The 112,710-nt window shown below is 59.6% G+C and carries 115 protein-coding genes, 2 tRNA genes, 4 pseudogenes and 1 riboswitch (2 of these 122 cut by a window edge); of the genes and pseudogenes, 53 read left to right on the top strand and 68 right to left on the bottom strand.

The features are described 5' to 3' along the window. Positions 1-203: the 3' portion of a TRAP transporter substrate-binding protein gene (locus E2F50_RS20550; RefSeq protein ID WP_133318045.1), read on the top strand. The gene continues 802 nt to the left of window position 1, outside the view; 203 of the gene's 1,005 nt are visible here — the last part of the coding sequence; its start codon lies off the left edge, out of view; it ends in the stop codon at positions 201-203. 78 nt (positions 204-281) lie between these two features. Here E2F50_RS20550 and E2F50_RS20545 read toward each other — a convergent pair whose 3' ends face one another. From E2F50_RS20545 to E2F50_RS20535, 3 genes are all read right to left on the bottom strand, one after another. After that, a complete protein-coding gene (locus tag E2F50_RS20545) occupies positions 282-1,196 on the bottom strand; it encodes a DMT family transporter (RefSeq protein ID WP_425375410.1) in 915 nt (304 codons plus the stop codon). 11 nt (positions 1,197-1,207) lie between these two features. Further along, complete coding sequence (locus E2F50_RS20540; protein ID WP_133318044.1) at positions 1,208-2,410, bottom strand: mandelate racemase/muconate lactonizing enzyme family protein; 1,203 nt, start codon at positions 2,408-2,410, stop codon at positions 1,208-1,210. Positions 2,411-2,577: 167 nt separating this feature from the next. Further along, positions 2,578-3,621 carry a class I SAM-dependent methyltransferase gene (locus E2F50_RS20535; protein ID WP_133318043.1) on the bottom strand — a complete coding sequence of 348 codons (1,044 nt, stop codon included), beginning with the start codon at positions 3,619-3,621 and terminating at the stop codon, positions 2,578-2,580. Positions 3,622-3,928: 307 nt separating this feature from the next. Here E2F50_RS20535 and E2F50_RS20530 point away from each other — a divergent pair, with 307 nt between their 5' ends. From E2F50_RS20530 to E2F50_RS20500, 7 genes are all read left to right on the top strand, one after another. After that, a complete protein-coding gene (locus tag E2F50_RS20530; protein ID WP_133318042.1) occupies positions 3,929-5,911 on the top strand; it encodes a putative bifunctional diguanylate cyclase/phosphodiesterase in 1,983 nt (660 codons plus the stop codon). Positions 5,912-6,055: 144 nt separating this feature from the next. Then, positions 6,056-6,724: an amino acid ABC transporter permease gene (locus tag E2F50_RS20525; RefSeq protein ID WP_133318041.1), complete on the top strand. Its 669-nt coding sequence runs from the start codon at positions 6,056-6,058 to the stop codon at positions 6,722-6,724. Positions 6,725-6,739: 15 nt separating this feature from the next. Continuing rightward, positions 6,740-7,396 carry an amino acid ABC transporter permease gene (locus E2F50_RS20520; protein ID WP_133318104.1) on the top strand — a complete coding sequence of 219 codons (657 nt, stop codon included), beginning with the start codon at positions 6,740-6,742 and terminating at the stop codon, positions 7,394-7,396. A gap of 53 nt (positions 7,397-7,449) precedes the next feature. Beyond that, positions 7,450-8,253 carry a transporter substrate-binding domain-containing protein gene (locus tag E2F50_RS20515; protein WP_133318040.1) on the top strand — a complete coding sequence of 268 codons (804 nt, stop codon included), beginning with the start codon at positions 7,450-7,452 and terminating at the stop codon, positions 8,251-8,253. Between the two features lie 31 nt (positions 8,254-8,284). Continuing rightward, a complete protein-coding gene (locus E2F50_RS20510; protein WP_281029223.1) occupies positions 8,285-9,058 on the top strand; it encodes an amino acid ABC transporter ATP-binding protein in 774 nt (257 codons plus the stop codon). A gap of 33 nt (positions 9,059-9,091) precedes the next feature. Then, positions 9,092-10,027 carry a 2-hydroxyacid dehydrogenase gene (locus E2F50_RS20505; RefSeq protein ID WP_133318039.1) on the top strand — a complete coding sequence of 312 codons (936 nt, stop codon included), beginning with the start codon at positions 9,092-9,094 and terminating at the stop codon, positions 10,025-10,027. A 14-nt stretch (positions 10,028-10,041) separates the two neighbouring features. After that, positions 10,042-10,365: a hypothetical protein gene (locus tag E2F50_RS20500; protein WP_133318038.1), complete on the top strand. Its 324-nt coding sequence runs from the start codon at positions 10,042-10,044 to the stop codon at positions 10,363-10,365. Positions 10,366-10,372: 7 nt separating this feature from the next. On the opposite strand, the gene recQ is transcribed toward E2F50_RS20500, so the two are convergent. Together recQ and putA are read right to left on the bottom strand one after the other, a co-directional pair. Next, complete coding sequence (gene recQ, locus E2F50_RS20495; protein ID WP_133318037.1) at positions 10,373-12,232, bottom strand: DNA helicase RecQ; 1,860 nt, start codon at positions 12,230-12,232, stop codon at positions 10,373-10,375. Positions 12,233-12,368: 136 nt separating this feature from the next. After that, positions 12,369-16,055: a trifunctional transcriptional regulator/proline dehydrogenase/L-glutamate gamma-semialdehyde dehydrogenase gene (gene putA, locus E2F50_RS20490; protein WP_133318036.1), complete on the bottom strand. Its 3,687-nt coding sequence runs from the start codon at positions 16,053-16,055 to the stop codon at positions 12,369-12,371. A gap of 116 nt (positions 16,056-16,171) precedes the next feature. On the opposite strand from putA, the gene E2F50_RS20485 reads away from it, so the two are divergent. Beyond that, positions 16,172-16,645 (top strand): Lrp/AsnC family transcriptional regulator, encoded by a 474-nt coding sequence (locus E2F50_RS20485; protein WP_133318035.1) that lies wholly within the window; start codon positions 16,172-16,174, stop codon positions 16,643-16,645. A gap of 8 nt (positions 16,646-16,653) precedes the next feature. Here the strand turns inward: E2F50_RS20485 and E2F50_RS20480 are convergent, their stop codons facing one another. The 4 genes from E2F50_RS20480 to E2F50_RS20465 are packed head-to-tail and all read right to left on the bottom strand — an operon-like array spanning position 16,654 to position 22,067. After that, positions 16,654-18,321, bottom strand: coding sequence for a thiourocanate hydratase (locus tag E2F50_RS20480; protein ID WP_133318034.1), 1,668 nt, complete (start codon positions 18,319-18,321; stop codon positions 16,654-16,656). An 8-nt stretch (positions 18,322-18,329) separates the two neighbouring features. Continuing rightward, a complete protein-coding gene (locus E2F50_RS20475; RefSeq protein WP_133318033.1) occupies positions 18,330-19,424 on the bottom strand; it encodes a thiohydantoin desulfurase in 1,095 nt (364 codons plus the stop codon). A gap of 10 nt (positions 19,425-19,434) precedes the next feature. Continuing rightward, positions 19,435-20,673 (bottom strand): Zn-dependent hydrolase, encoded by a 1,239-nt coding sequence (locus tag E2F50_RS20470; RefSeq protein WP_133318032.1) that lies wholly within the window; start codon positions 20,671-20,673, stop codon positions 19,435-19,437. Beyond that, complete coding sequence (locus E2F50_RS20465; RefSeq protein WP_133318031.1) at positions 20,670-22,067, bottom strand: dihydroorotase; 1,398 nt, start codon at positions 22,065-22,067, stop codon at positions 20,670-20,672. The genes E2F50_RS20470 and E2F50_RS20465 overlap by 4 nt, the downstream gene beginning before the upstream one ends. A 143-nt stretch (positions 22,068-22,210) precedes the next feature. Between E2F50_RS20465 and E2F50_RS20460 the strand changes: the two genes are divergently transcribed. Then, positions 22,211-23,470, top strand: coding sequence for a LysR family transcriptional regulator (locus E2F50_RS20460; protein ID WP_161974284.1), 1,260 nt, complete (start codon positions 22,211-22,213; stop codon positions 23,468-23,470). On the opposite strand, the gene E2F50_RS20455 is transcribed toward E2F50_RS20460, so the two are convergent. The 10 genes and pseudogenes from E2F50_RS20455 to E2F50_RS20410 form a co-directional block, all read right to left on the bottom strand. Beyond that, positions 23,425-24,468 (bottom strand): LacI family DNA-binding transcriptional regulator, encoded by a 1,044-nt coding sequence (locus E2F50_RS20455; RefSeq protein WP_133318029.1) that lies wholly within the window; start codon positions 24,466-24,468, stop codon positions 23,425-23,427. The two genes, E2F50_RS20460 and E2F50_RS20455, sit on opposite strands and share 46 nt — an antisense overlap. 88 nt (positions 24,469-24,556) lie before the next feature. After that, complete coding sequence (locus E2F50_RS20450) at positions 24,557-25,381, bottom strand: inositol monophosphatase family protein (protein WP_133318028.1); 825 nt, start codon at positions 25,379-25,381, stop codon at positions 24,557-24,559. Beyond that, a complete protein-coding gene (locus tag E2F50_RS20445; RefSeq protein ID WP_133318102.1) occupies positions 25,381-26,358 on the bottom strand; it encodes a LacI family DNA-binding transcriptional regulator in 978 nt (325 codons plus the stop codon). The genes E2F50_RS20450 and E2F50_RS20445 overlap by 1 nt, the downstream gene beginning before the upstream one ends. Before the next feature lie 30 nt (positions 26,359-26,388). Continuing rightward, positions 26,389-27,123, bottom strand: a pseudogene (locus E2F50_RS20440) (glycerophosphodiester phosphodiesterase); the annotation flags it as partial. Then, positions 27,120-28,175, bottom strand: coding sequence for an ABC transporter ATP-binding protein (locus E2F50_RS20435; RefSeq protein ID WP_133318027.1), 1,056 nt, complete (start codon positions 28,173-28,175; stop codon positions 27,120-27,122). The gene E2F50_RS20435 and the pseudogene E2F50_RS20440, both read right to left, overlap by 4 nt. After that, complete coding sequence (locus tag E2F50_RS20430) at positions 28,175-29,032, bottom strand: carbohydrate ABC transporter permease (protein ID WP_133318026.1); 858 nt, start codon at positions 29,030-29,032, stop codon at positions 28,175-28,177. The genes E2F50_RS20435 and E2F50_RS20430 overlap by 1 nt, the downstream gene beginning before the upstream one ends. Positions 29,033-29,034: 2 nt before the next feature. After that, a complete protein-coding gene (locus E2F50_RS20425; protein ID WP_133318025.1) occupies positions 29,035-30,336 on the bottom strand; it encodes a carbohydrate ABC transporter permease in 1,302 nt (433 codons plus the stop codon). 75 nt (positions 30,337-30,411) lie between these two features. Continuing rightward, positions 30,412-31,758 (bottom strand): ABC transporter substrate-binding protein, encoded by a 1,347-nt coding sequence (locus E2F50_RS20420; protein WP_133318024.1) that lies wholly within the window; start codon positions 31,756-31,758, stop codon positions 30,412-30,414. Positions 31,759-31,964: 206 nt separating this feature from the next. After that, positions 31,965-32,924, bottom strand: a complete 960-nt coding sequence (locus tag E2F50_RS20415) for an alpha/beta hydrolase (protein WP_133318023.1) — start codon at positions 32,922-32,924, stop codon at positions 31,965-31,967. 230 nt (positions 32,925-33,154) lie between these two features. Next, positions 33,155-34,054, bottom strand: coding sequence for a LysR substrate-binding domain-containing protein (locus E2F50_RS20410; RefSeq protein ID WP_133318022.1), 900 nt, complete (start codon positions 34,052-34,054; stop codon positions 33,155-33,157). A 161-nt stretch (positions 34,055-34,215) separates the two neighbouring features. On the opposite strand from E2F50_RS20410, the gene argH reads away from it, so the two are divergent. The 8 genes from argH to htpG all read left to right on the top strand — a co-directional run bounded on the left by argH (position 34,216) and on the right by htpG (position 44,160). Further along, positions 34,216-35,682 carry an argininosuccinate lyase gene (argH, locus tag E2F50_RS20405; protein ID WP_133318021.1) on the top strand — a complete coding sequence of 489 codons (1,467 nt, stop codon included), beginning with the start codon at positions 34,216-34,218 and terminating at the stop codon, positions 35,680-35,682. Then, entirely contained in the window at positions 35,679-36,548 is an 870-nt protein-coding gene (locus tag E2F50_RS20400) for an amino acid ABC transporter permease (RefSeq protein ID WP_133318020.1), read from the top strand. Before argH ends, E2F50_RS20400 begins: the two co-directional genes overlap by 4 nt. 10 nt (positions 36,549-36,558) lie before the next feature. Further along, positions 36,559-37,329: an amino acid ABC transporter ATP-binding protein gene (locus E2F50_RS20395; RefSeq protein ID WP_133318019.1), complete on the top strand. Its 771-nt coding sequence runs from the start codon at positions 36,559-36,561 to the stop codon at positions 37,327-37,329. A 62-nt stretch (positions 37,330-37,391) separates the two neighbouring features. After that, on the top strand, positions 37,392-38,222 hold the full coding sequence (locus E2F50_RS20390) for an ABC transporter substrate-binding protein (protein ID WP_133318018.1): 831 nt from the start codon (positions 37,392-37,394) through the stop codon (positions 38,220-38,222). 69 nt (positions 38,223-38,291) lie between these two features. Further along, positions 38,292-39,683, top strand: coding sequence for an MmgE/PrpD family protein (locus E2F50_RS20385; RefSeq protein WP_133318017.1), 1,392 nt, complete (start codon positions 38,292-38,294; stop codon positions 39,681-39,683). 9 nt (positions 39,684-39,692) lie between these two features. Beyond that, positions 39,693-40,565: a polysaccharide deacetylase family protein gene (locus E2F50_RS20380; RefSeq protein ID WP_133318016.1), complete on the top strand. Its 873-nt coding sequence runs from the start codon at positions 39,693-39,695 to the stop codon at positions 40,563-40,565. Positions 40,566-40,858: 293 nt separating this feature from the next. Then, entirely contained in the window at positions 40,859-41,965 is a 1,107-nt protein-coding gene (locus E2F50_RS20375; protein ID WP_161974282.1) for a site-specific integrase, read from the top strand. A gap of 305 nt (positions 41,966-42,270) precedes the next feature. Next, entirely contained in the window at positions 42,271-44,160 is a 1,890-nt protein-coding gene (htpG, locus tag E2F50_RS20370) for a molecular chaperone HtpG (protein ID WP_133318014.1), read from the top strand. A 106-nt stretch (positions 44,161-44,266) separates the two neighbouring features. Here the strand turns inward: htpG and speB are convergent, their stop codons facing one another. The 6 genes from speB to thiM all read right to left on the bottom strand — a co-directional run bounded on the left by speB (position 44,267) and on the right by thiM (position 49,402). Beyond that, positions 44,267-45,325, bottom strand: coding sequence for an agmatinase (speB, locus tag E2F50_RS20365; RefSeq protein WP_133318101.1), 1,059 nt, complete (start codon positions 45,323-45,325; stop codon positions 44,267-44,269). A 138-nt stretch (positions 45,326-45,463) separates the two neighbouring features. Then, positions 45,464-46,084: a 2-dehydro-3-deoxy-6-phosphogalactonate aldolase gene (locus E2F50_RS20360; RefSeq protein ID WP_133318013.1), complete on the bottom strand. Its 621-nt coding sequence runs from the start codon at positions 46,082-46,084 to the stop codon at positions 45,464-45,466. A gap of 12 nt (positions 46,085-46,096) precedes the next feature. Further along, positions 46,097-47,029 (bottom strand): 2-dehydro-3-deoxygalactonokinase, encoded by a 933-nt coding sequence (locus E2F50_RS20355; RefSeq protein WP_133318012.1) that lies wholly within the window; start codon positions 47,027-47,029, stop codon positions 46,097-46,099. Positions 47,030-47,154: 125 nt separating this feature from the next. Beyond that, a complete protein-coding gene (gene thiD, locus E2F50_RS20350) occupies positions 47,155-47,955 on the bottom strand; it encodes a bifunctional hydroxymethylpyrimidine kinase/phosphomethylpyrimidine kinase (protein ID WP_133318100.1) in 801 nt (266 codons plus the stop codon). A gap of 8 nt (positions 47,956-47,963) precedes the next feature. Further along, positions 47,964-48,599: a thiamine phosphate synthase gene (thiE, locus tag E2F50_RS20345; RefSeq protein ID WP_133318011.1), complete on the bottom strand. Its 636-nt coding sequence runs from the start codon at positions 48,597-48,599 to the stop codon at positions 47,964-47,966. Then, a complete protein-coding gene (thiM, locus tag E2F50_RS20340) occupies positions 48,596-49,402 on the bottom strand; it encodes a hydroxyethylthiazole kinase (protein ID WP_133318010.1) in 807 nt (268 codons plus the stop codon). The genes thiE and thiM overlap by 4 nt, the downstream gene beginning before the upstream one ends. A gap of 49 nt (positions 49,403-49,451) precedes the next feature. Next, positions 49,452-49,548, bottom strand: a riboswitch (TPP riboswitch). Positions 49,549-49,652: 104 nt separating this feature from the next. Between thiM and E2F50_RS20335 the strand changes: the two genes are divergently transcribed. Beyond that, complete coding sequence (locus E2F50_RS20335) at positions 49,653-50,456, top strand: ribonuclease H family protein (RefSeq protein ID WP_133318009.1); 804 nt, start codon at positions 49,653-49,655, stop codon at positions 50,454-50,456. 38 nt (positions 50,457-50,494) lie between these two features. Here the strand turns inward: E2F50_RS20335 and E2F50_RS20330 are convergent, their stop codons facing one another. From E2F50_RS20330 to E2F50_RS20305, 7 genes are all read right to left on the bottom strand, one after another. Continuing rightward, complete coding sequence (locus tag E2F50_RS20330; protein WP_133318008.1) at positions 50,495-52,327, bottom strand: TniQ family protein; 1,833 nt, start codon at positions 52,325-52,327, stop codon at positions 50,495-50,497. 2 nt (positions 52,328-52,329) lie between these two features. Next, complete coding sequence (locus tag E2F50_RS20325) at positions 52,330-53,304, bottom strand: ATP-binding protein (protein ID WP_161974280.1); 975 nt, start codon at positions 53,302-53,304, stop codon at positions 52,330-52,332. A gap of 11 nt (positions 53,305-53,315) precedes the next feature. Further along, a complete protein-coding gene (locus E2F50_RS20320; protein ID WP_133318006.1) occupies positions 53,316-55,547 on the bottom strand; it encodes a DDE-type integrase/transposase/recombinase in 2,232 nt (743 codons plus the stop codon). 209 nt (positions 55,548-55,756) lie between these two features. Further along, positions 55,757-56,299: a hypothetical protein gene (locus E2F50_RS20315; protein WP_245515515.1), complete on the bottom strand. Its 543-nt coding sequence runs from the start codon at positions 56,297-56,299 to the stop codon at positions 55,757-55,759. Between the two features lie 163 nt (positions 56,300-56,462). Next, positions 56,463-56,624 (bottom strand): hypothetical protein, encoded by a 162-nt coding sequence (locus E2F50_RS23035; protein WP_161974278.1) that lies wholly within the window; start codon positions 56,622-56,624, stop codon positions 56,463-56,465. A 383-nt stretch (positions 56,625-57,007) separates the two neighbouring features. After that, on the bottom strand, positions 57,008-57,454 hold the full coding sequence (locus E2F50_RS20310; RefSeq protein ID WP_133318004.1) for a hypothetical protein: 447 nt from the start codon (positions 57,452-57,454) through the stop codon (positions 57,008-57,010). Between the two features lie 174 nt (positions 57,455-57,628). Next, positions 57,629-58,087, bottom strand: coding sequence for a hypothetical protein (locus E2F50_RS20305; RefSeq protein WP_133318003.1), 459 nt, complete (start codon positions 58,085-58,087; stop codon positions 57,629-57,631). A 1,504-nt stretch (positions 58,088-59,591) separates the two neighbouring features. On the opposite strand from E2F50_RS20305, the gene E2F50_RS20300 reads away from it, so the two are divergent. Next, positions 59,592-60,056 carry an SDR family NAD(P)-dependent oxidoreductase gene (locus tag E2F50_RS20300; protein WP_133318002.1) on the top strand — a complete coding sequence of 155 codons (465 nt, stop codon included), beginning with the start codon at positions 59,592-59,594 and terminating at the stop codon, positions 60,054-60,056. A 41-nt stretch (positions 60,057-60,097) separates the two neighbouring features. Here the strand turns inward: E2F50_RS20300 and E2F50_RS20295 are convergent, their stop codons facing one another. Next, complete coding sequence (locus tag E2F50_RS20295; protein ID WP_133318001.1) at positions 60,098-60,340, bottom strand: hypothetical protein; 243 nt, start codon at positions 60,338-60,340, stop codon at positions 60,098-60,100. A 158-nt stretch (positions 60,341-60,498) separates the two neighbouring features. Between E2F50_RS20295 and E2F50_RS20290 the strand changes: the two genes are divergently transcribed. After that, the gene (locus E2F50_RS20290) at positions 60,499-60,918 is read left to right on the top strand and encodes a hypothetical protein (protein WP_133318000.1); all 420 of its coding nucleotides are present in this window, start codon (positions 60,499-60,501) and stop codon (positions 60,916-60,918) included. A 16-nt stretch (positions 60,919-60,934) separates the two neighbouring features. Here the strand turns inward: E2F50_RS20290 and E2F50_RS20285 are convergent, their stop codons facing one another. The 4 genes from E2F50_RS20285 to E2F50_RS20270 all read right to left on the bottom strand — a co-directional run bounded on the left by E2F50_RS20285 (position 60,935) and on the right by E2F50_RS20270 (position 64,515). Beyond that, entirely contained in the window at positions 60,935-61,477 is a 543-nt protein-coding gene (locus E2F50_RS20285) for a 3'-5' exonuclease (protein WP_133317999.1), read from the bottom strand. A 309-nt stretch (positions 61,478-61,786) separates the two neighbouring features. Continuing rightward, the gene (locus E2F50_RS20280) at positions 61,787-63,268 is read right to left on the bottom strand and encodes a DHA2 family efflux MFS transporter permease subunit (RefSeq protein WP_133317998.1); all 1,482 of its coding nucleotides are present in this window, start codon (positions 63,266-63,268) and stop codon (positions 61,787-61,789) included. Between the two features lie 74 nt (positions 63,269-63,342). Then, entirely contained in the window at positions 63,343-64,077 is a 735-nt protein-coding gene (locus E2F50_RS20275) for an NADPH-dependent F420 reductase (RefSeq protein WP_133317997.1), read from the bottom strand. 15 nt (positions 64,078-64,092) lie between these two features. After that, entirely contained in the window at positions 64,093-64,515 is a 423-nt protein-coding gene (locus tag E2F50_RS20270) for a MarR family winged helix-turn-helix transcriptional regulator (RefSeq protein ID WP_133317996.1), read from the bottom strand. 186 nt (positions 64,516-64,701) lie between these two features. Between E2F50_RS20270 and E2F50_RS20265 the strand changes: the two genes are divergently transcribed. The 3 genes from E2F50_RS20265 (at position 64,702) to E2F50_RS20255 (ending at position 66,520) form a co-directional block, all read left to right on the top strand. Then, positions 64,702-65,055, top strand: coding sequence for an AraC family ligand binding domain-containing protein (locus tag E2F50_RS20265; RefSeq protein ID WP_133317995.1), 354 nt, complete (start codon positions 64,702-64,704; stop codon positions 65,053-65,055). Between the two features lie 5 nt (positions 65,056-65,060). After that, the gene (locus tag E2F50_RS20260; protein ID WP_133317994.1) at positions 65,061-65,534 is read left to right on the top strand and encodes a hypothetical protein; all 474 of its coding nucleotides are present in this window, start codon (positions 65,061-65,063) and stop codon (positions 65,532-65,534) included. 233 nt (positions 65,535-65,767) lie between these two features. After that, the gene (locus E2F50_RS20255) at positions 65,768-66,520 is read left to right on the top strand and encodes a hypothetical protein (protein WP_133317993.1); all 753 of its coding nucleotides are present in this window, start codon (positions 65,768-65,770) and stop codon (positions 66,518-66,520) included. A 502-nt stretch (positions 66,521-67,022) separates the two neighbouring features. On the opposite strand, the gene E2F50_RS20250 is transcribed toward E2F50_RS20255, so the two are convergent. Continuing rightward, on the bottom strand, positions 67,023-67,475 hold the full coding sequence (locus tag E2F50_RS20250) for a hypothetical protein (RefSeq protein WP_133317992.1): 453 nt from the start codon (positions 67,473-67,475) through the stop codon (positions 67,023-67,025). 303 nt (positions 67,476-67,778) lie between these two features. On the opposite strand from E2F50_RS20250, the gene E2F50_RS20245 reads away from it, so the two are divergent. Genes E2F50_RS20245 through E2F50_RS20235 form a run of 3 tightly spaced genes read left to right on the top strand, consistent with a single transcriptional unit; the run spans position 67,779 to position 73,238 of the window. Further along, complete coding sequence (locus E2F50_RS20245) at positions 67,779-68,543, top strand: ImuA family protein (RefSeq protein ID WP_133317991.1); 765 nt, start codon at positions 67,779-67,781, stop codon at positions 68,541-68,543. Next, a complete protein-coding gene (locus tag E2F50_RS20240; protein ID WP_133317990.1) occupies positions 68,458-69,975 on the top strand; it encodes a Y-family DNA polymerase in 1,518 nt (505 codons plus the stop codon). The genes E2F50_RS20245 and E2F50_RS20240 overlap by 86 nt, the downstream gene beginning before the upstream one ends. Continuing rightward, on the top strand, positions 69,972-73,238 hold the full coding sequence (locus E2F50_RS20235; RefSeq protein WP_133317989.1) for an error-prone DNA polymerase: 3,267 nt from the start codon (positions 69,972-69,974) through the stop codon (positions 73,236-73,238). Before E2F50_RS20240 ends, E2F50_RS20235 begins: the two co-directional genes overlap by 4 nt. Before the next feature lie 258 nt (positions 73,239-73,496). On the opposite strand, the gene E2F50_RS20230 is transcribed toward E2F50_RS20235, so the two are convergent. Next, positions 73,497-73,736: a hypothetical protein gene (locus E2F50_RS20230; RefSeq protein WP_133317988.1), complete on the bottom strand. Its 240-nt coding sequence runs from the start codon at positions 73,734-73,736 to the stop codon at positions 73,497-73,499. An 80-nt stretch (positions 73,737-73,816) separates the two neighbouring features. Then, positions 73,817-74,206, bottom strand: a complete 390-nt coding sequence (locus tag E2F50_RS20225) for a hypothetical protein (protein ID WP_133317987.1) — start codon at positions 74,204-74,206, stop codon at positions 73,817-73,819. A 238-nt stretch (positions 74,207-74,444) separates the two neighbouring features. Here E2F50_RS20225 and E2F50_RS20220 point away from each other — a divergent pair, with 238 nt between their 5' ends. Both E2F50_RS20220 and E2F50_RS23730 read left to right on the top strand, forming a co-directional pair. After that, entirely contained in the window at positions 74,445-74,906 is a 462-nt protein-coding gene (locus tag E2F50_RS20220) for a GNAT family N-acetyltransferase (RefSeq protein WP_133317986.1), read from the top strand. 115 nt (positions 74,907-75,021) lie between these two features. After that, the gene (locus E2F50_RS23730) at positions 75,022-75,297 is read left to right on the top strand and encodes a DUF6881 domain-containing protein (RefSeq protein ID WP_425375409.1); all 276 of its coding nucleotides are present in this window, start codon (positions 75,022-75,024) and stop codon (positions 75,295-75,297) included. Here the strand turns inward: E2F50_RS23730 and E2F50_RS20215 are convergent. The 3 genes from E2F50_RS20215 to E2F50_RS20205 all read right to left on the bottom strand — a co-directional run bounded on the left by E2F50_RS20215 (position 75,238) and on the right by E2F50_RS20205 (position 76,688). Continuing rightward, positions 75,238-75,480 carry a hypothetical protein gene (locus tag E2F50_RS20215; RefSeq protein ID WP_133317985.1) on the bottom strand — a complete coding sequence of 81 codons (243 nt, stop codon included), beginning with the start codon at positions 75,478-75,480 and terminating at the stop codon, positions 75,238-75,240. The two genes, E2F50_RS23730 and E2F50_RS20215, sit on opposite strands and share 60 nt — an antisense overlap. An 86-nt stretch (positions 75,481-75,566) precedes the next feature. Further along, a complete protein-coding gene (locus E2F50_RS20210; RefSeq protein ID WP_133317984.1) occupies positions 75,567-76,103 on the bottom strand; it encodes a hypothetical protein in 537 nt (178 codons plus the stop codon). Between the two features lie 159 nt (positions 76,104-76,262). Then, complete coding sequence (locus E2F50_RS20205; RefSeq protein WP_133318099.1) at positions 76,263-76,688, bottom strand: GFA family protein; 426 nt, start codon at positions 76,686-76,688, stop codon at positions 76,263-76,265. Between the two features lie 161 nt (positions 76,689-76,849). Between E2F50_RS20205 and E2F50_RS23030 the strand changes: the two genes are divergently transcribed. From E2F50_RS23030 to E2F50_RS20195, 3 genes are all read left to right on the top strand, one after another. Beyond that, complete coding sequence (locus E2F50_RS23030) at positions 76,850-77,089, top strand: alpha/beta hydrolase (protein ID WP_161974276.1); 240 nt, start codon at positions 76,850-76,852, stop codon at positions 77,087-77,089. Then, entirely contained in the window at positions 77,044-77,430 is a 387-nt protein-coding gene (locus E2F50_RS23725; protein ID WP_133317983.1) for an alpha/beta hydrolase, read from the top strand. Before E2F50_RS23030 ends, E2F50_RS23725 begins: the two co-directional genes overlap by 46 nt. 62 nt (positions 77,431-77,492) lie before the next feature. After that, on the top strand, positions 77,493-78,371 hold the full coding sequence (locus tag E2F50_RS20195; protein WP_133317982.1) for an alpha/beta fold hydrolase: 879 nt from the start codon (positions 77,493-77,495) through the stop codon (positions 78,369-78,371). Positions 78,372-78,464: 93 nt separating this feature from the next. Here E2F50_RS20195 and E2F50_RS20190 read toward each other — a convergent pair whose 3' ends face one another. Together E2F50_RS20190 and E2F50_RS20185 are read right to left on the bottom strand one after the other, a co-directional pair. Then, a complete protein-coding gene (locus E2F50_RS20190; RefSeq protein ID WP_133318098.1) occupies positions 78,465-79,361 on the bottom strand; it encodes an alpha/beta fold hydrolase in 897 nt (298 codons plus the stop codon). Between the two features lie 54 nt (positions 79,362-79,415). Continuing rightward, positions 79,416-80,039, bottom strand: coding sequence for a LysE family translocator (locus E2F50_RS20185; RefSeq protein WP_133317981.1), 624 nt, complete (start codon positions 80,037-80,039; stop codon positions 79,416-79,418). Between the two features lie 337 nt (positions 80,040-80,376). Between E2F50_RS20185 and E2F50_RS23720 the strand changes: the two genes are divergently transcribed. Beyond that, a complete protein-coding gene (locus tag E2F50_RS23720; RefSeq protein WP_425375408.1) occupies positions 80,377-80,733 on the top strand; it encodes a GNAT family N-acetyltransferase in 357 nt (118 codons plus the stop codon). Between the two features lie 17 nt (positions 80,734-80,750). On the opposite strand, the gene E2F50_RS23715 is transcribed toward E2F50_RS23720, so the two are convergent. After that, positions 80,751-81,302, bottom strand: coding sequence for a GNAT family N-acetyltransferase (locus E2F50_RS23715; RefSeq protein WP_133317980.1), 552 nt, complete (start codon positions 81,300-81,302; stop codon positions 80,751-80,753). 22 nt (positions 81,303-81,324) lie between these two features. On the opposite strand from E2F50_RS23715, the gene E2F50_RS20170 reads away from it, so the two are divergent. From E2F50_RS20170 to E2F50_RS20155, 4 genes are all read left to right on the top strand, one after another. After that, positions 81,325-81,756 carry a hypothetical protein gene (locus tag E2F50_RS20170; RefSeq protein ID WP_133317979.1) on the top strand — a complete coding sequence of 144 codons (432 nt, stop codon included), beginning with the start codon at positions 81,325-81,327 and terminating at the stop codon, positions 81,754-81,756. After that, entirely contained in the window at positions 81,741-82,277 is a 537-nt protein-coding gene (locus E2F50_RS20165; protein WP_161974270.1) for a hypothetical protein, read from the top strand. The genes E2F50_RS20170 and E2F50_RS20165 overlap by 16 nt, the downstream gene beginning before the upstream one ends. Positions 82,278-82,414: 137 nt before the next feature. Beyond that, positions 82,415-83,050 carry a hypothetical protein gene (locus E2F50_RS20160; RefSeq protein WP_133317977.1) on the top strand — a complete coding sequence of 212 codons (636 nt, stop codon included), beginning with the start codon at positions 82,415-82,417 and terminating at the stop codon, positions 83,048-83,050. Positions 83,051-83,628: 578 nt separating this feature from the next. Beyond that, positions 83,629-84,081 carry a hypothetical protein gene (locus E2F50_RS20155; protein WP_133317976.1) on the top strand — a complete coding sequence of 151 codons (453 nt, stop codon included), beginning with the start codon at positions 83,629-83,631 and terminating at the stop codon, positions 84,079-84,081. Positions 84,082-84,753: 672 nt separating this feature from the next. Here the strand turns inward: E2F50_RS20155 and E2F50_RS20150 are convergent. The 5 genes from E2F50_RS20150 to E2F50_RS20130 form a co-directional block, all read right to left on the bottom strand. Further along, positions 84,754-85,242 (bottom strand): hypothetical protein, encoded by a 489-nt coding sequence (locus tag E2F50_RS20150; RefSeq protein ID WP_133317975.1) that lies wholly within the window; start codon positions 85,240-85,242, stop codon positions 84,754-84,756. A gap of 115 nt (positions 85,243-85,357) precedes the next feature. After that, positions 85,358-85,774, bottom strand: coding sequence for a hypothetical protein (locus E2F50_RS20145; protein WP_133317974.1), 417 nt, complete (start codon positions 85,772-85,774; stop codon positions 85,358-85,360). An 8-nt stretch (positions 85,775-85,782) separates the two neighbouring features. Further along, on the bottom strand, positions 85,783-86,133 hold the full coding sequence (locus E2F50_RS20140) for a hypothetical protein (RefSeq protein ID WP_133317973.1): 351 nt from the start codon (positions 86,131-86,133) through the stop codon (positions 85,783-85,785). A gap of 229 nt (positions 86,134-86,362) precedes the next feature. After that, positions 86,363-86,947, bottom strand: coding sequence for a flavodoxin family protein (locus tag E2F50_RS20135; protein WP_133317972.1), 585 nt, complete (start codon positions 86,945-86,947; stop codon positions 86,363-86,365). 101 nt (positions 86,948-87,048) lie between these two features. Then, the gene (locus tag E2F50_RS20130) at positions 87,049-87,399 is read right to left on the bottom strand and encodes a DoxX family protein (protein WP_133317971.1); all 351 of its coding nucleotides are present in this window, start codon (positions 87,397-87,399) and stop codon (positions 87,049-87,051) included. Positions 87,400-87,532: 133 nt separating this feature from the next. On the opposite strand from E2F50_RS20130, the gene E2F50_RS20125 reads away from it, so the two are divergent. Together E2F50_RS20125 and E2F50_RS20120 are read left to right on the top strand one after the other, a co-directional pair. Further along, positions 87,533-88,111 (top strand): TetR/AcrR family transcriptional regulator, encoded by a 579-nt coding sequence (locus E2F50_RS20125; RefSeq protein WP_133317970.1) that lies wholly within the window; start codon positions 87,533-87,535, stop codon positions 88,109-88,111. Positions 88,112-88,226: 115 nt separating this feature from the next. Continuing rightward, positions 88,227-89,255, top strand: a complete 1,029-nt coding sequence (locus E2F50_RS20120; protein ID WP_133317969.1) for an IS110 family RNA-guided transposase — start codon at positions 88,227-88,229, stop codon at positions 89,253-89,255. Between the two features lie 253 nt (positions 89,256-89,508). On the opposite strand, the gene E2F50_RS23465 is transcribed toward E2F50_RS20120, so the two are convergent. Next, a complete protein-coding gene (locus E2F50_RS23465; protein ID WP_133317968.1) occupies positions 89,509-90,078 on the bottom strand; it encodes a P-loop NTPase family protein in 570 nt (189 codons plus the stop codon). 61 nt (positions 90,079-90,139) lie between these two features. Here E2F50_RS23465 and E2F50_RS20110 point away from each other — a divergent pair, with 61 nt between their 5' ends. Together E2F50_RS20110 and E2F50_RS23020 are read left to right on the top strand one after the other, a co-directional pair. Continuing rightward, positions 90,140-90,970, top strand: a complete 831-nt coding sequence (locus E2F50_RS20110) for an APH(3'') family aminoglycoside O-phosphotransferase (protein ID WP_133317967.1) — start codon at positions 90,140-90,142, stop codon at positions 90,968-90,970. 119 nt (positions 90,971-91,089) lie between these two features. Beyond that, positions 91,090-91,181: transfer RNA gene (locus E2F50_RS23020), tRNA-OTHER, on the top strand. Between the two features lie 129 nt (positions 91,182-91,310). On the opposite strand, the gene E2F50_RS20105 is transcribed toward E2F50_RS23020, so the two are convergent. Continuing rightward, entirely contained in the window at positions 91,311-91,688 is a 378-nt protein-coding gene (locus E2F50_RS20105; protein WP_202615492.1) for a bleomycin resistance protein, read from the bottom strand. A gap of 170 nt (positions 91,689-91,858) precedes the next feature. Here E2F50_RS20105 and E2F50_RS20100 point away from each other — a divergent pair, with 170 nt between their 5' ends. Together E2F50_RS20100 and E2F50_RS23015 are read left to right on the top strand one after the other, a co-directional pair. Then, positions 91,859-92,230: a DUF7674 family protein gene (locus tag E2F50_RS20100; protein ID WP_133317965.1), complete on the top strand. Its 372-nt coding sequence runs from the start codon at positions 91,859-91,861 to the stop codon at positions 92,228-92,230. Between the two features lie 174 nt (positions 92,231-92,404). Beyond that, positions 92,405-92,498, top strand: a tRNA-OTHER gene (locus E2F50_RS23015). 98 nt (positions 92,499-92,596) lie between these two features. Here the strand turns inward: E2F50_RS23015 and E2F50_RS20095 are convergent. Next, the gene (locus tag E2F50_RS20095; RefSeq protein ID WP_133317964.1) at positions 92,597-94,138 is read right to left on the bottom strand and encodes an FAD-dependent monooxygenase; all 1,542 of its coding nucleotides are present in this window, start codon (positions 94,136-94,138) and stop codon (positions 92,597-92,599) included. 654 nt (positions 94,139-94,792) lie between these two features. Continuing rightward, positions 94,793-95,524, bottom strand: coding sequence for a carboxylesterase family protein (locus E2F50_RS20090; protein WP_133317963.1), 732 nt, complete (start codon positions 95,522-95,524; stop codon positions 94,793-94,795). 588 nt (positions 95,525-96,112) lie between these two features. Here E2F50_RS20090 and E2F50_RS20085 point away from each other — a divergent pair. Next, positions 96,113-96,538 carry a hypothetical protein gene (locus E2F50_RS20085; protein WP_133317962.1) on the top strand — a complete coding sequence of 142 codons (426 nt, stop codon included), beginning with the start codon at positions 96,113-96,115 and terminating at the stop codon, positions 96,536-96,538. Positions 96,539-96,566: 28 nt separating this feature from the next. On the opposite strand, the gene E2F50_RS20080 is transcribed toward E2F50_RS20085, so the two are convergent. Beyond that, complete coding sequence (locus tag E2F50_RS20080) at positions 96,567-96,854, bottom strand: SecDF P1 head subdomain-containing protein (protein WP_425375412.1); 288 nt, start codon at positions 96,852-96,854, stop codon at positions 96,567-96,569. A 76-nt stretch (positions 96,855-96,930) separates the two neighbouring features. On the opposite strand from E2F50_RS20080, the gene E2F50_RS23460 reads away from it, so the two are divergent. The 3 genes from E2F50_RS23460 to E2F50_RS20070 are packed head-to-tail and all read left to right on the top strand — an operon-like array spanning position 96,931 to position 98,210. Continuing rightward, a complete protein-coding gene (locus E2F50_RS23460) occupies positions 96,931-97,248 on the top strand; it encodes a hypothetical protein (protein ID WP_245515514.1) in 318 nt (105 codons plus the stop codon). After that, positions 97,158-97,541, top strand: a complete 384-nt coding sequence (locus E2F50_RS23600; protein ID WP_342635747.1) for an SOS response-associated peptidase family protein — start codon at positions 97,158-97,160, stop codon at positions 97,539-97,541. The genes E2F50_RS23460 and E2F50_RS23600 overlap by 91 nt, the downstream gene beginning before the upstream one ends. Before the next feature lie 24 nt (positions 97,542-97,565). Next, the gene (locus E2F50_RS20070) at positions 97,566-98,210 is read left to right on the top strand and encodes an SOS response-associated peptidase (RefSeq protein WP_133317960.1); all 645 of its coding nucleotides are present in this window, start codon (positions 97,566-97,568) and stop codon (positions 98,208-98,210) included. Between the two features lie 46 nt (positions 98,211-98,256). Here E2F50_RS20070 and E2F50_RS20065 read toward each other — a convergent pair whose 3' ends face one another. Further along, complete coding sequence (locus E2F50_RS20065) at positions 98,257-98,880, bottom strand: hypothetical protein (protein WP_133318097.1); 624 nt, start codon at positions 98,878-98,880, stop codon at positions 98,257-98,259. Positions 98,881-99,475: 595 nt separating this feature from the next. Between E2F50_RS20065 and E2F50_RS20055 the strand changes: the two genes are divergently transcribed. Further along, a complete protein-coding gene (locus E2F50_RS20055) occupies positions 99,476-99,697 on the top strand; it encodes a hypothetical protein (RefSeq protein WP_133317959.1) in 222 nt (73 codons plus the stop codon). On the opposite strand, the gene E2F50_RS20050 is transcribed toward E2F50_RS20055, so the two are convergent. Further along, entirely contained in the window at positions 99,684-99,932 is a 249-nt protein-coding gene (locus tag E2F50_RS20050) for a hypothetical protein (protein ID WP_133317958.1), read from the bottom strand. The two genes, E2F50_RS20055 and E2F50_RS20050, sit on opposite strands and share 14 nt — an antisense overlap. A gap of 161 nt (positions 99,933-100,093) precedes the next feature. On the opposite strand from E2F50_RS20050, the pseudogene E2F50_RS20045 reads away from it, so the two are divergent. Then, a pseudogene (locus tag E2F50_RS20045) lies at positions 100,094-100,296 on the top strand (hypothetical protein). 52 nt (positions 100,297-100,348) lie between these two features. Here E2F50_RS20045 and E2F50_RS20040 read toward each other — a convergent pair. Then, positions 100,349-100,845 (bottom strand): annotated as a pseudogene (locus tag E2F50_RS20040) (YciE/YciF ferroxidase family protein). 63 nt (positions 100,846-100,908) lie between these two features. Then, positions 100,909-101,817 (bottom strand): annotated as a pseudogene (locus E2F50_RS20035) (PhnA-like protein). A gap of 244 nt (positions 101,818-102,061) precedes the next feature. Between E2F50_RS20035 and E2F50_RS20030 the strand changes: the two are divergent. Then, a complete protein-coding gene (locus E2F50_RS20030; RefSeq protein WP_202615491.1) occupies positions 102,062-102,436 on the top strand; it encodes a response regulator in 375 nt (124 codons plus the stop codon). Position 102,437: 1 nt separating this feature from the next. Here the strand turns inward: E2F50_RS20030 and E2F50_RS20025 are convergent, their stop codons facing one another. Further along, positions 102,438-102,737, bottom strand: a complete 300-nt coding sequence (locus tag E2F50_RS20025; RefSeq protein ID WP_245515512.1) for a hypothetical protein — start codon at positions 102,735-102,737, stop codon at positions 102,438-102,440. Positions 102,738-102,827: 90 nt separating this feature from the next. Continuing rightward, positions 102,828-103,361 (bottom strand): DedA family protein, encoded by a 534-nt coding sequence (locus E2F50_RS20020; RefSeq protein ID WP_245515511.1) that lies wholly within the window; start codon positions 103,359-103,361, stop codon positions 102,828-102,830. A gap of 257 nt (positions 103,362-103,618) precedes the next feature. Here E2F50_RS20020 and E2F50_RS20015 point away from each other — a divergent pair, with 257 nt between their 5' ends. Continuing rightward, entirely contained in the window at positions 103,619-105,064 is a 1,446-nt protein-coding gene (locus E2F50_RS20015; RefSeq protein WP_133317955.1) for a phospholipase D-like domain-containing protein, read from the top strand. A 50-nt stretch (positions 105,065-105,114) separates the two neighbouring features. Here E2F50_RS20015 and E2F50_RS20010 read toward each other — a convergent pair whose 3' ends face one another. The 4 genes from E2F50_RS20010 to E2F50_RS19995 all read right to left on the bottom strand — a co-directional run bounded on the left by E2F50_RS20010 (position 105,115) and on the right by E2F50_RS19995 (position 107,798). Further along, positions 105,115-105,474: a hypothetical protein gene (locus E2F50_RS20010; RefSeq protein WP_245515510.1), complete on the bottom strand. Its 360-nt coding sequence runs from the start codon at positions 105,472-105,474 to the stop codon at positions 105,115-105,117. 119 nt (positions 105,475-105,593) lie between these two features. Next, positions 105,594-105,833: a hypothetical protein gene (locus tag E2F50_RS20005; RefSeq protein WP_133317954.1), complete on the bottom strand. Its 240-nt coding sequence runs from the start codon at positions 105,831-105,833 to the stop codon at positions 105,594-105,596. 116 nt (positions 105,834-105,949) lie between these two features. After that, positions 105,950-106,333: a response regulator gene (locus tag E2F50_RS20000; RefSeq protein WP_133317953.1), complete on the bottom strand. Its 384-nt coding sequence runs from the start codon at positions 106,331-106,333 to the stop codon at positions 105,950-105,952. A gap of 1 nt (position 106,334) precedes the next feature. Next, the gene (locus E2F50_RS19995) at positions 106,335-107,798 is read right to left on the bottom strand and encodes a PAS domain-containing sensor histidine kinase (RefSeq protein WP_133317952.1); all 1,464 of its coding nucleotides are present in this window, start codon (positions 107,796-107,798) and stop codon (positions 106,335-106,337) included. A gap of 591 nt (positions 107,799-108,389) precedes the next feature. Here E2F50_RS19995 and E2F50_RS23710 point away from each other — a divergent pair. Both E2F50_RS23710 and E2F50_RS19985 read left to right on the top strand, forming a co-directional pair. Beyond that, positions 108,390-108,731, top strand: coding sequence for a tlde1 domain-containing protein (locus E2F50_RS23710; RefSeq protein WP_133318095.1), 342 nt, complete (start codon positions 108,390-108,392; stop codon positions 108,729-108,731). Between the two features lie 210 nt (positions 108,732-108,941). Then, positions 108,942-111,191 (top strand): hypothetical protein, encoded by a 2,250-nt coding sequence (locus E2F50_RS19985; protein WP_133317951.1) that lies wholly within the window; start codon positions 108,942-108,944, stop codon positions 111,189-111,191. 901 nt (positions 111,192-112,092) lie between these two features. On the opposite strand, the gene rpsU is transcribed toward E2F50_RS19985, so the two are convergent. Then, entirely contained in the window at positions 112,093-112,353 is a 261-nt protein-coding gene (rpsU, locus tag E2F50_RS19980; RefSeq protein WP_133317950.1) for a 30S ribosomal protein S21, read from the bottom strand. Between the two features lie 179 nt (positions 112,354-112,532). After that, positions 112,533-112,710 carry the 3' portion of a hypothetical protein gene (locus tag E2F50_RS19975; protein WP_133317949.1) on the bottom strand. The gene runs 71 nt beyond the window's last position, so only the last 178 of its 249 coding nucleotides appear in the window; its start codon lies beyond the right edge, outside the window; its stop codon occupies positions 112,533-112,535.

Genomic DNA, 112,710 nt, shown 5'->3' with positions numbered 1-112,710 from the left:
TGGAGCGTCAGGTGATCGGCGATCTGAACAAGAAGTCGCTCGAGAAGATCAAAGCGGCCGGTCTCCAAGTCAATACGCTGTCTGAGGACGAGCAGAAGCGCATCCGCGAAAAGTCGGCGGTCGTCTATGAAAAGCACAAAGCCACGATTGGCGCTGACGTGGTCGACGCCATCGTTGCCGAGCTCAAGGAAGTCCGCAAATAAGGATGGGAGGCCGCTTCGTCCGAGCGGCAGCCTTCGACAACACGAAGCCCGCGACGCCTGAGGCGCCGCGGGCTTTTCTCATTCAGGAACCGCCGGCAGCACCGCCTGGCGCTTCTTCAGCGTCTGCTCGCGGATGAAGATGAACAGGCCGGAGGCGACGATCAGGGTGGCCCCGATCATCATCGTCAGCCGAGGCCCGTCGCCGAAGAAGATCCAGCCGAAGATCACCGCCCAAAGAAGCAACGTATACTGCAGCGGTGCAACTGTTGCCGCGTCGGATATCTTCAGCGCCCTGTTGACCAGCATGTGAGCCGCCATGGCAACAACGCCCAGCAGCCCAAGCAATGCGACATCCAGGCCGGACGCGATGGGCGACCAGTCCGTCGGCGCAAAAACGAGCCCGGCAAGCCCTGCCCCCGCCACCTGGAAGAAGACGAGCGTGCTATCTGGGGTTTCGCGCAGGAAGCGGCCGGAGATCAGCATGAAGGCGAAGGCCGCGCTGCCGACGATCGAAATCAGAGCCGGGGCCGTAAACATGGCGCTAGATGGTTCCAACGTGATGATAACGCCAACGAAGCCAACCGCGATCGCCGTCCAGCGCCGCCAGCCGACCTTCTCGCCCAGCAGGAAGGGCGATGCCGCAGCGACATAGATCGGCGCTGCCAGCCAGTAAGTCATCACATCGGCAAGCGGCAGGTAAACGACAGCATAATAAAAGAAGAAGACTTCTGCTGTCGAAAAGGCGACGCGGGCCAGCTGCATGCCCGGTCGTTGCACCCTGAGGAGCTTGCCGAACCCGGCCCGCCAGACCATCGGCACAAGGATCAGAAGGGCCGCGAGGCTGCGCAGCAGGATAACTTGCCCCAAGCCGTAGCTGGAAACCAGCCATTTACCCATGGCATCGTTGAGCGCGAACATCAGCATGCCGATCAGCATGAGGATGGGGCCAGTCATGGTGGTGCTCCGGCTCATGGTTGCTGCCGTCTGGGTCATTACTCCCTTCCTCACGATCCGGATGCGTCCGACACGCGCCGGCTGACGGTGAAGGCTCGGTCAAGGTCCGGGTTGAGTTCCATGCCAAGGCCCGGGCCGGGCGGCACGGTGATCATGCCGTTCTTGACCTCCGGCAATGCCGTCACCAGGTCGCGGTACCAGGTGTTGTAGAAGGCGCGCACGCTTTCCTGCACCAGCGCGTTCGGCGCATTGAGCGACAGATGGGTCGAGGCGCAGAGCACGACCGGGCCGGTGCAGTCGTGCGGAGCAACCGGCAAATGCCAGGCTTCCGCCATCGAGGCGATCTTGCGAGCCTCGGACAAGCCGCCGCACCAGGAGATGTCAAGCATGACGATGCCGGCGACGCCGGTCTCGAGATAGTCCCGGAAGCCCCAGCGCGTCGCCAGCGTTTCAGACGCTGAGATCGGCGCCGGCGAGACCTCGGCGTAGCGCTTGAGGCTCGACAGGCTGTCCATCTTGATCGGATCTTCATGCCAGAACGTTTGATACGGCGTCAGTGCCTTGGCGATCTGCATGGCCGGCAGCAGCTGCCACATCGAGTGGAACTCCACCATGATGTCCATCTTGTCGCCAACTGCCTTGCGGATCTTGTCGAACGGTTCGAGCGCCACCTTGAGGGCCGGCATGGAGATATACTGGCCGCGGGTCTTTTCGGCCGCCGCATCGAAGGGCCAGATCTTCATGGCCGTGATGCCCTCCTCCAGCAGAGACTCGGCCAGCTCGTCGGCGCGGTGCAGGAAGCCGTTGAGATCGTCATAGGCGGTGCCGCCGGTCAGGCCGTAATTGACGGTCGACTGGCCTGTCGCCTTCTTGATGTATTCGGTGCCGGCGCAGGTGTTGTAGGTGCGGATTTCTTTACGGCTGAAACCGCCGAGCAACTGAGCGATCGGCTGCCCGGTCGCCTTGCCGAAAATGTCCCAGAGGGCGATGTCGAATGCGGAATTGCCGCGCACTTCGGCGCCGGACGAGCGGAAGCCCACATAACCGACGAGATCCTGGGCAAGCAGGTCGATCGCCAACGGATCGCGGCCGATGACACGTGGCGCCACGTATTCATGGATATAGCTCTCGACCGTCTCGGCGCCGAAAAAAGTTTCGCCAAGGCCTATGAGACCCTGGTCCGTATGGACGAGGACCCATAACAGGTTTGCGCGCTCCGCCACGCGCACAGTTTCTACCCTCGTGATCTTCATCTGCTGTCATCCTCCTCCGATTCACCTGCAGCTTATCAGGTGGTAGGCGGAGACGATGCAGATCGGAAGACTTTTATCAGCTCGATCAGAAAATCACGAACGCGCGAGGTTGCCGAGGCACAGTGAGAGCGGCGTGCGGAAATTTTTCGCGCGCCGCTCTTTATGTCTTAGCTGCGCTTCTTGATGAAACCGTAGACGATATTGCGGTTCTTGCCGAAGAAGACGCCGGTTTCGTATTCATCCTTATCGACGCAGGCGTGGATGATCTTCCACATATCGGCCTCGGAACGGAGCAGGAGCTGCCAGTTCATGAAGGTCTCGATATAGCCGTCCACCAGGATCGGATAGGAATAATTGGCGAAAAGGAAGGTGCCGTTGGGCTTCAGCATATCCAGGCAACGTTGGGTCAGCTTGATAGCAACCTTGTCAACTAGATAGTCATAAAGCCCGGAGGCATAAACGAGGTCGAATGTGCCTGGGTGCTGGCGTCCCGTCAGGATGGCCCGAACGGAGCCATCGATGGCTTCAACCGAGGTGCCTTGGTAATCCCGAGCGATCGTGCCGACGCTGATGGGATCCTGGTCAAGTGCGACCCAGCGCTTTAACTGCTTTTCGCGGAAAGCCTTGGAATATTCTGCTTCGCGCAGATGTCCGGCCGCGACGCTCAGCACCTCAGTGCCAGCCCCGGTCCGGGCTGCGACTTCGTCCACATAGCCTGCAAGAATGTCGCGGCGGTCCCAGTTGGCCAGCGAAGATGGGGCGGTGCTTGTATACTCGAACAGGGCCTTGCCAAGATCGGAAGCGCCTGCCACGTCCTCCGTTACGCTGTCATGCCGATAAATGAAGTCCAGCAGCCTGGCATCGCCAGAGTAGCCGCGCGGCTTGTCCCAGGACCAGCGGGTCAACGGATCCTGCAGAAAATATTCCGAAACGGCATGTTCTTGCACGAAAGGCACCAGCTCCTGCCAGACGCGCGGCTGCAGCCGGTGGCGGATTTCATGAAGCGACATCGTCACCCGGTCGATGACCTTCGTGGGGTTTTCGCCCTTGGCGAACTGCTGGCGAGCGAGTTCCAGCAAGAGAGCCAATTCTCCCTTTCCGATGGCAAGATGCTCGTCGAAACGTTCTTCCTTCGCCGCCACCAGCTCATCGGCAATCGCGCTGGGTGTAATGAGGCTGTGGCCGTCAAATTCCATTTTCATTTGGGTCATATGAACATCCCCGTCATACAATGATACATTTTGAGGGGATGCGGCGTCTGCAAGCCCTGCTCATCCCGTGAAATTGATCATAGACAGAAACTTCTGATTAACCATTAGATTTCTTAGCCAGCGCCGGAAATGCATTTTCTTGGTAAATTTAACCAGATTTAACGGCACCCCTGTAAATGGGGAGGTGAATGCCCGGCACGTTGTCACCTTGATCGAGCCTTGATCAGCAGCCGCCAGAGCTTAATTTCGTCCGTGGGCAGTAGGCTGAGAGGCCCGAGCCGCGGGGCAGGAGCCGATGGAAGAGTGCATGAGGCACACATTTGCGGACACCGTGGAGATAGATCTGCAGCGGAAATTGCAGAGACCATCTCCGCACGAGCTGCGTTGCCTTTACGACCAGGACGACGAGCCAGCAAGAAGGACCGCGACGCGCCAAGGTCTCTGGATCGCGGTCATTGTTTATCTTCTATTTTCGGCAACCGATCTGTTGATGATCCCCGATGTGGCTCCCTACACAATTGTGGCGCGGCTGATGGTCGGAGTTGTTGCGCTGGCGATCCTGGAGGCCCAATACCATCTGGGGGCAGGCATCAAATGGCTTGATCGCACTAGCGCCTCGGCGCTTGTCCTGGGTTATGCAGTCTGGGTATTCCCTGCAGCCCAGACCATACATTCACACAGCCTCTCTTATTATATGGTTTTCGGCGCCATTTTCATGATGGGCGCCAACCTGTTCTTCAGCTTCCGCTTTGGTCTTTCCGTTGCCTCGTCGAGCGCCGTTCTCTTCACCTTCCTGTTTTCCTTGTCGATCTTTTGGCCGGGCAAGATGTATGTGTTCGCATTCGGCACTTTTTACGTCTCCTGCTTCGTCTTCACATCCTACGTCAACTGGAAGCTCAACCGCGAGCGCTACCATGTTTTTCTGAATGCGCTCGAAGCAAAGATGCAGCAGAAGGAGGCGAGCGAACGAGGCGAAGCGCTGCTGCGCATGTCGAACACCGATTATCTGACGGGTCTCGCAAACCGCCGTGCAGTCGATCAAAAGCTCAGGCAATATTGGGATGACTGGCAGGAGACCGGTCGTGGCTTTGCCACTCTTCTCGTCGATGTCGATTTCTTCAAGAAGTACAACGACGCCTACGGTCACCAAGGCGGGGATCGCTGCCTGATCCGGGTTGCGACCGCTATAAAGGCGGCAGTTGAGCCTTATGAGGGCTTCATTGGCCGCTACGGCGGGGAGGAATTCATTGTTGTCGCGCCCATAGACAACCGTCAGGCAGCGGCAGGGTTGGCCGAAACGATCCGTCTGACGGTCGAGAAGCTGGGCATCCGGCATGAGGAACGGCGCGACGGAACATCCATTGTCTCTGTTAGCGTCGGCGCAGCCTTCACACGAGAACAAAACGGCGAAAAGCTTGAGAAGTTGATCCATGAAGCCGACCGGGTGCTCTACGGCGCCAAGGCAAGCGGGCGCAACTGTGCTCGGGTTTTCGATCCCAGCGATCCCGAGAGCAGCGACGAGAGCGAAAACATCGCTGCCCTGCTCAAGATCGCCATCCATCATGATCTCGTATCGCTTGTGTATCAGCCGATCGAAGATCTTGCTTCGGGCCGGCACGATTCTGTCGAAGCTCTGATGCGCCTCAAGACGCTCGACGGCAACATAATCCCTCCCAGCCTGTTCATACCGATCGCTGAGCGTACCGGGTCGATCCTTGAACTGGGCCGATGGGCAATCCGGACGGTCTGCCGGGATCTGCTGGCCGACAATCATGTTCAGACCGCCAGCGTCAACGTCTCCCCAATCCAGCTGAAGACGCCCGGGTTTGCGGCCAGTGTCGCGGCTATTCTTTATGAAACCGGCGTCGCCGGCAGCAGGCTCGCTTTTGAGATCACCGAAGGTCTTGAAATGGAAAAGCATTCTGAGGTCTTACGATGCATCAGTGATCTAAAGACCCTTGGCATCAAGATCTGGCTGGACGATTTCGGCACCGGATTTGCCGGCCTGTCCTGGCTGCGGCTCATTGACTTCGATACGGTCAAGATAGACCGCTCCTTCCTCCACGATAGCGTTAGTGTGCGTGGCGAGGCCATGCTTCAAGACATAATCGGGCTTATTCGCAATCGCGGTCCGCGGATCCTGGTGGAAGGTGTCGAGACATCGGTGCAACTGGCGCTGCTGCGGACCATGCACATCGACGCGGTCCAGGGCTATCATGTCGGTCGTCCTGCACCGGCAGAACTCTACCACCGTCGTCCGACATCAGGTGCAAAAAGCCTGCCTGTCTGACCTCCCTTCAGCGCGTTGATTTCTGCGACCATGCAGCGTCTCCAGCCGGGTCGCAGCTTGACTAAGCAGAAGAAAAGATTTTAGATCGATCTAATTGGTAAACGGCGGAGGAGAAGCTCGCTTGCCAGGGTGAGGAGGTCACGGTTGTATATCTTCAATTTCGAGCCCGTATTCGCGGGCTTCGACCAGCTTCTGCTCGGCGCGTGGCTGACCATCCAGCTGTCTTGCGCGGCAATGGTCGTCGGCCTGATCGTTTCTGTGCTCTGTGCCGCGGGCAAGACATCTGGCATCGCCCCGCTGCGCTTCGTGATCGACGTCTATATCGAGGTCATCCGCAACACGCCATTTCTGGTGCAGATTTTCTTCATCTTCTTCGGCCTTCCCTCTCTCGGTCTTCGCCTGACGCCGAACAGTGCCGCTCTCTTGGCTCTTGTCGTAAATTTTGGCGCCTATGGAACGGAAATCATCCGCGCCGGCATCGAGTCGATACAGAAGGGGCAGATCGAGGCCGGCACTGCGCTTGGCCTGTCGAAGCTGCAGATCTTTCGCTATGTCGTCATGAAGCCGGCGTTGCGGACTGTCTACCCGGCACTCACCAGCCAGTTCATCTATCTAATGCTGACCTCGAGTGTCGTCTCGGCGATATCGGCGGACGACCTGGCGGCCGCCGGCAACAATCTGCAATCGCAGACCTTTGCCAGCTTCGAAGTATATATCGTCGTGACGTTCATGTACCTGGTGATGTCGATAGGCTTTTCGGCAGTATTCTCGGTGATCGAGAAGGCCGCCTTCAAATATCCCTTGAGCCGATAGGAGCCGATCATGCCTCTGATTAGACCTTTCGGCCTGCCTGAATTCTGGATCATCGTGATGGCGGCGCAGTGGACGATCGCGCTGTCGGCGATCGCCTTTGCCGGCGGCGGTATAGGCGGTCTTTTGATCGCCTTGCTGCGCGTGTCGGATGCGAAATGGCCGCGGCTGATCGCCACCGCCTTCATCCGCGTATTCCAAGGCACCCCGCTGCTGATGCAGCTTTTCCTGGTGTTCTTCGGGATGAACATTATCGGCCTTGCCATCAATCCCTGGCTTGCGGCGGCGGTCGCTTTGACGCTGCATGCGAGCGCCTTTCTCGGCGAGATCTGGCGCGGCTGCATCGAGGCCGTACCGCCAGGGCAGCGCGAAGCGGCAACGGCGCTCGGGATCCGCTACTATAACCGGATGCGCTATGTGGTCCTGCCGCAGGCTTCGCGTATTGCCGTGGCGCCGACCGTCGGCTTCCTGGTGCAGCTCATCAAGGGCACGTCGCTTGCGGCCATCATCGGCTTCACCGAACTCACCCGCCAGGGGCAGATCATCAACAATGCGACATTCAGCCCGTTCATGGTGTTCGGAACGGTGGCGGCGATCTATTTCGTCCTCTGCTGGCCGCTATCGGTCCTGGCACGACGCATGGAACTGAAATTCTCCCGCGCAACGGCACGTTGACGGGGTTCTGAAGCCGGAGGGAGGAACCCCGGCACAACGTAAAGGGTAGGAACATGAAAATTTCCAGACGCATGGTCATGGCGGCAATCGGCGCCGGACTGATGGTGGGTGCAACTGCCTCGACGGCTTCGGCGCAGACCGTCGAGAGCATCAAGTCGGCGGGCACGCTGAAAGTCGGCATGCTGGTCGATTTCCCGCCATTCGGCATCATGAACACCTCCAACCAGCCGGACGGCTATGACGCCGACGTCGCCAAACTGCTGGCCAAGGAATGGGGCGTCAAGGTGCAGATCGTGCCGGTGACCGGCCCGAACCGCATCCCCTACCTGCAGAGCAACCAGGTCGACCTGCTGGTCGCCTCGCTCGGCATTACCGAGGAGCGCGCCAAGACGGTTGATTTCTCGCAAGCTTATGCCGGCATCTCGATCGGCGTGTTCGGCGCCACTGGCACTAAAGTGTCCAAGCCTGAAGACCTCTCGGGCAAGACGGTGGGCGTCGCGCGCGCCTCGACGCAGGATACCGCCGTCACCAAGATCGCTCCGAAAGATGCCAAAATCCAGCGCTTCGATGACGATGCCAGCGCCGTACAGGCTTTACTGTCTGGCCAGGTCGAACTGATCGGCGTGTCGAATGTCGTTGCCGTACAGATCGACAAGGCGGCGCCCGGTCGCTTCGACCAGAAGCTTCAGCTTACCCAGCAGGTGCAGGGAATCGCCGTGCGCAAGGACTCTGCCGAATTGTTGACGGCTGTCAACAGCTTCATCGACAAGGCCAAGACGAGCGGCGAGCTGAACACGATCCACGAAAAGTGGCTCGGCGCCAAGCTGCCGGACTTCGTCGTTGCCACCAAGAAGTAAGACATACAGGTATTAAAAGGGAGGCCCCCGCATGACTGAGATAACCAACGCATCGGCGGATATGCGGGGAGGCCCCGATCTCGTGGTCCGGATGGAAGGCGTCAACAAGTGGTACGCCGCCTTCCATGCCCTGAAAGATATCGACCTGTCTGTCACCAGGGGCGAGCGGATCGTCATCTGCGGCCCTTCGGGGTCCGGAAAGTCAACGCTGATCCGCTGCATCAATCAGCTGGAGACGATCCAGAAGGGCAAGATTGTGGTTGACGGCCATGATCTGACCGCCGGCGGAAAGAATGTCGACATCGTCCGCCAGGAGACCGGCATGGTCTTCCAGCAGTTCAACCTTTTCCCGCACATGACTGTGCTGGAGAACTGCACGCTGGCGCCGATGAAGGTGCGCGGCATCTCCAAGGCCGAAGCCGAGAAGACCGCCCGCACATATCTGGAGCGGGTCCGCATTCCGGAACAGGCCGAGAAATATCCTGCCCAGCTTTCCGGCGGCCAGCAGCAGCGCGTGGCGATCGCCCGGGCGCTCTGCATGAACCCCAAGATCATGCTGTTCGACGAGCCGACCTCGGCGCTCGACCCGGAAATGGTCAAGGAAGTGCTCGACACGATGATCGATTTGGCCCGGGAAGGCATGACCATGCTCTGCGTCACGCACGAGATGGGCTTCGCCCGCCAGGTGGCCGACCGGGTGATCTTCATGGATCGCGGCGAGATCCTCGAAACGGGCACGCCGAGCGAGTTCTTCGGCAATCCGCAGAACGAACGGCTGAAGACCTTCCTCGGCCAGATTTCCTGATCCCCTGCCATTTTCGACAAACGGAATTCAGACATGAAACCAGAGATCCTTCTCGTTGAACCGATGATGAAGCGCTTCGAGGAAGAGCTCGATGCCGCCTATACGGTGCACCGGCTGCACGACCCGGCGCAGAAGCAATCGATCGAAGCCGCATTGCCGAATATCCGCGGCGTCGTGACCGGCGGCGGCACCGGGCTGGCCAACGAATGGATCGAGAAGCTTCCAGGCCTCGGCGTGATTTCCGTCAATGGCGTCGGCACCGACAAGATCGACCTGAAATTCGCCCGCAGCCGCAATATCGACGTGGCGATCACTGCCGGCGTGCTGACCGATGACGTTGCCGATATCGGCATCGCCCTTATGCTCGCGCTTTACCGGAATATTGCCAAGGGCGATGCCTATGTGCGCGACGGGCTCTGGGGCAAGGAACCCTTCCCGCTCGGCACCAGTCCGAAGGGCAAGCGCGTCGGCATTCTCGGTCTCGGTCAGATCGGCCGGGCTTTCGGGCGACGCGCTGCAGCCTTCGGCATGTCGGTCCGCTACTGGAACCGCTCGCCCGTCACCGATACCGACTGGAAATCCTGCGCCTCGCCGGTGGAGCTGGCAGAAGACAGCGACGTGTTGTGCGTCATCGTCGCGGCAAACGCCCAGACCCAGAACATCGTCAATGCCGAGATCCTCAGGGCTCTCGGGCCGAAGGGCGTGCTCATCAACATCGCACGTGGCACGGTGGTGGACGAAGACGCTCTGCTTGCTGCCCTGAAGGACGGCACGATCGGCGGCGCCGGCCTCGACGTGTTCGTTGGCGAACCAAATATCCGCGAAGACTTTTTCACCGCACCCAACACCGTTCTCGTGCCGCATCAGGGCAGCGCCACGATCGAGACCCGGGTCGCCATGGGCGAACTGGTTCTGTCCAACCTTGCCGCCCATTTCGCCGGCGAAAAGCCGCCGACCACCGTAAACTGAGCAGGAAAATCGCCATGATCATACGCCAGGCCTTCTTCGAAGGCACGATCCATGCCGGCAAGGAAGATGCGTTCAGGGCCTATGTTGCCGAGACGCTGATGCCCATGTGGCTCGCCTTTCCCGGCATCAAGGAAGTCCGGGTTCTCTATAATTTCGAGCGGGACGAAGGCGCCCCCTCTTATCCGATGGTGCTGTCCACCATGTATGAGAGCCGCGAAACGCTGGCTGCGGCGCTCGCCTCACCGGTGCGCTCCGAAAGCCGCGAGGCGACCAAGGGCCTGCTCGCCCTGTTCGACGGCCATATCCACCACCACGTCTTCGATCTCGCCCACGGCTAGTCGCGCGCTATTGATCATGGGCGCGTATGACCTGCAGAAATGCCTCGCCATAGCGTTCGAGCTTTGACTGTCCAACGCCGGAAATGCCGAGCAGCGCTTCACGGCTCGCGGGGCGGTCGGTTGCGAAGGCAACCAGGGTCGTGTCCGGAAAGACCACATAGGGCGGTACCGAGAGTTCTTTAGCGATGGCAAGACGCGCCACCCGAAGCGCTTCGAACAGCACCGCATCGGAACCTTCCAGTGACGATCTCGGGCCGCTCCCGTTCGATATTCCCGATCTCGACGCCTTGCCCGTCGTCGGCCGGTCCTTGCGGAAGCGGACTTCACGCTCATGCTTGAACACGGCGCGGGCTCCCGGCTCCAATTTCAGCGCACCGAAAGCGTCGTGATCGACGCTGACGAGACCGCCGGCGAGAAGCTGTCGGTAGACAGATTGCCAGGTCTTGGACGGTATGTCCTTGCCGGCGCCGAAGACCGGCATATCGACATGGCCGAAGCGGGTCGTCTTGTCGTTCTCGGTCCCGAGCAGAACGTCGATCAGATGGCCGGTGCCGAACCGCTCGCCGGTCCGGTAGATCGCCGCCAGGGCCTTGATGGCGGCGTCGGTGCCATCCCAGGTCTCGACCGGCTTCAGGCAGGTGTCGCAATTGCCGCACTGGCCCGAATGCGCCTCGCCGAAATGCGCAAGGATCGCCTGCCTGCGGCATCCGGGCGTTTCGCAGATGCCGAGTAGCGCGTTGAGCTTGGCACGTTCGACCCGCTTGACGTCCTCGCCCGACGCCCCCTGGTCGATCATCCGGCCGCGTTGGATGACGTCCGCCATCCCATAGGCCATCCAGGCATCGGATGGCAGGCCGTCGCGCCCGGCGCGGCCGGTCTCCTGGTAATAGGCTTCGACTGACCCCGGCAAATCGAGATGCGCTATATAACGCACGTTGGGCTTGTCGATTCCCATGCCGAAAGCGACAGTCGCGACAAGGCAAAGATCCTCTTCCTTGAGGAAGGCATCCTGATTGGCGTCGCGGACGCTGCGATCCATGCCGGCATGATAGGCAAGCGCACGAATGCCCTGCCCGTTCAGCCATTTGGCGGTATCTTCCACCTTTGCCCGCGACAGGCAGTAGACGATGCCGCTCGACCCCTTGTGGCGCGACAGGAAGCGCAGGAGTTGCTGGCGCGGCTGGTCGCGCTCGACAATTTCATAGGCGATGTTCGGCCGATCGAACGACGTCGTGAAAACCTCGGCCGAGCGCAATCCGAGCCTGTCGATAATATCTTCGCGGGTATGCGGATCTGCCGTTGCCGTCAGCGCAATACGGGGCACGCCGGGATAATTCTCCGCGAGATGGCCGAGTTCGCGATATTCAGGCCGGAAGTCGTGACCCCATTGGGAAACGCAATGTGCCTCGTCGATGGCAAACAGGGCAATCTTGGCATTGCCGATGACATCCTTGAACGCCGGCGTGACGATCCGTTCCGGCGTGACATAGAGAAGATCGAGCTCGCCGCCGGCAATGGCCCGGCGGACATCGAGAAACTCTTCGCGCGTCAGCGACGAATTCAGCGCCGCAGCCCGCACGCCCAGCTGCTTCAGCGCTTCGACCTGGTCGCGCATCAGCGCGATCAGCGGCGAAACCACGATGCCAACGCCCTCCCTGCAGAGGGCAGGGATCTGGAAGCAGAGCGATTTGCCGGCCCCTGTCGGCAACAGCACGACGGCATCGCCGCCGGACACGATCCGATCGACGACGGCAGCCTGCTTGCCCCGAAAGGCGGGATAACCATAGACCCGCTTGAGCACGGCAAGCGGATTTTTACCGCCGTCGGTATCAAAAAGGGCGTCAGTGCGGTTCTGTGTCTGCGGCATGGAATCGCTTTCGTGAGTACAGCCGTGTTATTGCACAGGCGCGGCGGCAACCACGAGATTTACAGGAACGCTCGCAAAATCGAGCATGCAGTTGGTTGCGGCTCTCCAAGCACCCGAGTTCAAGCATTGCTGCGCCTCAGCCGATCGCCATCAAGCTGGCATTGCCGCCGGCAGCGGCGGTGTTGATCGAGGTCGAGACCTCCTCCAGCAGCCAGTTGAGGCAATAGGCTTCGGGATTGTCCCTGAGTTCGGCCGATGAGGCTGCCTGCGTCAGGACGAGAGGTCCGGGAAGACTGGCGATCCGCTGGCCGATCGCCAGCACCCGATCGCCCTCGCCTTCGATCAGGGCGCCGGCATAAGGGCCGTTCGCCGCCCAGTCGTCCGCCCAGGTAATCTGCGCCGCGACGCTCGCCGGCAGGTCGGCCAGACGGTCCTTCAGGCCGGATGTGACATCGATGACCGCGCTGTTGCCGGTCGAGAGCACGGCGCCGAGCTGCGCGAACAGCCCCTCCTCCGTCTGCAGCGCGAGCAGGATGCGGCCGCGGGGATGCAGCGCGTAGAGGTTCTTTTCGCCGACCGGCCCGGTCAGTTCGAGGCTGAGGCCGAGCGCCGAGCTGCTGCCGAGATTGCGCACTAGATCGGCAGGACCATCATTGCCCTGTTTCGCAAGCCAGGTGGCGAGATCGAGCGCGGCCGGATGCAGAAAGACCGAGCTGTGCTGCGGCGGCACCGGCGGGGTCTGGACGAGCCTGCCGATATAAAGCGGCCCGCCGGCCTTTGGCCCGGTTCCCGACAATCCCCGGCCGCCGAACGGCTGCACGCCGACGACGGCGCCGATGACGTTGCGGTTGACATAGACATTGCCGACCCGGATGCGGCTGGTGACATGCGCGACCGTCTCGTCGAGGCGGGTATGCAGGCCGAAGGTCAGCCCGTAGCCGGTGGCGTTGATGTCGTCGATCAGGCGATCCAGCTCCTGGCGCTTGTAGCGCACCACGTGCAGGACCGGACCGAACACCTCCCGGTCGAGATCCGCGAGCGACTTCAGTTCGATGATCGTCGGCGAGACGAAGGTACCCGCTGCAGTTCCCTCAGGAAGGGCAACCTGCTCGACGCGCCGTCCGAGCGCCCGCATCTTCTCGATATGCGCAGAGATATTGCCCTGCGCCTCGGCGGTGATCACCGGGCCGATATCGACCGAAAGCTGGTCGGTGCGGCCGATCCGCAATTCCGCCAGGGCGCCCTTCAGCATGGAAAGGGTTCGCTCGGCGACGTCTTCCTGCAGGCAGAGCACGCGCAGCGCCGAGCAGCGCTGTCCGGCGCTGTCGAAGGCGGACGCGATAACATCCGCCACCACCTGTTCGGCAAGCGCCGAGGAATCGACGATCATCGCGTTCTGGCCGCCGGTCTCGGCAATCAGCGGGATCGGCTTGCCCGCGGCGGAGAGGCGACCGGCCAGTTCCTTCTGGATCAGCCGTGCCACTTCCGTCGAGCCGGTGAACATAACGCCTGCCGTCTGCGGTGCTGCCACCAGGGCCGCACCGACCCGGCCGTCGCCGGGGAGGAATTGCAGGGCACCGCCTGGCACGCCGGCCTCATGCAGGATGCGGACCGCTTCGGCGGCGATCAGCGGCGTCTCTTCCGCCGGCTTGGCCAGCACGGGATTGCCGGCGACCAGGGCTGCGGCGATCTGGCCGGTGAAGATGGCAAGCGGGAAATTCCACGGACTGATGCAGACGACCGGGCCGACCGGCTTGTGACCGACGCCCAGCGTGCGACGGGCTTGTTCCGCGTAATAGCGCAGGAAATCGATCGCCTCACGCACTTCGGCAATCGCGTTGGGCAGGGATTTTCCGGCTTCGCGCATGGCCAGGCCCAGCAGCATCGGCATGCGGGCCTGCATCAGGTCTGCCGCCCGGTCGAGGCATGCAGCTCTTTCGATGGTTGGCAGGGATGCCCATCCGTCCATCGCCTCGACTGCAAGCCGTGCCGCCTTCGCCAAGTCCTCGGCCGAGGTTTCCGTGACATGGCCGACGACGTCTGAATGATCTGCCGGGTTGAGCACCGTGCGCGCTTCGCCGGAACCGAAACCAAAGGCCAGCAGCGGCTTTGCTTCCCGGACGATGGCGGCGTCGCGATGCAGATCGGCGGACAGCGCCGACAGGGTCGCTTCGTTCGACAGGTCGAGGCCTGCCGAGTTCTGCCGGCCCTTGCCGTAGAGATCCGCCGGCAGGGCGATCTGGTCGTGCTTGGCGCCGGGCACGGCCATGGCGCGCACCACCGCGACCGGGTCGGCGATCAGGTCGTCGACGGAAACCTCGGGATCCGCGATGCGGTTGACGAAGGAGGAATTCGCACCATTTTCCAGCAGGCGCCGCACCAGATAGGCGAGCAGCGTTTCATGGGTGCCGACCGGCGCATAGATGCGGCAGGGCCGGTCGAGCTTGCCGCTTCCGACGACCTCGTCATAGAGCGGTTCGCCCATGCCGTGCAGGCATTGGAACTCATATTTGCCGACACGGAAATCGGGGCCGGCGAGCTGATAGATCGTCGCCAGCGTCTGCGCATTGTGGGTGGCGAATTGCGGGAAGACCACGTCGATTGCCGCCAGCAGCTTGGCTGCGCAGGCGATATAGGAGACGTCCGTGTGGATCTTGCGGGTGAAGACCGGGAAATCCTCGAGCCCGTCGATCTGGGCGCGCTTGATCTCCGCATCCCAATAGGCGCCCTTGACCAGCCGCACCATGATCCTTCGGTCAGCGCGGCGCGCCAAGTCGATGATGAAATCCAGCACGGCCGGGCAGCGCTTGCCATAGGCCTGCACCACGAAGCCGATGCCGTCCCAGCCGGCCAGCGCGGGATCGAAGCAGAGCTCTTCGAGAAGATCGAGCGAAAGCTCCAGCCGGTCGGCCTCTTCGGCATCGATGTTGAGGCCGATATTGTAGGATTTGGCGATCGCCGCCAGGCTTTTCACGCGCGGCAGCAGCTCTTCCATCACGCGGGCCGCCTGCGAGCGCGAATAACGCGGATGCAGCGCCGAGAGCTTGATCGAAATGCCAGGACCCTCGTAGACACCGCGCCCGGCCGAAGCCTTGCCGATCGCATGGATGGCGTTTTCATAGTCGCGGTAGTAGCGCGCCGCGTCGGCGGCCGTGGTCGCCGCTTCGCCTAGCATATCGTAAGAATAGCGGAAACCCTTTGCCTCCATCTCGCGCGAGCGGCGCAGCGCCTCGTCGATCGTTTCGCCCGTGACGAACTGCTCGCCCATCATCCGCATCGCCATGTCGACGCCGCGGCGGATCACCGGCTCGCCGCAGCGGGCGATGAGGCGCGTCAGCGCCGCCGTCAGGCTGCGGTCGTTAACGGTGGAGGTCAGCTTGCCGGTGACGACGAGGCCCCAGGTCGCGGCATTGACGAACAGCGAGCGGCCTTCGCCAATATGCGATTTCCAGTTGCCGTCGGCGATCTTGTCGCGGATCAGTGCATCACGGGTGGCAGTATCGGGAATACGCAGCAGCGCTTCGGCCAGGCACATCAGCGCGACGCCTTCCTGGCTCGACAGCGAATATTCCTGGACCAGCCCCTCGACGCCCGAACCCTTGTGCTTGGCGCGCAGCGCCAGGATCAGCTTGCGCGCCGTTTCCCTGGCATTGGCGGCGAGTTCGGAAGGAAGCGTTGCAGCCTCCAGAAGCGGAACTAGGCATTCCGGTTCCGGACGCCGATAGCCAGCGGTAATCGCTTGGCGCAGCAGCGACTGCGGCCGGATAGGTGGCGCAAAGGCAGAAAAGATGGAAGAGGAGCTTAGCTGTGAAAGATTGTCCATGAGATCCACCGGAAGCGTCATATGTCGCCATAATACTCTTGCGCCGCTGGTGCTTCTCGCTAAAAATAAGATGGATGTAAAGAATTTCCCTATTGTCTCTGGTCGCGGTAAGAAAAATGACGCACAGCAGCGTGGTGATTGGAGGAATCGACCAGATCGACAGGAAGATCCTCGACCTGCTTGTCGACAATGCTCGTATATCGGTGACGGAAATATCCGCCAAAGTCGGTCTTTCCAAGACACCCTGCGCGCTGCGCCTTCAACGCTTGATCAACGATGGCTATATCGAAGGCTTCACGGCCATTCTCAGCACCAAGAAGCTCGGCCTCGACCATGTTGCCTTCGCCGAGGTCAAACTGTCGGACACCAAGGAAAAGGCGCTGACGGCGTTCAACGTTGCGGTTCGGAAGATCAAGGAGGTTGAGGAATGCCACATGATCGCCGGGCGGTTCGATTATCTCCTGAAGATCCGCACCTCGGACATCCGCAAATATCGCGAAGTGCTCGGCGAAAAGATTTCCTCGCTGCCGAACGTCGCCAGCACCTCGACGTCGGTGGCGATGGACGCGATCAAAGAGAGCGGTCGCTGACCAGTTGGCTAAACAGCATCCAGCTTGATATGCGGCACGCCATGTTCAGCCGCAGCCTCCAGAGCTTCTTCATATCCGGCATCGGCATAGCGGATAATGCCAAGCGAGGTGTCGTTGGTGATCGCCTGCGACAGGCGTTCAGCGCCGGCCGGCGTTCCATCGGCGACGATCGTCACGCCGGCGCTGGTCATGTAGCCGGCATAACCTCCGCCGCCCGAATGGATGACGACGAGGTCGGCCATCGAGGCGCACATCGTCATCGCGTTGATCAGCGGCCAGTCGGCGATCGCGTCGGACCCGTCCTTCATGTTCTCCGTCATGATGTTGGGATGCGCCATGGCGCCGGCATCGAGATGATCGCGAGAGAAGGCGATGGGGCCTGCAAGCTCGCCGCTGGCGACAAGTTCGTTGACCGCCAGCGCCAGTTCGGTGCGCTCGCCATGCCCGAGCCAGGCGATGCGTGCCGGCAGGCCTTCGAAGGGCACGTTGTCGCGCGCCAGCTTGATCCAGTTGGTAACGATGAAATTGTCCGGAAAAAGCTCCAGCACCAGATCGTCGATGCGGGCGATATCGCTTTCCTCGCCCGACAGCGCCATCCAGCGGAAGGGGCCGATCGCCCGTGCAAACAGCGGCCTCAGATAGGCTTCGGTGAAGATCGGGATGTCGAAGGCGTTCGCAACGCCGCCCTCGCGTGCCTGGGTGCGGATCAGGTTGCCGTTGTCGAACACTTCCGAACCTTTGCTCTGGAAGGTGAGCATGGCCCGCACGTGATCGGCGATTGAGGCGCGGCTTGCGGCCATCAGCTGGCCCTGGCCTTCCTTGCGCAGCCGCCGAACCTCTTCGAGGCTCATGCCCTTCGGGACATAGCCATAGACGAGGTCATGCGCCGAGGTCTGGTCGGAGACGACGTCGGGCACGATGCCGAGCTTGACGATCTGCGGGTAGATATCGGCGGCATTGCCGACGAGACCGATGGAGATGGCGCGTTTTTCCTTCACGGCCGCGTCGATCATCTGCAGTGCCGCGTCCAGATCTGGTGCCACTTCATCGAGGAAGCCGATCGCCTTGCGCTTGGCGACCCGTTCGGGGTCGATATCAACCACCAGGATCGCGGCACCGGCCATGCGACCGGCCAGCGGTTGTGCGCCGCCCATACCGCCCATGCCCGCCGTCAGCACGAACCGGCCGGCAAGCGACCCGCCGAAGCGCTTCTCGGCGATCCGCATGAAGATTTCGTAGGTGCCCTGGATGACGCCCTGGCTGCCGATATACTGCCAGGCACCGGCCGTCAGCCCGCCCCAGCAGATCAGCCCCTTTTCCTGCAGCTCGTAGAAATATTCGGCCTTCGCCCACTGCCCGACGATATTGCAGTTGGCCATGATGACGAGCGGCGCCCTGTCATGCGTCTTCAGCAGGCCAACCGGCTTGCCGGATTGGATGATCAGCGTCTGATCCTGGTCCATCTCCTTCAGCGTCCGGACGATCGCATCATGGGCTGCCCAGTTGCGCGCCGCCTTGCCGAGTGCGGCGTAGACGATGAGGTTGTCCGGATCCTCTCCGACGGACAGCACGTTTTCCAGAAGCCGCAACAAAGCTTCCTGCCGCCAGCCTTTGGCGCGCAGCTCGGGCCCGCCCGGGATCGGGAATTTCGGATGGCGCGGATTAAGCTTCGGCATGAGGTCCCTCAATGACTAGCGAGCGCGTAAGCTGCGATATTGATACCCAGCGCCTGTTCGACGATCGGGTAGACTGACGGATCCTTGACGCTGGAGGACAGGGGGATGATCGTCTTCGGGACGTGCAGCAGGAACACCCGCATGCCGACCTGCAGCTGACCGACGCTCATCGGCTCGCCCTCCGGAGACAGGGTCGAGATGATATCGGGGAAGGTGGCGAGGCGCGTTCCGCCGGCGTCGTCCACCGCCATGTATTCGTTCATGACATGCAGGGCGATCGCCTTGTCGCCGCGTCCAAGCGTGATCGTGCCAACGTCGAATGCCTGGTTGGTGTAGACGACCGTCTTGTCGGTCACCTCGGCTTCGGTGATAACCGCGCCGCCCGTCGTCTTGACGATGGCGTCAATGACCGCATGACCGCCCTTGGCGTCGGCCGCAATGATCGCCTCGCCGAGCTTCAGGGCCAAGCTGATGCCGCCGAGAGCGGCATTATCGCGGACATACGAGGCGCGCAAAGGATTGCGGCAGGAAGCGATAAAGCCGCCGGACATATCGGATGCGGTGCGCAGGATCGGCGACACCTTTGCGGTCGCGCCGCGTACAACGAGTTCGATATAGCGGTTCTCGGCACGGTTGCCGCCAACCGCCGTCTGGATCATCTGCTCGGGCGAATTCGCCATACCGATCGAGCCCATGTCGCCGGTCGGATGGGCGCGCACGTCGCCGACCGCATCCAGCACCTTGGTACCGAGGATGGCCGAGGGCAGCCAGCCGTTCAGCGTCGATGATTTGCCATTCTGGCCAATCATCAGCGCCGAAAGCTGCTCACCCAGTGCATCCTCGAGAAGTTGAACCGCTTTGACATAATCGATGCCCTGCATTTCCCAAGCTGTCGTGGAGGCCGGTGCGCCGATGGCTGCCGCAGTTGCTACCCAGTCATCGTCGTCCAGTTCGTCGATGGTGATTAGCTCTGGCCTTCCGATGCTGACCGCGGCATAGCCAAGCATGCGGCCGTGATCCGTCCACCCTCCGCCGCCTGCGGCGTAAACAGAGCCGCCGCGCACCGCCGCCTCGACATCCTTTGCTGTCAGTATCCGTCCCATGTGCCGCTCCCTATTGCTTGTCCAGCTCCAGCACCGCCTCGTAAAGGACGGCGGCGCCAAGCGCGATATCGTCACTCTCCGACCATTCCTCAGCCGCATGGCTGCGGCCATCCTTGCTGGCGATGAAGATCATCGCCGCCGGCGCGAGCTTAGCAAGGAAGGCAGCGTCATGGCCTGCACCCGATACCATCGGCCGGCTTGACGCGCCGATCCTTGCCGCGCCGGCGGCCAGAACATCGGTCACCCTATCCGACATCGGCGTGGGCGCCGCTTCGGATACCTTGCGCGGCTCGGCAATTGTCACCTCCCGCTCGGCCGCCGTCTCGACACAGAGCGCCGCAACGGATGCGATGAAGCCATCCATGACGGTGGACTCGACGGCACGCGCATCGATCAGCATGCGCACATGCGAGGGGATGACATTGGCGGCGTTCGGCTCCATCGAAAACTCGCCGACAGTGCCGGCGAAATAGCTCGGCCCGGCTGCCAGCTCCCGCGCGATCTGTTCAATGCCCAACACGACGCTGGATGCGGCAGACAGCGCGTCGTAGCGAGCATTCATTGGGGTCGTGCCGGCATGGTCGGCGCGGCCTTCGATGAGGATCTCGATGCGCGTGATGCCGGTGATGGCACCGACGATACCAATATCGATGCCTTCCCGCTCCAGCACCGTACCCTGCTCGATATGCAGTTCAAGGAAGGCCTTGATGTCCGTACGTTTGAAGACCTTGTCTGGATTACCACCCACTTGGCGAATGCCGTCGGCGAGCGTCATGTCGTCGGCCGTGCGTTCCAGCCATTCCACTGGCCGAACGCCGGTCATGCCGCGGCTGCCGATGCAAGAAACGCCGAAGATCGATACTTCCTCGGCCAGAAAGTCAACGATCTCCAAGTCGTGATCGAGCTCGATCCCCGCATCTTTCAGGGCCCGCGCCACTTCTAGAGCGGCGATGACGCCGGCAATCCCATCGAACCGCCCGCCATTCGGGACAGTATCCGTATGCGAGCCGAGCATGATCGTGCCCTTGGCCGCCCCCGTGCTCTTGCGGCGACCGATCAGATTTCCTGCCGCGTCGATCTGCGTATCCAGGCCCGCCTCGCGGAAGATCTTCTCCACATAGGCCCGGCCTTTCAGAAACATGGGCGTGAAGGCACGCCGCGTCCAAGGCCGGCCAGGTTCGGTGATGGCCGCAAGCGCGTCGATATCGGCGGCAATGCGATCCGCCGTGACTGCAAGGTTGCGGCTCATGCGAAAACTCCATGCAGCGGCGGCACCGGAAGCGCAAGACTGTTCGGCGGGCGCACGAAACGGCCATTGCCCGGTTCCGCCAGAACCTTTGTGCCGTCATAGACCAGTTGGCCGCGCAGATAGGTGGCGGCCACCTTGTAGGGCAGCGTCATGCCGTCATAGGGCGACCAGCCGACGACAGTATTGCCCGTTTTGGAAGCGTCGAAGACATACTCTTCAGGCGTCAGTACGGCGATGTCCGCATGCTTGCCGATCTCCAGCGCCCCTTTCAGATGGTCGATGCGGAAATGCCGGGCGGGATTGAGCGCCATCAGTCTTGCGGCCCAGGTCAGCGGCACGCCGCGCTCCAAAGCACCTTTGACGAAAAGGGGAAGGATGGCTTCAAGCCCCGGCAGGCCGGACGCATTGGCAAGCATGTTAGGATCGGTCTTGCGGTCCAGCGACCAACTGACATGGTCGGTGGACAGCAGAGTCACACTGCCGGCGGCCAGATGGCGCCAGAGCGTCTCCACCTCTGCTCGTGGTCGGATCGGCGGATTACATTTGGAGCGGCCGCCGAGCCGCTTGGCATCGGTTTCGCTGTCGAGCGTCAGGTAGTGGATCAGGCATTCCACCGTCGCCCTGTGCCCTTGCGCCCGGTAGCCGGCGGCGATCTCGTAGCCGCGGCCGAGCGAGCAGTGAACCACATGCGCCGGGCAGCCGGTCGCTGCGCCGATCTCGTAGATCTCCGTCATCGCCAGCAGCTCGGTGAGCGGAGGGCGCGACATTTCGTGGGCGCGGTAATCGGTGATGCCGGACGCCTTCACCCGATCCATCGCCCAGCGGACATATTCGTCGTTTTCGTTGTGCACGCCTGCCGCAAGGCCAGTCGGGGCAATCGCTGCGAAGCATTCCGCCATCAAAGGTGCAAAGATGCGCGGAAAACGTTTCGGGTCGGTTCCGAAAGTGGAGAATTTGAAGGCGGCGACGCCGGCCTCGACCTGCTCGAGGATCCGCTTCGATCCCTCTTGCGGATCGACCGTCCCGTAAAGCGCGAAGTCGACACGTGCCTGGCTCTCGCCGTGCACCACCTTGCTGCGAACGGCATCGGCAGAGCAGATCAGATTGCCTTCGTCATAGGGCATGTCGACGATCGTGGTTACGCCACCTGCTGCCGCAGAGCGTGTCGACCAGATGAAGTCTTCCTGGTTTTTCTGCGACAACGAGTGGACCTGCGCATCGATCACGCCCGGGAAGATCAGCGCATTGCCGAGATCATGCCGTTCGCGTGCATGCGGCGCGGTTCCCTCGCCCAGAGCCGCCACGAGCCCATCTCGAACTGCGACAAAGCCCTGCGGTACAAGTCGGTCCGCCAGCACCAGGGTCCCTTTTAGCACAAGATCGAAATCCGACATCTGCGCTGTCTCCTTGATCGACTCGTTGATGCCTGCTGGTCATGCTGACGATAAGAGAATTTACAGGAGGTCGGGATATCTCATATCCTGAACGAACTATGCCGGCTCCGACGCCTTCCGGCCCTTGGCAGAAAGTGACAGCCATGAACCTCTCCTCGCTGCTGATTGCGCAGCATGTGCTTCAAAACGGCAGCGTTCGCGACACGGCCCGCTGCCTGGACAGGCCTGTCGCCAGCGTGTCCGCAGCTATGTCGCGCCTGCAGTCCTGGCTTGCGACGCCGCTGACGAGTTCCGCCGGCAATCGGATCCTGCCAACGCTGGAGGGACGGCGCCTCGCGCGCGACCTTTCAGGCGCCGCGGATTTGATCATCCGGCTTGCTAGGCTTTCACCGAAAGTCGAGGTCATGGGCGCCGAGCGCCATGCAGCCCGTATGTCGGTCTCGCTGCTAACCTTGTCCCGCTTCATCATCGTCGCCAGGACAGGCAGCATCCGGAGCGCAGCCGTACAAATCGGCATGGGACAGCCGCAATTGACCCGGCAGCTGAAGAACCTTGAAACCTGTCTCGGCCTGACGCTCTTGCAGAGAACTGCCACCGGTGCCGTGCCGACCCTTGCAGGACAGGCTGTTCTGGCGCTGGTCGAGGATCTTGAAAAGATCTGGTTGCGCATTTCTGAGCGGGCTGACGACCATTTCCGGCGATCCGCCTCGACCAGCAATCTCGGCTCGGTGGCACCACTCGGTCGCGAGAGCCTGATTGCCAGGATCCTGGCAAGGCTCGCTGCCGAATGGCCGCGGCGACAGGCCCGCAACCCCCTCTACATTTCGAGCGGCAGCGCAGAAGAGCTGCTATCCGGATTGAGCAACCGTATCTACGACATGGTGATCGTCGATACGGCCGATCTCCCCTACGGGCTCGATCATCGGGTCATCTCGCGCGCTAGCCTGGCCCTGGTGGGACCCCGACATGTCATTGACGCATCGGGCACGGACTTCGGCCGTTTTCTGATGGCTGCGCCGATCGCCTTGCCAAGCCTGAAGAGCGGGCTGAGGCAGAAGTTCTCAGCTTTCAGCGAGGACGTGCTGGGGGCCGACGAGCGAGTTCGTCTGTCTTACGTAGAGACCGATTCTATTCCGGTGATCGCCAATCTTGTGCTCGACCATGGCTATATCGCCCTGCTGCCTCAATGGGCCATCTCCGGCCTCGACAACAACATGGCCGCAACAATTCTTCCAGCCGCCTATGACATGCAGCTTTCGCTCGCCTGGAGGAAAGGCGACAACAGCGCCCAGCTCGCCGAACTGGTTCAGACAATCCTGGCGGAGGCGGGTCTCTTGCACCCGGCCGAAATAGCCCCTCAGGTGCCCGCTCCTGCCCTGTTCAGAACCGGTGCGCAGGATTGACGCACATGCAGGCGGGTTTCCGTTACCACACGCCTTGCCGGCCGCAGGGGCTCCGAAAGGCGATCGAGCAGCAGCCGAGCAACATTTTCGCCGATCGTCACTGGTTCTGTTGAGACCGAACTGAGGCGAGGCCGCATCATCTCCGCATCGGCGACATCGTCGAAGCCGACCAGCGAAAAGTTTTCACCGATCCTCAGCCCCCGATCGTAAAGACCGGCAGAAAGGCCAAGTGCCACCACGTCGTTGAAGCAGAGAACCGCGGTCGGGTTCTGCTTCTGCTGGAACAGGAGATGTGCAGCGCCTGGAATTTGGGCTGTCTGGTCGGGCACACGGATGATCAGGTCGGCGTTCAAGCCGTGTGCCTTCATCGCCGCCTGAAAGCCTTCAACCCGCTCGATGTAAGCCGAATGAACCGCGCCGTGGACCGCAAAGGCAATGGCCCGGTGGCCGAGAGAGGCAAGATAGTCGACGGCCTGGCGCGTGCCGGCCGCATAGTCGGCGCCAGCGTAATCTACTTCTTCCGAGATCGACCGCAGCGCCTGCACCAGCGGGAGTTCCCATTCCGCAACTTTGACAAGGGCGTTCGCCTGCGTACCGGCCGCTGGACACAGAATAATACCATCAACCCCATGTTCGCGCATGCGGCGCATCAGCGTGTCCTGGCGGTCGACCTGGTCGCCGCTATTGGCGAGGATCACGACCATATCGGCGGCATCGATCACGGCCTCTATGCCGGAAAGAAGTTCTGCAAAGAAGGGATTGGTCAGGTTGGGAACGACCACGCCGACCGTGTTGCTGCGCTCTGCCCTCAGACGAGCGGCACCCATATTGTAGACATAACCAAGTTGCCGCATCGCCGCCTCGACCCGGGCCCGCGTTTCAACGCCCACCAGCGGGCTCTTGCGAATGACGAGCGAGGCTGTGGCGCGCGAAACATGCGCCACCTGCGCTACATCGAGGAGCGTCACGCGGCTCTTTTTTCGATCTTCAGACGGCATCACATATCGCTTGGCAAAGGCGGTGGGACTTCGGTTGATCCAGTCTATACATTCACCTCCCAACCGCCATGGTCAATCCGTCTGCCAATCATTCAGCAGCCGTGGTCATTCCGTCGAACTCCATCAGGAAAGCGAATTCGCCCGCCAATCCAGGGGAACATGCAACTACCGGGCCGCCATCGTGCAAAAGCGCATCAAGCGGCGGAACTGCCACCGTCGCACCGGCTTCGGAGGCGATAAGAATGCCGGCCAGCATGTCCCAGACCGCGAGATGCCGCTCGTAATACAGGTCGGAAATGCCTTCCGCCACGCGCACCAGCCCAATGGCCGCTGCGCCCATGCGTCTGTAATCGATCCCCCGCTCATAGAGCCTGCGCGAGACAGCCAGATATTCTTCGAATTCGGTTCGGCGCGAATGGCCGAGAATGACGATGGCGCGAGCGGGATCGGTGGTCGATGCAACCGAAATCGGCTGGTCATCCTTGAAGGCGCCCTTGCCGCGGACCGCATGGAACACCTTGTTCTGGGTCGCATCGTAGATGACGCCGATCAGGATCTCGCCGCCGGCGATGAAGGCAATCGACACGCCCCAATGACGGAAGCCGCGGATGTAATTGGTTGTTCCGTCGATCGGATCGACGACCCATGTGCCGGCGCTTCCAGACAGGCCGCCACCTTCCTCGCCCATGAAGGAGTCGTTGGGAAAGGCGCCGAGCAAAGCCTGGCGGATGGTTGCCTCGGCCTCTTTGTCAACGACCGTGACGAAGTCTTGCAGACCCTTGCTTTCCACCTCCAGCATCCCCGGTTGCGCCTGAGCGCGAAGGGTAGCAGCTCGCTCGCCCACATGCCGGGCAACGGAGATTGCAGATTCCAGGCGCCTTTGAAGCGCGTTCGCGTCAAGCAAGGATGTCATCAGGCACTTCTTCTCTTGATAAGGGTCACTGGCGTGAATTCGACGCGGGCCACGATGTCGGGTTCCGCCATCCGGCTGGTCAATAGCTCTATCACCTGTTCCGCCTGCAGGTCGGAGGGCTGCAGGAAAGTGGTGAGGTCATAGGCCGCCCACGCAGCTTGAGGAATGTTGTCATGGCCGATGACCTTGATCGACCGGCCCGCCTTGCCTGTCTTGGAAAGTCCGTCGACGACACCGCAGGCCATGTAGTCGTTGACGGAAAACACGCCATCGATGCGCAGGTCGAGCATTTGCTCCGCCACGCCGTGCCCGTGCTGATAGTCATTAATCGCAACGGGGATAAGCGACGCCTCCACTCCCAAGGATGCGCAATGGCTCAAGAAGGCTTCAGCGCGTCGTCGCGCGGAATAGGAAACGGCGGTACCCGCAACCACCGCCAGTCTCGTTGCACCACTCTCCAGCAGGTGATCGGCGGCGCTGTAGCCTGCCGTGCGATCGTCGGATACGACCCGGTCGACGAACGGGAAATCCTCGCCCTTGTTGATCAGCACGATTGGCACTGCCTCGGTCGCACATTCCTCGAAAATATGTGAAGGCGGCGCATCCGAGGTGATCACCACGCCGGACACAGCATAATGAAGGAGCTGGCCGATCACGGTTGCGCTGTCGGCATGCTGAGACGTCGGCAGCAGGATCGGCCGGTAATTGCGCGCAATGAGGGCGCGGGCGAGGTTTTCGAGCTGCTGGGTGCGGAAAGGATTGTCCAGGCCTGCCGCGACCAACCCGACAAGATCGGAGCGCTTGTTGGTCAGGCTGCGGGCAAGGTAATTCACTCGGTAGCCAAGATCTTTAGCCGCCTGGTAGACTTTCTCGCGCGTCTTTTGCGACACGCTGGCATCGGGCGTGAAAGCGCGTGACACGGCGGCGCGTGACACACCGGCCGCTCGAGCCACATCGAAGGAGGTAACGCGGCGCATCTCGCGCGGGCTGGCGGTGATGTCCTGTGCGCGCATCAGGTCGGGAAGATCGGTGCAGATGCCGAGAACTGGCAGCAGCATCAGATCCTTGAGTATGTCGGGCCGCTCCTCGTGCCAGAGCACCAATTCCTTGCCATCGGCAAAAGCCCGGCCGATCAGCGCTTCGGTGACGAGTTCCTGCGGCGTGTCGCTCGCTCTTTCCCAGCAGAGATGCAGGATATCGGCGCCTGCCGCCTCGCCCGCCGGGTGCGGATCCTGGCCGACACGGACCAGCACCGCCAGCGGATAGTCGCATCCCAATTCGCGCAACTCCCGCACTTGGGCGATATCGAAGGAGCCGAGACAGGCGAAAGACTGCTCCATGTCCTTCAGATGTTGCCAGCAGAGCGGCCCTGTGCCAGGCGATTTCAGCTCCACATAAAGGCCGCATCCGGTTTCCCGAGCAAGTGTCGCGACCTCCGCGAAGCTCGGCACGTCGGGAACGGCGGCGCGCAGTTCGGCAAAGCTGATCCGCGAAATATGCAGGTCGCTCTGGAAAACCCGCTCCAGATGGTCGTCATGCGAGACGACGACAACCCCGTCCGCCGTCATCTGGGTGTCGAGCTCCCACATCTCGGCGCCGAGATGTGCGGCCCGGCGAAAGGCTGCAAGCGTGTTTTCGCGTTCATGGCCGCTCGCCCCGCGGTGGCCGATGCAGAACGGCAGCCGGCCCTTGTCCTGTGGCCAGCCGAACCTGTCGAAAAAGACGGAAAAGTCTCGCATCAGAGCCTCCGCCCGTCTTCGGCGAAAACGAAGGTTGAGCTGCTATCCAGCATCCAACGCACCTGGGCGCCCGGCTTCACGTCGTCGCGCACCGGCTGGATGGAGCGCAGCACCGAGCCGTCCGGCAGGACCACGTCATAGAGGTTCTCCCGCCCTTGTGTCTCGGCGAACGTCACCCTCCCCTCAACCGGAATGCCGCCCGCGACACCGAAATGCTCCGGCCGAACACCAAGGGTCAGCTCTGTTCCATCGGCGATGCCGGACAGTGCCGGCAATGGCAATTTCAGGCCGCCGTCGCGGAGCACGAAAGCCCCCTGTTCCGCCCTGCCCTTCAGGAAGGAAATCGGTGGATTGCCGAGGAAGCCGGCCACAAACGCAGTGCGTGGGTCGTTGTACATGTCCGACGGTGAGGCGATCTGGACGATTTCCCCCTTGTTCATGATGGCGATCCGGTCGCACATGGACATGGCCTCCACCTGATCGTGGGTAACGAGTATGGCGGTAATGCCCGTCTCCCTCTGCAGCCGACGGATTTCCGAGCGCATCTCTAGCCGCAGCTTGGCGTCCAGATTGGCGAGCGGCTCATCGAGTAACAGCACGTCCGGGCGGCGAATCAGCGCGCGGGCCAACGCCACACGCTGCTGCTGGCCTCCGGAAAGCTGACCCGGGCGGCGGCCAAGCAGGTTGTCGATCTGGACCAGCTTGGCGATCTCGGCCACCTGCTGTTTGATATTCGCCGTCGCCAGCCGCTTCACCTTCAGCGGAAAGCCGATATTTTCTTCGACCGTCATATGCGGATAGAGCGCGTAGGACTGGAAGACCACGCCGACATTGCGCGCCTGGCTCGGCAGGTTCGTTACATCCCTATCACCGAACAGGATGCGCCCCGAAGTCGGCCGGTGGATGCCGCAGATGGCAAACAGCGTCGTCGATTTGCCGCAGCCCGACGGCCCGAGCAGCGCCAGCATCTCGCCGGAACCGACTTCGAGCTGCATGTCCTCGATGACCGAGGTGGTGCCGAAGCTTTTGCAAAATTTGTCGAGCAAGATACGCATCAGCCCTTGGTGCCTCCGCCGTAGATGTTCATGAGATGCTTCTGAAAGAAAGCATAGAGGATCAGCACCGGCACGACGTAGAAGACGCCGACCGCTTTGAATGTGCCGAAATCGAAATTATTGTCGTCGGCAATTAGGCCGGCGAGATAGACTGAGAGGACCTGCACCCTGGCGCCCGGCGCCAGCACCTGCGGCAGGATGAATTCGCTCCAGCCGGATAGGAAGGAAAACAGCCCGAGTGCCATGACGGCCGGCTTGATCTGCGGCAATACGAGGCGCCGCCAGACCGTGAAGCGCGAGGCGCCATCGACCACGCCCGCCATCTCGATTTCCCAGGGCACGGTGTCGTAAAAGCCCTTCATCAGCCAGATGCCGAGCGGCAAGTCGATGGCCGCCTTTACCAGGATCACGCCGATCAGCGAATTGTAGAGGCCGAGATACTGGAGCACGATGAAGATCGCGATGATCAGCGTTACTGACGGGAATGCGTGCAGAACCATGACGCCGGCCAGGAAAAAGCCGCGCGCCGGCACGTTGAGCCGCGACAGGACGTAACCGGCCATGGAGGAAACCGTCAGCGTCACCGCAGTGATGCAGCAGGTGAAGATGACGGTATTGAGCGTCACCAGCCAGATGTTCGGCTTGCCGGGCCGGGTCTCCCAGAGAAATCGCCAGTGTTCGAGCGTGAATTCGCTCGGCACGAGAGAGCCCCCCTGGGAATTGCTGATCGTGTCGATGAACAGGTAAGCGTACATCACCGCCAGCGGCAGGCTCAGAAGCGTCAGCAGACCGATGACAGGCAGGCCGGAAAAGTTTGCCGAAGCCGGATTAGTGGGGACTGCGGTTTTCTCGGCCATCCTCAGTCCTCGATCAGCGGCTTGGTAACAAGCGTGTCGTAGCGAAAGACGCGCAGGTAGATGAGCGACAGGATGACGCCCACTACCACCAGCACGAGGGCCATGGCGGCGCCAAGCCCGTATTCCAGGTTGCCGGTATAGTTCTGCAAAGCCGTGTGATAGGCGGCGAGCGACCAAACTTCGGTTGATCGACCGGGACCGCCGCGGGTCGAAAGCAGGATTTCGTTGAAGGATGCCAGCAGCGACAGCGTCTGGTAGCAGGTGACGAAGAGGATCGGCCAACGGAGTTGCGGCAGGATAATATAGCGGATCTGCTGCCAGCGATTGGCGCCGTCCACTTCGCTGGCATAGAAATGCGTCTGCGGGATTGCCTTGATGGCCGAGGAGAAAACCAGCATGCCCATAGATGCGCCGATAAAGCCGTTGATCAGAATGACGAAGAACCAAGCACTACCGGCGCTGTCGAGAAGGTAGTTCTTCGGCGGATGACCGAAGAGGCCCATGAACAGCGAGATGAAGCCGTTGTCCCAAGTCAGCCATTTCCACATCAGCACATAGATGACCACCGGCGTGATGCGCGGCAGCAGCCAGATCGCTCGAAAGACGGATGCGGTAGACGCGGGCATGTAATGTGTCGTCACCGCGAGAAGCAGCGCGTAGCCCACATTGAAGAGCAGCAGCGTAACGGCGACATAGAAGCCGGTGTTGAGCAGGATCTGTCCCATGTCCTGCGAATTGGCAATGGTGCGAAAGTTGTCGGCGGTCCAGATCCAGCCGGTATATGTCGCCCGGCTTACCTTTTCCTCGTCCTGAGGAGAAAGTTTGAATCCTAATTTGGCCAGGCTTTCCATGAGGGCCGCCCGGTCTTCGAAGCGCGTGTTCATCACCGATCGGTTGAAAACATCCGAGATCTGCTTGACCTCTCGGGTCGATGGCCGCTCTTTCAGCGACTTGATCATCCGTTCCGCCTCGCGCCGCGAGAGAAACACCTCGCCGAGATGGCTGGCGCGAAGCTCGGCCGTGAAGCCGGGCTTCAGCTTCAGGGCGTCCAGCTGTGTCAGACCGTCCTCGTCAATGACGAAGCGCGGTTCGGAAATACCTGCCGCAAGTTCCGGCATGTCCGTCTTCAGGCGGTTCACCGCGGCCTGCGTGACCTGGTAGGCTCCGGCGGAAATGCCTGTTGCCGTGCTCATATTGGTCATGGCGAAGACAGCGGTAAGAATCACCGGCATCAGGAAGAACAGCAGGATAATGATGGCCGCAGGGGCGATCATCACCAGACCGAGCATTCGCGATGTTTTCATAAAGGGCAGCCTTGAAGGATGGGGTGCGGGCGGCGGAGCGAAACGCCGCCCGCGGTCAGGCAGGAGCGTGCCCGATCAGCGGATGATAATTGCCGCGCCGAGTGTCGCCTTCAGTTCAGCCTCGGCATCGCTGGCCGCTGCATCCGCAGTCTTGGCCCCGGTCCAGGAAGCTTCGAGATTCTTCCACATGATGGTCCAGTATTTGCCGAAATCCGCATTGTTAGGCATGGCGTTGGCATGCGGCAGAAGGCGCGCCGTCGCTTCCGAGGCCCAGCGGTCGCCAGCATAGAGATCCACCTTGGTTTCGGCTTCGGAAATGCCGAGATGGGCCGACTTGATGGCATGCAGCGCGTTGATGCGCGGCTCGGACGCGATCTTTACCAGGTCGGCGGCGATCTGCGTTTCCTCAGGCGTATGGCCCGCGGTCAGAAGATAAACCACCGGATGGGTCAGGGTGTTCGCCTTGCCGCCCTCGCCCGCTGGAATCAGCGTGAACTGGACGTTGTCGAAGAAGTCCTTGAGGCCTTCCTGGTTGACGAGGCGGGCGTAATGCCAAGTGCCGCCGTGCCAGATGCCGGCCTTGCCGGTGGCAACTTCCTTCCACCACTGGTCGCCCGGCATGCCGATATGGTTCTTCTTGATAACGCCGTTTTTCACGGCATCTGCAAAGAACTGGTAGGTGCGCTTCATGGCCGCCTTGTCGAAGACGAGCTTTCCTTCTTCTTCCATGACGCCGCCGAACGATGTGTAGAACTGCCAGTAGTCCGGGCCGTTCGAGTTGCGCGGATAGAAGCCGTAACCCGCCTGGACGAGGCCCTTGTCCTGCATCTTCCTGGCATCTTCGAGGACGTTCTTCAGCGTGTACTCGCCCTTCTCGACCTTTGCCGGCAAAGCCTCCAAATCGGCGTCGGTATAGCCGATCTGCTTCATATAAGGCTTCCAGAAGAAGAAAGGACGCGATTCCGCATCCTGCGGGATGCCGTAAACGACGCCGTTGAAGGAGGAGATTTCCATAAGATTAGGATAGATGTCGCTGACCGGCCAGCTGTCGAGATCGACATAATCCTCGATCGGCACGATGAGCCCAGACTGGGCCCAGGGGCCGATATCTTCATGACCGGTGGCAACGATGTTGGGCGCCTTTTTGGCTTCGGCGGCAAGCGTGATGGCTTGCTTGAATTCCTCCCAGCCGGAATAGGGCGTCTTCTGGACGGTGATATTGAGCTGCTCGCCGCGGATGGCCGCTTCACGCTCCAGGATGTCGGCTGCGACCTCGATCGCATCGACCCGGTAGTTGTCGTTGGGCCCGGAACCGCCCGCCCAAACGGAGATAGTGACATCTTTGGCAGAAGCGAAGACCGCGGTCGAAGCCAGCAGAACGGCTGCGATCGCGGCGGATTTCAGGAGCGGAAACACGGTCATTGGTAACTCCCCGAAGAGCGAGAGCCTTGCTTCCGGCTTCAGCAGCATTGCGCTTCCAGCGGAACAAGGGTTCGAAAGATCATCAACAGGAAGCGATTTAAGCTGGGTGCATAACACCGGCATGACAGATGCACGCGTGTGCAAGAAAATAATCACGGACTGAGCGGGCAGATCTGATGAGCCGTCTTGAATGCCCAAATCAGCCGTCAGGCATAGGCGACCTTCTTCATCCACTCACAGGCATAGGCCAGAGTTTTATCTGCCAGCCTTGTCGGCAGGCGCTCAAAACCGTGCGGCGCTTCGGGCACGATCAGGATTGTGGCATTGCCGTTGCAGCCGGCCCAGCGGTCATAGATTTTCTGGCTGTCGTCCCTGATGGGATCAAGCGCTCCGCCAATGAAGAGAGCGGGTGGCATGCCACTCAAATCGGCAAGATAAGGGGAGACCTCCGGAGAATGCACGGCACCGGCAGGCAGTGTGGCGGTGAGACGTTCAAGGTTGCGAAGAGCGGATGGCGCGTCGAGGATGAGGCTCCGGCCGTCGGCCTGCTTCAGGCTGTCCGAACCCGCCATGTCGAAGGCGCCGCAAAAGGACAAGAAGCCGCAAAGGCCATTCAATGGGCGGCGGGCTGCCAGCCGCACAAGGCTGCAAGCGGCTAGATGTGCGCCTGACGATTCGCCGCCGATGAAAAGTGTCTTGGCACCGAGCTGGTCAAGATGGTCGAGGATCCATTCCGTCACGGCGACGGCATCGTCGATGGTCCGATCTAGGTGATCGTCGGTCGCCAGATGGAAGTCGGGGGCCGCCACGGTCACATCGGCTTTGCTGGCAATCGATGCATTCCATCGATCGTCCAAACGAGCATTGCCAAGCACCCAGGCGCCACCGTGGAAGTGCAGGAAAATCGCAGAACCCGGAGCAGGCGGCCGGAGCAGCCGGACTTCCCGCTTGCCACTTGGAACGGTAATCTGAAAAGCGGAAAGTGAAACATCTTTAGACTGCACGCTCGGTGCAAATTTCTGACCGATTCCGATGAGAGCGTTCAGCAGTCTCGCATTGGGGCGACGGCCGGTATGGTAACGCGGCAGATACGCCAATATCCGGTTGAGGCGGTGGGCGCTGGCTATCTCACTCCGCTCAAAGATCGTCATGGGATCGATATTCATTGCGCTCACATGATCGTTACGCGGCACGGAAAAGGCGTCCGGTTACGCGGCCTAACTGAAGTTACAAGCGGATGTTCCTTTTCTGGGACAGATGACTGTCCAGCACATGGTGATAGTGTGTGGTAAGAGAGTGACTGCGCCTGCGAAATGTAGGGGCGGCTTTAGAGCGTTCCTCCGAGATCCGAAGCAGGGGTTGTATCCGCTCTCACCGCAACGCCACGGCGGGCAGTTCAGTCGCGCCTGTGGGCCGCAACAGATAGCAGCCATGTCTCGAAGACCTGCATGGCGTCGCTGACGACCGCCGTGTCAGGTCGGGCGAACCAGTATCCATAGTCGCTTCGGTAGCCCAAACTATTCGGATTGACCAAACGCCCCTCAGTCAGATCCTCCGTCATCAGCCCCCGTGGCACCAGTGCCATGCCCTGCCCCGCCAAGGCGGCACGGATGACCATCGTGTAATAGCCGAAGCGAGTAATATGCCGAACTGCAAGATCTGGCCGACCTAGGCTTTCCGCAAAATGCCGCCAATGCAGCTCCGTTTGCGGATGTTCTAGCATGACGCCTTCGGCGGCCTCATCGATCGTCTGGGGCATGCCGTTCTTCTGCCAATAGGACGGTGCGCTCACCAGCAGCACATCTCGTCCGAAAAGATATTGCGTCTTCTCGTCCGGCAATGGTTCCCTCAAGAACCGGAACATGCCATCCGGCGCTTCCGTCTGGGTCGGCGAGACGAATGTGGTGAACTGCACCTCAATCTCGGGATGGGCTTCACTGAATTCGGCAAATCGCGGCAGCAGCCAGCGGTCTCCGAAGATTGGTGGCACCTGCAGGCGAAGCACCCGCGGCCCCGGCTTCAAGCGGGCTACCCGCAGAGCGGCATCTTCCATGGCCTTCAACGCGGTGCGGGCATGCTCGATATAGATCCTGCCCGCTTCCGTGGGAGCCATTCCGCGTGGGGTCCGGATAAAGGCGGGACTGCCAATCAACTGCTCAAGAGCAAGCAGCTGCTTGCTGACAGCGCTCTGTGACAGGTTCGTGCTGTCAGCTGCAGCGCTGGTCGAGCCCCGTTCGGCTATGGCCAAGAGCACACGCAGCGCGGTTGTCGAAGGCAATGCCTGTCCTTTTGCCATTCATACTATCCCCGTTGTTTCAGCCTTTGCCGCTGAAGCTACCCTGTTCACGATCAGCATCGCTAGTCGTTTTCCTCATACCGTCAGCGAAATAAAATCATTTGGTCAATAAAGCAGCACATGCAAACCTTGCTTAAAGTCCAAGCAAGCAGAGCATTTTGATGTCCGAATCTACACAACTCTGGGGCGGCCGCTTTAAGTCAGGCCCTTCTGAAGCCCTCGCCAATCTGTCGCGAGCGCCCGCCTCCTACTTCCGCCTGTACCGGGAGGACATCACCGGTTCACGGGCGCACGCGTCCGAACTGAAGCGCGCCGGCGTGCTGGATGAAGCAGAATTCACAAAGATCCGCGCCACGCTGGATGCGATCGAGACCGATATCGATGCCGGCACCGAAAAGCCGATCGCCGGCGACGAGGACGTCCACACCTTTCTGGAACGCCTGCTGATGGCCCGTCTTGGCCCACTTGGCGGCAAGCTGCGGGCCGGTCGTTCGCGCAATGACCAGACCGCCAACAATACCCGCCTCTACCTGCGCCGCATGGCGCGCGAACTGAGCGCTGGCGTGATCGCCGTCGAGGACGCCATTCGCGAGCAGGCAGCCAAACACACCGAGACGGTAATGCCGGGCTTCACCCACCTGCAGCCGGCCCAGCCGGTGGTACTCGGCCATCACATGATGGCGCATGCCCAGTCGCTGTTGCGCGACCTGCAACGGTTCGGCGATTTCGACCGTCGTTTCGACCGCTCGCCGCTCGGTGCAGCAGCCTTGGCCGGCTCTGGTATTGTCAACCGCCCCGACCTGTCCGCTGTCGAACTCGGCTATTCGGCAGCCTGCGAAAACTCTATCGACGCCGTGGCATCGCGAGATCTCGTTGCCGAATTCCTGTTCATCTGCTCGCTGGTCGCCGTCGATCTGTCGCGGCTGGCGGAAGAAATCTGCATCTGGAGCTCGAAACAGTTCAGCTGGGTGCGCCTGCATGACAGCTATTCGACCGGCTCTTCAATCATGCCGCAGAAGAAGAACCCGGACATCGCCGAACTGACGCGCGGCATGTCCGGCACGTTGATCGGCAATGTCGCCGGCTTCCTCGCCACGATGAAGGCTATGCCGCTTGCCTACAACCGGGATCTGGCCGAGGACAAGAAGGTCCTGTTCGAGACGATCGACACGCTGGAACTGATCTTGCCGGCTTTCGCGGGCATGGTGGCAACGATGGAATTCAACACCGAAAAGCTCCGCGAAGAAGCCCCTCGCGGCTTCACCCTGGCAACCGAGGTGGCCGATTGGTTGGTCGCCCAGGACATTCCTTTTGCCGATGCCCACGAAATCACCGGCGCAGTCGTGCGTTATTGCGAAGAACGCGGCCACGATCTCGCCGGCCTGACCGAAGCGGACCTGCCCGCCATAGACAGCCGCCTCAACGCGGGCATGCTGGAGGCTATCACGCTGGAACACGCCTTGGCCAGCCGCACCGGCTACGGCTCGACGGCGCCGGACCGGGTGCGCGAGCAGATCGCCCGGTTCGAGGCGGCCATCGACGACTTTCGGATTTTTGCCACCTCACGCCTGTCGGGTTCGGCCTTCTCCAAAGCCGGCGCCAGCGGAAAGAAGACGGCCCTTCGATGACCCTTTCCTCCACCGCGCCTATCGACGCCAACAAATACGAAATCGCTCATCTCGAGCTTGTGCCGAAGCGGCATATCGGCCGCATGGTCGCCGCGGCGGTGGTTCTTCTGCTGCTGGCGGCCCTGGTGCGCGCCTTCAGCGTCGGCCAGATCGAATGGAGCTATGTGCGCGATTTCATGTTTGCGCCGACGATTATTGCCGGCCTCGGCAACACGCTGCTGATGACCGTTGCAGCCATGGCGCTCGGCATTGTCCTTGGGGTCGTCATCGCCATCATGCGCATCTCGGGCAATCCGGTTCTGTCGTCGATCGCCGTCGCTTATGTCTGGATCTTCCGAGGCGCGCCGGCGCTGCTGCAGCTGATGATCTGGTTCAACCTTGCGCTTATCTTTCCGACCATGGGCATTCCCGGCCTCTTCGAATTCCGCACCGTCGATCTGATGACGCCCTTCGTCGCCGCCATGCTTGGCCTCGGCATTTCGCAGGGTGCTTATACGTCCGAAGTCGTCCGCAGCGGCCTCTTGTCGGTCGATACCGGCCAATACGAGGCGGCCCGCTCGATCGGCATGACGCATATGCGCATGCTGCGCCGTATCGTTCTGCCCCAGGCCATGCGCGTCATGGTCCCTCCGATCGGCAATGAGGTGATCGGCATGGTCAAGCTGACCTCGCTTGCCAGCGTCATCCAATACTCTGAGATTCTGCACAATGCGCAGATCATCTACTTCGCCAACACTCGCGTTCTCGAACTGCTGCTGGTGGCGAGCTTCTGGTATCTGATCGTCGTCTCCGTGCTCTCGGTCGGCCAGTTCTATATCGAGCGCTATTTCGGTCGTGGTGTGAAATCGATCCGGTCGTCGGTGTAAGGAGATCGAGATGACAAGCGAAATCATCGTCAAGGCCGTCGACGTCAGCAAGCGGTTCGGGAATTTTCTGGCGCTGGACAAAGTCAATGTGGAGGTCAAGCGCGGCGAGGTGAGCTGCATTATCGGCCCCTCCGGCTCGGGAAAAAGTACCTTCCTGCGCTGCATCAACCTGCTCGAGCGCATGGATGGCGGCGCTATCTGGGTCAGTGACGAGCTGGTCGGCTATCGCCGCGATGGCAACAAGCTGCACGAGATCAGCGATAGCGAAATCGCCCGTCAGCGCCGGCGTATCGGCATGGTATTCCAGCGCTTCAACCTATTCCCGCACATGACCGCCCTGCAGAACATCATGGAAGGCCCTGTGCAGGTGATGGGCGAGACTACCAAGGCGGCGCGCGAACATGCCGAAATGCTGCTCGATCGCGTTGGCCTCGGCGACAAGAAGAACCATTATCCTTCCGAACTTTCAGGCGGCCAGCAGCAGCGTGTGGCAATCGCCCGCGCCATGGGGATGCGGCCGGAACTGATCCTGTTCGACGAACCGACATCGGCGCTCGACCCGGAGTTGGTGTCTGAAGTGCTCGATGTGATGCACGATCTCGCCTCCTCCGGCATGACGATGATCGTCGTCACCCACGAAATGGGTTTCGCCCGCAACGTCGCCAATACCGTCACGTTTATGGAGGCTGGCAAAGTGGTCGAGACAGGCTTGGCGTCGAAGGTCCTCAGCACGCCGAAAAATGCCAGGACGGCAGCCTTCATCCAGGCCGTCCAGAGCTAAACAAGACATCCATGTGGCGACCGCCATCACCTATCCGCATCAAAGGCAAAAGGGGAATTCGCATGAACAAGTATTTCGCTACGCTGGCGCTGGCCTGCATTACTGCAACTTCCGTATCCGCCGCGGAACTGCCGGAGCGCATCAAGTCGGCCGGCAAGGTGGCCGTTGCCAACCAGCCGAACTATCCGCCAATGGAATACAAGGATCCTGCGACCAATGAGTTGAAGGGCCTCGACATCGATCTCGGCCTGGCGCTGGCGAAACAGCTCGGCGTCAAGGTCGAATGGGCCGATATCGGTTTCGAGCAGATGATCCCGTCGCTGACCACCGGCCGCGTCGACCTCATCCATTCCGGCATGAGCGACCTGCCAAAGCGCCGCGACACGCTTGATTTCGTCGACTACATGAAGTCCGGCGCGCAGTTCTACGTTTCCTTTGCGCGCAGGGACGAGTTCAAGGCGCAGACCGACCTCTGCGGCAAGACTATCGGCATGAGCCGTCGCACCTCTTTCCCGGATGAAACCGCGAAGTGGAGCGCTGCCAATTGCGAAGCCGCCGGCAAGCCCGCCATCAAGGTGGTCGGCACCGAAGGTTCGGCCGACGCCCGCGCCCAGTTGAAGCAGGGCCGCGTCGATGCCGCCGTTCAGGGGTCGGAAACGATCCCCTACCTGATGAACCTCGAGAAAGACACCTATGCGGTCATCGGCGAACCTTTCACCGCCGTCTACCAGGGTATCGGCTTCGCCAAGAAGGATACCGAACTGCGCGACGCCTATGCAGGCGCGCTCAAGGCGCTGATTGAGAGCGGTGAATACAAGAAGATCTTCGCCAGCTTCGGCCTCGAAGCTGCGATGCTCGACGGCATCTACATCAACGGCGAAGCCGCCAAGTAACCCAAGAGCCCGGACCGGCAGCGGTTCGGGCTCCACCTCCCCTCCTCGCATTCTCCGAGAGATCGGCATATGTCCCGCAGCCTCGGCACCAAGCCGATCGACCTCCTGGCGCAGTTCACAGCGACGCTGCAGTTTGAAGACCTGCCGGAAGATGTCGTCGCGAAGGCCAAGATCCATATAGCCGACACGCTGGGCGCGGCCCTTGCCGGAACGCGATCGGCAGAGTTCCGCATCGCCGGCGCCGTGGCAACGGCAGCCGGAGAAACCCCCGTATGGGGCACCAAGAGATACACATCCGCCCACGACGCGGCCTTGCTGAACGGGGTTGCCGCGCATGCGCTCGAACTCGATGACTCCGGTGGCTGCGACCATTCCGGTGCCGTCGTTTTGCCGGCCGTGATGGCCGCCATCGGCAAGGTGGCAAGACCTGTGAGCGGGAAGCAGCTCATTACTGCCGTCGTCGCCGGTTATGACGCCGGCCGCCGCCTGCTTGAAGCTGCCGGTGGCTACGATGCCCATAACAGTCTGGGCTGGCATTCGACCGCCACCTGCGGCACGTTTGCCGCCGCTGCGGGGGCTTCACGTCTGCTCGGGCTCGATCCACTGGCCTCACGCGATGCAATGACCTTGTCCACAAGCTTCTCCTCCGGTCTCTGGGCCTTCATCCACGATGGCTCGCAGGCCAAGAAGATCCATGCCGGTCGCGCCTCGGAAGGCGGTTTGCTGGCGACGGAATTGGCCGCCGGCGGCATGACTGGTCCGTCACGGGTGTTCGATGATGTCTGGGGCGGCTTCTTCCGCACCTTCAACAAGGACACATGCCAACCCGAAAAACTGTCCGAGGATCTGGGCGTCGATTTCAAGCTCCGCCGCGCGGTCCTCAAACCCTATGCGTCCTGCCGTGGTGCCCATTCGGCCATCGATGCGCTCGAGGACATGCTGGTAGAGACCGGACGTACGCCGGCTCAGATCAGGTCGATCGGGCTTGCAATGAGCCCCATGCTGATGGGCATGTGCGGTGCCCGCGAAAATGGTGCACTGGCGCCAACGCAGATGAGCCTGCCTTATGCGCTAGCCGCCCGCTGCGTCCATGGCAGCGCCGGCCTGGAATCCTATACCCAGGAGCGTCGCGAGGATCCCCGCATCGTCGAGCTAATGGCGCGCATGACGCTGTCGGTCGACGAGGGCATGCTGCCGCTCGACGAGCCGATCGTGTCGGTGGAGTTCGACGATGGTTTCCGCATCCAGCGCATGGTGCCCCGCGCCACCGGCTCGGCAGAGCGGCCGATGCCGCTTGCCTCTGTTGCCGCGAAGTTCCGCGCGCTTGCCGCAATGGCGACCGATGATACACGCGCTGACGCGCTTTGGTCCATGCTGACCGATCTGGACCAGTTCGACGATGTAGCAGAGCTGATCTCGCGGCTGTCCGGCGATGCCGATAACCGTGCGACTTTTCGCTGAGGAGACAACATGACGTACGACCTCTCCCCTCGCCCGCTCAATCCTGCTCCCGCCGCACCGGCCATGACCTGGCCGAATGGTGCCAGGAGTGCCGTTTTCGTCGGTTTCGATGTCGATGCCGAAACGGCCTGGATCGGCAATAATCCGTCTAATGTCGATCGCATGGTGACGACATCACACGGCGGCTACGACGCCCGCGTCGGCATACGTAAGATTCTTGAGCTGATGGACGAGCTTGCCATTAAGGCAACCTTCTTCACGCCTGGCTGGACGGCACTGGCGCATCGGGCGATCTGCGAGACTATGCTGGCTGCCGGCCATGAGATCGGTCACCATGGCTATCTCCACAAGCTGCCGGAGCGCGACAAGCTCGATGAGGCATTCGAGGAGATTGATCGCGGCTTTGAGGCGCTGCAGTCGGCGCTTGGCGTGCGGCCGGTGGGTTACCGGGCGCCGTCGGGAGAGAATTTTCCGGAGCTGCTGGCTTATCTCGCAAGGTCCGGCATCCGTTATTCCAGCTCGTTCAGGGATGACATCCTCCCCTATCGTCATGCGCCCCATGGGGCTGATCGCGGCCTTGTCGAAATACCGGTGAATTTCGCCTTCGACGACTGGAACTTCGGCATGTCGAGTCGTAGCAGTTCTCGGCCGCTGTTCGGCCGGGACGCAGTGCTGCGATTGTGGATCGATGAGTTCGAGGCGACCCACGCCTGGGGCGGCGTTACTACGCTGGTCCTGCACCCGCAGGTCTCTGGCCGCCCAATGCGCTGGCATTTGCTGCGGGACTTTCTGCGCTATGTGCAGACGAAGCCGGATGTATGGGTTGCGACAGGCCAGCAGATTGCCGAGCACTTCGAACGCCAAGACAGAGACGAAAACTGACGTCTCTAGGTTGAATTGCTCCGATTTTATTGGCGTGATATCGATAGTGACAGCTGTGAGTCGTGCCGACGCGTTCAGGCTACATCAGTCGCACTTTCAGCGACCAGCTTTCTGCCGGAATTCCTCGCTTATTGGTCTCGGCTGATCCTTGAAGGATCTACGATCGGCGGCGGTAAGTTTCGTGAAGCAGGCGGCCGTGGTGACGCTGGCTCGGAGCATAGGTGCTGCGTCTCTTAGACCCGGAGTGAATGCCGAGATGTGCCTCCGAAGACTTCAGCGGCAGGAGTGACAGGATGTCAGAAGGTTCGCGGATACTGGCAGACGCCTTGTCTCCTGAGGCCTTGAAGCGGGCCGAGCGTCTCGACGAACTTGAGGGGATCTTTTCGTTCAACCGCCGCAACTTCCTGGCGACCGTTTTGGCGGATGATGATGTCGAGACGCTATGTCGCTTGAGCCGGCAAGGCTTGAGTAACAATACGGTTCGCGCTCTCGCCTCGGATCTTGTTTATCTGGAGACATGGTGCCTTATGTCCACTGGAGACGCCCTGTCCTGGCCCGCGCCGGAAGCTTTGCTTCTGCAATTCGTGGCGCATCACCGAAGACGTGATGGCGGTAAAGCCAAAGCGAGTGAGCTAAGCATGCCGGCGCAAGTCCAGCAGGGCATGCAGTCGAGGGGCTTGCTGCGGGGCGCGACTGGCCACTCGTCTGCCACGGTGCGGCGTAGGCTGACCAGTTGGAGGAGTTTGGCCAAGGCGCGGGGACTTGCATTGGGTTCATGGAGTTCTGTCATAAAGGACGTCCTCCAGAGCACCCGCCAAGCTTCGGCGGTAAGCGAGGGGACGCGGGCTGTGACCAGCGACGTTCTTCAAAAGTTGCTGGCGACCTGCAACACTAACCTCCTTCACGACATCCGCGACAGGGCACTCCTTCTCACAGCGTTTGCGTCGGGCGGACGGCGGCGCGCGGAGCTGGTCAACCTGCAGGTCGAGGATCTCTTGGATGGCGAGCCACTCGATGACGCGGGCGACGCGTCATCTCCCCAACCTTGCATGATCATCCGCCTCAAACCTTCAGGGGCGAATTCATCAAAGCAGGGAGAGGTGCGGATGGTCGGTTATCCCGTGGTTGCGTTGAAGCAGTGGCTGGCAGATTCAGGCATCCACAGCGGTTCTGTTTTCCGCCGGATCGACCAGTGGGGTAATGTCGATTGGCGGGCCCTCACCCCGCAATCCGTCGGCCTCATCCTCAAGACACGCTGCCGGAAAGCCGGCGTGGACCCCGCGAAGATCTCTTCCCAAAGCCTAAGGCTGGGCTATGTCCTGGAGGCTTCCCAGCTTGGCATTCCCCTGTCCGAAATCATGCACCAGGCGCAGCTGAGGTCGCGGCCGCGCCTCCCATAAACGACCCGAGTAAAATATGGTGAGGCCCCAAATTTGAAGCATAGTCTTCCATCTTCAGGTAGGCGCCGCTGCGTGGTTCGGCTCTTTTTTCCCTCGATCACACTTCAACGTGCGAGTGAGTCGTTGGCATGTTGACAGCTGTCAACTGGTCGGCCCGACTTGTTGACAGCTGTCAACAGAGGCCCAGCCAAGACCAAAGTGCCAAAGGTGGAGCACGAACAGACACCGCCAAAAACGTCTTGAATTTTCTGTCGAGACTTGCCAACTCATCGGCATCTTTTTCCGCTCAGGGAGATCCGCAATCAATGACCACCGACACTGTCGAAAAGCCCGCCGAAACGCACGCCTTCGAAGCCGATGTTGCCCGCCTCCTGCATATGATGGTCCATTCCGTTTATTCGGATAAGGACATCTTTCTTCGCGAACTCATCTCCAACGCTGCCGACGCCTGCGAAAAGCTTCGTTATGAAGCGATCGAAAACCCTGCTCTGCTTGCCCAGGATGCCGACAGCCGGATCACGCTTTCACTCGATGAAGCCGGACAGAAGATCGTTATCGAAGACAACGGCATCGGCATGAGCCGCGAAGAGATGATCGAGGCGCTGGGGACGATCGCACGCTCCGGCACCCGCGCATTCTTGGAGCGCATCCAGGCCAACAAGGCGGGCGAGGGTGCCCAGCTCATCGGCCAGTTCGGCGTCGGCTTCTATTCCTGCTTCATGGTGGCCGATCGGGTTGATGTGGTTTCACGCAGGGCCGGATCATCGGAGGCATGGCAGTGGTCTTCGGACGGAAAGGGAAGCTACAGCATTGCCGCAGCAGATCCCGCAAGCGCGCCGAGCCGGGGAACGCGCATCACCCTTCATCTGATGGAGGATGCCAAATCCTACGCCTCCCGCTGGACGATCGAGCGTCTGGTCAAGGAGCAGTCCGGGCACGTACCCGTGCCGATCCGTGTGCGGGAAAAGCCAGAAGCAGAGCCTGCGCAGATCACCGACGGCAGCGCGCTGTGGACCAAATCCAAAGCAGAGGTCACGAACGAAGAATACCAGGGCTTCTACCAGAGCCTATCGGGCGAGTATGACGAGCCAGCGCTAACCGTGCACTTCCGGGCCGAAGGGCGCCATGAATATACGGCGCTCGCCTTCATTCCGGGATCGCAGCCTTTCGACATGTTCGATCCGGACAGAAAAGGACGGATGAAGCTTTATGTGAAGCGGGTCTTCATTACTGACGATGCAGAACTTCTGCCCCGCTACCTTCGTTTCGTGCGGGGACTGATTGACACGGCCGATCTGCCTCTGAATGTCTCGCGTGAGATGATCCAGGAGAGCCCCATCCTGTCTGCCATCCGCAAGGGTGTCACAAGCCGCATCCTGACCGCGATCGAGAAGCTCGCCGAAACCGATACCGAGGCTTTCCTCAAGCTGTGGAGCAATTTCGGCTCCGTCCTGAAGGAAGGTATCTACGAAGACTTCGAGAAGCGGGATCAGTTGCTGGCTCTTTCTCGTTTCCGCACCACCACCTCTGGCGAGGCCTACCGTTCGCTCGCCGACTATGTGAAGGATGCCAAGGAAGGGCAGGAAGCTATCTACTATCTCGCCGGGGGAAGCCTGGAGCAACTTGCAGCGTCGCCTCAACTCGAAGGCTTCCGCGCACGCGGGATAGAAGTTCTGCTGCTTGCGGACCAGATCGACAGCTTCTGGGTGATGAATGCGCCGCAATTTGAAGGCAAGTCATTCAAGTCGGTCAGCCAGGGTGCTGCCGATCTTGCCCAATTCGCCAAGGTGGGGGCGGAGGTTGCAGCCAGCGGAACCAGTTCACCGGCTCTTCAGGATTTGTTAACCTTTGCCAAGGAGAGACTGGCGGACCAGGTTTCCGACGTGCGCAGTTCCGAACGCCTGACGGAGAGCGCGGTCTGCCTGATCGCGGCCGAAGGGAGCTATGACCGGCAGCTGGAAAAGATACTGCAGGGTGCCGGCCGGATAGATGGCGGCACCAAGCCGGTGCTCGAAGTCAATCCTGAACATGCCATGATCCAGTCCATTGCCGCGACGCAAGATCCAGCTTTCCGAGAGGATGCGGTGCTGCTGCTCCTGGACCAAGCGCGGGTGCTTGACGGTGAGAAGCCGGCAGACCCTCGTGCCTTCGCGGAACGTCTTCAACGTGTCTTCGCACGGGCGGCGCAGGTCTGATTAAGTATTGAGCTGACATCCGCGGCGTTCACCCCGTTGCGGATGTAGTGGCCGGCCAAGGCCAGCGCCGCATCCGAGGAAGCGGCGTTGTGCAAAAGCAATGGCCTTAACCGCCTTGCTTGAGGGCAGGGCTGTAGACCATCAGGCTGAGGATCTCGAACAGCATCTGGGCGCCGACATGCGCCGTATTGGTGGTGGCGTCGTATTGCGGCGCGACCTCGACGACATCGCCACCGACGATATTGATCCCCTTGAGGCCGCGGATCAGCTCCAGAACCTCGCGTGTCGTCAAGCCGCCGATCTCGGGTGTGCCGGTTCCGGGTGCGAAGCTCGGATCGAGACTGTCGACGTCGAATGAGAGATAGGTCGGGCCGTCGCCGACGATCTGTCTCGCCTTTTCGATGATGGCGGGAATGCCGAGCCCGGTGACTTCCTCCGCATGGACGACCGTCATGCCGGACTCGTAAGAGAACTCCCAGAGATATTCGGCAGCGCCTCTGATGCCGATCTGGATGGTACGGGTCGGATCCAGCACGCCATCCAGCACCGCATTGCGGAAGGGCCCTCCGTGATGAAACTTCGTTTCATCGAAGAAGCCGCTGGTGTCACAATGGGCGTCGATATGGATAAGGCCGACCGGCGCTTGTCTGCCGACAGCCCTCAGGATCGGGTGCGTGATCGAATGATCACCGCCAACCGACAGGGGGAGGACGCCCGCGTCGACAATCTGCCTGACGCGCTTCTCGATATCCTCGTGGCTCATCTCGAGCCTGTAGCGGCTGCGGAAGGGCACGTCGCCGATATCGGCCACCTTGAGTTCGTAAGTAGGCGCGCATTCCAGTACGTGATTGTAAGGCCCAACCCGCTCGATAGTACGCAGCGCGCGCGGCCCAAATCGGGAGCCGGGCCGGTTGGTCACGCCGAGATCCATCGGCATGCCGATCATTGCCACCTGCAGATCGCCAAAATCCGGAGTTTCAGCGTCCAGCGGCTGGTAGGGGGCGTCCAACAGAGTCGGAATACCGGCATAGGGCGCCACGCGAGTGCCGGCCTTGTTGAAGATCTTCTCGCCCACCTTCTTGAACTTTGGATCGAAGATCTCTCCGCCGGAATTGTTCAGGTATTTTGCGCGCAACCGTTCCAGCATATTCGCATCGAATGCCATCATGTCTACCTTCAACCGGTGACGTACCCCGCCACGGACGATCGTCTTCGGCACCCGATAGGATCCCAAGGCGACATTAGCGGATGATTCGCCATCATGTGCAACGCATTTGAAAGCGCCTGAAGCCAAGCCTGTCGGTTATGCCTTGCGGAGCGCCTCGATGAACTGGCGGGCGTTTTCAGCAACTGCCGCCACATCCATACCTGGCTTAAACAGCGAACCCCCAATCCCGAAACCAGCCGTGCCGGCGTCGAGATAAGGGCGCATGTTCTCTGGTGTGATGCCGCCGACGGCCAGCACAGGCACGTCCTTGGGAAGCACAGCCTTCCAGGCTTTAATGGTTTGTGGCGGAATGCCTTCGGCCGGAAAAACCTTGATGCCGCTTGCGCCAGCCTGAATGGCTGCAAAGGCTTCTGTCGGTGTCGCGACACCCGGCAGGCTGACCATGCCCTTGTCGCGGGACGCCTTGATAACGTCGACATTCGCATTGGGTGAAACGATCAGTTTTGCGCCCGTCGCAGCCACGTCCGCGACCTGGGCTGGCGTCAGCACAGTACCGGCGCCGATCAAGGCGCGATCGCCGAACCGCTTCACCAGCGCCTCAATGCTTTTCAATGGCTCCGGAGAGTTGAGTGGCACTTCAATGATCCGCCAGCCCGCTTCGATCAAGGCTTCGCAGACCGGTTCCGCCTCCTGCGGGGTTATGCCCCGCAAGATAGCGACGAGATTGCATTCATTCAGCGCTTGTTGGAAATCCATTGGTGAAACTCCTTATATTTCAGTAGCTTGACTAGCGATCATCAGGACGCCCCGCTTGGCGGCGTCGGCTGGACTGACTTCGATCTCAAGCCCGAATAATGGCGCGATGCGGCCATAACGGCTGTTGAGGACATTGTTCCCGACGATACCAACCGTATCGCCTGACTTCAGCCAGCCGGCTGCACGTGCCTGACGGAATTCAGAACCGATTACGAGACCCGAGACATAATCCATGATGTCTTCCGGCCTCAGTTCTCCGGCCAGGATCCCGGTGCGGGCGCTGAAGATGGCCGAGAAGAAGGCATCCGCAGCGGCATTATCGCTGGCGGCAAATTGCGCGCCGCGATCGAAGGCTTCCCAAAGAGGCCCGTTTCCCGGCTCCGGGTCTTGGGCCTTGGCGATAAAGGAATGCTTGGTGAGGAGCGAGAAGATCTCTCCCGTGGCATAGGTCTGGAAGCCGGAGATGCGCCCCTTCTCGACCCGCGCCCATTTGCTATGGGTTCCCGGCAGTACCAACGTCCGGTCCGTGTCGACGCCGCAGCCGATAATCTGCGCCTCTTCGCCGCGCATGACATCCGGAAAGGGTTTGGCTGCAGGATCCCGCATGCCGGGAAGGAAGGTAATGGGAGCGCCATTGGCTAGCGTCATACGCCGGGTGCCGGCCGCAAGTTCGGCCACGCCGGCGGGAGCATCCACATAGGCCACCTCGACCCAACCATTGCGGCTGGTGATCATGCCGCTCGCAAAGACGGAGAGGGGGCCGTGGCTGGAAAACCAATCTCCGACGGCTGCCATTAAAGCCGCCTCGAAGGCGCCATCCTTGACGAACTGGATGCCGCCGCTCTGGGTCTCGCGGCTGTCAAGTGTGTCACCGCTGCGGGAGACGAGGGCGGCACGGAGGGAACTCGTTCCCCAATCAAGGATGATGGAGACGGGAGTTTGCATGGGAATTTCTCCGGAAGATCTGTGCGACCTTCGATAGCCTGCGCACGGGCTTCCTGTCGAGAGGCGTCGGCAAGACCAGCCCCGAATATCGGAGCGTTCGAGACGTCCAGCGAGATTGGCTTGTATCACCAGAACTGGTGAAAATGATGCACAGGACCGTGGCCTAAGCCGACTGATAAACTGTCTGCGGCCGCGATTGCGCCCCCGAGATAAGTCTTCGCGGCCTCGACTGCCTCCGCGGCGGAAGCGCCTCGAGCAAGGCTGGCGGCGATCGCGCTTGATAGAGTGCAGCCGGTTCCATGGGTGTTCCTGGTGGGTCGGCGCTCGCCTTCGAACCAGCGCAGGCCGTCCGCCGCCGCCAGAAGGTCGGGACTGTCATTCGCTTCCAGATGGCCTCCCTTGACCAGAACCGCCCTCGGACCCAGTTGGCGCAATCGCTCTCCCTGTGCCTCCATCTCTTCGCGGGTGGTGGCGACCGCTTCGCCGAGGAGCACCGCGGCTTCCGGCAGATTGGGCGTGACGATCGTCGCCAAGGGCACTAGCCGATCGCGCACCACTGCAACGGCCTCGTCGGAAAGAAGCGGCGATCCGCCCTTGGCGACCATTACTGGATCCAGCAAGATGGGGAGGCTTTTCTTCTTTTCTTCCAGCATGTCGGCAATGACTTCGGCAATCTCCGCTGTTGCGACCATACCGATCTTGACTGCGTCTACCCGAATGTCATCAAAAATGGCTTGGATCTGCGCTGCGACAAATGCCGGCGGAACTGCGTGAATACCAGTCACGCCCCTTGTGTTTTGAGCCGTCAGTGCAGTCACCACCGCCATTCCATAGGTGCCGCAGGCAGCGAAAGTCTTCAGGTCGGCTTGGATGCCGGCACCACCGGAAGGATCGGAGCCGGCGATCGACAGGACATTCCTGATAATGTGTTCGTTCATTGACGCACCCTCCGGATTTCCTCCATCAGCTTTGCGGCAGCCCGTTTTGGATCGTCTTGGCCGCAGATGGCGGACACGACCGCCACGCCTTGGACGCCTGCAGAAAACGACGAAGCGATATGCTCTGCCTTGATGCCGCCGATCGCGACTGACGGCACCGGCGAAGCGGCAGCAAGCTTGGCAAGTCCGTCAAAGCCGATGGCCGGTGCATGTTCAGGCTTGGTAGATGTGGGAAAGACCGGGCCGATCCCGGCATAATCAACCAGGCGCGCATCGGCAGGCCGGGCATTCGGGCCCGTTTCCACGGAAAGCCCAAGGATCATACCGGCGCCGATTCGGGCACGGGCCTGAACAATATCCGTATCATCCTGGCCGAGATGCAGACCTTCCGCGCCAACGGCAATGGCCGCATCGACATCATCGTTGACGATCAGCGGCACGCCTGTACCGGCTAGCACGGCTTTCAATGCAAGGCCGGTCTGGATCATCTTGGCGGTACCGCCTTGCTTGTCGCGCAGCTGTACCATGGTGGCGCCGCCAGCCACGGCCAGACGTGCCGTTTCCACCATGCCGATGGCGCGGCACAAATCCGGATCGAGCACAAGGTAGAGGGATAGGTCGAAAGTCTTCATGCGGTGGTGATCCTTGCTTTGGCATCGATAACTGCGCCGCGCAGGTCGGCAAGCTTATCGAGAAATGGAGCGGAAAAAGATCCGGGTCCGCTGGCAACGGCGGCGGCCTCTTCGCCAGCAACGGCAAAAAGTGCCAGTGCGGCGATTGTCGCCTCGAATGGCTCGGCCGGCCTGATGGCGGCGAAAGCACCAACAAGGCATGTGAGAGAGCAACCAAGTGCGGTGACCTTCGGCATGATGGACGAGCCGCCTTGGATGCGCGCGGAACGACGGCCATCGGTCACGAAATCCTCTTCACCGGTGACCGCGACCACGCAGCCTTGCTGCTGCGCCAAGGCCAATGCAGAGTTTTCCGCAGCAGAGGTCGGATCACCGCTGTCGACGCCATGGCCGCGCGACTGGCCGCCTCCAAGCGCCATGATTTCCGAGGCATTGCCGCGAATAATGGTGGGCTTCAAGGCCATGAGCTCGCTGGTGACCTGCCGGCGGAAAGCCGTTGCGTAATGCGCAACCGGATCGAGCACCCAAGGCTTTCCCCCTGCATTGGCGGCATTGGCCGCCTTTTTCATGCCGGCGATCCAGTGGGTGGATAAAGTGCCTATATTAATCGTCACTGCACCGGCATAACCGGCAAATTCACCCGCTTCTTCCTCGGCCCTTACCATGGCCGGCGAAGCGCCGGCAGCCAGCAAGACATTTGCGGCAATGTTCATTGCCACATAATTGGTGATGCACTGAACCAGCGGATTAGTCGTCCGCATCATGTCCAGCAATTGACCGGGTGTTGGAGTGATTGTGTTCATCATTGCCCCTTGTCGACGGGGCAGGCGAGAAGGCATTTGTTCTTCGAGAGGACATGCCCAAACGACTCCCTCCGCCAGCATGATCTGGTTCAGGTTCAAAGGGTGCTTCTCAGCCCGGCTTCCGCCGGACGCCCCTGTCTCACACAAGGCTTACAGCAAAGCCGGCTTCCACCTGATAATGCCTCTGAGCTCTGTCTCTAAGGCAATTTCCAGACATTGGAAAGCTTGAGTTTTTTGAACAGCGCTCACTATGCTCCGGTCAAAATGTGCCAATAGGTTTGCTAGCCTGGTTTATGGGCCGTCTTTGAAGTCGGCTCGCGGGGTCGTTCCTCGACCGCAGAGGCGGACCAACTTCGGTCTTAACAGGCTTAGGTCGGGACATGGGTCGCCAGTTGCCGCGAGTTTGTTGCCACTTGTCTCGGAGATCGGAGCTGTGTCACACCTTCTCGGACGCTTGCTCCCGACAGCTAAGAACCGGTTGGGATCTCGCAGAAAGGCACGCCACGTGGACGGAATATATCGTCTTGATCCAGCCGTTATCCAACGCTTGATAGCTCAGACGAGTGCGGTCGAGTCCGCGACCCACGCCTTCACCGATGGCTCTTACGATGCGCGGGCGTCCGTGGGCGGGTGGGCTTACGTCGTTCTCCGAGATGGCCAAGACGTGCGCGTAGACGGCGGTGCCTCGCCCGGCCGCTCCAACAATTTTTTCGAACTTCTAGGGGTATTGAACGCTGCCAGCTGGCTTGCCGCGAACGGGGCTAAGACCAGCTCGGTCATCTTCACCGACTCGCGGTACGTGGTCCAAGGGTGTGGGAAGTGGCGGCATATCTGGCGCAACAATGGTTGGAGACGGATAGTCGCCAACTCGAAAGCGCGGAAACGGAGCATACCCGACAACGCCACATGGCAGGCGCTGGACGCTCTTCTCGTCGCCAATCCGAACATCAGTGTCGAGTGGTGCAAGGGCCACTCTGGCATCCCACATAACGAGCACGCGGACCTCATGGCACTTGCTGCTAGCCGCAGGTTCGCCGAAGCATCTAGATCTTGACAGCCCTCGGACGCAGTCCAAGCCACGGAAGCTCTCGGCTAGAACGCTTGGGTCTGGTTTGACGTATCAGCACAGTCAGCACGGCTGTAAAAAGGTTCGCTGAAGACCGACACCTCGTTGACGGGCAGAATACCCCGCTTTGCCATCAAAGCTTCGACGTTCGGTGGATGACTTCCTAGTAGCGTGGCAAGCGCATCAAGCGAAATGAAGTCGCGATCGAACTCCGCCAGCGACGTCTTGTCCACGAACAGCGGTTTCGTCTTAGCCACTACGTCGTTCAACTCCACACCCGAGAGCATTCCGCATTTGAACAGCGCCCGAACCGTGAGCGGCGTCGTCTTCAACTCGTCTGCCGCCTGCTCCAGGCCAACGGCACGCTCCATGATTTCGAGAGGATTCTCGCGCCCGGGGACAGCATACAGGATCTGCAAGGCTTCCCGCCAGTCGATCAACAAATCTGTCAACTGGCGGCCGTCGCCTTGTCTGCGTAGGCTGCTCAGTTCCCTCTGGAAAACCAGGCACACCATCTCGTCGAAGCCGCAAAAGCAATTCGACGTGGCTTCGACGATGTTCGAAAGTCCATGATCGCGATCAGCCTCGATGATCCCCCTGAAGATCGTCTCGACGAATTCAGCGAGTGCGGCCGGATTTACCCTGGATCGGCCTCGGGTAGCATAAGTCGCGACCGTTTCGGCGATAACGCCCGAAGTCCTGAGCGCCTTGGCGAGATGTGACGGAACCCCGAGAACGCGGCCGACGTCCATATCCCTTAGTGACGGCTTTGTCGCTTCCAGGAAGGGGCGCGCAGCGTCGGCCGAGAACCATGTCCTTGAACTCTTGGCGTTCAGGCCGTCGATCAGTCCGGCGCCTGTCACGATCTTACGGACGACCGACTCTCCGAGCCCGTACTCCTTACTCGCCGAGGAAATCGAATGCAGATGTCTTTTCGTGACCGGGGTGATGAAAATCTCGCTCTCCGACAGCGGAAGATTCCTCGCCGCGATATCCTGGAACATCTCGATGACCGCGGCCATCTCCCGGTTATTCCTCTGGGATCTTAGCCACACCATGATCCGCCCGAAAAACTTCTGTACCGTGTGGTTGTTGGGTTTGGCTGTCTTGATCGCCTGAAGGATGACCTCCTCGATGGCTGCAGGCCCTCTGCAGGCAACCGCGTATCCACCTTCGAACGCGGTGTGGTCGCCAGTAAATCCATGCCTTTCCATGAAAGCACCAAGGTGCTCGCAGATTTCCACGACCACATAGACCTCAAGCCTGTCGAGAAACGTGTTTGCCTGAACCCCCATCAGACGGCCAGCGACATACCGCTCCGCCGGAGGCGGCGCCTGAGGTCGCAGGTCTGCCGTCATCGCCAGGATTTCGGACGCGTGGGCTTCCGCGAAGCGCGCCAGGTCATGTTCATGATGGCCTGCGGACGAGAATGGTTTCAGAGGGACTTCGTGAATTTCGCATACGGTGATCTCCAGTGTCTGCCATTGATACCTCGCGTACGCACGGGCGGCCGGGATGCCGCTCTCGTTGGAAAGATCCGCGCTGACGCACAAGGGGCAGAAACGGTGGATAGGCGCGACCCGATCGGAGGTCCGCAGTACCTTGCAGCCACCCATGACTGCCTTGCGATATCCGTCGGGTCGCATGGCGTAACGCCCCACGTCGGCGACGTCGAAACCCGAAAGATCGGCGAGCCTGTCCATCGCTTCGCGCTCTCCCTGAGCGATCGCGCTCGCCCTGACACCGAGAAGCTCGAGGAACATGGAAAGCGACGCGAAGCCGTTGGTGGCTGCCAGCCTCGAGGCGAGGCTCAGCGGAGTTTCATCCCGGTGGAACGCGACACTGTTGGGGAGGCGCATGCCTAGTTCCTTTTTTTCTTGAAGGCCAAGGCGATATCGGCGCGCGCTTTCTTCGGGTCGATATCGAGCCAGGTTTTGGCGAGGAACATGTTATCGACGGGAAGGCAGCCGTAGTGGCGCTCGTAATACCTGGCGAAATGCGCGCTCCCGAGGACGGGATGACCGTTTTTGACAGCCAGAAACGACGCTCCCTGGACAGTCTCGATCGAGGTGCCGAACTCCTTCAGGCTGGCTTTCCAGATGCGCCCGTGTACCTCGTCTTCCAGCATCTTCTTGTCCAGGGCGAGCCCGCATTGATCGCATGCGACTTCGGTGAGAATCCTTTCGACGATCTTGCGATCGCCAGGCCAGGTCAGTTCGCCGAAACGCCGGACGTCCGATCTGTTGCCCAGCTGGAAATCGTCCGTCTGCAGCAGGCGGTCCAGGTCAAGCACTCCGCTGAAAATGACATGCAGCGGCCATTCCTGGGTTTGCACCAGCACTTTCAGCTGGTCCTGCATCACCCGAACCGCGTGTTCTGTCGGATGGCGCAGCATATGCTGCGCCTCGTCGACGTGAAGGTAGATCACCCCGTGTTCGCGCAGGATCGTCCTGAGGGTCTCCCTGGCGAACGCGGGCTTCATGGAATGGTTCTGCGGAAGTCCGAGTTTCTTCAGGACCTCGTTGCAGAGATCGACGATGCCGCAGGGCCTGGGGGCTTCCACGCTGATAAGCGGGCGCATCGTGCGGCCGTGTTCATCCGGGTAGGCCTGGAACTCCGGCGTGGTCGCGAAAATGTTCCGGAGCGAAAAGGACTTCCCGCTCCCGGATTCACCGATGACGAAGAGGGATCGCCTACGCGACCCCCCTCCGTTGCGGATATCGTTCACGTTGTCGATGAGATCCCGCACCTGGGATTTCAGAGGCGCGTCTCGGTCGTTCGGGATCACGTGGGACCGCACGCGTGCCCGGAACTGGCTAAGCTCGTCGTCGTTCATGGTCATCTCCCTCACTTCCACTGGTCTTCGTCGTTGACGAAGCTCGAGACGGGCTCGGGAGCCGGGGCGGGCGTCTTCACGCCGTAGGCCTCGAACAGCTTGGAGACCACCGCCGAGTCCGCGCCCACCGCCTGGCCGACGGCCACGTCGCCACCACGCAGCGGGTCGGAGCGCAGGACGAGCGCGTTCTCGAGCTGCGGCACGACCCGCACCGGGGCCTCGACCCAGGCGCCGTCCAGCTGACCGTGCAGCTTCTCGAAATCAGCGTCGCTGGGAACGACGTGGCTGAGGTTGGCGCGCAGGGTAGCGGCTTCGCCGATGCGGCGGATCCGGTCGATGGCCTCGTACATGACGGCGAGCCCTTCCACGGCGTTTTCCGCGTTGCGCTGCTTCTCGCTCTTGAGCGCGGCCGCCCACTCGTGCAGGGTGACCGTGCCATCGAGGCCGATGGTGTTCCTGACCGGGTACCACTCGGTTTCGCCCTTGGCCAGGATGAACTCCGCGCACTCGGGATCGTACATGATCTCGACGTCCTGACCGTGCGTGCGGCGCTGCGCCTGCAGGGTGTCGTTCGAATACGGGATCCCCATGTTCGAAACTCCGTAGACCTGGATCTTGCGGTTCGCGGCGACGCCGAAGATGCGGGCGAGACCCGCCGAGCTCGGCGGGAACTTGATTCGGTGTTCCTGGGTACCCTGGACCCAAGCGTTGTGCGGCGTGTTGCCTCCAAGGCCCGCGTGAGGACGGTTATGGTAGACGTCCAGGATGGCGAACAGGAACACCTTGATCAGCTCGTCCACGTCGATGCTGACGTGAGCCGCGGCGTCGTAGTCGCCTTTTTCCGCGATGGAGTTGAAGGTCTTGCCGTCGAAATAGCTCGTCAGCAGCGGTCCCACGGTGTGGAACAGGCTCTCGACGAACGGACGACGCTGGGGATCGCCCGCCGCGGGACGAGTGTAGGCGATCTGCGCGGTGCGGAACACGGTCTCGGTGCGGTCCGCGGTGAACTCGGTGCCGTTGTCCATGTACGTTTCCTCGGGCCAGATCCGCCCGATCCACGGCGTCCGGGCACCCACGTACTCCGACAGCCAGCGTTTGTCGGACATGATCATGCGCAGGGCGGCCACGGCGGATGCCGCCTTGGGATTCGTGGATGCCTTGAACGCCAGGATGTAGCGCGTCGCGACGTCGATCGCGGCCACGACGTGGATGCGCTGGTGAAGCATGTCCGCTTCCTTCAGCTTTTCGACCACCCAGTCGGGCAAGGTGGTGAGCGCGCCGATCTCCGAGAGCAGCGTGATCAGATCGACCTTCATGTGGTCGATTTCGATGCGCTGACCGGGGCGGAGGATGTCGAACTGGCGACGGATCTTCATGAACTTGCGCACGGCGGCCTGGTAGCCGTGACGCGCGGCGACCGTGTCGAACTCGTCGAACTTCTTGATGAGGGCCACGAACTTCTTGCGCGAGACCGGGGCGAGCTTCCGGGTGCGGTTCCGGTTCTCAACATGCAGCGCCGCCAGGTAGTCGCGGAAGACCGCCGAATACTTTGGACGCAGGCGCGAGAGGAAACCGCGGGCCTTGTCCACGGCGAACGCGATGGAATCGGCATCAGCGCGGAAAAAGCGCTGACCGGGACCGTGGTGGCGGTGGATGAGCGCCAGCCTGTTGCAGTCGGCGGCGTGGTACTTCTTGTAGTCGCGCTGGAAGGTCTTGACGCTGGGTACGTCGAACCAGGACAGCTTGATCTGCTTGTTGGCGCGGGATTTCCCGTCCGTCGCCCCTTTAGCCGTCCTCATGGCCTCCTTGAAGAGCTCTCCGTCCTGTTCGTTGAGCCACTGCTGCATCTCGGCGGTCGAAAGGCGCGGGTTTTTCCCGAGGTCGGCGAGATGGTCGTCCCAGCGATCGATCAGCTTCTCGCGGTAGGAGGCGAGGTTCTGGCGCTCGATCGGGAATTTCTCGAAAGGCATGTCTCCGAAGAGAATGCGCAGTCGCGACATTTCAGGGCAGTTCCAGCCGTAGACGACTTCGGAAACCCCGCCGTCCAGCTCGTCGTAGATCTCCTGGTGAGACATGAAGATCTCGTGCTTGCCGTCGTCTTCGTTGCGAAGGCGGTAGCCGTTCGCGTCGCACGAGATCGGGATGAAGTTGGTGCTGATGGCCTTGCGGGCGAAACGGTCATGGTGTCCCATCTGGACGATGGCGTTGTGGAAGATGCGGGCAGGGATGGTGTTGATGGTCATCGGTCGTTCCTTTTTGCTTGATCCGGGCGGATTCGGTCGGTGCGTTCGAAGGCAGGCGGGGAGGGGTAGCCTCCCGTATCTCCTTTCGGCTTGCACGCCGGGGATCTTGCGGGGCGAACGAGAAATGACGTCCGAGTAGTCGGAAGAACTCGTGGAGGTTCGGATCGGCGGTCATGGACAGCTCCTGTTTTCGGTTCGGGACGAGGGATTCAGCCGCGGAAACGCAGCCAGGCAAGTTCGTCGATCCGCCCGGTCGAGGCGGTGACGAGGTGGCCGACATCGATCAGGCGCCAGATGGCGGTGCGACGGTTGGCGCGGTTCGTGCAGTTGCGCAGCAGCTCTCCGAAACGGAAGCGGCCCGGCAGCCTGCGGACGATTTCGAGCAACGCCGAGAATTCGGCAGGATCGTTATGGTGGCGGGAAGCGACGATGCACTGCGCGTTTTCGAAGTCGTCGATGGTGGCTTCGGCTTCGCTCAGGTGCACCATGTCGTCGACGGCTCCCACGGTCAGGTGGCCCTTCTTGTCGTGCCGGGTGAAACCCGCAAGGCGGATCTGTTTGATGAGCTCTTCCAACTGCTCCTTATTTTTCTGGTATTTCACCGCGACGGCGAGCCGGAGGCCGTCGTCGAACACGACGAAATAGTCACAGGTGTGCTTGCGGATTTCGCCGTCGGCGTCGATCCACAGAAGGATCGGATACTGGGAATGCAGTTCGCGCACGTCGCTTCGTCCTTGAATCTTGACCGACACCCGATGCTCCAGTTCGCTCTCGTGATAGACTTCAGTGCCGCGGAAGAAGGTGGCACCGCGCGCGGTCGCCTCCTGCTTCGAGGCAGGCTTGCGCGTCGCGTGTCCCGCGGTGGGATCCAGCTTCAGCAGATCGTTGTCGGGACCTTCGCTTTCGCAAAAGCCCCTACGATATCCCCAAGCCTCCTGACGGGATGGGGATGCGGATATCCGCGGCGGTAGGTGCGGGGAGATAGGCGGGCATGGAAACGCCCTGCGGCTCGGCGAGGAATCCGAGTCCTGCGCGTTTGAGATAGATAGAGCGGGCGGTCTGACGATTGAAGTTCATCTGGCTCTCCATTTCGATCTTGCTTCGACGAAGGAGATGCTGTGGATGGATAGGCGCGCCTATACCGATACTACTGCAGCTCCTATGGCTATATGTATCGGGCGCATTGGCCTACTCCGTTTCAATCTAATTATCCTTGTAACGATCTGGTGCACAGGTGTCTAGTCGAGAGACATTTCTACTTGATGACTTGGCAGGTATATTAAGATGCATGGTTAATCTAAGGTTAAGCTCCTATTTTACTTTTTTCGGGCATGTAGGCTCGAGATTTCACTTCACCTCATCTCGAGATTAGGTGCTCTACCTCGACCGGTGAGCCTGGGACAACTAACGTTCAAGGTCCCGCCGGCCCCGGGTAGGTCTTTGAGGATTGGACGGCGCCCTTACGATGGCTTCCCGAAGGTTCGATCGTACAAGGCGGCAACGAACTGTTCGACCTGTTCGACGGTAAGCTCGACGCGCTCCCGCGAGTCGCCGAGTTCAAGGCGAACCCCTAGTGTGATGCCGATAAACATGAGCATGGTGTAGGTGTCGGAGACGTTACCGAGGATCAACTCCGCGATCTGTGCCTCCGACATGCCGTTCCACGGCTCAAGCTCGGCGAGTTCGTACGCCGCCGAGGGGGCAACGCGTCGAAGCTCATCATGCTCGCCGAGGATGTGTACGCTCGAAGTGAAGAGGATGCTCGGGTGGCTTAACACGCGGGGCTTGGCGAGCTTCGCGCGAAGTTCGGCGATCAAGGCCATGGCAGCCTTATCTGCGCGAGCCATGATACCGCTGTTCACCAGTACGTCCGCAGCCTTGGCGGCAGGGGTAGTGGAAGTTGGCATTCGTGGTCCTTTCGTTTCGGAGCGATCCGGGGTACGCGACGGCTTTTGTCGACGGTATCAACGGTTCTGGTGAAGGGCTTCACAACGCTATGCTCCGCCTCATGGTTCGTGGTTTGACTGACCATGCGTCCGTTGGGGTTGCGGTCGAGGTGGCGACCACGGATGCGCAGTCGGCTATTTCATACCGGCGATAGCGGTGTCGAACTCAGCCTTCTCCCTGACCGTGTAGCCGTACGAGGCGAAGTCGCGGTACGACCAGCCTTTGGTATGACGCGTCACGACGCGGGCGATGTCGGCCGCCTCGAGAGCGCCGTAGACCCACGGTCCGCGCTCTTCGATATCCCAGTAGCCGAGGTTGTTATCGGGGCCGGACACGTCGTCATCGCATTGGGAAAGCCAGTGCGCGACTTCTTCCACGAGGCCGCCGGGGCCCCGGACACCGCATTTGAGGACGGAGCGGAGATGGTCGGCCGAGTGCGTGACGAAGTCCGCGAGGAAGTGTGCCGCACACTGGCTGATCAGGTCGTTCACGAAAAGCGGCGGAACGCAGTAGTCGTTGGGACGGCGCCCTTGGCAGACCGTATGGACCGCATCCGTCGAGCGGCCCTTGGTGGTGGTCGGATTTGTACGCATCGTAGTTCCTTTCCGCACATGGAGATGTGCTTGCGAGCGTTTGATCGGCGAACGTCGAGTGACCGGGGCCGGGATTGGCCAGCGGTCGAGAAAAGGCGGCTAGATGGGAATCTTGGACATGGGTCATCTCCGTGAGCGTTCGGATTGAAAAACACTCTTCGGCCTGACCAAACCGGGAGTATGCCGCCGGGTTTAATCCCCAGCACTGCGGAGGGCGGTGTGTCACCCCTGGCCGCGTTCGCTCAATGGCGCTCGTGTTAATCCGCTAGTCCTACACCCAGGACGCGGCACAATCTGGCGCAGCTCTAAAAGAGCACGCCCAGTCCGAGTTTGCAATCCTTCTGGGGTGAGAATCTGCCCGTCGGGGAGAATTTAAGTCCCTGATTTGAAACGCGAATTTTTAGTAAAAATGTCTTCATCGGTCAAATCTGAAACGACATCCGGGCGTTGCGCCATGTTGTTGCAGAAGTGCACGAAGTAAGGGTCGTGGTAAATCTGCAACATGAATGGCGAATTAGTTCCGCACGTGAGTTGCCGATCGTCCTTGGTGTCAGCGCCACATGAACTGGCTCGTTGGTCGTCGCCAGGAACCACACCGACATCGGTCGGGTTACGGACCTGCCTCACCCTCTCCTTGAAAAAGCGATGGCCATCCGGTATTCGTTTGTCATGAAAAAACGAAGCGGATCGCCATGGACAAGAGGCGTGAGGCAAGATCTCTAGGGGCCCTGCTGGACGAGGTCGGCTTCAAACCGATCGGTCGTCGCATAAGGATCAAGGTTGGGCTTTCGGGGCTGTGTCTGCGAATCAAGTAAGCCATACGTCTTCGGAAGGTGTCTCGTCAGGGCTGTGGAACTGGTCCTGGATCGAGACCTGACAACCGCGACGCATGTGCTGGGCCTGGTGTATCAGCCGGTCACGGCAAGACGACCGATGGTCCTGACATCGATAGTACACAGGCGTCGACCCTGTTGCATGAACCTAAAGCCAATGAAGAAGCTACGATGGCCCGTTCGTCGGGATCGCGGATCGCCGTCCGTCATGATGCCGCCAGCGCAGCGGTGTAATCGTGCTTCGTGGCCTGAAGAGGTATGGCATGCCCAAGCCGTCACATACCTGATTGAGCAACGGGACCCTAGCCTTCGACTGGCCGCTCAGCGCGACTTGCCCGACGGTCGCTCTAGCGTCTCCATTAGATATGTAACGGGAATTGCCTCGGGTGAAATCCGATGAGAGTTCTGCCCTGAAATTCCATTGGCGGGATCAGGTAGCTGCTCTTTGGCGTGCACGAAGTACGAGGGTCGATAATGACCGGATTTGAGCTTTTTTTCGGCGGCGCGGTAGCTCCGTCTGTTGACGTTGGCCGTCTCCATCAGGAACGAACGTGCGCTGAAATCAGCCGGCGCAACTGAATATGGCAAGGGGTATCCACACTGCTGGCTCTTGCCCACACTGCATTCTATCTGGCCGCCTTATCTGAGTACGAGCTCGAGCGGAACAATGATTGGCAGGATACGGCAGGATCATCAACATCAGTTCTGTCGCGGGCGTGATCGGTCTCAAGCACTGCGCCGCCTACAGCGCGGCAAAGTTCGCCCTCGAAGGGCTTTCACTAGCGGTCGCGCACGAGGTGGGGCAGTTCGGTATCAGGATCGCAGTCGTCTCGCCGGGCTTCTTCCGTACCGACCTGCTCGCTTCGACGAACGTGAAGTATGCGGAAAGCTCGATCGAGGATTACGCGGCCGAGGGCACCGCCGCGGCAATGTGGTCCCGATACGACGGGCAGCAGACAGGTGATCCTGCCAAACTTGGAGAGGTGCTGGTCAAGTTGGGAACCATGGAAAATCCTCCGAAGCAGTTCATGGCGGGAGGCGATGCAGTAGACACGGTCACTCCCGTCCTTGAGGCGGGACTGGAGGAAATACGCGCGTTCGACGCGTTGTCCAGGACGACAGACGGGTCTTTCTAAAGCTTCGCCCGCCATCTGCCGGGGCGGCCAGTACAGGTCGCTCAGGCAAAGTCTCCGACCCTGCCGACGCTGAACACGACCTCGGGCTCACCTTCCTCGCCGACGACAGGATCGCCCTCGCGCCTCCAGACGACGACACCAGCATGGCGGCCCTCAAGGTGACGGGCTTCCTCAATGGCCGCCGCCTTGCTGGCGGCCACCCGGGGCGCGAACGCCTGTACCGCTTGGTCACGGTCATCGAGATCAAACGCGAAGATGTAGAGGGTCGCGAACGTGCCGGGCATCTGAGGTCTCCTGATGGTTTCGGCGAACGCTCCCGCGATCCCCGTTGTTCCACCCGGTTTCCGAGCAAAGCCATATCATCCGATATTGAAGTCTGACCGCGGATCGTCATGTAGGTTGGGGCACACGGCGGATTAGCCAAATCGAGTCAGGGGGTTCTATGGCCTGGGAAATCCAACCCTTCGAAGGCGTGGGTCCAATCCGTTTCGGGATGACACCATCGGAAGTCGAGGCAGTCATCGGTCCGCCCGACCGCCGGAGGAAGGGAGACGACGGGACGGAATATCGCGGGGATCACGCGCCTGTCGTCAACTACGTCGACGGCAAGGTCACCGAAATCGAGTGCTACTACGATCTCGAAGGCGGTGTCTCGCTCGACGGCATCGACCTCTTTGAACGGGATGGCATCGAGGTGATGCGAGAACTCGAGAAGCGCAGTGGCGGCGCTCTGGAGTCTGTCGGATCCTTCTATTCGAGAACCTCGGGATTTCGACCGGCCGGCTCGACCGACCCGGCCGCGAAGACAATTCCGTCACGGCTTTTGCGAAGGGGCTTTGGGCGGACCGCCTGGACAGGATGAAGCCCCTGTCATTCCTCTAGGGCCTCTTCGCCTGCAGGTCACGGGCCTCCTCGCGCACGAGTTTCCACCGATCAAGTTCAAGAAGGGCGTCAGGCAGCGCACGGTGTGGCGGGCTGCTCGGCTCGGTGCGCTCTATGATGTCACTCACAAAGTCCTCGATGTCCTTGTCCGAAACCGAAGACCCTGCCACTTCCTTCGCGAGGTCCAAGAACGCCTCGTCGGATTTCCGAAGACGCAGTTCGTGACTGGGATTTCCCGCCGCGCGTAACAGGGCGCTCAACCATTTACCGTCCCAAGACGGCGCGCTGGCAGACAGGTCATGGTCCGCGAGGGTTTCAACCATTTCGCTTACGATGGTAGAAACGTCCACGCCGTCCCTGGCGAGTTGCTCCCGGGATATCCCGTGCAGGGCCTCGGCTTCGGACGACCAGTCGGTCCAACCTGGTATCCGCTTGATGAGGAACGAGCGCGCTCGGCCGTCTTCGAAAACCCAGGCGACTTCGATGGGATAGCTGTGCTTGCTAAGGGACGAGGCTTCGAAATCGAGGAAGACAGACATGCGCGGTCGATCATTCCGGCCGTTCGGCGGCGGCACTGGCCTTTGAAGGTGTCCAGAGCGGGTATCGGTTTACGCCGACTTTGACTTTCACCCGACGGCCGAGAGGCTTGAACCCGCACTCGTCGAGGGCGGAGCCGAAGGATGCGGGCTGTCCAGTGCTCACCGAAGCTTCGCTCTTAGACTTCTTTACCATCTGGAATCCTTTCATCGGGGTGCAATCTGAACCGGGGGACTTAATCCGGCAAGTCCTCGTGAACGTACAAGAACGATTTTGTTCGAAACGGGAGGTGGCCCGCCGGAAGGCGCCGCCTAGTGAGCCTGAACCGTCCTTTGCGCCGTCGCCTTCGTCTTCGGCATCATCAACGCCACCAACAGACCCAGGACAACCATTCCAAAGGCGACAAGGTGAGACTGCTGTGCACCCTGCGCCATGGCGGGCTGAATTGCTTCCCCGCTAGAGACGAGAGCTGCAGAGCTTGCGGTCATAATCGAGAATGCGATGGCGATACCCGCCGCACCGGAGAGCTGCTGGATCGTGTTCATGATGGCGCTGCCATGGGGCAGGAGGTGTTTGTCGAGGGCGCCGAGCGAGGCCGCATATGTCGGGGTCCACAGGAAGGCCTGCCCTACGATGATGAACATGTAGGTGGCAAGCAGAAGCCAGATGGGCGTTCCTGGCGCAAGCGTCGACAGGAACCACAGACCCGCACCATCGAAGATCGCGCCCGCCACCATGAGCGGTCGTGCACCGATACGATCATAGACGCGGCCGACCACCACGGAGATGACGGTGATGGTCAGTCCGCCCGGCAACATGAACAGACCGGTCTGCAATGGGGTCAACCCGTATGAAGCCTGCAGTATGACCGGCATCAGCGTCATCATCCCCGTGGCAGCGGTCATGAAGAATACAGCGAGCAGAGCCGGCACGGCAAAGCTGCGGACGGTGAACGGACGCATGTCGAGCAAAGCGAGGTCGGACTTCTGGAGGAACAGTTGCCGGGCGACAAACAGAGCAACGACAATCATGCCAGCGCCAAGGGCCGTCCAAGGCGAAACGATCGTGTGGCCTCCGGAGGCCTCGCCGAAGGAAGCCAGCCCGTAGACGAGGCTAGCGAACCCGATGGCCGAAAGCAGCACGGACAGGCCGTCCACCTTGGTCTTGCGCGGGGTGCCCGGCACGCGGATCATCATGTTGCCGACGGTAAGCGAGATCACGGCGATCGGCAGGATGAACACGAACAGCCAACGCCAGCCGGCGACGGACAGAATGGCACCCGCCATTGCCGGACCGAATGCGGGTGCAGTCGACACGCAAACCGTCAGCAGTGCCATCATGCGGCCGGCTCTTGACGGAGGTACCAGTGCGGTCACCGCGGTGAACGCCAGCGGGGTTGCGATAGCCGTGCCGACGGCCTGGATAATACGGCCGACCAGCAAGACCTCGAAGCCAGGTGCGGAAATCGCTACCATTGTTCCAAATGCAAACATGGACATGGCGAGCGTATAGACCGTCCGCATGCTGAACCGTTCGGTGAGGAAGCCCGTCGCAGGGATGACCACAGCCATCGTCAGCATGTAGGCGGTCGTAAGCCACTGCACGGTGGATGCCGTGATACCCAGATCGGCCATCACCGTCGGCAAGGCTACACCCATCAGCATCTCGTTGAGGATTACGGTGAAGGTCGAGGCAAACAGTACGCTGATCGCGATCTTGGATTCAGAGGTCAGCTTGTCGCTGGCCGCTGCGTTTTGACTGTTGACCTCGAGAGGTATGGCGATAGCCGACATGAAACCTAGCTTTCTATATTCTAGTGAACGAGATATTGGTCGTAGATGCTGACAGGCGGTACTGACTCATGAGCTTAGTTGGACATGACCCGGTTGTTCGCGGCCATAGCTGCGCGCGTCATCGGCACCCTCCCGTCGGATATCGCCTTCATGATGGCGTCGCGATTGGCAGGGGAGCGTTCCATGCTGGCATTTGAGAGGGCGACTTTGAGTTCCTCGATCGTTAGTTCTGTGCAGTACGCCGGAGAGCCGGGCTGGAACCTCCAGGAATCCGCCAGCTCGCCCGCGTCTACGGTATCGAACCCTGTCGCGCTCACCAGCTCAGCCACCACGCGCTTGGCAGCGAGGTCATCGCCCGCGATCGGGATGGCAATCCGGTCTGGCGTTCCAGGAGCGGTCCCCGCCTCGACGAGGGTCTGCGAAAGGATGGCGTTCCACGCCTTCACCAAAGGTCGACCGATCTGTTCGCTGGCCCAAACCGTTTCCGGCTTGCCGCCTTCGACCTCGGCGATCCGCCCGTCGCGCTGGGGGTAATAGTTCGAGGTATCCACGAAAATCGTACCGGTCGGAGCCTGGGCCACCAAGGCGGCGGCTTCGGCGTTGCGTGCGAACGGTATCGACAGGATGACGACGTCCGCGTCTGTGGCCACGTCTTCCTTGGCGACGGGGAAAATCGCTGTGCTGTGAACAATGTTCTTGAGGCTTTCGGGCCCCCTGGAGTTGGCGATTTTCACCGTATGCCCGGCCGCTGACAGCTTCCTGGCAAGCTCCGCGCCGATATTACCGGAGCCGATGATCCCAACGTTCATGTGCGTTGTCCTTTCCTATTCCACTGCTGGTCTTGCAAAGTCATTGAGGGTATCTCGCAGCGCGATCATGCCGGCCTCGTCGATCTTGCAGGCGCTCTTGATCCTGCCGGCAATGCTCCAGACTTCATCCTTGATGGCTTCCGCGGCTGGCGTGAGGTTGATCAGCACGCACCGTTCGTCCTTGGGATCACGCATCCGCGTGATCATCCCCGAAACTTCGAGGCGCTTGAGCAGAGGCGTGATCGTTCCAGTATCCATGCCGAGACTCGTGCCGAGGTCGCCGACGTAGCGAGGCGTTCCGGCGTAGAGCTCGAGCATCACCAGATACTGTGGGAACGTTAGTCCCAGCGGATCCAGAAAGGGCTTGTGCATACGCGCCACGCGGCCCGCGACCCCGTAGATGGCGAATGAAAGCTGAGTTCCTAGTCGGTGGGACATGACACCTTCTTGATTGCGCGCTACTTATAATTAGATGTCTAGCGCAGCATTGTCTAGTACACTAGCCAATTCTCGCGCAGGCTGTTTGGCGGCGCTCTTCGCAACGCCGCAGCGGGCGATGTACGGCGTCTGTCTTGGCGACCTCGGCGACCGCCCTACGTCCCGTCTAGAAAAGGGAGCAATCGAATGAAAGTTCAGAAATTCAGCCTGTCCGACGCCAAACTGGAACGGTCACCAGGGCAGGATGCCGATATCTTCGTCGGAAACCTCGTCGACGAGAGACACGGCGGACCGGTCACCATCGGCTACGGCCGCTATGCCCCCAACCAGTCGCTGACTGAGACAATGGCCGTACACGACACCATGATTATTCTGCAAGGCAGGCTTTCGGTGTCCACGGCGGACGGCACGGTGACGGCAGGACCGGGCGACATCGTCTACATGCCAAAGGGGGAATCCGTGACGATCGCCACGGAAGGCGAGGGCGCTTTGACGGCGTACGTCACCTATCCGCACTGGGCGGAGGCGCACGAGGGATGATGGGAATGGCCGCATCGCCGAAAGGCTGGACGACGATGGCCTGGCAGTCCGACTACGGCCAGTTCTATCTCATGGACAGGAACGACAAGGCTTTCGAGGCTCCCGTGGAGATCACGCCGGAGATGGAGGCGAGGTGCCTGTTCGTCATGCCATCGGGTATCACCATATACACGCAGTCGTGCCTGCAACAGCACATCCGGATCGCGATCTACGACCAGGAGCCAAGTCACCCTTTAGTGGAACCGATGAGCGACAAGCCCTGGACGCACGAGGAGACGGTTGAAGTCCGTTTCCCGTCGAAGACCTTCGCGATCTCCAGCCCCTCGATGCCGGACCCTCTGCCGAATGGTCCGGTCTTCTTCGTGGATACCGTCGAGTGCGCCATGCGGATCAGCTGGATGGAATTCCAGGGCAGCAGGGACGACAGCGTGCCGATCGAGCCGGATGTCATAGACATCGCGATCTGGCCTCGCCCATGAACGAAAGGCCTACGCCATCCGCCCAATGCGGGATGCGGCAACCGCCATGTAGTTCGGCATGAAACGTGGAGGCAACCAAATGAATTCGATGGAAAGAATTTCCTCCCAACACGGCTGGAGATGGTGAGCTATTGGTTAAAAAGCTTCTGATATCTGTGGTTCTACTAATTTGCCTCTTTTACGTGGTTAATCCTACAGTCCAACGCAATAATCCCGCTGCTGGCGAACCTCGGATGATCGAGGTCAGGATGGGGATGACGGTCAGAGAGTTCATTGAACGTAATCATCTGCAAGTAGGTCCGTGGAAGGCACAAGAATACGTGGTTGATGCGAATGATATCGGTGATTGGATGCCTATCCAATTCACCGATCACTGGATTGCTCTTCACGTCCTTGATGCAGAGCAGAGCTTTGAGCTACCGCCGGGGCGAACATTGCATGTTTCTCAGGAAGCAGGGCGCATCAGTGGCGTTGCGTTGCGGCCCTTTGCGCAGCCTCGTCTATTGGACGAGATGCGCGAATATATCGTCGGTTTGCTTACACAACTGGAAGCAAAAGGTTGGCAGCCCACCTTGGCTATCAAAGTTCCATCCCAGGTCGAGGATTTCGACGCCGGCGGGAAAAGTTCTTTCGCGGACATGAAATCTCCGAGCGGCAACATACTACAGATGAATCTGCGAGATTACGGTCTGGCTCCCAAACAGGAAAGCTTCATATTCAAGTTTGATCCTAATCCCAAACCTGCGGAACAAAGTCGGACCTATCTGCTGCAGGTGACAGTCGATAGTACCCAGGAGATGCGCGGGTATGGTGATCTCATCTACCCACGTCGCATATTCGAGTCCGGTGATGTAACGAAGCCTTTGCCACTCCGCTATTGGCTCGAAGACCCCGACTGGACACCCGAGAAGGCAGGGATGATACCGACAAAACCAGAGGAACGCTCCAATGCCGAGTCCTCGAAGTGGAAGATGCCGCCACGATAGTTCGCCGGGAGGTCTGTAATGAGCAGTCCCGTCACTTTCGAAGCTCCATTAATGTCTCCTATTAGCGCGAAGCGGAGGACACCTCTCGGCCCGAGGCAGCCATTTGAGCGCCGACTCAGTATTTGTGAGATGGGCTGGCTGACGATTGGTCCGCTTCCTCAAGTCTGTACGATGAAGCCCGCCTCTAGCCGCGCACGGCGCCGCCTATGGCACCGGGGTGAGGGAGCGCACTGAACATTCAATCAACGTACCAAGCAGCCTAGAGGCCGAATACCTGGATGCCCCTGACGTGCTCAATGTTTAGACCGCCGCCGTAGCCATCAAGCGCCTCCAAAAGGTCTGGCATCAGAAGTAGTACCATGCCTGCCCCACGACCGTTTCACGGGGATCGTCTGCTTTCGCTTCCTCCATGAAAGTATCCCATGTGTGTCGCTCACACCTTGTCAGCCATCTTTAGTGTCTGAGAAATCCGTTCGAACACACGCCATAGCTCTGTGGGATGCTATTCGGGCATCGGTTGGAGCTCAAACTCCAGCTCCTTCGTGTATATCTCGCCATAGAGCCCCATGGACGTATCAAATGTTAGCTCAATATCGCCTTTGACGGGCGCCGCACACGTCTCCCAATTTGACGCTGCTTCGTCGGCGGGAAGCCGACGGATTTTAAGATCAAAAATGATCGAAACGGCACTACCGTGGAGCCTAATACCGGACACTCCGATCATCTTGAGCGTTACAATGGCATGGCGGTCGCAAATGAAGCGGCGATGCTGATCGAGTTCGTCGGTCATCCGGAATGCGTGGATCGCCAAGAGGACATTGCCATTTACGACTTCCAGTCGCTCCAGAGATGCATCATGGAATCTTGGACAGAAGCCGAACCAGTCTATGACTGCTTGCCCGCCAGTGAGAGAGGCGAATAGAGTTTGATCGTTGGCCCATTCAGAGGATGACATGTTGCGATACTCCCAATGTAGTTGGCTGCTGTGGGTGACCAGGCTCGAGCCTCCGAGAAAGCGCAACGTGCGGCCAGAATCATGGTTCTACTGGTGCTTCAAAAAAAGATAATCGAGCCGGTCACTTAGCGCGATGCGTTAGAGTCCTGATTCGGTTCGGTTTTCCAGATATCGATCATAAGCGGCGACTAAAAAGCCGATCTTGGGCGCCTTGACTCTTCCTGTTCCGCGGAACAGAAGAAGAACGTCAACTGTTTTGAGGGATATGAAACCCCGTCCACCGCGAGCCGAGGAGGTCCGTGAATGAGAACGCATGCCCGGCCTTCAGGCATCATAGACGAGCTGCGGGAGCAGATCGCGAAACTCGAAGGCGGTTCGGCCAGGAAGGCGGAGTGTCTTCCTTTCGGCGTTGCCGAGATCGACGCGAAGCTGCCGGGCGGCGGTCTGGCTTTCGGCGCGCTCCACGAGTTCGCAGGCGGCGGCGCGGGAACGGTGGACGGCTCGGCCGCTGCACTGATGGTCGCAGGGATCGCGGCGCGGACGAAGGGGAAAATCCTCTGGTGTCTGAGCAGGCCCGACCTCTTCGCCCCCGCGATCTCACAGGCGGGCCTTCATCCCGACCGCGTCATCTACGTCGAGGCGGACAAGGAAGAGGATGTCCTTGCCTCCTTCGAGGAGGGTCTGGCCTTCGGTGGCCTCGGTGCTGTCGTCGGTGAGATCGTCAGGCTGCCGATGGTGACGTCGCGGCGACTCCAGCTGGCCGCCGAGAAGTCGGGAACGATGGGTCTCGCGCTCAGGCGCTGGCGACGGCAGACGGAAGCGAACGACTACGGCCAGCCAACCGCGTCGGTGACCAGATGGCGAATAAGCCAGCTGCCTTCGGAAGACCTTCCGGTCGGGGGCGTGGGGAGGCCGAGATGGCTGGCGGAGTTGATGAGATCGCGTGCGGGCGAGTGTGCAGAGTTTTGCGTTGGAGCATGTGATGGCAAGGGTCATCTCTCTTTATTTCCCCCGATGGCCTACGGACAGGATCAGGAAAGCAGGGGCCGATGGCACACCGCCTCCTGAGAAGCCGATGGTCGTGATTTCGAGGTCAGGCTCCAAGCGGACCGTCTGCGCCGCAGACGACGCCGCGCGCAAGCTGGGCCTCCGCGTCGGGATGCCCGCGAGCAAGGCCCAGGCGCTGGTCGCCGATCTCGCCATGTACGACGCTGACCCGGTCGGCGATCTGGCCGCCCTCGACAAGATGGCGCTGTGGATGCTCAGGCAGTACAGCCCCGTCGTCGCGATGGACGGTGCGGACGGCCTCGTGCTGGACACCGAAGGCGCGGATCACCTGCAAGGCGGCGAAGAACTTATGCTGTCGGGAATGGTCAATCGCCTCCGTGGGGTCGGAGTGACGGCGCGGGCCGCCGTGGCGGACACCTGGGGCGCGGCGCACGCGATCGCCAGGCTCACTTCCGCCGAGTGGACGGTCGTTCCCGTGGCCGGGACGGCGAAGGCCGTTCTAGGACTTCCTATCGTCTGTCTGCGGCTTGCGCCCGAAACGATCAACGGCCTACGGGTCCTCGGCATCGACACCGTGGGGCAGCTGTCAGCAATGCCCAGAGCGCCGTTGACCCTGCGGTTCGGCCCGGAGGTCGGCAGGCGGCTGGACCAGCTGTTCGGCCGTGTCGCCGAACCCATCGATCCCATCCGCTCGCTCGAGATCGTCGGGGTGAGCCGACCCTTCTCGGAGCCGATCGGAGCCGCCGAGACCATCGCGAAATACGTGGGCCGTCTTGTCGTCCAGCTTTGCGCCGAACTCGAGACCCGCGGCCTCGGGGTTCGCCGCGCCGACCTGATCGTCCACCGCGTCGACAACACGATTCAAGCGGTCCGCGCAGGTCTCGCCAAGCCTGTCCGTGACGACAAGCGCCTGACACGATTGCTGACCGACAGGATCGAGAAGATCGACCCCGGCTTCGGCATCGAAAAGCTTTCGCTGGTGGCGGTCTGGGCCGAGCCGTTGGAAGAGAAGCAGCAGTCGTCGTCCCTGATCGAGGAAACGGTCGTGGACGTGACGCCGCTTGTCGATGTCCTCGGTAACCGCGGGCAGCGCATCTACCGGATCGCCCCGGTTTCCAGCGACGTTCCCGAGCGGAGCTTCAGGCGTGTCGGGCCGATGTCGAAGGAGACGGGCATCGACTGGCCCACGAACTGGCCGCGCCCGAGCAGGCTGTTCGCGAAGCCCGAAGAGATCGAGGTTATGAACGTGCTTCCCGATAGCCCGCCCCGGACGATGACCTGGCGCGGCAAGCGGAGGCGCATCGTCCGCGGCGACGGCCCCGAGCGCGTGTTCGGGGAATGGTGGTTACGCGATGCCGAACTTCATGCCGTCCGCGACTACTACGTCGTCGAAGACGAGGGCGGCGAGCGCTTCTGGGTCTACCGGGCAGGCGACGGCGTGGACACGACGACCGGTTCGCACCGCTGGTTCATTCACGGAATCTTCGGATGAGATACGTCGAACTCCAGACAACCACCCACTTTTCTTTCCTCAGAGGAGCGTCCAGCGCCGACGAGCTGTTCGTCACGGCGGCCGAACTCGGGATCGAGGCACTCGGCATCGTTGACAGGAATTCGCTTTCCGGGATCGTCCGTGCATGGGAAGCCTCGAAGGCGACGGGGGTGCGCCTGATCGTCGGATGCCGTCTCGATCTGACCGACGGCATGCCGATCCTGGTCTATCCGACCGACAGGCCAGCCTACGCCCGGCTGTGCCGTCTCCTGTCGCTCGGGAAAAGCCGTGGCGGCAAAGCCAAGTGCATCCTCGACTTCAGCGATGTCGCCCTCTACGCCGAGGGCCTGATCGGCATCCTGATCCCGGACGAGGCTGACGAGGCCTGTGCGATCCAGCTCCGCAAGATGTCCGAGGTCTTCGGTGACCGGGCTTACCTCAGTCTTTGCCTACGCCGGCGGCCGAACGACAAGCTCCGTATCCACAATCTTTCGAACATGGCCGTCAGGCACCGCGTCCGAACTGTCGTCACGAACGACGCCCTTTTCCACGAGCCTGGCCGTCGGCAGCTTCAGGACATCGTCACCTGCATCCGCCACAACAAGACGATCGACGACATCGGGTTCAACCGCGAGCGCCATGCCGATCGGTATCTCAAGCACGCTCGTGAAATGCACCGCCTGTTCGAAGCCTACCCAGAGGCTTTGAACAGGACACTCGAGATCGCGAAGCGCTGCACGTTCTCGCTGATCGAGCTCGAGTACCAGTATCCCGAGGAAGCGATCATCCCCGGCCTGAGTGTACAGGCGACGCTCGAGAAGCTGACATGGGAAGGCGCGGCGGAACGTTATCCAGAAGGTCTGCCGGAGACGGTTGCGAAGACTATCCGGCACGAGCTCCAGCTCATCGAGACGATGAAGTATGCGCCGTATTTCTTGACGGTGTTCAACATCGTCCGTTTCGCGAGGTCGAAGGGCATCCTGTGCCAGGGCCGCGGGTCGGCGGCTAACTCCGCCGTCTGCTACGTCTTGGGTGTCACCAGCATCGATCCAGAGACCAACGACCTCCTGTTCGAACGGTTCGTCAGCCAGGAGCGGGCGGAGCCGCCGGACATCGACGTGGATTTCGAGCACGAGCGCCGGGAAGAGGTGATCCAGTGGATTTACGACACCTACGGGAGGACGAAAGCCGCCCTGTGTTCGGCCGTCACCCGCTACCGCGCCAAGGGTGCACTGCGTGACGTCGGCAAGGCGCTGGGACTGCCAGAGGACATGATCCGACAGCTGTCTTCCGGAGTCTGGGGCTGGAGCAAGGAGGGCGTGTCCGAAAAGGAGGTCAAGGACAACAACCTGAACCTCGGTGACCGAAGACTCCGACTGGCGCTGGAGCTGGCACAGCAGCTCATGGGCGCGCCACGGCATCTGTCTCAGCATCCGGGTGGGTTCGTCCTCACGAATGACCGCCTTGACGAGCTGGTGCCAATCGAACCGGCCGCCATGGACAATCGCCAGATTATCGAGTGGGACAAAGACGACGTCGAGGCGCTGAAGATGATGAAGGTCGACATCCTCGCTCTCGGCATGCTGACGTGCATGTCGAAGGCCTTCGCGCTGATCAAGGAACACAAGAACGACCCGCTGGACCTCGCGAGCGTTAAGCAGGAGGACGGTCCGACCTACGCGATGATCAGGAAGGCCGACACGCTCGGGACGTTCCAGGTCGAGAGCAGGGCACAGATGGCGATGCTGCCACGCCTGAAGCCGCGGACCTTTTATGACCTCGTCATCCAGGTGGCCATCGTCAGGCCGGGACCCATCCAGGGCGACATGGTTCACCCGTATCTACGCAGACGGGAGGGCAAGGAGAAGGTCGAGTACCCGACGCCCGAACTCGAGGCCGTCCTCGGCAAAACTCTCGGGGTCCCGCTCTTCCAGGAATCCGCGATGAAGGTCGCCATGGTCTGCGCGGGGTTTACCGCTGGCGAGGCGGACCAGCTACGGAAGTCCATGGCGACCTTCAAGTTCACGGGCGGGGTCTCTCGCTTCAAGACGAAGCTCGTCGACGGCATGGTCCGCAACGGGTACACCGAAGAATTCGCGGAGAAGACGTTCTCGCAGCTGGAAGGCTTCGGGAGCTATGGCTTCCCCGAGAGCCATGCAGCCTCGTTCGCCCTCATCGCCTATGCGTCCTGCTACGTGAAGTGTCATTTCCCCGATGCATTCTGCACCGCCTTGCTGAACTCGCAGCCAATGGGTTTCTACGCGCCCGCGCAGATCGTGGCGGATGCACGCGCGCATGGTGTCGAAGTTCGCCCCGTCTGCATCAACGCCAGCCGCTGGGACTGCACGATGGAGCCCATCCCTGGTACAGGGCGACACGCGGTCCGTCTTGGAATGCGGATGGTGAAAGGACTGGCCCTGCGCGATGCCGCCCGGATCGTCGTCGCCCGTGCCGATCAGCCGTTCGTTTCCGCCGACGACGTTTGGCGCAGATCGGGAGTGTCGACGGAGGGCCTAGTCCAGTTGGCCGAGGCGGATGCCTTCAGGCCGTATCTGAAGCTCGAGCGCCGTGACGCTCTTTGGGCACTCAAGGCCCTGCGGGACGACCCGCTACCACTGTTCGCGGCGGCCGCCGAGCGCGAAGCCGAGGTAATCCCGGAAATGGTCGAACCCGAGGTGTCTTTGGTTCCTATGGTCGAAGGCAGGCAAGTCGTCGAGGACTACGGGCACATGGGGCTAACCCTACGCGATCACCCGATGAGCTTCCTGCGGGAGGACCTGAGGAGGAAGAACATCGTCACCTGCGCGGAGGCCGCGAGCCAGCATGACGGCAAGTGGCTTTGGACGGCGGGCATCGTTCTGGTGCGCCAGAAGCCGGGCAGCGCCAAGGGGGTCATGTTCGCGACGATCGAGGACGAGACGGGTGTCGTCAACGTCGTAATCTGGCCGTCGCTCTTCGAACGCCAGAGACGCGTGGTCCTGTCGGCTTCCATGCTCGGGGTTAACGGTAAAATCCAGAAGGAAGGCGATGTCGTTCACCTCGTCGCCCAACGCCTGTTCGACTTCTCGGGCGACCTCGGCAGCCTCGGCGAACGAGGCGGGGCGTTCCCGCTGCAAAAGGGACGTGGCGACGAGTTCGCGACAGGGTCCGCGGGATCGCCGGATTCCAGGGATCGGCCGAAGCCGGCGGTGCAGGCGAGGGACATCTATATCCCTGACCTCCATATCGACACTCTGAAGGTGAAGTCTCGTAATTTCCAATAGGCACTATGTCGGCTGTCGGCCCAAAGCGGACGAGCAGCTACCGTTCATAGGAGAGCGGGCCGATGCTTAAAGCACGGAGACTATCACTTGCCCTACCTTTGCCCAAGCATCGCATATCGCTTCATTGCTATGAACATTCGGAAGGAAAGTTGATAGTTGTGTCGCAACACCAGATAAAAATTAACTGCCCATCGTCCCGATCAAAGATCGGTGTACCGATATCACAAATCTTCAAACTTTCAGCAGGTAGGTTAAAGTTTATGAGCCCAGATTTGCGAAGTATGCCTTAAGCCACTGGATTTTGTCCCCAGTCTCATCATCGATGGGAGTTTCTGAAAAGGCGTTTTCGATGCCTTCGAATGCGATCAACCATTCGCCCACATCAAAAAATTGGCCGATCGCAGAAATATCTTTTCCGTCATCGCGGAGACGGCGGATCAACTCGTCAAGCTTTATAATCACAACGGTTTCGCTCGTGTCGCTGCTGAAGGACCTCATGAAGCTCCTTAGATTTCGGGTCTTGCCGACCGCGCATTCACCTCTTGAGTCAACAGGGTGATCGGCAGACATCCACATCCTTAACTTCTCAGCTGTGGGCGCAGTTCTTTGGTCATTTCACCGAGATTAGAAGGCGTCACGCTCCAGCGCGCGGGATTTTCATACTCGAGATCGACGTTGAACCCGTTATTCGAACGATTGAACTGGAGGAGCATCTTGATGAACGCCTTATCATTTTCCTGCTTCAGCCAATCCCGGTAAGCGCCGGCTTCCTGGCGAACGAGACGGGGACGAACGGCGATGGCCTCCCATTCCCCGTTGGTATCGTAGGAATAGCCGTAGGTCTCGCTTACACCGTCGTCGTCGTAGGCAATCACCAGGGAGAATTCTTCCCAATTCTGCTGCTCGATTTCGCTGGAATTCATGATCACGGCCACTAAGTCTCCAACTAGGCCGGAATTATCCGACATATATACCTCCATGACATAACGGTTGCAGGTCGATTTCAGAATAAGCCGCGAACCCGGGCCTGATTTAACGACGCAAAAATTACCACTGAAACGACACTATTCCGCACCCTGCAGCACATCAGAATAGGGAGTTTCGCGACCGCTTCAATGTCTCCCATTGGCGCAAAGCGGAAGACGCCTATTGGCCCGAAGCCGCCATGAGGTGATTAAAACAGGTCGTAGGTGCTATAACTCGAATATGGACCAGATCGCCACCCGACCCTTTCGCAATGACGACTACAATGCATGCTTGTCGATCTTCGACGGTAATGTTCCAAAGTTCTTCTCACCGGATGAGCGTGTCGAGTTTGCGCAATTCCTTGATAGCATCGGCTCCTCCACGAACCTTTATCTCGTTCTTACGCTCAGTGATTGCATCGTCGCGTGTGGTGGCCTGAGCATCGGTCCAGACCCGAGAACAGCATCTCTTTGTTGGGGTATGGTGGACCCGGTTTGGCACCGACAGGGTCTCGGCACTCGCCTGACAATTGAGAGATTGAAGCTGGCTCGGTCCTCAGCAGAGGTCGCGGAGGTGGTGCTCGCGACAAGTCAACATACCAGTCCCTTCTATGAGCGACATGGCTTCAGGGTGGTCAACATCACGCCGAACGGCTTCACTGCCGGGCTCGACCGTTACGACATGATGCTCCGCCTCGTGTAGCAGAAGCCCATGTCTCCTCTTGGCGCATCAGCGTCATATTGATCGCTGGACCTTACAGACTGAAGCCTCCCTACAACCAGCCGACGCTGACGGGTAAAGCAATGAAGGCAGCCAAATGAAGTACCTAAAAGTTATCTGGGTACATTCGTTTCCAAATGACCCTATCGAGCTGTTTATGGAGCTTGACGAGCAGGAAATGGAGATGCGGAAGGTTCATGTCTATCGGGACGGCCGTCGCCAGCGTGCAGACCGTGAACTTGAAGATGAGCACACATGGCTTGCATACTGCCCGACACCGCCAATCGAGGAAATAAATTCTGACCCGCAGTTCCTAGCTAGCTGGATCACCGACAAAGAGTTCGAATTGGAATGGGACCGTACGCCTCGATAACACAGGAAGAAACTGTTCCATGAACTGTTCTGGCGCGGAGCCGTACCCCGCGCCCGACAAATCCATCGCGTCTACAAATGCCTCGATCACCCGAGCAAGGTGATCTTCGTCGATCCAATCCCCAAGGCAGTCTGGAAACAGCGTAACCTGATCACGACTGATGCCTTCGATATAGCCTGACATTGCCACCTCCGGTCGACGAAGATGATTCTATATCAGGGTTGCGTTTTTACACAGCCTCGGCCCATTGCGGACATTGCGCCTTGGCCTTACGAGCGGCGAAACGATGCTCTCACAGTTCCAAGAAGATCAGGATGACGATTCAATAGCTCCTGCTGAAACCACATGCCTCGTCCGGGCGACAATTCCAGTCGTCTAGTTCCTCTCTTCGCGGTGGCGACCGACGACGTATAAAATTTTCTGAGTTCGGTCGAGGGAGAAATGTGCGCTTCCCGGAGGACAAAAAAGCTTTGATAAGAAACCGCGACACGAAACATTTGGCTCGTTAAGCCAGGCAGAGGGAGCGTTAGCATCTTAAGATGACCAGCACCAGTAAACTGATCCACTCGGAAAACCTGTTCGTTCTCGGCGTATTTGTGCGGTTTGAAAATGAAATCATCCGCCGCGAAGACTGGATGCTTGATGAAAAGTTGCTGGGATTGCAGGCTTAACTCGCTGAGCAACTCGTTGTCAGGCGCTCGTGAGACAGGCTGAGGCCCATCTTTGGCAATAAGACACCCCAATAAATGTTCTTTAATGAAGTCGAGCAATCGGTCCAGAGAAAGAATGAACTCGGTTTCAGCCACGAACATTCTCCCGGTACAACGAGCATTGTGAATTAGTGCAGGTTTGAGACATCCAAGCCTGGCGCGAAGGGGAAGACGCCTTTCGGGCCCAAACCGGCCATTAGCCGTTGCAACCTAAATGCACCGTGTTTAATACAAAAAACGACTGAGCTGCTTGAATCAAATCATTGCTTGGAATTTCAGGACGCCCGCCACCCTTGGCCCAGCAGCGGTGTCTGACGGATGCGCAACCCCATCCATAACAGTCACCTCGGGGAAATCGAAGGGGCTAATTCCCTCAATACAAGCGACGTTGATTCCAAATTGGCTCGGGTTCGAGCGGCGTTGATGATGAGTGTAGATGCCGCAAGTTTTACAGAAATAGTGCTTCGCTGTCCCCGTGTTGAACTGGTAGAGCGTGAGATTAACTACACCCTCTATAAACTCAATGCCTTCGAGTTGCGCGGAGGCAGCAACTGCACCACGCATTCGGCAATACGAGCAGGAACACCGACGGATAGTGCTAAATTCATCTGTTAGCTGAACTCGAAACCTCACCGTCCCACAGTGACATGCTGCGTTGTGCTGCTTTCTCTCGGGATTCATCGAATTCTTTCCTGCAATGCTTGAGAAGCGGTACCAGTCCGCAAGGGTCGGTGCAACGTCCGTTCGGCGTTTTTGTGCCATGACGGCAGTCGGCCTGAAGCCTTCATCGGAATGTTGTCGAGTGATGGGATAGAGGGCAGCTACCTATCGGAAACAAAAACATGCTGACACTTCTGGCACTTCATGGGGCAGGCCGAGACGAAGCCGACTTGGTAAAATTTTGCCACGAGGTTGCACCTCAGGCCCGTTTGAACGCTCCTCGTGGTCAGTTTGCACAGGCAGATGGGTTCACCTTCTTCAGACGCCGCTCTGATCGCAGTATTGCTGCTGCCGAAGTCGTGGACCTAGCGACGAAATGGGTTTCGCTGCGCATCTACCTGCATCTGGTGAGGTCATGGTAGTGGGATATTCCAGCGGTGCAATATTTGCTGAAGCACTACTCTCAATCGTTCCCGAGAGGTTCGCAGGTGCGGTTCTTCTGCGCCCTGAACCGCTCTCGTCAAATTTCAGGTTTCCAGGGATGCCAGCGAAACCCATTCTGATCGTTGCTGGAAAGCACGACGAGCGCCGCCGCCACGACGATGCAGCCGTTCTTACTCAACAACTAAAGAAGGCTGGTGCTGTTGTTTCGCTGCATGTTGTAGATGCCGGGCATGGGTGGGCAGGTCGCAATACAGACGTTACGCTGGCACGTTCATGCTTAGCGACCGTCGCTACGGACCAACGTGCGCTGTTAGCGTAGACTCGCCAACGTCGCCTTTCGGCCTCTAGCGGACCAAAATATAACATGGCCGGAGATCAGCTTTGAAATTTGTAAAGACCGACGTTCTTGAGATTGGATATCTTGAAGTAGGGCCTCCTAACGGCGAACCTGTCATTCTGCTTCATGGGTTTCCATACGACGCCCACGCGTACGACCAGGTGATGTCTTCACTTTCAGCGCGAGGTTTTCGTTGCCTGGCCCCATTTTTGCGGGGGTATGGGCCAACGCGCTTTCTGAGCGATCAAACTTTTCGCTCCGGGCAGCAAGGAGCACTCGCAGCCGATCTGCTTGCGTTTATGGACGCCATGGCCATCCCCACCTCTTTGCTGGGAGGCTACGATTGGGGAGGCAGGGCTGCATCGATCGTTGCTGCACTCTGGCCAGAAAGAGTGAAGGGCCTCGTTAGTTGCGGCCGGCTCTACAATATTCAGAGCATTAGCAACGCGTTGCGATCAGCGCCGCCCGAGGAGGAACAGAAGCTCTGGTACGTCTATTATCTGAACACCGAACGTGGGCGTGTCGGCTTGCTCGAAAACAGACGCGCCTTTTGCCGCCACATCTGGTCGACCTGGTCTCCGACCTGGAGGTTCGACACTGCCACCTACGAGAGGACGTTGGCATCTTTCGACAATCCGGATTTTGTTGCCGTCGTATGTCACTCATACCGTCACCGCCTTGGCGGTGTTCCTGGTGATCCTCTATACGAGCGGATAGAAGCTCTAGCCGCCGATCGGCCAAAGATAGCCGTGCCAACTATCGTCCTGCAGGGTAACGATGATACGTTGAACCCTCCATTGCTCAGTGATACCGACCGCGGACAGTATACCGCAGCCTTTGAGCGGCGGATCGTCTGCGGGGTGGGCCACAATGTTCCCCAAGAGGACCCGGAAGCGTTCACAGCTGCGCTTCTCGCACTTTAAGGACCTCACAACGCGTGGAGCACGTCTCCTATTGGCGCAAAGCGGTAGACGCCTCTCTGCCCTGGCCGTCATCCCAATCCAGGGTGAACGCGGCTATTTTTCTCGGCCAAGCGTCCACGCTCGTACAGTCATAACAGCGTCGGCGAATTCCTCTGGAGCCTCCCAAGGAAAACTGTGCCCGCATTCGACGACACGATGCTCATGCCGGGCCTTGAACATCTTCGCATGGTCTGCCGTGCCGCCCGGCTTCAGCGGGTCTTGGGTTCCGTCGAGCGTGATAGCAGGAACGGTGATAGGTGGCTTTTCCGCCAACCTTGCCTCTAGCTCCGCCAGAGCAGGATCGCCCGCTGCAAGGCCGAAGTCAAAGCGATAGGAATGGACCACCACATCCACGAAATCCGGGTTGTCGAAGGAGGCCGCTGTCCGCTCGAAAGTCTCGTCGTCGAATGCCCATGTCGGCGACCACTGCTGCCAGAGTATACGGCACAGATCACGTCTATGAAGGGTTAGGCACTCACGGCCGCGCTCGTGCTGAAACAGATGTTGGTACCAGGCAGCGTGTTCCAGACTTGGAGGGAAGCTGTGACCAAGTCGCTTCACATCGATGATGTCGTAACCTGCGTAGGAAACGAGACCAGCCACACGTTCGGGCCATAGCGCCGTGGCTACGCATGAAGCGAGACCGCCCCAGTCATATCCTGCGAGGATTGCGCGTTGAATGCCCAGTGCGTCCAGGAGGTCGATGACGTCCTTGCCCAGAGCAGCCTGCTGGCCGCTGCGCATGGATGTGGCCGACCGAAAACGTGTCGGGCCGAAGCCGCGCAGGTAGGGGACGATGACCCTCGCTCCCGCTTCCGCCAAGTGAGGGGCAACCTCATCGTAAGCGTGAGGATCGTAAGGGAAGCCGTGCGAAAGCACCACCGGCCATCCATCTGCTGCGCCGGATTCGAGGTAAGCAATTTCAAGAGTGCCGGTGGTAACTGTTCGCATCATGTCGTCTCGACTTCCTCAAGATGAAAACGCAAGGATTCCTGACGCGTGGGATCAGAGCTTCTCGGCTATCAAGCGAAGGCCGAACCCCGCCAAAAGCGTACCGACTGCGCGTTCAATCCACCTCCCAAATCGTTTGAAGGCTGAGCGGGCTGGAGCGGTGGAAAGCAAAGTAATGACCAGGCCGTACCAGATGATCTCCAACAGGAAGCCACCTGCCAGAATGGCAAGCTTGGTAGAAAGTGTGGCACTGGCTGGAATAGCAACCGCATAGAGGCTGACGAAAAAGGCGATGCACTTGGGATTTGCGAGATTGACAATAGTGCCGCTCTGAAGACCTGACCAAAAGCTTCCGACGCCGCGAGAGGTATCACCATAAGTGCCGGAATCTCCATTCACCCATGCCTTCAGCCCCAGATAGATAAGATAGCAGCCCCCGGCTATCTGGAGGGCCGCAGAGAGCCAGCCGATTTGCGTCAGGAGCAAAGCAAGCCCCGTCATCGTCAGGACGGCGTAAAGGGTGGAAGCTGAAGCCAAACCTAACGTAGCTCCGATTGCGCTTTGCTTCGCGCCGGACACAGCCATCCTTGAAACCAGAGCGAAGTTGGGGCCAGGACTCACCACCCCCGCCAGGTAAAGGCCAAGTGCTGTCGCTATAATCGGCAGGTCAAAATCCATGCACTGCTCCCTTGCGCTGGTGGACACGGTGGCGAGACTTAAGACCTGCAGCCTTCCACAACCACGGTACGACAATGATAATCTGTATCGGCGGCTGCAGTTTTCAACGATTGCTTCTATCGCTTCAAAGCCATGACAGCATCCGGTCCAAACCAGTTATGCATGTGGTCTGTCATAGTGGCGTAGGTAGCGCGTGGTAACAGCTCGATCATTCTAATGTCCAAGGAAGCGCCGTGTCATTGGAAATCAGACTCGCCCGACAGGATGATGTTTCAGCCATGTTCTATGTTCGGACGTCGGTGCGGGAGAACCACGTTTCCGAGAGCGGCTTGCCGAATTGGGCGTCACCCACGCCTCGATATCTGAAATGATCTCCGGTTCGCCTTGTGCCTGGGTTGCTATCCTCGACCATGAGATCGTCGGGTTTTCAATGATCGACGTTGCGCAAGCTTCTCTTTTCGCCGCATTCGTTCTTCCCCTACATGAGGGAAAGGGACTTGGAAGCCAACTTGTGCTTTTAGCAGAGGACGAGCTATTTCAGCACCATTCCGAGATTTGGCTTGAAACGGAGAAGAACAGCCGTGCCGCAGGCTTCTACAGGCATCTCGGCTGGAGCAAGGAGCGCGAAGCAAAGGGTAACCAAATCCGGCTTACGAAGACACGGCCTTGTGTCCACCAAGCCATAACACCTTAAACCCGTCCCAGGCAGTCTCAGCCAATAGCTTTTACCATTGGGTAGCCGGGGAGCTGTCCCCAGAAGGCTGGGGCACCAGCATCCTCATAACCCATGGAATGGTAGAACGGCTTCGCCGTTCGGGTGCTCGTGAGACGTACGCGGGTGTGGTCCCAGCTTAGCAGTGCTTGCTCCAAGGCTAACACCATGGCTTTGCTAAATCCTCTGAAGCGGACCTTTGGCAGGATGTAGTTCAAGGTGATTTCACCGCTTCGCGTCGCTCCGCCGACTGAGCAAATAGCTCCACTATCCTCAGGCACAGAAGAATTTGGTTTGGCGACTCCAACCAGAGACGAAGGTTCTCCGGTGTTTTGTTCGAAAGCCAAAGATTCACGACAGTTTCGTCCCGCTGGTGATCGGAAACGCAGAGTTCCTCTATGGACCGCCGTATGACGCGGACGGCTTGTTCGGTGTCTTCGGGAGTGGCAGCACGTATCATAGTCGCACCTCTTGAAGACCTTCACCAAGTGTAGCCGAGCGATTATATGATGCCGGAACTGCTGTCGCCCTGACGATGCATGAGGGCGCATCTATCACACGTGGGGAGGAAAAATGGCCGTTCTGACAGATATTCTCGTTGCCCCGGCAGCCGATGCACCTGCTATCATCTCCGAATGGCCAAACTCAAAAAAGTGGCCTGCGCTTCAAACTACGGGGCTGGATTGGCTTGTTCTGGCAGACTTGGCAGAGGCGTTGGGTCAATCAGCGCTCGCGCAATCCATTGAGAACCTTGATCCATCCTCATCTGCCGACGAAACGCAAGGCCCTTGGGTGTATGTCCTCCCAACCGAGCTTCGCGATCACATCGCCAGCATCGCATCTAGTGATCTCAGCACTGTGGCCGAAGCCTGGTCTGACAAGGGAGAGGCAAACGCAAGGGGACTTACGGCCAAAGACGCTGAACGCCTCTTGCTGGAAATTCAGCCGCTCGCGGTAGCGGCACGTGATAGTGGAAAGCCGATGCTCCTTTGGGTATCCTTGTAAAAGCTTTCAACTCGATATGGAGCTGCGATGCGGCTCCGGACAAATGCAGACTTCCGCCTGCGGCCGTGACGCCTATCCAGTCAGTCAGGCGCGACGACGGGGAACATTTAGAACGCTCGATGCTACCAAATTCTTCCATCCACGTCTTCACAGCGCTTTTCGAGAGCAGCGAGGAAGCTTTCGCTTTCGCGCATCCTCACTGGGAACCTGAACCGGGCGATGATGCTTCAGACGAAGAATATGCTGCTTGGGAAGACCGTAATCCGGTATGGCCGATGAAGGTCGAGCTTGGCTACCGTATCGAAAGCGATTTTGTGGGGGTGGTCTGGAGCAGAGGAGATCAGCCGGATTGGCAATATTTGGCTTCGCGGCTGAATGCCGCGCAGGTTGCTGCGATTATGGGTCAGACGACGTCTGCCAATTGTCTTGTTCTAATCGATCAGGCAGCTATCAAAGATGAGCGGGTTGAGTTCAAACCAACCGGCAGCCTGACGTACCACGGAAGTTTCATTTCCTCGTGATCCGTACGGTGTCTTGCCAGCCTTTCGATGCCCCTGGGGCAGGTTCTCGGGCGTCTTCGACATGACGCCTCTCGGCGCTTTTGAGCCATGACGGGAGTCGGTCCAGTAAGCGTATGGTTGTGGAGTCAGAGAGCATCATGAAAATTGCACGCAAAATCCGCTTCCTGACAATGGGGCTGCTGATTTCGATACTGGCCATCGGCGGAGGCGTAGCCGTTGTAGCGTCGGAAGAAGAGGCAAAGGGCGCAAATTCAGACGTGATGATATATCTGGATCACCCGATCCTGACGAGCGGAGGGACAGTGATGGTGCTGCCCACCGAGGTCGAGAAGGAAGTCTGGGTGCAGCAGCAGGGGCTGGAAAACCCGGCTGAGGGGGATCGCCTTCTCGACAACATCAGGCCGATCCAGAGCGCGGATCGCCGACTGGGCGTAATCGTCTCCGCGACGGTGAGCGTTGTGCGTTTCCATTTTCCGCGCGGCGGCAACTACAAGTTTGCCTTCGCGCCGCTGGATCGGAGCAAGGCGTCGGACCTGGAAGGCCGCACCAAGCTCTTACGACACGGTGAAGGCACGGATGTCGATCCGACGACCGGCAAGGACGTGCACCAGCCGCGCATTATCACCGTCCACGTCATGGGGTCGGACGCAAATGAAGATAAAAGCCTCGACGCCGATACACGGACGAAGTTCGTGGCGCTGGAGCACTACTACACGTGCCGAAAATTCGAACAGGCGGTTGCGTGTGATGTGGCTTCGGAACGAGCGCCATGAGCAAACCGTCGTCTTACGCGCTCCTTCCATCCAGGCGAAACATTCGGTCTTAGTGGCGTTGGCTACAAGGGCGACAAACGCGGCTTAAGCCGATCCCACCGCAATGTTGCGCATCGCGGCCGGGTCGAATTCTCGGTCCTTAGAAGACCATTTGGCGGCCCGTGACGTAAGCTCTCGGCCCGAAGGAGCTACGACCTCGCGATTGCTCTGAGGTATTCACCCCCTTGCTCGTATGCGCTTCAACAGCGACCGTATCTCCCGGTATGAACTCCCAGACTTCATAATCGGGTAGTTGCTGAGGCATGATGAAGAAGCGTCCGCTCTCTACCCTTCTGGCTTGAACAGGCCGCCAGACAGGCACTGCCTCATCGAGAACGCGAACATGAACAGTGGTGACGTTAGTCCCGATAGGCGACCCCACCTTAAGCTCCAATTCCAAACCAGGATCGAAGTTAGACTGTGGTTTGGCTGACTGCAATTGGCGCGAAGCGGAAGACCACCTACGGCCCGAAGCGGTCTCTGGGGTTGCTCAAAGGTGCGCATCCCTTATTTCTCCATCGAGTATGGAGAAGACTGACATGACATGGCTCATCGACTCTTTCTCAGGAATCGGACCTATAAAGTTCGGCATGACTCCAGAGGATGTCGCCACACATATCGGAGCACCAGATCGGTCGAGACAAGGCCTTCGGCTTGATACGCTCAGCGAACATCGGGGCACCAAAGCGCCAATCGTACGCTATCGAGAAAATCGCGTGAGCGAGATCGAAGCCTTCTACGATATTGGGGTAGTTGCGTTTCGAGGGATATCTGTTTTCGGAACGAACGGATCAAAGGTCCTCCGCGCATTGGAAGAGCTAAACGGGGGAGCTGCGATTTCTGTTGGGATCATACTGTTTGACAGGCTCGGGTTAACGGTGGGCCGCCTAGATGAAGGTCCGCCCACAGGGCATTCGATAACTGCCTTTGCATCCGCCACCTGGAACGGTAAAACCGACGACTTCACGAGCATCAGTTTCAATGACCGCTGATAGCGCACAGCCGAAGAGGGCGAATCGGCCTGAGCGGCCAGCCCATGCGCAGGATGCATCCACTTGATTATCTGTCTGGCATCGAGAATCTCTCCGCGTCTGTTGTGCGAATATAGACGGTGTCACCTGCCGCAGCCAGGAGCGCGGCGTCCACCACCCCCAGAACACGGTAGCGAATAACGAGTGGCGTCGGCCCCATCGGAGAGCTTGGCCAGTCGGATGTACAAGCGTAATGAAGTCACCCGGGCTGATCGATAGCTGTTTTGACAGTTTTGCACTAATGAACCCGCCTTCACCAAGGCTGAACTTATCCAGCGCGCCATCGATGGTAGAACTCGAAAGCGCCTTGAGCACAGTGAGGTTGTCGGCCTCGATACCCAAGATCAAAACCGCGCGACTTCCCCCTGCTGCTGCTGCTAAGGCCAGTCCCTCGACGATAGAACCTGCGGACTGTCTGCTGTGTCTCGATTCCGCACCAACCGCAGGATTGGCAAAGCAAAGCGCGAGAAAAAATGCTCCTGAACAATAGGGGCGTTTAGAGGGTTTCACGGCGTCTTCCGATTAGCTTTACCCGGCAGTATCTATGCGACAACCCCATCCTCATCCAGATGAGCAATCGGCGCAATGGACGTTTGTACTGCGAAGCGGATGACGCCTATCGGCCCGAAGCGGTCACAGTAACCCTCGAAAATCGCCAAGCTCGATGTAACTCAACTGCAAGCTTCCGTGACGACCGAAGCGCAGGAAGTAGAAGCGTACTGCATCATTGAACTGCATCAGCGGGTGCATACCTTCCTCTCTGTCCTGGAGAGAGTTTGTTTCGAAGCTGATCCCAGCTTCAACCACTGCATCTCGCACTCGATCATACGACAACTCGAAGCGCCTTGGCCGTAGGATCGAAATCCCATTGCTTATCTGCAGGTGACGCCGCGTCGAACCCCTGAACAGGTGGAGTTGGATGAGGTACGAGGAGACGTTGTTGTCGATGATCCGGACGAAGACCTCTGCAGGGCCATAGATTAGCGTACCATCGAACATATCATCATACGCAAATCTTAGGTGTTCAGGGCTCCCGAGGATGCGCAAGGTCTCACTGAAGGTTTGACCGACCCGCAGAGGCCCAACTGCCGCTTGAGCAGCGATGGCGAGAAGATCGTCCAACGTCGTCCTCTATCTTATGTTCAACATTAATCTGCTATCGACGCGCAGCGGCTAATGCAATGTCTCCTGTTGGCGCGAAGCCGAAGAGTGTCCCCTCGGCCCTGCGGACGCAGGCTTATTCTTCTCCACGATCAACAATCATCACCGTCCGGTCATCTTTAGAGCCGTAGATGAAACACTCGGGGCACGGCCAGATTGGGATGCGGCTAATGCGTATTGTACCCGCGTCAAGAAGAATTTCATACCACTCGTCAGACGTAACGAGTTCTTTAACTCGAACAGGATCATCGCCGAAAACGATGTTGATCCTTACCTCGGTCCAAACCGTTATCGCGCCATCTTCAAAGGCGATGATCGTTTCATGTCCTGCGTTGTGCTGGATTTCCCTCAGCTCTTTCCCCACAAGTCTTTCGTCTAGCACATCCATCTGGCGGTCCCCGTTTAGGGTCGACCATAGCGAAAGCGGGGATGTATTACCAATGACCGCTGTTGGCGCTTCACGGCCATGACGGCTGTCGGCCAAAGCCGCCATGTGGAGCCTCAGACCGATACCGCAATCATGGTGAGACCGATAGGAGGAGCTGCAACGGTCAGTAGATACGCCGCTATGCTCGGGTACCCGAACTGCCTCCAACCCTGCACCAGCACAATCGCTCTCGATAATATTCCCGCCATCGTCCCAACGAAGATGAAGAGCAGGAGGACGTCGCCGAGAGAATTAGCGAATTGCTGATCCTCGATGGGTACTGTGACGTGTTTGTAAAGCAGACATGCGAGCAAGGCAGCGATGGCTCCAGAAATCATGAAAAAGGAGCGAACGCTCCAGCTCAGGATGATCAGGAGGAAGGGCAAGAAATAGGAAGCCAGCCAAATGAAGGTGAAGATCATCACGAACTCGCTCCACTTAGCAGCCTCACGCTAAGCACTAATGGCAGATGATCCCGCATTGGGGAATCTGTCAAACGAGTGCAACACTAAACTTTTCGATGCTCCTTGAACGCCCGGTACTGCGGCTTTTCTGACCAGGCAGCTTTCGGCCCTTTGCGGACTTCAGGCTGTATGCTCAGCCTTCCGCGCCTAAGACGCGGAAGGGGTTCATTGAACTACGCCGTGATTCAAGTCATGCCAATTGTGTTGATGCATGTCGGCGAGCGACGCTCGAAACTCGCGCCCCGTAAAGGCGAGCGGTTTCGAGGTCGCCGACAGACATCTCGTCCGGTGCCGCGTCGGCATCTGACTGCGCCATGGGAGCGATATACGACCCCATGCGGTTTGCGTCGTCGCGCTTTGATGCCTTGACGTTCGCTGGCTTTATACCGAGGCTGACCCAAAGGCCGCCATGCTGTCCCGCCAGGAGAACAAAATACTGCAGGGTGTTGAGCTTGTCGCCGTTGAGGCTGGCGCTGTTCGTGAAACCACCGAAAACCTTGTCCTGCCACTTTGCGGAAAACCATGGCTTCGAGGATGCGTCTGCGAACTTCTTAAACTGCCAGCTCGGGCCGCCCATGTAAGTCGGTGATCCGAAGATAATTGCGTCGGCGGCATCCAGCGCCGCCCATCCGTCGTCGGAAAGATTGCCCTCAGCGTCGATAGCGTGGAGCGTCGCTCCGGCACCTTCCGCAACTGCTTCCGCCATGCGTTGCGTGTGGCCGTAGCCGGAATGATAAACAACGACTGTGGTTGGGGTCGAATTCGATGCGGTCATGATTGGCTCCTTGTGTCGTGTTTTTCGCCTCACCGATGGGGTTCGGCGCGGTTCGGATGCGTCGGGTGAAGATGTTGGAGGCTGACGGTTGCCCGTCGAAGCTATGATGAGAACTGGACAAAGGCTGCGGTTGAAAGCAACAGCAGGAAAACCGCCGGTGGCGGGATGTGGCGGAAATCGCGCGCTCGGAGGATGGCGACAATCGCCGCGAGCATGATGCAAGCCCCGAGGGCTAAGCCGATCGTAAATGTCGGACGCATGACAAGCAGAAGTGCGGTGATGATTTCGAGTGCAGCGGTGACCCAGCACCACCACCATGGAAATCCGTAACGGACGAATTCTTGCCTGATAGGCCTGGCGGCAGACGCGTTGACGATACCGCCAACGAGGTACGCTGCGGCTGCCAAAAGCGTCGCTAGGTTACTCATTGAGAGCGATATGAGATTGGACATTGTAGGACCCTCGCGGCGGCGCCGCTGATGTTGCAGTAGCGACATAAATAAATCTACCAGCGCTAGATTGTCAACTATTGCTCTGATTTCTTTATTTAGCTATGGCCTGCGTCAACACGTGGAAGGCGGACACATGGGTATCAGCGAGCGTCGGGAACGAGAGAAAGCGGAGCGGGAGCAAAGAATCGTCGGTGCGGCGAGAATGCTCGCCGAACAGGATGGCTGGGCCTCGGTGACCATTCGGAGACTTGCGCAGGAGATCGAGTACAGCCAGCCTGTGCTCTACGCTCATTTCGAAAACCGCGACGCGATTGTAGGGGCCGTCGCCCTTGAGGGATTCGGGGAGCTGGCGCCGACGCTGCGGAAATCGGCTCTCAAAGGCGCGACGTCTCGACAAGCGCTGGAGGATGTCGCCACCGCCTATCTGGAGTTCGCGTTCGAACGGCCGGCTGTGTATGAAGCCATGTTCATCCTGCCAAGCGGTTTGCGGTTTGCGAAATCTGACACGCCTCACGTTTTGCGCGAAACGTTTGGGGCAATGATGGCGGTCGTGGAGCCTTTATGCACCGACGTTGAGATCGCAACAGAGGCTTTCTGGGCAACCTTGCACGGCCTGGCGGAGCTTGAGCGCCACGGGCGGATCAGGTCCAGCCATCGCAAAGAGCGGATGAGACATATCGTTGATATGTTTGCGGGCCGACACCTGAGATAGCATCCAAATCCGAGATGATGGCCGCTGTCGGCCCCAAGCATGCGTAATCGGGCGGTCCCACAAGAGGCAAGCTCCTAGTACAATCCCGGTGCAACCGAGATGAAGGGAGATGACGATGTTCTATGCTGCTTTGGACGTGTCACTGCGCTCAGTGGCAATCTGCATTATCGACGAGGCTGGGAAAGTCAGGCTCGAGCGCTCAGTCCCATCGGACGTGCCTGATATTGTGCGCTGCTTCAATGAGTTCGGCCAACCTATCCATCAAGTGGGGCTCGAAGCTGGTACGCTCACACAACACCTGACCTACGGTCTGGCGGAGGCAGGCTTCGATGTCGTGTGCATGGAAGCGCGGCAGGTCAATGCTGCTCTTTCGGCCATGCGGAATAAGACGGACAAGAACGATGCGCGTGGCATCGCCCAACTGCTTCGATCGGGGTGGTACAGCCGGGTGCATGTGAAGAGCGTCGAAAGCCACTACACCAGAGCACTTCTCACAAGCCGGAAGGTGATGCAGCGAAAGTGCCTCGACCTCGAAAATGAAATTCGTGGACTGCTCAAGGTCTTCGGGGTCAAGCTGCCCATACGCCTCAGGGGCGGTGCGTTCGAAGAGGCGGTTCGCGGCACGATCGAAAACGACCCAGCGCTGAGCCATGCGCTTTTGCCGATGCTAGAGGCCAGGCAGATGCTCCTGGAGACGTTCCTCGAGCTTGATCGACGGGTGCGAAGGGCCGCCAACCAAGACGCCATAACCACCCGCTTCATGAGTGTTCCAGGCGTCGGATATGTTACGGCCCTGAGCTTCAAGGCAGCAGTCGACGACCCTACCCGTTTCAAAAGCTCGCGAACTGTTGGAGCCCACTTCGGATTGACGCCACGACGCTTCCAATCCGGCGAGAAGGACAATCCAGGCCGCATCTCACACGCTGGTGACGCCGATGTCCGGGCAACGCTCGACGCGGCCGCCAATGCGATGCTCATGCGCTCGATCGCCTGGAGCAGCCTAAAGGCATGGGGTGTGCGACTGATGAAGACCAAGGGACGGCGACGAGCCATCGTCGCTGTTGCACGCAAGATTGCTGTCTTGCTCCATCGCATGTGGATCGATGGCACAGAGTTCCGGTTCGGATCGGAGGCTGCAGCATGAACTAAGTCAGCCAAAGATACCGATCCTAGCCGGATCGTCCCATGCGGACGACGGGATGGATGAAGCCGATTATGTCCGCTGCGCTTCGAGCGCGTCCCAAAGCAAGGCTTCCAGACCCTGATCCCATGCACGCGTGCAGCGGCTCTAAACGAAACGGAGCCAATAGACTGCGAAGAGAAGCGTGACCCGCGTGAACGATCAGGCCAAAGACGATCAGAAAGAGCTTGACCCAAATGCCCGATTAGAGAAGCGGTCATTGTCGCTTAGAAAAAGGCTGAAGTATTGCATCCATCTCCCTGTGAGAGCGGAGCACGGCCACTGGAACAGTAGGCCCGTGTTGGTCAATCTGTTTGATGATCAGAGGCGCGTACCTCTCTTCAAAATTCCAAATGTAAGAAAGAAAATCCCGATCCGGCAAAGGCTCCGGACCACCCTCAGCCATTGCCGGGCGAACTGAACCGTAATATCGGAAAACACGCTTGAATAGGCCGAGGAGAGCAATGTGTCTGGGAACTCGAACCCATAAGACCAGGTCGGTTCGGGGAAGTCTGAGATCGAACGAAGACGCTCCACTGCCGTCCATGACCCATCGTTCGCGTTGCGCCAACTGAGCGATTATTTCTCGTTGTCCAGCTCGATCACGCTCTACCCACCCCGGAAGCCACCGCACGTCTCGGTCCAGGGATTGAAATTCGAGGTTTCTGCACGCCGCGATCTTTGCAGAAAACGTAGTTTTGCCGCCGCCGGAACATCCGATTACCAACACCCGCGCGGCCTTCGCAAGCAGGTGTGCTGCCTCCTCGGATGAAACATACCGTGGCATCTAAGCGATCTCCTGACAGGCGTGCCACCTGGCTGATAATTCAAATTGCGGGACGGGAGCAATGTCTCCTATTGGTGTGACAAAGGGAGAATTTGATTTGGTCTACGGATTACTGGAGGACCCTAGTGCATGGGTTCCCGTCAGAAGCGGTGAATCTGGCGATCTCGTCTATCGCCATCACGATGGTCGTCGCTACGCGAAGATTGCCTCGCGCCCACGGCTTGATGGCCTTGTCGGCGAGCGCGACCGTCTAGCTTGGCTGTACGGCCGAGGCATAGCCTGCCCTGAGATGATCGATTGGCGGGAGACGGAAGAAGGGGCTTGCTTGACAATGACAGCAATCCCCGGAGTGCCGGCGGCCGATCTATCGGGGGCGGACCTGCTCAAAGCGTGGCCGTCTACGGCGCAGCAGCTTGGTATTATGCACAGCCTTCCCGTTGCCAAATGCCCTTTCGAGCGCCGTTTGTCACATATGTTCGGATGTGCTGTGGATGTCGTGTCCCGCAATGCCGTCAACCCAGACTTTCTGCCCGATGAAGACAAGGACAAACCGCAGCAGGAACTCTTGGCGCGTGTAGAACAGGAGCTACCGCTTCGGCTCGACCAGGAGCAAGCCGATATGGTCGTCTGTCATGGCGATCCTTGTATGCCTAACTTCATGGTGGACCCTCAAAGCCTGCGATGCACCGGGGTGATCGACTTGGGGCGGCTTGGAAACGCGGACCGCTACGCCGATTTGGCGCTCATGGTCGCCAACGCTGGGGAGAGCTGGACAACGCCGAATGAAGCGGAGCGCGCCTTCGCCATCCTGTTCAATGTACTGGAGATCAGCGCGCCAGACCGCGAACGCCTTGCCTTCTATTTGCGCCTTGATCCCCTGACCTGGGGCTAGTGACATTGTCTTCGGAGAACGAATGCCTTTGATCTTAAGGCCGAGAGGTTGGCGCAGAGCTGCCCGCGTGACCGGATTGAGCTGGGTTCAAACCCGTGCCTTCCTTGGCTATAGTTGAGAAAGGCGTGGCGGAGTGGTTTATCGCGGGCGGCCGTCCTCAGGGACCCGCTCCGGGCTTTACAGGCTCGCGCAGGTTCGAATCCTGTCGCCTCATTAGTTCACCTTCTATCGTTGTGATGTTTGGGTTGCCATGACTGCTAATGGCGCGAAGCGGACATGAAAGACTCCACCAAAGCCCCATCTGGAACACGACTCGCTTCAACGATATTAAGGGGCGGAGCTATTCGTGATCGTTTTGGATCAGCCGTATAAGTGTGCCATCAGGATCGATCAACGCGCCCATGCGCAGCCCGTTACTATCGATTACGGGTTTATGGGTTCGGGGTACTCCTTGGGTGGCTTCAGGGATGTTTTCAGCCAGGCACGTTGCGTAGAAAGCATCAAGGTCTTCAAGCCGGAGGCAGCAACTAAACCAGCTTGTTGCAGGATCTAAATGGGGGTGGAGGAAGAACTCTAGGTCGATACTACCTCGGGTGAGGATCATCCAACCTTCATCGCGCCAGCGCGCTTGGAACCCCAGGCTGGCATAGAATTGGAACGTCGCTTCAAAGTCGCGCGACGGCAGGTTGGGTGTGGCATGATCCATTAGCACCACCATACATCAAGCCGCAACGTCTGCAATTGGCGCTTCTGAGCCATGGCGGCTGTCGGCCCAAACCGTTCATCATAGCCGGATTGAAGGACATTGTTGATCATGCCTGGCAACAACCAGTATTATGCCGTTCACGTTCCCTACGGGACGCTGATGCGAAAAAACGGTGAAACCACATGAGTGCTTGGCGGCGCAAAGCCATCGAAGCTGCACCCGAACTCAGCCAAACTATTGAACGGTCTTGGTCGCCAATGGCTGCATGGATTGAGCTCCGGTTGTCATTCGAGCAAGCGGTGAAGCGTGGCGATATGCAACAACCTCGTCGTATCTTGGACTACGCCCGCTACTGCCTCGCAGCGCCAAGCGCAGAGATAAATACAGCCGTAGCCTTAGGCTTCATCGAGCATCTTGCCGAAGACGAGGTCGTACGTTCCCAGTTACCGAAACTGATTAGCGCAGCCGAGGTGAAGGATTGGCGGACACTTATGCTTAATCATGCTGGGGAAGAAGAGATCAAGAGGCTCGAAGCTGCATTTCGGCTAAAATGACGCCACCAATTACCTTGAGGGCAATGCCATCCAGAGAGTGGAAAGCGGGGTATGGTCTCTGAGTTTCGGGCGCAGTTCTTTCAGGCCGCGCCCGATGACCGCTTCTGGCGCGGAGCTACCAGCGTGACAACAGGGAGCCGGTTCAAAAGTGTACCTCCTTCGGCTATTGTTGGGGAAGGCGTGGCGGAGTGGTTTATCGCGGGCGGCCGTCCTCCGGGACCCGCTCCGGGCCTACGGGCTCGCGCAGGTTCGAATCATGTCGCCTTTTCAGTTCACCTTCTATCGTTGTCACTGTTTGGAGGGCCATGACCGCCAATGGCGCAAAGCGGAAGACGCCTTTCGCCTAAAGCGGTCAGCCGCTCAATTTTAAGTTTCACCAAACCATCGCGACGCTGTTTCGGTAAATCCCTGATAATCAGTGAAAGCTTTGCTGACCCATGCGACGAAGCCGTCGGGACGTAACAGCACTGCATCCAAGCCAAGCGGTTCCTTTGCCTTGCCTCCGATGTACGTGATGCGTGGAGCGAATGGCCGCACAAGCTCCTGCAGTGGTGACCTCTGGACAAAATCCAACAGCAATCCTTTTCCATCCCTGAGATGGTCACCAACCCTCGATCCGTCTGCAAGTTCGAAGTCAGGCGCACTCCGCCCAACCAACGGATGGTTGCCACCAAGATCGTAGCAAAGAGCGACGCCCCATACGCGTTCGGCAAAATAGGTTGCGCCGTCTTTCGTTTCGATCAGGTCACGGAAGATGGCTTCGAGCGCGCGAGAACTCGGGCTGGGCCGCATAGTCGCTACCTGGGCGCGGGACCAATCAAGGACTTGCGCTCCGACCGGATGTCTTTCGGTCATGTAGCTGTCCAGCAGGCCAACCGGCGCATCGCCGCGTATGGTTGCGGCAAGTTTCCAGCCAAGGTTCATTGCGTCGCCAAGCCCAAGATTAAGGCCTTGGCCGCCCAAAGGTGAATGGATGTGGGCTGCATCGCCAGCGAGCAGCACCCTCCCATTACGGTAGGTCGTCGCCTGGAAAGCACGGTCCGTCCATGTTGTCGCAAGATGAAGCGCCGTCACTGTGACATCAGTCCCCGATACATGACGTAACACCTTTTGCACATGATCGAGGGTGATCGGCTTTGTGCGATGGAAAGCGCCGCCATCGAAATCGACCATCGCGACGTTGCCAGGCTTTTGATAGGTAAACATACCCGTGTTGGTGTAGTGGCGGCCCGGCGGAAGTTGATCGCGATCAGTCATCTCGACCTGAACGGAATAGCCCGTGAACTCGGGATCGGTTCCGACAAATTCGAAGCCGCCAATCTTCCGCACCGTACTCCGGCCGCCATCGCATCCGACAAGCCAGAGCCCTTTGAATATCTGGCCACCGGCGTGAACAGTGACTCCAGCGTCCGACTGTTCGAAATCTTGGATACTCATACCGCGCTTTACCTCGACGCCCATCGCGGTTGCGCGGGCGGACATGACGGTTTCAACATGTTCCATGGTGGTTGCCATGCTGGTCGAGGCTGGACTGGGTAACCGATACTCCCAGCTCCCGGTATTAATCTTATCGTGGAAAAACTGGATGCCAGCAAAATGCCCGCCTGGGCGGCGTGCCTGATGCATCCAGTGTTCAGCAGTTGACGCGCCGCGATTGCGGGATTGCATTTCAGGACCTTGCGCCGCGCTGATGTGATCCAGCATCCCGCGTCGATAAAAGGCTTCGATGGTCGGGGCGGAGAGGCCACGCAGGCCGAACGGAAGTTGCTTCAGGGGCGAACGAGGGTCTTCTGTCTGTTCCAGAACTCCTACCGACACGCCTGCCAGGCGAAGCTCGCACGCTAGAAAAAGGCCGACAGGTCCGGCACCGGCAATCACCACGTCATAGGTTGAGTGAAGATCATTCATAAACTGCTCCCAATGGTCGTTCGACCGGAGCGGTTCATCGTTTTGAGAACCACACGGACGAACATGGGACGCCTTACAGCGTCCGTTGCTCGTCGTGGGACTCATGCTTTACGCAAGGACAGAGCTTTCGTTTCCGAAAGGATTTGGGCTAAACCACACCAAATCTGCCTTTTTCGACATAAGGTTTGTATCGCAGACAGGGGCGATCTGCAACGGCAGACCTCTCTCTTATGTCCGCTGTAGATCGCCCGGCTGAATTGTGATTGCAGTTGGCATCCCTCAGGTCGATGAGGGCGAACTGGTGACGTTCAACTTCATGACGCAGAGTGAGGCAGATGCATTCAACGCATCGGTTTGAGAGGTCGCTTGAGGGTTTTCCTGAGAGCGACGTGCGTAAGCGGATGTGGATGCCTGTATCGGAAGCCGCACGGGTGGTTCGTCAGCGAGAAATAAGCGACATTCTCAAGCGCTTCAGGTGAGGCATGTTTAGGCAACCGCGTCTGACGGTGGTGACCCACCGCAAGCGCAGTGGGTCACGGATCAGAGTTTCTGCAGACCTAAGCCTCGACAATGCTCTCGACAGCATGAACAAGCAAGCTTCTACGACGATGACGGCCCCCACTGTTGAGGGTCAGGCTCTCATTGGCACCACGTCTACTTCGGGTTTGTCTCCAGGCGCTGTCTTAAAAGCCAGTTCCAAAGGTCAGCGTCTTCCAAAGCTGCTCTTTCGACTTCAGAATGGTCTATACCCTCCAGAACACTGAGACGTACAGTGCGCTTCAGGGCTTTCAAGCGTTCGAACATGATGATGGAGTCCGAAAGGAGGATCACATCGTCATCGGTCCCGTGGAAAACCCAAAAAGCTGCTTTCGCGTTTGTCCTGCTCAGGTAGTGGCGGTTGCCGCCACCGGCGATTGGGACAACAGCGGCAAATCTGTCAGGAAACTGTTCCGCCATCGCCCAGGCTCCGAACCCGCCACGGCTGTAGCCCACGACATAGACACGAGTGCGATCAACGCGGTGTTTGGAGATGACGTCCTCAAGTGCTGCTTCCACCTTTTCGATGGGATAAAGAAGCTCATCGCTCGGATTCTGGGGTGAAAAGACGAGAAACGGGAATTGCTTTCCCTCTTCGATCATCTTCGGAAGCCCACTTGACTTCAGCTTGTTAACGTCACTTCCTCCCTGATCACCTCCATGCAGCCACACAACGAGAGGATATGTGTCGTTTGATGTCTCATAACCCTCAGGCGTGTACATCAGGTAGTTGAGGTCGTTCTTTATTGTAGTCGTTGACGTCGCAGCTGCTTGAGCAGCATGCGCCCCACTGAAAACGCATAGGCTCAAGGCAGCGCCCAAAGCTGCAAAAACAATCCTTCCAGTCATTCTTTCCTCCTCTACGCCCACACACCATTCATCTGGCTGTCATTTTCCGCCGATGCGTTGCGTGGGAGAGCAGAAGATGTGTCTGTGGCAGGCCTCCGTCCAGTTTGAAAATGGGAAGTAATCTCAAATTCCTGCTTTTGCCGAAGAAGCCTGGACTGGGAGTCCACCTTGCGACCGAGTCTGCTCTCGGCCCGAAGCGGACGGTACTGGGCCATGAACCCAAAAGGTCATTGGCACGGAGAACGAGTTTTGGGGCGAAAGGCATGGATCGAAGGTAGACGTTCGAAATGAGGACCGTCTTGTTTCCATAGGGCAAACAAGAGGAAATGCAGGTTGGCATCAGATGCCGGTTCGACGCCTATTATTAATGCGTGCAGCGCCGACATTCTGGCTGCCTCGACTGAAGGGATGATCCACACCTTCTGGCGGACTGTTCCTTCTACCCTCAAAAGCCATGACCTTGTCAGGGTCGTGATTTCGGGGAGCGGTCGAGATTGAGGAATACGCCCCAGCAGCTATTATGCCGAGACCATGAGGATTTGAACACCGTCGCCCGATCGAAGGGCGCCGACAGGAGTGTATCAGAGCGTGAGCGGACCGTCTCGTCACAACCGCCGACCGCCCGATCACATGGGGATCAACGGCTACACCGAGCGTCTCGCTCGTCGTGTGCCAGCGACCTATGATCTGAGCCGCGACCCCAGCGTACCGCTGTTGTCGCGAGGGATCGCAGGGCTTGTGTCCGCGTACGAGCGAGCCCCTCTCCTTTGGTGGCTGCACGAGCTTCTTGTCATCCCGATGTTCATCGACAGCCTTCCTCTGTGGCTTGCTCGACGCTTGGCTTTCGCGTTGGCGGGCCGTGAGCGTGGAGATGACGATCGTGATCTGGACGTGCGGGAGCTACCGTCATCGGGATGGGCGGGTAGCCTCCTCGTGGCTCTCGTTTGGCTGATCAACGTTCTCGTTGCGTCCGCCGTTCTGGCCTGGCTGCTGCTGGCACCCAGTGCAAGCTGAGCCGAGTAAAGGGCTTGCATGGTCGAAGCTAATCAGCTGGAGCGACCGTGAGAACGGACCGCCCACTTGCCAACCGGGCAGACAGAGCGTCGGCGGCTTTTGCACTCGCCAGTCCACTAATGGGGAAAGACCCGCTGACCACGGGGTCCCGGATCACGCGCGTAGCGCTCACCTCACCATCGATCAAAATGTTGATCGGCTTCTGCAGGTGGTCGCGCGTGAACTTAGCGAACGCCTGCGCCCTTTCGCGATCCAAGCGGACGAGGACGCTGCCTTGCTGGCTGGTCTCGCCAAACATGGGTCGAGCATCCGCCACTCCGAGTTCAATGACTTGTGCGGCAACCGGGGACGCAACAAGGCTGTTCGCCGTCACGAAAAGCCTTCAGGAGATCGTGGACCACTTCGGTGTCGACGTGCCGTCCTCAGCTGAGGTGCCGAGCGAAACGATCGAGGGGACACCGGGCTCTGTCGTTTTCGAAAAGGACGGTCTGCGTGTTCTCAAGTCCATACCATGGGGCTTCCCGCGGAAAGTCCGTGGCGAGCCACCGACCAGTATCGGCCTCGTCGCCGATCTCACAAATCCTATGTGGGAACAGACGGTCGTTGACCATCGCTATCGGTGCCTCATCACGCTGACCCACTTCGCCAACCCGGACGGCCCGAAGGGCGAGAAGACCCGCACCTGGTTTTCGAAAACCGTCAGCCGTTGACGGCTTGGGCGGGCTTTTGCAGGAAGAACACGCCTGAGTTCGGACCGGTCTTCGCTGGAATGACGGGAGAGGCGACCGAAAAGATCAGGCCGTACAGCGACCGCATGCCCATCCTCTTGAAGCCGGAAGACTACGAGACCTGGCTCCACGGGGACGTACAGGATGTTATCCGGTTCCAGTTTCGGCGGCCGCCGCCCTCCGACGATTTCGAAATCCTCGAGACGATGGACCGGTGGCAGAGCGGCGTGCCGCCGACAAAGGCTTTCCCGCGCAAGGGCGACATGCTTATGTAACGCCCTGTCCACGGAGGCGAGCGTATGTGTAATCTGTATACGGTTCGGAAGTCAGCTGCCGAAGTCGCCGCGCACTTCGGTGTGGCCAACCCGTTACAGACCAATGCACCCGAAGAAGTCTACCCGGGGACCCCGGGCATGGTCGTCATCGAGGCTGACGGCGCGCGTGAGCTGAGGTCGATGACGTGGGGCTTCCCGATGCGGTTCGCGACCATGAAACCAGACGCGAAACCAAAGCCCGTAAACAACATCACCGACTTGACGAAGGGGACGTGGATTGGGCTGGCGCGAAAGCCGCAGTGGCGTTGCCTGATACCCGTGTCGCACTTCGCAGAAGCCGAAGGTGAAAAAGGCAGGATGACGCGAACATGGTTCTCGCATAGGGACGACCCGATCTTCGCGTGGGCGGGCCTGTGGCGGGTCAGTGACGAATGGGGACCCGTGTACAGCGGCGTGATGACCGATGCGAACGCAGCGATCCAGCCTGTTCACAACCGGATGCCCGTCCTTCTCCAACGGGACGAGTATGAGCGGTGGCTCCACGGAAGTTTCGACGAGGCACTCGCGTTTCAAAAGCGGACGTTCCCACCCGAGCTTATTGTCACTGACCGCACCGACGAGCTTTGGGCCAAGAAGAAGGCGAGCGGAGATATGCCGACCCTTCTGTAACGCCGTTGCCGTCACGCCTGCTATCAGCGTCGTCCCGACACAACCGTCACCGCAGCAGGCCGTCGCGGTCGAACTCTTCCCAGTCCGAAAGGTTCGTAGCCGCGGTCTCTGATTTCGCGGTGGCCTCTTCATCGGACTTCTTTTTCAACGACCGCGTCAGCTTTGCCTTGTAGGCGGCTCGCCTGCGGTTCTCGGCCGCGGCCGCGATATCGTCCTCCCGCCATTCGTCGACCGCGCCGCTGTCCAGGAGTTCTTCCACGACCTTCGGATCGAAGACATGGAAGGTGATCTGCCTGGCGCGGCCCGCCAGCCGTACCGTCCTTGTCCCAGCGCTGGGAAGGCGACCGTCGGCAAGCCAGCGGTGTCTCTCGACCGGCTTGATCGTCAGGATGTCCTGAATCTCTCGTGGGATCACGGGCAGGGTTTCGATGTCCTTCATTGCCGCGGAAACCACCCCAGCTGCCGCATTGAATTCCGACCTCGCATCGGCCGTCATCCCGAGAACGAGCTCCCCGGATTCGAGAACCAGGGACTTCTTCGAGGATACCGGAAGCCTTGCACGCATCTCGAGGAGTATTCCGTGCGCGCGCACCGATGAGCCGAGCGTGGCCTTTGAGGGCAGCGTCCAGGTCCTGAGGAGTTCGATGTCGTTTTTCTCGTGCTTCGGCATGCTTTCCAAATAGGTTTGGCGACCCGTCAATTCAACGCAAGGCGGCGGCCTGCTAGCGACGAGCTGGCCTATGTCACGGCTCTCAGGCATGTTCAGTGACGAGAACCAGTCGGCGTATGGCGTGTTCTTTGCCATATGCCTGTTGTAGTCAGGAATTCCGTCAATCCACCAGACCGGTCCGCGTTCGCCGAGTGCGACCTTGGCCGCGTCCACCCGCTTGCGAGCCTCCGATGTCGCAACGCTTTGGCCCCTGGCATCCCGCACCGCCCGACGAGCGGACATCAGTTCTTTGACGAGGCTTTCCCGCTCGTCGTCGCCGAGACCCGGATTGCTCTTGCGCCAAAGTCGGCCGCGCACCACGAAATATCTTCCGTCGGGAGTGTCCGGGTGCTGGACCGGGCCATCGGTTTTTCGCTTCATGCCAAAGGAACCAACACGGGCCGAATTGGTTTCGGACGAGAGGTCGCGGCGTGTCAAGCGGACACGACGGAGATGGTGGACGCAGCGGTTTTTCCGATTCTCGCTGCGGGCAACGAAACGCCAGGCGAGCACCCGACCCGTCCGCCGCGTCCTCGTCCAGCCGACAGGGAAAGCGATGATCGACCCACCGACAGGAAAACCCGACAGTCCGGAGCGCAAGGTCGAACTGGAGCAGACCGTCGACTACGCCGTCCAGCTTTTGCTTGAGGAAGCCCATACGCTCGGATGGCAGCGGGTCGAATTCCTGACAGCCGTCATGGACGCTGCGAACAACCAGTTGTCGGCGATCGAGGAAGAGCGCGAGCTCGAGGAAGCGTCTCCGCTTACGTCTTCCTGATCGTCGACCTCGACGCCGCATCGCGGATCATCTTCTCGGTTTCCAGGTTCGTGTTCAGAGACAGCATGTGACAGTCCGCGACATCCACCAGGGCCGCCGCCACTTCGGCTTCGCCCCAGCCTGCGGCCACCGCCTGATCTGCAAGGGACGCGAACGCCGCTTCGACCGCTTCCTGACAGCTAAGAAAACGGTCGGGGTAATCGGTCTGCGTTTTCGGACCCGAGATATCTGTCATTCCCTAATGTAATCGAGTCGACGGGACGGGCTTCAAGGCCGGCCGTCGCGGATATGTAACTTTTCAGCTTTCGGAGCGTTCAGGCGATGAGGCCGAGACCGACAGCAAGGCTGTCAAAAGGAGGAAACGGAATGGGGGATAACTAGAAAGCCGAGGTAAGGCTGGGCCTAGAGAACCTTGTGGACAGAGCCGTGGTGACGGGAGCCAGCCAAGCTGATGTCTTTGCAGTCGTCGACGAGGAGCTGGCCGGCTACGTGTCGCTTTGGATAAAGACCCCGACCCGGCGGAAGACGGTACGCAAGAAATGATCGAGGAGCCTGCGAACGACTGGCCCGCCGCATCGGGGGATCAAACCTCTACCTGATGGCTAGAAGCGGAGGTTGCGGGGCTCCGCTCAACGAAGTCCCCGCTGATGCTTACTCGGCTTTCTGGTTCACGACGGAGGTCGCGATCGACGTCAGCGCGATATCGGTTGCCTGTTCCTCGTCCAGCGTGGTCTGCAGAAGCTTGGCGGCGTCTTTCATCCCAAGCTCGAGCGCCCACGTCCGCAGCGTACCGTAGCGTCCCATTTCTCGTAGTGCTCGACGGCCTGTGCCGCCGCAAGAAGGCCCGCGTCGAGAGCGGGCGAGCCTTCGTATTCCTTCATGATCTCGTCGCCTTCGTCGGTGATCCCGAGTATCGCTGCACAGGTCTTCTTCTGCGGCTTTTCGCCGATGATCTTGAAGACTTCCTCGAGGCGCTCGACATGGACCTTGGTTTCCGCCAGATGCTTGACGAAGGCTGTCTTGAGCTCCTTGCTCTTGGCCGCTTTCTCCATCTTGGGCAGCGTGTCCACGATCTTGTTTTCCGCGAAATAGACGTCTTTGAGAGTGTCGTTGAACAGCTCGTCGAGCTTCTTGATTTCCTTGGCCATGATGATTTTCTTTACAATGCGGGATGACCATCGGATAATTCCGATGGTCTTAGATTCAGATGATTAGACAGCGCGGCGCGCCGAAGCGGCTGTGACCAGAAGGCCGTTCTTCTTGGTGCCTGATACACCTCCGAACCACGCGGCGGCGGCGCCGAGGGCGAGAGCGATGAAGCCGAGGATCGCACCTGCCGATACCGCGGCGGTCGCGGTCTGTGCCGCTTCGATCGCCTGCTGCTTGGCGGCCTCCATGTTCTCGCGATAGGTCTTCTCGTACTGCTCGACCTGGGTTCGGGCCTGATCGACCGGGATACCCTGAGCCTTGGCAACCGAATCGGCGGCACGGGCGCGGGCCTCGTCGGCCTTGGCCTGGTCTCCCGTTACCAGAGCCTGCACGGAAGACACGGCAGCGCTCTGGAGGGCCTGCGGATCGTTACCCGTCGAAGACCGGATTTGCTGTTCGATCCCCGCCAGCGGATTGGCGGAATTGGCAAGGGCCGGCGCGGCGGTCGTTGCCGCGGTGGCGGCGGTCTGACCGACACCGCTGACGATGCTGGTGAGGCCGTTGAACGCGCCGCCGATCAGCATGCCGACCGAGGTGGTCAGCAGATAGAGGACGACCAGCGTCGTGACGGCCCAGCTTGTCAGCCCATGATATCCACCTGTCGAATTGCTGGGACGGCCCGACAGGCGACTTGCAACATAGCCGCCGAGAAACGATGCAATGATTCCCGCGACTACGAACCAGATGCCGCCGCCGATGGAAAACGAGCTTGCGTCCGGATTGTCGGATGTCGCGGGGTCAAGAACGGCTGCGCCGATCCCGACACCGAGCAGATTGAGAAGGAACTGGGCGGCAAGCGCTATCGCTACGCCAGCGAAAATCGCGCCTCAGCTGACCTTGTTGTAAGCCGCGGTCGCCGACGCGCTGCCATGGGTTTCGTGAGATAGGTGGGTTGATACGGGGATGGTCATTGGTTTCCTCCAGCCATTATTCACGAACTCGTGAGTGCGCCGGTAACGCCTTGGTCCATCACAAGTTCCGAATATGCCTGGAGCCGCCGGCCATCCGTAAGCGCCATGACGACAGGAAGGCTTCGGAACACAAGTCAAGCTTCGGAGTTCGTAGGCGCACGGCCCGCCGGGATGGGTCACAACTGCAGAGCGCATTAGTCGTATCGGCGACATGAACTGCCGGGGATTTGGGATAAGGGGAAGAATGAACGAGACTGCTACAGGTAAAACGATGGTCCTCATTGTCGAGGACGAGCCCCTTATACGCATGGGCGTTGCGGACTACGTCGGCGACACCGGGTTCGCGACGCTCGAGGCGGGGAGCGGAGACGAGGCGTTGGCCGTACTTTCGGGGAGGAGCGACATCGACGTCGTGTTCACGGATGTCAACATGCCCGGCAAGGTCGACGGCATGGCCCTGTCGCGCCTCATCTCGGAACGGTGGCCGCGGATCGGAGTGATCATCACTTCGGGAATGGTGAGGCCGAGAGCTACCGATCTCTCCCCAGGCGCGGTGTTTTTTACCAAGCCCTACGACTTCAAGAACCTCGTGGACTCGATAAGATCATTCGCCGCCTGATCTACAGACGCTCCGCCGACAGTGAGCGGACGACGATCTCGTCCTGCTGGAAGCGACGCTCTAGTTCGACCCTGTAGCTAGCCCACCAGTCGCGGTCCAGTTCGTCCGCCATGACTTCCGCGACCACGATCGCGTCCTCCTCCAATTCGCCTCCGTCCTTCCAAAGTCCCTCCGCGGGCGCGTTGCGGTAGAAAGTCAGGCCGCCGAAGCGCGTCGCTAGCTCCTCGCGGACCTCGAGAAACAGCTTGCTGGAACTTTCTCCGTCGCCCGGTAACGGAAGCAGAATCTGGATCAAGTGCATCGGAATCTCCTGCGGTGTGTCCGAGAGCTACCACAACCGCGATACCCCGCTTCCGGGACAAGCGGTTCACAGCAAGAAGGTTCAATTACCTCAACGTTTGAAGGTGATGACACGATAAAGGTATGCGATGATCAGCAGGCACAGCACGGTCGTGGCTATCGGATCGACGTAGTTCTTCACCGTCTCGTAGGCTTGTCCCAAGCCGTACCCGGCCAGAGCTAAGGTAGCTGTCCAGATCACGCTTCCCACCGCCGAGAACACGCAGAACTGCCAGAACGGCATCCTCGCGATGCCAGCAGGGACGGAAATCAGCGTCCGCACGGTGGGGATCAGGCGTCCGACGAGCACCGATATGTTTCCGTGTTCCCGAAATCTATCGCTCGCAGTGTCGATATCGGTCGGCGACATGGTCAGCCATCGGCCGTGCTTGGCCGCAAACGCCTTGAGTTTTTCCGCACCCACCTTTCGGGCCAGGAAATACCACGGCATGATGCCCAACAGCGACCCGGTCGATCCGGCCGCAATCACGGTGACAATGCCCATGTCCCCTTGCGTCGAAAGATAGCCTGCCAAAGGCATGATCAGTTCCGACGGGATAGGCGGAAAGATGTTTTCGAGAAACATCAGAAGTCCGATTCCGAGCGCGCCGAAACGCTCCATTGTCGCTTGAACGAATGCCTCCACAGATCAGCGCTCCCTCACGCACCGAGTTCTTCGTTCGTCCCAAACCCCATCGGTCGCCCTGCTGCTAGATATCATTTTTGGTCCCGACAATTGGAGATGGTGACTCTGACGTTTGAGAGCTTGAGGGACTTTTGTGCGGAGCTATCGACGGGCGTAGCGCCGCCCCTATATCGGTAGGCGACATAGGGGAACCGTGAATGACATCAATACTTGTCGAAGGCGAAACGTGCTGGCGAATCCGCAAAGCCGAACGTGCGACAGTTATCGTCGATGCCGCCGGATTCTTCGAACATGCGCGCAGTGCGATGCTGAAAGCGGAGCGGTCGATCATGATGGTTGGCTGGGATTTCGACACGAGGATCGATCTGGTTACAGAGCAACCCAAGGACGACGCCCCTCAGAAACTGGGGAGCTTCCTCAATTGGCTGGCGAAGCGGCGGGATGGGCTGAACATCCGAATCCTGAAATGGGATATCGGCATGATCAATTCGATCACCCGAGGCGAAACCCCGTTCTACGTGTTGAGCTGGATGTTCTCGAAGCGGGTCCAGCTCAAGCTCGACGGCGCGCATCCATCGCTGTCCGCCCACCACATGAAGCTCCTCATCATCGACGATAAAGTGGCTTTCTGCGGCGGGATCGACATGACCGTCGGCCGCTGGGACACGCGCGACCACGTCGAGAACGACAAGCGCAGGCGCTCACCTATGGGGTTCGCGCAGGGTCCGTGGCACGATGCGACGACGTGCTTCTCGGGCCCGGCTGCGGCAACTCTCGGGGAACTGGCTCGTGTCAGATGGGAGCATGCGACTAAGGAGAAGCTCGATCCTGTCGAAACGGCCTCCGATCCGTGGCCCGACGATCTACATGTCGATCTCCGCGATGTCGGTATCGCGATCGCACGGACCCTGCCCGAATACGAGGGGCAGCAGCAGGTCAGCGAGATCGAGGCGGCCAAGCTCGCTATGATAAGGGCCGCTAGAAAGACGCTCTACATCGAGAGCCAGTATTTCGCCTCGCGGGTCGTCGCCGAGGCGATTGCCAAGCGGCTAGGCGAGGAAGAAGGTCCCGAAATCGTCGTGATCAACCCCGAGGGCGCGGAGGGCTGGCTTGAGGCCCAGTTCATGGACACGGCTCGCATCAAGCTCATGCATCTGGTCAAACAAGCAGACAGCTATGGCCGATTCAGAATTCTATATCCGGTGAACGATGCGCGGACATCGATTTACGTCCACGCCAAGATCATGATCGCGGACGACCTCGTTTTGAAGCTGGGATCGGCCAACCTAAACAACCGGTCCATGGGGTACGATACGGAGAGCGACGTCATTGTCGAGGCGTCAGTGAGCGGCGACGAAGTATCCGAGAAAATTTCCGCGTACCGCAACGAGCTCGTCGCCGAACATATTGGGTGCGACCCTTCTGCCGTAAAGATGGAACTCGAGAAACACGGGTCTCTGATCCACGCGATCGAATCGCTCAACCGTTCCGACAGCCGCGGTCTCGTGGAGGTCCAGATGAGGGAACTGACCGCTGCCGAGGAAGCACTCGCGGATTCCGATGTCGCCGATCCGGAGAGACCGATGGGAGTTGCGAAAAGGATGTCGGGATACCTGCGCCGTCGACGCTACACCCACGCCTGATCTTTTCAGGTCGTGAGGGTTTCCGGTATCGGTGATCGATTCGCCCTCCTTCAGCGCCTTCTGGCAGCTGGCTCCACTCGCCTCTTCCCGTCGCCGTGATGCCCGGCCTGCACGGCTGGCCATATAGACAGACGTAGCAGCTCATCCAGCGACTTCAGTGCTGCGACGACATCCGAGTACCTGACGGCATCCGGAAGTTCTGGCGGATGCCGGAGGAGCGGAGCGGATTCGACGGCGAACAAGTCCGAAGCCCACGATGCCAGCACGGCTCGTTGCTCCGCCGTCGGCAGGGACGAGTTAACGACATCGGCGGGCGTTCGGAAGTGGCGATAGGGCTGGAGGAAATGCGAAACCGAGAGCGCGTCCGCATTGCCGTCGGAGGTATTCGCAAGCGAGTTTTCAATCATCATCGCTGTCTCCAAAACTTCCACTGGAACAGAAATCCGTGAGGACAAAACAGGATTTAGTTAAGCGATAACAAGCCGCAAGAGCCCGGGCGTGCCTGTGTAGCACCCGATGGATGCCCCCGTCACAGGTTGACGCGCGCTCGGCTGAATTCATCCTGGAAGGCGCGTCGCATCGTCAGAAAGAGGGCCTCGTCGATCGGCAGTCTCTGCCGATTGAATGGATCGTCGGCCACGATTGCGATGGTGCATTCGACAAGGGCGCGCATTGTCGTCTTGTCGGGTGAAAAATGCCATGCCATCTGCTCAAGCGTGCGTCGAAGGTCGCGTTGAGAGGGAAGGTAAGGAGAGGTGGAGTTGGGCATCTGAAACTCCATGGAAGTGATTGAAGGATTTGCGGGACAATAGGCCAATTGATCTTGCTGTCACGCAATTTCAGCGGCGTACGGAACAGCGAGGCGCCGCTTGTCTGCAAGAGGGCCTAATCGGAAGATGGAGAGGCTACCCCGACCTCAGTCAGGGTGCGCTGGAGCAATGGCTCGGAAAGCGGCTTGGCGAGAAATCTCGCCCCTGGCGGAAGTACTCCCGCGGCCGGGTTGTAGCGACCCGAGATCACGACGATCTTCATTGAGGGCCAGCGTTCGAAGGCCAGGTTGGCGAGGCCCAGACCGCTCATCGTCCCCGGCATGTCGATGTCCGTTAGCACGGCCTCGAAACCGCCCGTCTCTCCTAGCACCAGGAGAGCTTCGTCCGCCGTCGACGCCTCGTCGACAACGTAGCCCTGGTCGGAGAGCATATCGACGAGGTCCAGACGGATCAGACCATCATCTTCGACAACGAGCAGCCTCGGTTTGAATGAACCCATTTCAGTGCTCTTGCTGGAAACTTGAGAGATCGGCTGACACGACGCAACGCAGGCCGGCAGGTTCATAGTAGATTTCCACGCGGTTGTCAGCCGCACCCGCCAATCCCGCCTTAATCAGGCGCGAGCCCGATCCTTCGATACTGGGGACCTCGACCGGTGGGCCACCGCTCTCGATCCAGGTCAACTCGAAACGGTCTTTGTGTAGCCCAACGACATCCCACTTGAGCTCAACCCGACCGTCCGGCACCGAAAGCGCCCCGTATTTGAACGCGTTCGTGGCAAGCTCGTGCAGGATCAGAGACATGGACAACGATGGCCGCGAGCCGATCCGAACGTTAGTCCCCGACACCTCGAACCTCGGTCGCGCAGCATCGTCGTGAACGGCGAGCATCTGATTGACCAGTCTGCGGACTCTGGAGCTCCCAGGACCGCCCTGGACCACGGTGTCGTGGGCGGCACTGAGCACGCCTATCCGTTCGGACAGAACCCGTCTGGCCGTCCGAAGGTCTTTCGCGTTGCGCAGTGTCTGCGAGGCGATCGCCTGAACCATTGCCAGCTGGTTCTTGAGGCGATGTCCAAGTTCATTCGCGACCAGCTCCACTCGTTTAGCCTCGTCCATTCGTTCGGTGACGTCGAGCGCCTGCACCAGGATGCCGGATACTTGTCCCGATCTGTCGCTCATCGGCTGGTAGGTGAAGTCGATGATTCGCTCCTGCGGCTCTCCGAGGGGTCCACGATTGAGTTCTATCGGTACTCCTCTGGCTACGAACGGTTCGCCCGAACTATACACGCCGTCAAGTATCTCGATGAAGCCCTGGCGCACCACTTCGGACAGGCTTTCGGCAACCGTCTTGCCCACGATCTCACGGCCCATCCCAATCAGGGCGTAATATTCCTCGTTGGCGAACTCGAACACGTGGTCGGGACCCCGAAGGGTCGCAATGCCGCCCGGAGATACTTCCAGTATGCGCAGTAGCCTGTCATGCTGCTCCTCCCGATCGCGTCGCGCGATAACCTCGGCGGTCGTTTCGTTGCAGGCGCAGAACATACCCAGCACGGTTCCCCAGGGATCACGCACGGGTGTGTAGGAAAACGAGAAGTGGGTTTCCTCGGGGTATCCCTTTCGATGCATCGTGAAAGCGATGTCGTCCATCGAGGTGCCTTCACCCGCATAGGCAGCCGAGATTATCGGTTCTACCTGATCCCAGATGTCGTGCCACAATTGACCGAACGGGCGCCCGAACGCCTGCGGATGGCGGTTGCCGCACATCGCGGCGTATCCGTCGTTGTATAGCGTGATCTGTTTGGGACCCCAGACGATGAGCATTGGCTGGAGCGAGCCGAGCATCACCGCGACGAGTGTCTGCAACTCCACCGGCCAGTCGTTGGGATATCCAAGCGGACTTTCTCCCCAGTCGAAGCTTCGAACCAGCTCCGCACATTTCCCGCCGCCTATCAGTCTCAATTCCAACCTCGATCGCGCTATGCTCAAAGGCGGAATGCCCACCTCAGAAAGATGTTCCCGCACAGGTCGTGTGGATATTGCGTACGTTTGCCTCTCTTGGAGCAGCTTCGCCTAAGCTACGACTAAGACAATAACCAAACGATGCAGTGTAACCAACCGGAAGAATACATGTCTCAGCGCCACATACGCCCATGCCTACAGATGGGAAGCTGGCCTGATATGCTCCATTTCCAGTATCACGCGAACCTGGCTCTCGTCTTTATCGGCGTAGTACATGGAAGGTGGAGGTGAACGTGATCGCTTTGATCAACCGGATTTTAGAGCCGGATGTCCAGCGACTGATTAAAACAGTTGTTCCAAATTCAATTTGGCGTATACTTCTAGTTGCGACATAATTTTACTAAAAAGTAAAGGTTCGGATCAAATCGAAGTCGGAGGCCGTCAGTAACCTGTCTGCAGCGGACCTGAGTTAGATTTGTATCAAGTCCGCGTAGCGGAGACTATAGCGGGCAGGGTGCGATTTGGATTGCGCAGGAGGCGGGATCCTGGGGGGGGCGGCATGGAATGGCTTTGGAAACAAGCATCCGGTGAATTTTACTTACGCGGCTCTCCCGTGGTCGCGCCATATGCGCGGGGGTACGCTGGTCTAGGTGCCGGAAAAACAACCCTGATCTGCAATGCGTCCAGGATATCGGGCCGATCCCGGCAGGCTGGTACACGATAGGGCAGGCAACCGCCGATCCCGCTCCGCTTACGCTTCCGCTGCAACCCGACCCGGGCAACGAGATGTGCGGTAGATCAGGGTTTTTAATCCACGCCGACAACATCGCGAAGCCTGGCTGGACTTCCAACGGATGTATCGTGATCGGCGACCGAACAATCAGGGAAAAGATCCGTGACAGCGGGGTAAATCGGTTGCTGGTAGTCCGCTAAGGTCGCAGTGTAGCCTCCGTTTCGAGGCGCGCTTCGCTCCCCAACCCGGAGCGCCAGTTTCCACCAAGAGGGCTTCCATTTCGATTTCAGTTTCGACCAACTGCATCACGGGCTTTTAGCATTGGCGATCAAGTAGAAATCGGTTGCGGGAGCAAAGGTCGGTTTCTGCTTCGGTTGCAGAAATTATGGCGTTTCCAACGGGAGGGGACAATGCGCAATTCAGTCTATGGGCGGATATGCAAATTTATCGCGGCGCGGTGCGCAGCCGGAAGTCGCGTTCTGTGTACGGCGCTGATCCTAACAGGGCTGGTCATTCAAGCCGGATCGGCGTCAGCGGATTCGCTGTGGTCGCACAACGGCTCGGTGGTCAAGCTACAGGAAACAGGCGGGGGCGTTGCCATTTATTACGAAGACCCTTCCCCGCTCATGCGCGAGCAGGGGGTGACAAAGGGAACAGCGCTCTTCGACGGAACGAGAACGGGTGATTTCGTCTACGGTACGGCGCGGCGGTTCAAGAAGGGATGTGATCAACCTTACGAGTACGCGGTCGCCGGACGTCTTTATCGCGATGGCCGGTCTCTCACTCTCTGGGGTAAATCCTCCCGTCGAGACAGCAGATGCGAAGTCGGAACCGCGGAGGTTTCGGACGAACTCGTCTTCGATGCCAAGCAGATGGAGTTGGGTCGGGACGATCTCGACAGCACGCTGCTAACGCCTGCAAACAGCGAGCTGTATGGACGGGTGATGGCTTGCTTCCGCGACGGCGTGTCCGGTGGCAGCACAGTCACAGTCAGGGAAATGCGTCTTTGCTCCGGATTCTGGATAACCCCTCGGGTGTTGTTACATTGCGCGCTCGATGGTTACTGTCCAGCTATCGAGGACACCCTCGTCGCGCGTCAGGCCGTTCGGCAGATGCTGGATCAAGCGGGTATAACTTTCGATAGTCCACTTGTTCTCCAGATCGAGCCGGCGCTCTTGCCCGCGCTGCCGGACAAAAACCAGGTATTGGCCTGCCGGACAGGAGCGGCCTCTCCGGACACCTTCGAACGATGCGTTTCACTACTGTCCCGAAATGGACGCTACGATGGTCTTGTCAAGTGTTCGGCTTTGACGTCTGAGCGCGAGCGGCTGGCGTGTCTTGCAGAACAGGTCAACAACGCCAATCTGACAGGGCTGCTCGGGTGCGTGTCCAACGGCAACCTTCGTGCGGAAGCTATTTTGTCGTGTACCCCGAACCAGGCAATCAAGGCGGACTCCGAACGTCTGCGGAACTGCGTGAGCAAGGCGCCGTCACTGGATCTTGCCGTTTCATGCGTCACCGGGGCCTTGCCACCCGCTGATCGGCAGCTAGCTACATGCCTAACCGGGGCGCAGACCGTAACGGCTGTCACAGGCTGCCTCACCGAGCGCTCTCCCGAGGCGTCCAAAGCCGCCAGCGTTCTCCAGTGCGTAGGCGAGAAGGACGCCTTCTCCTGTACGCAGGATTTGCTACCACCGGAGATCAGGTCGCTTAAAGACTGCTTCGACATCGTAACAGGCGAAGACGGGTGGATTAATTGCGCCACCAACAACGTTCCGGGGTTTCCTGGTTCCGACATCGCCAGCGCGCGCGAATGTCTCCGGAACGCCGGAGACGGTACGATGCGCGGACTCGATTGCATCGGCAGCGCTGTCGGCGGAGACATTGGCCGAGCGACTGGATGCCTAGCCAAAAGCGACGCTCTCGCGAGCGGAGTGTGTCTTGTGGGAGGTAAAGAGGCACAGGCACTCGGAACCTATTACGCATGCGTCCGGAGCGGCGAGGACCCAGCCACACTTATCGAAAATTGCACTGACGGAATAATGGACGCGAAGACCAGCCAGGCTTTGGCCTGCGCTTACCGGTCTTCGGGAGAGATCGCCTCACTTGCAAGTTGCGCGGCAGGTGCGGCTCTGCCGCCCGAAGCGGCTCGTCTTGCTGGCTGCGCTGCATCAAGCACCGGGGCGACAAGCTTTGCGCTCTGTGCCGCCGGACCTGCCATGAACGAGGAGTGGCGCATAGCTGCGGAATGCGCGATGCAGTCCGGCGGGAATCCGGTGGGGTTCGCAGGGTGTACTGCCGGACGTCTGACGATCCGCGAGCTAACCAAGTGCCTGACAGGCACGATCGGGAAGGACTGCTTCGGAGAAAACAATACCCTTGTCAAAGGGGTCAGCAACGCATTCAAAGATCTAACTCAAGGCCCGGGAAAGAACAACGAAGTGGTGAAGGCGCTTGACGAATTAGCAAAGCTCGCGGGAGGGGAAAACTCGGTGATAAACGACCCTGATCAGTTGCTCGGCGGGCCGAACTCGTTTGTCAGAAACCCAAGCCAGATCTGGGGCGGCGATTCGTCCATCTTCAATCAGTTGGCGGGTGGGCCGAACTCGGACTTCCGCAAGGTGGTGAGGGCGTTGGACCCTTCTACCTGGAAATTCTAAGCCAGCCCAGCCCGCAGCCCCGACCTGATACCCAGGCGAGCTTGATCCGAGTATCATAACGATTTACCCGGTCAACTCTAAGAGCCCCGACACCGCGGCCATCAGCCGACAGCAGATCCTTTCCAGCGTGCCGTCACGAACTTCTCACTGAGCGCTTGCGCTACAACCGCGACCGGATAACATCTCTGCGGGGTGGGTGAGGCCACACTTCCCGGCGACGCAGGATTGAGATCACCACGAGGGGAGGGTTTTAGACCCTCGATCACCATCTCCCCCATCTCCGGGCGACAAGCGAATACGAAGTGATCGGATCAGTGGATCCGCAGACATCCGTTCATGCGCCGACCTCAGTCTTCCGGTTGAACGGCGCCTGGCGCGATCTGAGGACGGCGGAGTGGCGACCGGTCAGTGCCTGCCTTCACTTTTATCCGAAGACCAAGCGATGTTGTCTCGACCTCGTCGAGAGCAGAGCCAAACGACTCAACTTCTTGAGCCTTCCCTGTGACCGTGCGCTCGGACGACTTCATCACCGCGATCTCCTCTCCCAACGTGATCCGCAGTCTGGACCGGGTAGACCGAGAGGGCAAGTGCTTTGGCGATGCCGAGCAGTCCAGGAAGCCCAATCCTTCGCGGAGAAGCTGTCGGGCTGGGTGGACGCCGGAGCCGAAAATCAGGTAAGCAGAGCCGGAAGCTGAAGCAGTTTCATTCCGGTCATGTAGCTTCGGCTCACCTGTTCCTGACGGCATTGCCGACCTCGATCGTGAGGGGCGGGCTGATCGGAAACCACGGGTCGTAGTGGCATATCGTTCCGCTGTCTTCGCCTAGTTGTCAGCCGTTTCCGCGGATCGGAGAAAATATCTTCTCCGGCGCTTCGCCCACCGTAGAAACCAGTCTGTCGGGGCTAGGTTGAGGCGGGCCGGACGGGCTTCGGAGCGGGCCTTGGTTTTTTCGCGGCCACAATTCCCAGTTCCCGGTTAAGCTTCTTCTGCGCGACTTTACGGGTCCGACGGATTCCTTCAGCCTTCTCGCGGGCTCGCTTGACTGACGGCTTCTCATAGTGCTCGCGCAGTCGCATCTCCCTGAAAATGCCCTCCTGCTGAAGCCGTTTCTTCAGGACGCGCAGCGCCTGATCAACATTGTTATCACGGACTAGGACTTGCACGTTGCGCTCCTGGGTTCAGTTTGCCGCCGGACCGCGATCCATACCCTCTGCTCGCAGATGTTGGCAAGCCTACGTTCGGCGTAGCGAGCGCTCCCGGCACGACCTTGACGGAATTCGGATTTGGCAGGTTCGAGCTGATGCTGACTGACGCGGACGGCCTTCCCGAATTATAGCCGGGTCTATGTCCCCGGCAACAGCGCTGTCGGCTGTCTTTCCAAAGTAACGAGGTCCATCGCGTTCCGGCGCGCCTGCCTGCGTTCCCGCAGAATTTCGGAATAACGGCTTCGACACTCCGCCATCTCGACAAGTCCAAGCGTCCAGTCGTCGATCAGGTTCATGAACGCGTCGTCGTGGTCG

Origin of the sequence: Rhizobium deserti (genome assembly GCF_004358025.1) — a bacterium.
Classification (GTDB): domain Bacteria; phylum Pseudomonadota; class Alphaproteobacteria; order Rhizobiales; family Rhizobiaceae; genus Neorhizobium; species Neorhizobium deserti.
Note: the sequence above shows the minus strand (reverse complement) of the source record. Positions and strands in the feature narration are given on the sequence as shown.

Coding starts and splice junctions, on each gene's coding strand:
- recQ (WP_133318037.1), bottom strand. CDS start 12,232: ATGCCGCAGACACAGAACCGCACTGACGCCCTTTTTGATACCGACGGC.
- E2F50_RS20445 (WP_133318102.1), bottom strand. CDS start 26,358: ATGCGCCGCGTTACCTCCTTCGATGTGGCTCGAGCGGCCGGTGTGTCA.
- E2F50_RS20055 (WP_133317959.1), top strand. CDS start 99,476: ATGATCGACCCACCGACAGGAAAACCCGACAGTCCGGAGCGCAAGGTC.
- E2F50_RS20355 (WP_133318012.1), bottom strand. CDS start 47,029: ATGCAAACTCCCGTCTCCATCATCCTTGATTGGGGAACGAGTTCCCTC.
- E2F50_RS20480 (WP_133318034.1), bottom strand. CDS start 18,321: ATGCCGAAGCTTAATCCGCGCCATCCGAAATTCCCGATCCCGGGCGGG.
- E2F50_RS20090 (WP_133317963.1), bottom strand. CDS start 95,524: ATGACTGGAAGGATTGTTTTTGCAGCTTTGGGCGCTGCCTTGAGCCTA.
- E2F50_RS20425 (WP_133318025.1), bottom strand. CDS start 30,336: ATGAAAACATCGCGAATGCTCGGTCTGGTGATGATCGCCCCTGCGGCC.
- E2F50_RS20145 (WP_133317974.1), bottom strand. CDS start 85,774: ATGGCGGCTTTGGCCGACAGCCGTCATGGCCGTGAAGCGCCAACAGCG.
- E2F50_RS20275 (WP_133317997.1), bottom strand. CDS start 64,077: ATGAACGTTGGGATCATCGGCTCCGGTAATATCGGCGCGGAGCTTGCC.
- E2F50_RS20010 (WP_245515510.1), bottom strand. CDS start 105,474: ATGATGATTGAAAACTCGCTTGCGAATACCTCCGACGGCAATGCGGAC.
- E2F50_RS20205 (WP_133318099.1), bottom strand. CDS start 76,688: ATGAATCCCGAGAGAAAGCAGCACAACGCAGCATGTCACTGTGGGACG.
- E2F50_RS23035 (WP_161974278.1), bottom strand. CDS start 56,624: ATGAACTTCAATCGTCAGACCGCCCGCTCTATCTATCTCAAACGCGCA.
- E2F50_RS20065 (WP_133318097.1), bottom strand. CDS start 98,880: ATGCCGAAGCACGAGAAAAACGACATCGAACTCCTCAGGACCTGGACG.
- E2F50_RS20420 (WP_133318024.1), bottom strand. CDS start 31,758: ATGACCGTGTTTCCGCTCCTGAAATCCGCCGCGATCGCAGCCGTTCTG.
- E2F50_RS20310 (WP_133318004.1), bottom strand. CDS start 57,454: ATGCCAACTTCCACTACCCCTGCCGCCAAGGCTGCGGACGTACTGGTG.
- E2F50_RS20225 (WP_133317987.1), bottom strand. CDS start 74,206: ATGTCGGATAATTCCGGCCTAGTTGGAGACTTAGTGGCCGTGATCATG.
- E2F50_RS20455 (WP_133318029.1), bottom strand. CDS start 24,468: ATGCCGTCTGAAGATCGAAAAAAGAGCCGCGTGACGCTCCTCGATGTA.
- E2F50_RS20475 (WP_133318033.1), bottom strand. CDS start 19,424: ATGGGACGGATACTGACAGCAAAGGATGTCGAGGCGGCGGTGCGCGGC.
- thiM (WP_133318010.1), bottom strand. CDS start 49,402: ATGAACACAATCACTCCAACACCCGGTCAATTGCTGGACATGATGCGG.
- E2F50_RS20460 (WP_161974284.1), top strand. CDS start 22,211: ATGAACCTCTCCTCGCTGCTGATTGCGCAGCATGTGCTTCAAAACGGC.
- E2F50_RS20535 (WP_133318043.1), bottom strand. CDS start 3,621: ATGACCCAAATGAAAATGGAATTTGACGGCCACAGCCTCATTACACCC.
- E2F50_RS20255 (WP_133317993.1), top strand. CDS start 65,768: ATGATCGAGGTCAGGATGGGGATGACGGTCAGAGAGTTCATTGAACGT.
- E2F50_RS20400 (WP_133318020.1), top strand. CDS start 35,679: ATGACCCTTTCCTCCACCGCGCCTATCGACGCCAACAAATACGAAATC.
- E2F50_RS20290 (WP_133318000.1), top strand. CDS start 60,499: ATGGCCTGGGAAATCCAACCCTTCGAAGGCGTGGGTCCAATCCGTTTC.
- E2F50_RS20020 (WP_245515511.1), bottom strand. CDS start 103,361: ATGTTTCTCGAAAACATCTTTCCGCCTATCCCGTCGGAACTGATCATG.
- E2F50_RS20295 (WP_133318001.1), bottom strand. CDS start 60,340: ATGCCCGGCACGTTCGCGACCCTCTACATCTTCGCGTTTGATCTCGAT.
- E2F50_RS20545 (WP_425375410.1), bottom strand. CDS start 1,196: ATGACCCAGACGGCAGCAACCATGAGCCGGAGCACCACCATGACTGGC.
- E2F50_RS23465 (WP_133317968.1), bottom strand. CDS start 90,078: ATGCCACGGTATGTTTCATCCGAGGAGGCAGCACACCTGCTTGCGAAG.
- E2F50_RS20465 (WP_133318031.1), bottom strand. CDS start 22,067: ATGTCGGATTTCGATCTTGTGCTAAAAGGGACCCTGGTGCTGGCGGAC.
- E2F50_RS20095 (WP_133317964.1), bottom strand. CDS start 94,138: ATGAATGATCTTCACTCAACCTATGACGTGGTGATTGCCGGTGCCGGA.
- E2F50_RS20485 (WP_133318035.1), top strand. CDS start 16,172: ATGACGCACAGCAGCGTGGTGATTGGAGGAATCGACCAGATCGACAGG.
- E2F50_RS20105 (WP_202615492.1), bottom strand. CDS start 91,688: ATGGTGGTGCTAATGGATCATGCCACACCCAACCTGCCGTCGCGCGAC.
- E2F50_RS20220 (WP_133317986.1), top strand. CDS start 74,445: ATGGACCAGATCGCCACCCGACCCTTTCGCAATGACGACTACAATGCA.
- E2F50_RS23730 (WP_425375409.1), top strand. CDS start 75,022: ATGAAGTACCTAAAAGTTATCTGGGTACATTCGTTTCCAAATGACCCT.
- E2F50_RS20395 (WP_133318019.1), top strand. CDS start 36,559: ATGACAAGCGAAATCATCGTCAAGGCCGTCGACGTCAGCAAGCGGTTC.
- E2F50_RS20155 (WP_133317976.1), top strand. CDS start 83,629: ATGACATGGCTCATCGACTCTTTCTCAGGAATCGGACCTATAAAGTTC.
- E2F50_RS20325 (WP_161974280.1), bottom strand. CDS start 53,304: ATGAACGACGACGAGCTTAGCCAGTTCCGGGCACGCGTGCGGTCCCAC.
- E2F50_RS20185 (WP_133317981.1), bottom strand. CDS start 80,039: ATGGATTTTGACCTGCCGATTATAGCGACAGCACTTGGCCTTTACCTG.
- E2F50_RS20390 (WP_133318018.1), top strand. CDS start 37,392: ATGAACAAGTATTTCGCTACGCTGGCGCTGGCCTGCATTACTGCAACT.
- E2F50_RS20235 (WP_133317989.1), top strand. CDS start 69,972: ATGAGATACGTCGAACTCCAGACAACCACCCACTTTTCTTTCCTCAGA.
- E2F50_RS20005 (WP_133317954.1), bottom strand. CDS start 105,833: ATGCCCAACTCCACCTCTCCTTACCTTCCCTCTCAACGCGACCTTCGA.
- E2F50_RS20285 (WP_133317999.1), bottom strand. CDS start 61,477: ATGTCTGTCTTCCTCGATTTCGAAGCCTCGTCCCTTAGCAAGCACAGC.
- E2F50_RS20130 (WP_133317971.1), bottom strand. CDS start 87,399: ATGTCCAATCTCATATCGCTCTCAATGAGTAACCTAGCGACGCTTTTG.
- E2F50_RS20110 (WP_133317967.1), top strand. CDS start 90,140: ATGTCTCCTATTGGTGTGACAAAGGGAGAATTTGATTTGGTCTACGGA.
- E2F50_RS20500 (WP_133318038.1), top strand. CDS start 10,042: ATGATCATACGCCAGGCCTTCTTCGAAGGCACGATCCATGCCGGCAAG.
- E2F50_RS20100 (WP_133317965.1), top strand. CDS start 91,859: ATGAGTGCTTGGCGGCGCAAAGCCATCGAAGCTGCACCCGAACTCAGC.
- thiE (WP_133318011.1), bottom strand. CDS start 48,599: ATGAAGACTTTCGACCTATCCCTCTACCTTGTGCTCGATCCGGATTTG.
- putA (WP_133318036.1), bottom strand. CDS start 16,055: ATGGACAATCTTTCACAGCTAAGCTCCTCTTCCATCTTTTCTGCCTTT.
- E2F50_RS20015 (WP_133317955.1), top strand. CDS start 103,619: ATGACATCAATACTTGTCGAAGGCGAAACGTGCTGGCGAATCCGCAAA.
- E2F50_RS20530 (WP_133318042.1), top strand. CDS start 3,929: ATGAGGCACACATTTGCGGACACCGTGGAGATAGATCTGCAGCGGAAA.
- E2F50_RS20250 (WP_133317992.1), bottom strand. CDS start 67,475: ATGTCATCCTCTGAATGGGCCAACGATCAAACTCTATTCGCCTCTCTC.
- E2F50_RS20240 (WP_133317990.1), top strand. CDS start 68,458: ATGGCAAGGGTCATCTCTCTTTATTTCCCCCGATGGCCTACGGACAGG.
- E2F50_RS20505 (WP_133318039.1), top strand. CDS start 9,092: ATGAAACCAGAGATCCTTCTCGTTGAACCGATGATGAAGCGCTTCGAG.
- E2F50_RS20410 (WP_133318022.1), bottom strand. CDS start 34,054: ATGGCAAAAGGACAGGCATTGCCTTCGACAACCGCGCTGCGTGTGCTC.
- E2F50_RS23715 (WP_133317980.1), bottom strand. CDS start 81,302: ATGCGCCCTCATGCATCGTCAGGGCGACAGCAGTTCCGGCATCATATA.
- E2F50_RS20260 (WP_133317994.1), top strand. CDS start 65,061: ATGGCCGCATCGCCGAAAGGCTGGACGACGATGGCCTGGCAGTCCGAC.
- E2F50_RS19985 (WP_133317951.1), top strand. CDS start 108,942: ATGCGCAATTCAGTCTATGGGCGGATATGCAAATTTATCGCGGCGCGG.
- E2F50_RS20265 (WP_133317995.1), top strand. CDS start 64,702: ATGAAAGTTCAGAAATTCAGCCTGTCCGACGCCAAACTGGAACGGTCA.
- E2F50_RS20375 (WP_161974282.1), top strand. CDS start 40,859: ATGTCAGAAGGTTCGCGGATACTGGCAGACGCCTTGTCTCCTGAGGCC.
- E2F50_RS23030 (WP_161974276.1), top strand. CDS start 76,850: ATGCTGACACTTCTGGCACTTCATGGGGCAGGCCGAGACGAAGCCGAC.
- E2F50_RS20120 (WP_133317969.1), top strand. CDS start 88,227: ATGTTCTATGCTGCTTTGGACGTGTCACTGCGCTCAGTGGCAATCTGC.
- E2F50_RS20050 (WP_133317958.1), bottom strand. CDS start 99,932: ATGACAGATATCTCGGGTCCGAAAACGCAGACCGATTACCCCGACCGT.
- E2F50_RS20320 (WP_133318006.1), bottom strand. CDS start 55,547: ATGACCATCAACACCATCCCTGCCCGCATCTTCCACAACGCCATCGTC.
- E2F50_RS20540 (WP_133318044.1), bottom strand. CDS start 2,410: ATGAAGATCACGAGGGTAGAAACTGTGCGCGTGGCGGAGCGCGCAAAC.
- E2F50_RS20305 (WP_133318003.1), bottom strand. CDS start 58,087: ATGCGTACAAATCCGACCACCACCAAGGGCCGCTCGACGGATGCGGTC.
- E2F50_RS20135 (WP_133317972.1), bottom strand. CDS start 86,947: ATGACCGCATCGAATTCGACCCCAACCACAGTCGTTGTTTATCATTCC.
- E2F50_RS20125 (WP_133317970.1), top strand. CDS start 87,533: ATGGGTATCAGCGAGCGTCGGGAACGAGAGAAAGCGGAGCGGGAGCAA.
- E2F50_RS20030 (WP_202615491.1), top strand. CDS start 102,062: ATGAACGAGACTGCTACAGGTAAAACGATGGTCCTCATTGTCGAGGAC.
- E2F50_RS20415 (WP_133318023.1), bottom strand. CDS start 32,924: ATGAATATCGATCCCATGACGATCTTTGAGCGGAGTGAGATAGCCAGC.
- E2F50_RS20515 (WP_133318040.1), top strand. CDS start 7,450: ATGAAAATTTCCAGACGCATGGTCATGGCGGCAATCGGCGCCGGACTG.
- E2F50_RS23725 (WP_133317983.1), top strand. CDS start 77,044: ATGGGTTTCGCTGCGCATCTACCTGCATCTGGTGAGGTCATGGTAGTG.
- E2F50_RS20280 (WP_133317998.1), bottom strand. CDS start 63,268: ATGTCGGCTATCGCCATACCTCTCGAGGTCAACAGTCAAAACGCAGCG.
- E2F50_RS20380 (WP_133318016.1), top strand. CDS start 39,693: ATGACGTACGACCTCTCCCCTCGCCCGCTCAATCCTGCTCCCGCCGCA.
- E2F50_RS20385 (WP_133318017.1), top strand. CDS start 38,292: ATGTCCCGCAGCCTCGGCACCAAGCCGATCGACCTCCTGGCGCAGTTC.
- E2F50_RS20230 (WP_133317988.1), bottom strand. CDS start 73,736: ATGAGGTCCTTCAGCAGCGACACGAGCGAAACCGTTGTGATTATAAAG.
- E2F50_RS20510 (WP_281029223.1), top strand. CDS start 8,285: ATGACTGAGATAACCAACGCATCGGCGGATATGCGGGGAGGCCCCGAT.
- E2F50_RS20070 (WP_133317960.1), top strand. CDS start 97,566: ATGTGTAATCTGTATACGGTTCGGAAGTCAGCTGCCGAAGTCGCCGCG.
- speB (WP_133318101.1), bottom strand. CDS start 45,325: ATGGCATTCGATGCGAATATGCTGGAACGGTTGCGCGCAAAATACCTG.
- E2F50_RS20330 (WP_133318008.1), bottom strand. CDS start 52,327: ATGCGCCTCCCCAACAGTGTCGCGTTCCACCGGGATGAAACTCCGCTG.
- E2F50_RS20450 (WP_133318028.1), bottom strand. CDS start 25,381: ATGACATCCTTGCTTGACGCGAACGCGCTTCAAAGGCGCCTGGAATCT.
- E2F50_RS20335 (WP_133318009.1), top strand. CDS start 49,653: ATGCTCCGGTCAAAATGTGCCAATAGGTTTGCTAGCCTGGTTTATGGG.
- E2F50_RS20025 (WP_245515512.1), bottom strand. CDS start 102,737: ATGCACTTGATCCAGATTCTGCTTCCGTTACCGGGCGACGGAGAAAGT.
- E2F50_RS20430 (WP_133318026.1), bottom strand. CDS start 29,032: ATGGCCGAGAAAACCGCAGTCCCCACTAATCCGGCTTCGGCAAACTTT.
- E2F50_RS20190 (WP_133318098.1), bottom strand. CDS start 79,361: ATGCGAACAGTTACCACCGGCACTCTTGAAATTGCTTACCTCGAATCC.
- E2F50_RS20270 (WP_133317996.1), bottom strand. CDS start 64,515: ATGTCCCACCGACTAGGAACTCAGCTTTCATTCGCCATCTACGGGGTC.
- E2F50_RS20000 (WP_133317953.1), bottom strand. CDS start 106,333: ATGGGTTCATTCAAACCGAGGCTGCTCGTTGTCGAAGATGATGGTCTG.
- E2F50_RS20470 (WP_133318032.1), bottom strand. CDS start 20,673: ATGAGCCGCAACCTTGCAGTCACGGCGGATCGCATTGCCGCCGATATC.
- E2F50_RS20160 (WP_133317977.1), top strand. CDS start 82,415: ATGAAAATTGCACGCAAAATCCGCTTCCTGACAATGGGGCTGCTGATT.
- htpG (WP_133318014.1), top strand. CDS start 42,271: ATGACCACCGACACTGTCGAAAAGCCCGCCGAAACGCACGCCTTCGAA.
- E2F50_RS20435 (WP_133318027.1), bottom strand. CDS start 28,175: ATGCGTATCTTGCTCGACAAATTTTGCAAAAGCTTCGGCACCACCTCG.
- argH (WP_133318021.1), top strand. CDS start 34,216: ATGTCCGAATCTACACAACTCTGGGGCGGCCGCTTTAAGTCAGGCCCT.
- E2F50_RS20215 (WP_133317985.1), bottom strand. CDS start 75,480: ATGTCAGGCTATATCGAAGGCATCAGTCGTGATCAGGTTACGCTGTTT.
- E2F50_RS20360 (WP_133318013.1), bottom strand. CDS start 46,084: ATGGATTTCCAACAAGCGCTGAATGAATGCAATCTCGTCGCTATCTTG.
- E2F50_RS20245 (WP_133317991.1), top strand. CDS start 67,779: ATGAGAACGCATGCCCGGCCTTCAGGCATCATAGACGAGCTGCGGGAG.
- E2F50_RS20170 (WP_133317979.1), top strand. CDS start 81,325: ATGGCCGTTCTGACAGATATTCTCGTTGCCCCGGCAGCCGATGCACCT.